This window comes from Sphingomonas chlorellae (assembly GCF_056485145.1).
In genome coordinates this window covers 905,153-1,014,245 of sequence record NZ_JBQXXM010000001.1, presented here as the reverse complement: position 1 = coordinate 1,014,245, position 109,093 = coordinate 905,153, and the positions used below count along the sequence as shown (strand labels likewise).

General features: G+C 68.9%; 116 protein-coding genes (2 of these 116 cut by a window edge). 70 read left to right on the top strand and 46 right to left on the bottom strand.

Translation table 11 applies throughout. The features are described 5' to 3' along the window. From ACT3CF_RS04700 to ACT3CF_RS04670, 7 genes are all read right to left on the bottom strand, one after another. Positions 1–213 carry the start of a peroxiredoxin gene (locus ACT3CF_RS04700; RefSeq protein ID WP_478421347.1) on the bottom strand. Its footprint begins 438 nt before the window's first position, so only the first 213 of its 651 coding nucleotides appear in the window; it begins with the start codon at positions 211–213; its stop codon lies beyond the left edge, outside the window. 446 nt (positions 214–659) lie between these two features. After that, entirely contained in the window at positions 660–758 is a 99-nt protein-coding gene (cydX, locus tag ACT3CF_RS04695) for a cytochrome bd-I oxidase subunit CydX (RefSeq protein WP_478420743.1), read from the bottom strand. A 32-nt stretch (positions 759–790) separates the two neighbouring features. Further along, positions 791–1,939, bottom strand: coding sequence for a cytochrome d ubiquinol oxidase subunit II (gene cydB / locus ACT3CF_RS04690; RefSeq protein ID WP_478420741.1), 1,149 nt, complete (start codon positions 1,937–1,939; stop codon positions 791–793). 13 nt (positions 1,940–1,952) lie between these two features. Next, positions 1,953–3,524 carry a cytochrome ubiquinol oxidase subunit I gene (locus tag ACT3CF_RS04685; RefSeq protein WP_478420739.1) on the bottom strand — a complete coding sequence of 524 codons (1,572 nt, stop codon included), beginning with the start codon at positions 3,522–3,524 and terminating at the stop codon, positions 1,953–1,955. Between the two features lie 104 nt (positions 3,525–3,628). Further along, positions 3,629–4,495, bottom strand: a complete 867-nt coding sequence (locus ACT3CF_RS04680) for a type II secretion system minor pseudopilin (RefSeq protein ID WP_478420738.1) — start codon at positions 4,493–4,495, stop codon at positions 3,629–3,631. Positions 4,496–4,518: 23 nt separating this feature from the next. Then, positions 4,519–5,067, bottom strand: a complete 549-nt coding sequence (locus ACT3CF_RS04675; protein ID WP_478420736.1) for a type II secretion system protein GspJ — start codon at positions 5,065–5,067, stop codon at positions 4,519–4,521. Next, positions 5,064–6,098, bottom strand: a complete 1,035-nt coding sequence (locus ACT3CF_RS04670) for an ABC transporter substrate-binding protein (RefSeq protein ID WP_478420735.1) — start codon at positions 6,096–6,098, stop codon at positions 5,064–5,066. Before ACT3CF_RS04670 ends, ACT3CF_RS04675 begins: the two co-directional genes overlap by 4 nt. A 26-nt stretch (positions 6,099–6,124) precedes the next feature. Here ACT3CF_RS04670 and ACT3CF_RS04665 point away from each other — a divergent pair, with 26 nt between their 5' ends. Then, positions 6,125–6,817 carry a hypothetical protein gene (locus ACT3CF_RS04665; protein ID WP_478420733.1) on the top strand — a complete coding sequence of 231 codons (693 nt, stop codon included), beginning with the start codon at positions 6,125–6,127 and terminating at the stop codon, positions 6,815–6,817. A gap of 15 nt (positions 6,818–6,832) precedes the next feature. Here the strand turns inward: ACT3CF_RS04665 and ACT3CF_RS04660 are convergent, their stop codons facing one another. The 6 genes from ACT3CF_RS04660 to gspL are packed head-to-tail and all read right to left on the bottom strand — an operon-like array spanning position 6,833 to position 11,863. Then, positions 6,833–8,059 (bottom strand): type II secretion system F family protein, encoded by a 1,227-nt coding sequence (locus ACT3CF_RS04660; RefSeq protein ID WP_478420732.1) that lies wholly within the window; start codon positions 8,057–8,059, stop codon positions 6,833–6,835. After that, positions 8,059–8,415 carry a hypothetical protein gene (locus ACT3CF_RS04655; RefSeq protein WP_478420731.1) on the bottom strand — a complete coding sequence of 119 codons (357 nt, stop codon included), beginning with the start codon at positions 8,413–8,415 and terminating at the stop codon, positions 8,059–8,061. The genes ACT3CF_RS04660 and ACT3CF_RS04655 overlap by 1 nt, the downstream gene beginning before the upstream one ends. 10 nt (positions 8,416–8,425) lie before the next feature. After that, positions 8,426–8,740: a phage tail protein gene (locus ACT3CF_RS04650; protein WP_478420730.1), complete on the bottom strand. Its 315-nt coding sequence runs from the start codon at positions 8,738–8,740 to the stop codon at positions 8,426–8,428. Between the two features lie 2 nt (positions 8,741–8,742). Beyond that, complete coding sequence (gene gspE / locus ACT3CF_RS04645) at positions 8,743–10,317, bottom strand: type II secretion system ATPase GspE (RefSeq protein WP_478420728.1); 1,575 nt, start codon at positions 10,315–10,317, stop codon at positions 8,743–8,745. Next, a complete protein-coding gene (gene gspM, locus ACT3CF_RS04640; protein WP_478420726.1) occupies positions 10,314–10,802 on the bottom strand; it encodes a type II secretion system protein GspM in 489 nt (162 codons plus the stop codon). The genes gspE and gspM overlap by 4 nt, the downstream gene beginning before the upstream one ends. Before the next feature lie 8 nt (positions 10,803–10,810). Further along, complete coding sequence (gene gspL / locus ACT3CF_RS04635) at positions 10,811–11,863, bottom strand: type II secretion system protein GspL (protein ID WP_478420724.1); 1,053 nt, start codon at positions 11,861–11,863, stop codon at positions 10,811–10,813. A 99-nt stretch (positions 11,864–11,962) separates the two neighbouring features. Here gspL and gspG point away from each other — a divergent pair, with 99 nt between their 5' ends. From gspG to gspD, 5 genes are read left to right on the top strand one after another with little or no spacing between them, the layout of a single operon-like run. After that, positions 11,963–12,433, top strand: a complete 471-nt coding sequence (gspG, locus tag ACT3CF_RS04630; RefSeq protein ID WP_478420723.1) for a type II secretion system major pseudopilin GspG — start codon at positions 11,963–11,965, stop codon at positions 12,431–12,433. Positions 12,434–12,443: 10 nt separating this feature from the next. Beyond that, on the top strand, positions 12,444–12,935 hold the full coding sequence (locus ACT3CF_RS04625; RefSeq protein WP_478420721.1) for a GspH/FimT family pseudopilin: 492 nt from the start codon (positions 12,444–12,446) through the stop codon (positions 12,933–12,935). Continuing rightward, positions 12,932–13,309: a type II secretion system minor pseudopilin GspI gene (gene gspI / locus ACT3CF_RS04620; RefSeq protein WP_478420720.1), complete on the top strand. Its 378-nt coding sequence runs from the start codon at positions 12,932–12,934 to the stop codon at positions 13,307–13,309. The genes ACT3CF_RS04625 and gspI overlap by 4 nt, the downstream gene beginning before the upstream one ends. After that, complete coding sequence (locus tag ACT3CF_RS04615) at positions 13,306–14,160, top strand: type II secretion system protein N (protein ID WP_478420719.1); 855 nt, start codon at positions 13,306–13,308, stop codon at positions 14,158–14,160. The genes gspI and ACT3CF_RS04615 overlap by 4 nt, the downstream gene beginning before the upstream one ends. Positions 14,161–14,188: 28 nt before the next feature. Beyond that, positions 14,189–16,276 (top strand): type II secretion system secretin GspD, encoded by a 2,088-nt coding sequence (gene gspD / locus ACT3CF_RS04610; RefSeq protein ID WP_478420717.1) that lies wholly within the window; start codon positions 14,189–14,191, stop codon positions 16,274–16,276. Positions 16,277–16,329: 53 nt separating this feature from the next. Here gspD and ACT3CF_RS04605 read toward each other — a convergent pair whose 3' ends face one another. Genes ACT3CF_RS04605 through ACT3CF_RS04595 form a run of 3 tightly spaced genes read right to left on the bottom strand, consistent with a single transcriptional unit; the run spans position 16,330 to position 17,842 of the window. Continuing rightward, complete coding sequence (locus ACT3CF_RS04605) at positions 16,330–16,809, bottom strand: hypothetical protein (protein ID WP_478420716.1); 480 nt, start codon at positions 16,807–16,809, stop codon at positions 16,330–16,332. Next, positions 16,800–17,264 (bottom strand): hypothetical protein, encoded by a 465-nt coding sequence (locus ACT3CF_RS04600; RefSeq protein ID WP_478420715.1) that lies wholly within the window; start codon positions 17,262–17,264, stop codon positions 16,800–16,802. Before ACT3CF_RS04600 ends, ACT3CF_RS04605 begins: the two co-directional genes overlap by 10 nt. Then, on the bottom strand, positions 17,261–17,842 hold the full coding sequence (locus tag ACT3CF_RS04595) for a hypothetical protein (RefSeq protein ID WP_478420713.1): 582 nt from the start codon (positions 17,840–17,842) through the stop codon (positions 17,261–17,263). Before ACT3CF_RS04595 ends, ACT3CF_RS04600 begins: the two co-directional genes overlap by 4 nt. A 157-nt stretch (positions 17,843–17,999) precedes the next feature. On the opposite strand from ACT3CF_RS04595, the gene ACT3CF_RS04590 reads away from it, so the two are divergent. The 3 genes from ACT3CF_RS04590 (at position 18,000) to ACT3CF_RS04580 (ending at position 21,692) form a co-directional block, all read left to right on the top strand. Continuing rightward, entirely contained in the window at positions 18,000–20,468 is a 2,469-nt protein-coding gene (locus ACT3CF_RS04590) for a PhoX family protein (protein WP_478420712.1), read from the top strand. Positions 20,469–20,628: 160 nt separating this feature from the next. Continuing rightward, a complete protein-coding gene (locus ACT3CF_RS04585; protein WP_478420710.1) occupies positions 20,629–21,270 on the top strand; it encodes a SatD family protein in 642 nt (213 codons plus the stop codon). After that, a complete protein-coding gene (locus ACT3CF_RS04580; protein WP_478420709.1) occupies positions 21,267–21,692 on the top strand; it encodes a hypothetical protein in 426 nt (141 codons plus the stop codon). Before ACT3CF_RS04585 ends, ACT3CF_RS04580 begins: the two co-directional genes overlap by 4 nt. A 145-nt stretch (positions 21,693–21,837) precedes the next feature. Here ACT3CF_RS04580 and ACT3CF_RS04575 read toward each other — a convergent pair whose 3' ends face one another. From ACT3CF_RS04575 to ACT3CF_RS04565, 3 genes are all read right to left on the bottom strand, one after another. Beyond that, entirely contained in the window at positions 21,838–22,272 is a 435-nt protein-coding gene (locus tag ACT3CF_RS04575) for a hypothetical protein (protein WP_478420707.1), read from the bottom strand. Between the two features lie 121 nt (positions 22,273–22,393). After that, on the bottom strand, positions 22,394–23,704 hold the full coding sequence (locus ACT3CF_RS04570) for an amidohydrolase family protein (protein ID WP_478420706.1): 1,311 nt from the start codon (positions 23,702–23,704) through the stop codon (positions 22,394–22,396). Then, the gene (locus tag ACT3CF_RS04565) at positions 23,704–25,089 is read right to left on the bottom strand and encodes an amidohydrolase (protein WP_478421346.1); all 1,386 of its coding nucleotides are present in this window, start codon (positions 25,087–25,089) and stop codon (positions 23,704–23,706) included. Before ACT3CF_RS04565 ends, ACT3CF_RS04570 begins: the two co-directional genes overlap by 1 nt. Positions 25,090–25,436: 347 nt before the next feature. Here ACT3CF_RS04565 and ACT3CF_RS04560 point away from each other — a divergent pair, with 347 nt between their 5' ends. Together ACT3CF_RS04560 and ACT3CF_RS04555 are read left to right on the top strand one after the other, a co-directional pair. Beyond that, positions 25,437–28,127 carry a PAS domain-containing sensor histidine kinase gene (locus tag ACT3CF_RS04560; protein ID WP_478420704.1) on the top strand — a complete coding sequence of 897 codons (2,691 nt, stop codon included), beginning with the start codon at positions 25,437–25,439 and terminating at the stop codon, positions 28,125–28,127. After that, a complete protein-coding gene (locus ACT3CF_RS04555) occupies positions 28,128–28,742 on the top strand; it encodes a response regulator transcription factor (RefSeq protein ID WP_478420703.1) in 615 nt (204 codons plus the stop codon). 24 nt (positions 28,743–28,766) lie between these two features. On the opposite strand, the gene ACT3CF_RS04550 is transcribed toward ACT3CF_RS04555, so the two are convergent. Continuing rightward, positions 28,767–29,150, bottom strand: coding sequence for a hypothetical protein (locus ACT3CF_RS04550; protein ID WP_478420702.1), 384 nt, complete (start codon positions 29,148–29,150; stop codon positions 28,767–28,769). A 504-nt stretch (positions 29,151–29,654) separates the two neighbouring features. On the opposite strand from ACT3CF_RS04550, the gene ACT3CF_RS04545 reads away from it, so the two are divergent. From ACT3CF_RS04545 to ACT3CF_RS04525, 5 genes are all read left to right on the top strand, one after another. After that, positions 29,655–31,520 (top strand): methyl-accepting chemotaxis protein, encoded by a 1,866-nt coding sequence (locus ACT3CF_RS04545; RefSeq protein ID WP_478420700.1) that lies wholly within the window; start codon positions 29,655–29,657, stop codon positions 31,518–31,520. A 249-nt stretch (positions 31,521–31,769) separates the two neighbouring features. Next, positions 31,770–33,680 carry a methyl-accepting chemotaxis protein gene (locus tag ACT3CF_RS04540; RefSeq protein ID WP_478420698.1) on the top strand — a complete coding sequence of 637 codons (1,911 nt, stop codon included), beginning with the start codon at positions 31,770–31,772 and terminating at the stop codon, positions 33,678–33,680. Between the two features lie 237 nt (positions 33,681–33,917). Then, complete coding sequence (locus ACT3CF_RS04535; RefSeq protein WP_478420696.1) at positions 33,918–34,190, top strand: type II toxin-antitoxin system Phd/YefM family antitoxin; 273 nt, start codon at positions 33,918–33,920, stop codon at positions 34,188–34,190. Next, complete coding sequence (locus tag ACT3CF_RS04530; RefSeq protein ID WP_478420694.1) at positions 34,190–34,615, top strand: type II toxin-antitoxin system VapC family toxin; 426 nt, start codon at positions 34,190–34,192, stop codon at positions 34,613–34,615. The genes ACT3CF_RS04535 and ACT3CF_RS04530 overlap by 1 nt, the downstream gene beginning before the upstream one ends. After that, the gene (locus tag ACT3CF_RS04525; RefSeq protein ID WP_478420693.1) at positions 34,612–35,466 is read left to right on the top strand and encodes a protein NO VEIN domain-containing protein; all 855 of its coding nucleotides are present in this window, start codon (positions 34,612–34,614) and stop codon (positions 35,464–35,466) included. The genes ACT3CF_RS04530 and ACT3CF_RS04525 overlap by 4 nt, the downstream gene beginning before the upstream one ends. Before the next feature lie 114 nt (positions 35,467–35,580). On the opposite strand, the gene ACT3CF_RS04520 is transcribed toward ACT3CF_RS04525, so the two are convergent. Next, positions 35,581–35,943 carry a flagellar biosynthesis regulator FlaF gene (locus tag ACT3CF_RS04520; RefSeq protein ID WP_478420691.1) on the bottom strand — a complete coding sequence of 121 codons (363 nt, stop codon included), beginning with the start codon at positions 35,941–35,943 and terminating at the stop codon, positions 35,581–35,583. 114 nt (positions 35,944–36,057) lie between these two features. Here ACT3CF_RS04520 and ACT3CF_RS04515 point away from each other — a divergent pair, with 114 nt between their 5' ends. The 15 genes from ACT3CF_RS04515 (at position 36,058) to ACT3CF_RS04445 (ending at position 48,885) form a co-directional block, all read left to right on the top strand. Beyond that, positions 36,058–38,484 (top strand): HAD family hydrolase, encoded by a 2,427-nt coding sequence (locus ACT3CF_RS04515; RefSeq protein WP_478420689.1) that lies wholly within the window; start codon positions 36,058–36,060, stop codon positions 38,482–38,484. Continuing rightward, the gene (locus ACT3CF_RS04510; RefSeq protein ID WP_478420688.1) at positions 38,481–39,296 is read left to right on the top strand and encodes a class I SAM-dependent methyltransferase; all 816 of its coding nucleotides are present in this window, start codon (positions 38,481–38,483) and stop codon (positions 39,294–39,296) included. Before ACT3CF_RS04515 ends, ACT3CF_RS04510 begins: the two co-directional genes overlap by 4 nt. Positions 39,297–39,379: 83 nt before the next feature. Then, positions 39,380–40,264 carry a flagellar motor stator protein MotA gene (gene motA, locus ACT3CF_RS04505; RefSeq protein ID WP_478420687.1) on the top strand — a complete coding sequence of 295 codons (885 nt, stop codon included), beginning with the start codon at positions 39,380–39,382 and terminating at the stop codon, positions 40,262–40,264. A 19-nt stretch (positions 40,265–40,283) separates the two neighbouring features. Further along, positions 40,284–40,610, top strand: a complete 327-nt coding sequence (locus tag ACT3CF_RS04500) for an STAS domain-containing protein (protein WP_478420686.1) — start codon at positions 40,284–40,286, stop codon at positions 40,608–40,610. Next, on the top strand, positions 40,607–40,972 hold the full coding sequence (locus tag ACT3CF_RS04495; RefSeq protein ID WP_478420684.1) for a response regulator: 366 nt from the start codon (positions 40,607–40,609) through the stop codon (positions 40,970–40,972). The genes ACT3CF_RS04500 and ACT3CF_RS04495 overlap by 4 nt, the downstream gene beginning before the upstream one ends. Then, entirely contained in the window at positions 40,969–43,191 is a 2,223-nt protein-coding gene (locus ACT3CF_RS04490; protein ID WP_478420682.1) for a chemotaxis protein CheA, read from the top strand. The genes ACT3CF_RS04495 and ACT3CF_RS04490 overlap by 4 nt, the downstream gene beginning before the upstream one ends. Beyond that, positions 43,188–43,694: a chemotaxis protein CheW gene (locus ACT3CF_RS04485; RefSeq protein WP_478420681.1), complete on the top strand. Its 507-nt coding sequence runs from the start codon at positions 43,188–43,190 to the stop codon at positions 43,692–43,694. The genes ACT3CF_RS04490 and ACT3CF_RS04485 overlap by 4 nt, the downstream gene beginning before the upstream one ends. Next, positions 43,691–44,572 (top strand): CheR family methyltransferase, encoded by an 882-nt coding sequence (locus ACT3CF_RS04480; RefSeq protein WP_478420680.1) that lies wholly within the window; start codon positions 43,691–43,693, stop codon positions 44,570–44,572. Before ACT3CF_RS04485 ends, ACT3CF_RS04480 begins: the two co-directional genes overlap by 4 nt. Further along, positions 44,569–45,603 carry a protein-glutamate methylesterase/protein-glutamine glutaminase gene (locus ACT3CF_RS04475; RefSeq protein ID WP_478420678.1) on the top strand — a complete coding sequence of 345 codons (1,035 nt, stop codon included), beginning with the start codon at positions 44,569–44,571 and terminating at the stop codon, positions 45,601–45,603. The genes ACT3CF_RS04480 and ACT3CF_RS04475 overlap by 4 nt, the downstream gene beginning before the upstream one ends. Then, entirely contained in the window at positions 45,603–45,992 is a 390-nt protein-coding gene (locus ACT3CF_RS04470) for a response regulator (protein ID WP_478420676.1), read from the top strand. Before ACT3CF_RS04475 ends, ACT3CF_RS04470 begins: the two co-directional genes overlap by 1 nt. Continuing rightward, complete coding sequence (locus tag ACT3CF_RS04465; protein ID WP_478420674.1) at positions 45,992–46,519, top strand: chemotaxis protein CheD; 528 nt, start codon at positions 45,992–45,994, stop codon at positions 46,517–46,519. The genes ACT3CF_RS04470 and ACT3CF_RS04465 overlap by 1 nt, the downstream gene beginning before the upstream one ends. Further along, entirely contained in the window at positions 46,519–46,851 is a 333-nt protein-coding gene (locus tag ACT3CF_RS04460; RefSeq protein ID WP_478420673.1) for a hypothetical protein, read from the top strand. The genes ACT3CF_RS04465 and ACT3CF_RS04460 overlap by 1 nt, the downstream gene beginning before the upstream one ends. A gap of 1 nt (position 46,852) precedes the next feature. Beyond that, the gene (locus tag ACT3CF_RS04455; protein WP_478420671.1) at positions 46,853–47,707 is read left to right on the top strand and encodes a flagellar motor protein MotB; all 855 of its coding nucleotides are present in this window, start codon (positions 46,853–46,855) and stop codon (positions 47,705–47,707) included. Positions 47,708–47,720: 13 nt separating this feature from the next. Beyond that, positions 47,721–48,158 carry a hypothetical protein gene (locus ACT3CF_RS04450; protein WP_478420670.1) on the top strand — a complete coding sequence of 146 codons (438 nt, stop codon included), beginning with the start codon at positions 47,721–47,723 and terminating at the stop codon, positions 48,156–48,158. A gap of 49 nt (positions 48,159–48,207) precedes the next feature. Continuing rightward, on the top strand, positions 48,208–48,885 hold the full coding sequence (locus ACT3CF_RS04445) for a PilZ domain-containing protein (RefSeq protein WP_478420669.1): 678 nt from the start codon (positions 48,208–48,210) through the stop codon (positions 48,883–48,885). 199 nt (positions 48,886–49,084) lie between these two features. On the opposite strand, the gene fliP is transcribed toward ACT3CF_RS04445, so the two are convergent. Genes fliP through ACT3CF_RS04430 form a run of 3 tightly spaced genes read right to left on the bottom strand, consistent with a single transcriptional unit; the run spans position 49,085 to position 50,812 of the window. After that, the gene (fliP, locus tag ACT3CF_RS04440; protein WP_478420668.1) at positions 49,085–49,846 is read right to left on the bottom strand and encodes a flagellar type III secretion system pore protein FliP; all 762 of its coding nucleotides are present in this window, start codon (positions 49,844–49,846) and stop codon (positions 49,085–49,087) included. Beyond that, positions 49,839–50,576 carry a flagellar biosynthetic protein FliO gene (locus ACT3CF_RS04435; RefSeq protein ID WP_478420667.1) on the bottom strand — a complete coding sequence of 246 codons (738 nt, stop codon included), beginning with the start codon at positions 50,574–50,576 and terminating at the stop codon, positions 49,839–49,841. Before ACT3CF_RS04435 ends, fliP begins: the two co-directional genes overlap by 8 nt. After that, complete coding sequence (locus tag ACT3CF_RS04430) at positions 50,576–50,812, bottom strand: FliM/FliN family flagellar motor switch protein (protein ID WP_478420665.1); 237 nt, start codon at positions 50,810–50,812, stop codon at positions 50,576–50,578. The genes ACT3CF_RS04435 and ACT3CF_RS04430 overlap by 1 nt, the downstream gene beginning before the upstream one ends. A gap of 115 nt (positions 50,813–50,927) precedes the next feature. Between ACT3CF_RS04430 and flgC the strand changes: the two genes are divergently transcribed. From flgC to flhB, 5 genes are read left to right on the top strand one after another with little or no spacing between them, the layout of a single operon-like run. Then, positions 50,928–51,335, top strand: a complete 408-nt coding sequence (gene flgC / locus ACT3CF_RS04425) for a flagellar basal body rod protein FlgC (protein ID WP_478420664.1) — start codon at positions 50,928–50,930, stop codon at positions 51,333–51,335. Between the two features lie 33 nt (positions 51,336–51,368). Beyond that, positions 51,369–51,695: a flagellar hook-basal body complex protein FliE gene (fliE, locus tag ACT3CF_RS04420; protein WP_478420663.1), complete on the top strand. Its 327-nt coding sequence runs from the start codon at positions 51,369–51,371 to the stop codon at positions 51,693–51,695. A 3-nt stretch (positions 51,696–51,698) separates the two neighbouring features. After that, a complete protein-coding gene (locus ACT3CF_RS04415) occupies positions 51,699–51,962 on the top strand; it encodes a flagellar biosynthetic protein FliQ (protein ID WP_478420662.1) in 264 nt (87 codons plus the stop codon). Between the two features lie 7 nt (positions 51,963–51,969). Then, positions 51,970–52,728, top strand: coding sequence for a flagellar biosynthetic protein FliR (gene fliR / locus ACT3CF_RS04410; RefSeq protein ID WP_478420660.1), 759 nt, complete (start codon positions 51,970–51,972; stop codon positions 52,726–52,728). Then, a complete protein-coding gene (gene flhB / locus ACT3CF_RS04405) occupies positions 52,728–53,798 on the top strand; it encodes a flagellar biosynthesis protein FlhB (RefSeq protein WP_478420658.1) in 1,071 nt (356 codons plus the stop codon). Before fliR ends, flhB begins: the two co-directional genes overlap by 1 nt. 131 nt (positions 53,799–53,929) lie before the next feature. On the opposite strand, the gene ACT3CF_RS04400 is transcribed toward flhB, so the two are convergent. Then, positions 53,930–54,349 (bottom strand): flagellar assembly protein FliX, encoded by a 420-nt coding sequence (locus ACT3CF_RS04400; protein WP_478420657.1) that lies wholly within the window; start codon positions 54,347–54,349, stop codon positions 53,930–53,932. Positions 54,350–54,432: 83 nt separating this feature from the next. Between ACT3CF_RS04400 and ACT3CF_RS04395 the strand changes: the two genes are divergently transcribed. Genes ACT3CF_RS04395 through ACT3CF_RS04385 form a run of 3 tightly spaced genes read left to right on the top strand, consistent with a single transcriptional unit; the run spans position 54,433 to position 56,272 of the window. Next, entirely contained in the window at positions 54,433–55,536 is a 1,104-nt protein-coding gene (locus tag ACT3CF_RS04395; protein WP_478420656.1) for a flagellar basal body P-ring protein FlgI, read from the top strand. Continuing rightward, a complete protein-coding gene (locus tag ACT3CF_RS04390) occupies positions 55,536–55,853 on the top strand; it encodes a rod-binding protein (protein ID WP_478420655.1) in 318 nt (105 codons plus the stop codon). Before ACT3CF_RS04395 ends, ACT3CF_RS04390 begins: the two co-directional genes overlap by 1 nt. Next, on the top strand, positions 55,850–56,272 hold the full coding sequence (locus ACT3CF_RS04385) for a flagellar protein FlgN (RefSeq protein ID WP_478420654.1): 423 nt from the start codon (positions 55,850–55,852) through the stop codon (positions 56,270–56,272). The genes ACT3CF_RS04390 and ACT3CF_RS04385 overlap by 4 nt, the downstream gene beginning before the upstream one ends. Positions 56,273–56,475: 203 nt before the next feature. Here the strand turns inward: ACT3CF_RS04385 and ACT3CF_RS04380 are convergent, their stop codons facing one another. Beyond that, a complete protein-coding gene (locus ACT3CF_RS04380) occupies positions 56,476–56,883 on the bottom strand; it encodes a flagellar basal body protein (RefSeq protein WP_478421345.1) in 408 nt (135 codons plus the stop codon). Positions 56,884–56,885: 2 nt separating this feature from the next. Beyond that, on the bottom strand, positions 56,886–59,675 hold the full coding sequence (locus tag ACT3CF_RS04375; protein WP_478420653.1) for an NHL repeat-containing protein: 2,790 nt from the start codon (positions 59,673–59,675) through the stop codon (positions 56,886–56,888). Between the two features lie 90 nt (positions 59,676–59,765). On the opposite strand from ACT3CF_RS04375, the gene ACT3CF_RS04370 reads away from it, so the two are divergent. The 8 genes from ACT3CF_RS04370 (at position 59,766) to ACT3CF_RS04335 (ending at position 69,544) form a co-directional block, all read left to right on the top strand. Beyond that, positions 59,766–60,800, top strand: a complete 1,035-nt coding sequence (locus ACT3CF_RS04370; RefSeq protein ID WP_478420652.1) for a flagellar motor switch protein FliG — start codon at positions 59,766–59,768, stop codon at positions 60,798–60,800. Positions 60,801–60,813: 13 nt separating this feature from the next. Beyond that, positions 60,814–61,482, top strand: coding sequence for a FliH/SctL family protein (locus ACT3CF_RS04365; RefSeq protein ID WP_478420651.1), 669 nt, complete (start codon positions 60,814–60,816; stop codon positions 61,480–61,482). 284 nt (positions 61,483–61,766) lie between these two features. Next, the gene (gene fliF, locus ACT3CF_RS04360) at positions 61,767–63,335 is read left to right on the top strand and encodes a flagellar basal-body MS-ring/collar protein FliF (RefSeq protein WP_478421344.1); all 1,569 of its coding nucleotides are present in this window, start codon (positions 61,767–61,769) and stop codon (positions 63,333–63,335) included. Positions 63,336–63,345: 10 nt separating this feature from the next. Beyond that, the gene (fliN, locus tag ACT3CF_RS04355; RefSeq protein ID WP_478420650.1) at positions 63,346–63,696 is read left to right on the top strand and encodes a flagellar motor switch protein FliN; all 351 of its coding nucleotides are present in this window, start codon (positions 63,346–63,348) and stop codon (positions 63,694–63,696) included. Continuing rightward, positions 63,696–65,030, top strand: a complete 1,335-nt coding sequence (locus tag ACT3CF_RS04350) for a sigma-54-dependent transcriptional regulator (protein WP_478420648.1) — start codon at positions 63,696–63,698, stop codon at positions 65,028–65,030. The genes fliN and ACT3CF_RS04350 overlap by 1 nt, the downstream gene beginning before the upstream one ends. 64 nt (positions 65,031–65,094) lie before the next feature. After that, on the top strand, positions 65,095–67,176 hold the full coding sequence (gene flhA / locus ACT3CF_RS04345) for a flagellar biosynthesis protein FlhA (protein WP_478420646.1): 2,082 nt from the start codon (positions 65,095–65,097) through the stop codon (positions 67,174–67,176). Between the two features lie 74 nt (positions 67,177–67,250). Continuing rightward, a complete protein-coding gene (locus tag ACT3CF_RS04340; RefSeq protein WP_478420644.1) occupies positions 67,251–68,870 on the top strand; it encodes a flagellar hook-length control protein FliK in 1,620 nt (539 codons plus the stop codon). An 8-nt stretch (positions 68,871–68,878) separates the two neighbouring features. Then, positions 68,879–69,544, top strand: a complete 666-nt coding sequence (locus ACT3CF_RS04335; protein WP_478420642.1) for a flagellar hook assembly protein FlgD — start codon at positions 68,879–68,881, stop codon at positions 69,542–69,544. 264 nt (positions 69,545–69,808) lie between these two features. Here ACT3CF_RS04335 and ACT3CF_RS04330 read toward each other — a convergent pair whose 3' ends face one another. The 7 genes from ACT3CF_RS04330 to ACT3CF_RS04300 form a co-directional block, all read right to left on the bottom strand. Next, positions 69,809–70,162, bottom strand: coding sequence for a hypothetical protein (locus ACT3CF_RS04330; RefSeq protein ID WP_478420640.1), 354 nt, complete (start codon positions 70,160–70,162; stop codon positions 69,809–69,811). 97 nt (positions 70,163–70,259) lie between these two features. Next, entirely contained in the window at positions 70,260–70,667 is a 408-nt protein-coding gene (locus tag ACT3CF_RS04325) for a hypothetical protein (RefSeq protein ID WP_478420638.1), read from the bottom strand. A 127-nt stretch (positions 70,668–70,794) separates the two neighbouring features. Beyond that, positions 70,795–71,622, bottom strand: a complete 828-nt coding sequence (locus tag ACT3CF_RS04320; RefSeq protein ID WP_478420636.1) for a flagellin — start codon at positions 71,620–71,622, stop codon at positions 70,795–70,797. Positions 71,623–71,946: 324 nt separating this feature from the next. Further along, positions 71,947–72,702, bottom strand: a complete 756-nt coding sequence (flgH, locus tag ACT3CF_RS04315; protein ID WP_478420634.1) for a flagellar basal body L-ring protein FlgH — start codon at positions 72,700–72,702, stop codon at positions 71,947–71,949. Between the two features lie 13 nt (positions 72,703–72,715). Then, positions 72,716–73,165, bottom strand: coding sequence for a flagellar basal body P-ring formation chaperone FlgA (gene flgA, locus ACT3CF_RS04310; RefSeq protein ID WP_478420632.1), 450 nt, complete (start codon positions 73,163–73,165; stop codon positions 72,716–72,718). After that, positions 73,165–73,947 carry a flagellar basal-body rod protein FlgG gene (flgG, locus tag ACT3CF_RS04305; RefSeq protein WP_478420630.1) on the bottom strand — a complete coding sequence of 261 codons (783 nt, stop codon included), beginning with the start codon at positions 73,945–73,947 and terminating at the stop codon, positions 73,165–73,167. Before flgG ends, flgA begins: the two co-directional genes overlap by 1 nt. Before the next feature lie 18 nt (positions 73,948–73,965). After that, a complete protein-coding gene (locus ACT3CF_RS04300) occupies positions 73,966–74,703 on the bottom strand; it encodes a flagellar hook basal-body protein (protein ID WP_478420628.1) in 738 nt (245 codons plus the stop codon). A gap of 114 nt (positions 74,704–74,817) precedes the next feature. On the opposite strand from ACT3CF_RS04300, the gene ACT3CF_RS04295 reads away from it, so the two are divergent. The 4 genes from ACT3CF_RS04295 to ACT3CF_RS04280 are packed head-to-tail and all read left to right on the top strand — an operon-like array spanning position 74,818 to position 77,493. Further along, entirely contained in the window at positions 74,818–75,348 is a 531-nt protein-coding gene (locus tag ACT3CF_RS04295) for a flagellar basal body-associated FliL family protein (RefSeq protein ID WP_478420626.1), read from the top strand. After that, positions 75,345–76,367 (top strand): flagellar motor switch protein FliM, encoded by a 1,023-nt coding sequence (fliM, locus tag ACT3CF_RS04290; RefSeq protein WP_478420624.1) that lies wholly within the window; start codon positions 75,345–75,347, stop codon positions 76,365–76,367. Before ACT3CF_RS04295 ends, fliM begins: the two co-directional genes overlap by 4 nt. After that, positions 76,364–76,894, top strand: a complete 531-nt coding sequence (locus tag ACT3CF_RS04285) for a DUF6468 domain-containing protein (protein WP_478420622.1) — start codon at positions 76,364–76,366, stop codon at positions 76,892–76,894. Before fliM ends, ACT3CF_RS04285 begins: the two co-directional genes overlap by 4 nt. Next, positions 76,894–77,493, top strand: a complete 600-nt coding sequence (locus ACT3CF_RS04280; RefSeq protein WP_478420620.1) for a magnesium transporter MgtE N-terminal domain-containing protein — start codon at positions 76,894–76,896, stop codon at positions 77,491–77,493. Before ACT3CF_RS04285 ends, ACT3CF_RS04280 begins: the two co-directional genes overlap by 1 nt. Before the next feature lie 184 nt (positions 77,494–77,677). Here ACT3CF_RS04280 and ACT3CF_RS04275 read toward each other — a convergent pair whose 3' ends face one another. Next, entirely contained in the window at positions 77,678–78,091 is a 414-nt protein-coding gene (locus ACT3CF_RS04275; RefSeq protein WP_478420618.1) for a hypothetical protein, read from the bottom strand. 76 nt (positions 78,092–78,167) lie between these two features. Between ACT3CF_RS04275 and ACT3CF_RS04270 the strand changes: the two genes are divergently transcribed. Both ACT3CF_RS04270 and ACT3CF_RS04265 read left to right on the top strand, forming a co-directional pair. Continuing rightward, positions 78,168–78,413 carry a hypothetical protein gene (locus tag ACT3CF_RS04270; protein WP_478420616.1) on the top strand — a complete coding sequence of 82 codons (246 nt, stop codon included), beginning with the start codon at positions 78,168–78,170 and terminating at the stop codon, positions 78,411–78,413. After that, positions 78,413–80,236: a hypothetical protein gene (locus tag ACT3CF_RS04265; RefSeq protein ID WP_478420614.1), complete on the top strand. Its 1,824-nt coding sequence runs from the start codon at positions 78,413–78,415 to the stop codon at positions 80,234–80,236. The genes ACT3CF_RS04270 and ACT3CF_RS04265 overlap by 1 nt, the downstream gene beginning before the upstream one ends. A gap of 234 nt (positions 80,237–80,470) precedes the next feature. Here ACT3CF_RS04265 and ACT3CF_RS04260 read toward each other — a convergent pair whose 3' ends face one another. The 3 genes from ACT3CF_RS04260 to ACT3CF_RS04250 are packed head-to-tail and all read right to left on the bottom strand — an operon-like array spanning position 80,471 to position 84,824. Beyond that, a complete protein-coding gene (locus ACT3CF_RS04260; RefSeq protein WP_478420612.1) occupies positions 80,471–81,376 on the bottom strand; it encodes a flagellin in 906 nt (301 codons plus the stop codon). A 20-nt stretch (positions 81,377–81,396) separates the two neighbouring features. Then, positions 81,397–83,493 carry a flagellar hook-associated protein FlgK gene (gene flgK, locus ACT3CF_RS04255; RefSeq protein ID WP_478420610.1) on the bottom strand — a complete coding sequence of 699 codons (2,097 nt, stop codon included), beginning with the start codon at positions 83,491–83,493 and terminating at the stop codon, positions 81,397–81,399. A gap of 29 nt (positions 83,494–83,522) precedes the next feature. After that, positions 83,523–84,824 (bottom strand): flagellar hook protein FlgE, encoded by a 1,302-nt coding sequence (locus ACT3CF_RS04250; RefSeq protein ID WP_478420608.1) that lies wholly within the window; start codon positions 84,822–84,824, stop codon positions 83,523–83,525. A gap of 165 nt (positions 84,825–84,989) precedes the next feature. On the opposite strand from ACT3CF_RS04250, the gene ACT3CF_RS04245 reads away from it, so the two are divergent. The 6 genes from ACT3CF_RS04245 (at position 84,990) to ACT3CF_RS04220 (ending at position 90,179) form a co-directional block, all read left to right on the top strand. Then, the gene (locus tag ACT3CF_RS04245) at positions 84,990–85,400 is read left to right on the top strand and encodes a flagellar biosynthesis repressor FlbT (protein WP_478420606.1); all 411 of its coding nucleotides are present in this window, start codon (positions 84,990–84,992) and stop codon (positions 85,398–85,400) included. Positions 85,401–85,413: 13 nt separating this feature from the next. Further along, on the top strand, positions 85,414–86,763 hold the full coding sequence (fliI, locus tag ACT3CF_RS04240) for a flagellar protein export ATPase FliI (protein ID WP_478420604.1): 1,350 nt from the start codon (positions 85,414–85,416) through the stop codon (positions 86,761–86,763). Beyond that, positions 86,760–87,185, top strand: coding sequence for a hypothetical protein (locus tag ACT3CF_RS04235; protein ID WP_478420602.1), 426 nt, complete (start codon positions 86,760–86,762; stop codon positions 87,183–87,185). Before fliI ends, ACT3CF_RS04235 begins: the two co-directional genes overlap by 4 nt. Further along, positions 87,182–88,240 carry a peptidoglycan-binding protein gene (locus ACT3CF_RS04230; RefSeq protein WP_478420600.1) on the top strand — a complete coding sequence of 353 codons (1,059 nt, stop codon included), beginning with the start codon at positions 87,182–87,184 and terminating at the stop codon, positions 88,238–88,240. Before ACT3CF_RS04235 ends, ACT3CF_RS04230 begins: the two co-directional genes overlap by 4 nt. A gap of 234 nt (positions 88,241–88,474) precedes the next feature. Further along, positions 88,475–89,521 carry a sigma factor-like helix-turn-helix DNA-binding protein gene (locus ACT3CF_RS04225; protein WP_478420598.1) on the top strand — a complete coding sequence of 349 codons (1,047 nt, stop codon included), beginning with the start codon at positions 88,475–88,477 and terminating at the stop codon, positions 89,519–89,521. A gap of 139 nt (positions 89,522–89,660) precedes the next feature. Continuing rightward, complete coding sequence (locus ACT3CF_RS04220) at positions 89,661–90,179, top strand: hypothetical protein (protein WP_478420596.1); 519 nt, start codon at positions 89,661–89,663, stop codon at positions 90,177–90,179. 200 nt (positions 90,180–90,379) lie between these two features. Here ACT3CF_RS04220 and ACT3CF_RS04215 read toward each other — a convergent pair whose 3' ends face one another. Further along, positions 90,380–90,571, bottom strand: a complete 192-nt coding sequence (locus tag ACT3CF_RS04215) for a hypothetical protein (RefSeq protein WP_478420594.1) — start codon at positions 90,569–90,571, stop codon at positions 90,380–90,382. Here ACT3CF_RS04215 and ACT3CF_RS04210 point away from each other — a divergent pair. From ACT3CF_RS04210 to ACT3CF_RS04200, 3 genes are all read left to right on the top strand, one after another. Beyond that, positions 90,545–91,486, top strand: a complete 942-nt coding sequence (locus ACT3CF_RS04210; protein WP_478420592.1) for a hypothetical protein — start codon at positions 90,545–90,547, stop codon at positions 91,484–91,486. The genes ACT3CF_RS04215 and ACT3CF_RS04210 overlap by 27 nt on opposite strands. Before the next feature lie 74 nt (positions 91,487–91,560). After that, positions 91,561–92,217 (top strand): dTMP kinase, encoded by a 657-nt coding sequence (locus ACT3CF_RS04205; RefSeq protein WP_478420590.1) that lies wholly within the window; start codon positions 91,561–91,563, stop codon positions 92,215–92,217. A 112-nt stretch (positions 92,218–92,329) separates the two neighbouring features. Then, entirely contained in the window at positions 92,330–93,223 is an 894-nt protein-coding gene (locus ACT3CF_RS04200) for an SMP-30/gluconolactonase/LRE family protein (RefSeq protein ID WP_478420588.1), read from the top strand. A gap of 51 nt (positions 93,224–93,274) precedes the next feature. On the opposite strand, the gene ACT3CF_RS04195 is transcribed toward ACT3CF_RS04200, so the two are convergent. Further along, positions 93,275–94,099 carry a glutaminyl-peptide cyclotransferase gene (locus tag ACT3CF_RS04195; RefSeq protein ID WP_478420586.1) on the bottom strand — a complete coding sequence of 275 codons (825 nt, stop codon included), beginning with the start codon at positions 94,097–94,099 and terminating at the stop codon, positions 93,275–93,277. Between the two features lie 210 nt (positions 94,100–94,309). Here ACT3CF_RS04195 and ACT3CF_RS04190 point away from each other — a divergent pair, with 210 nt between their 5' ends. From ACT3CF_RS04190 to ACT3CF_RS04180, 3 genes are all read left to right on the top strand, one after another. Next, the gene (locus ACT3CF_RS04190) at positions 94,310–95,785 is read left to right on the top strand and encodes a methyl-accepting chemotaxis protein (RefSeq protein WP_478420584.1); all 1,476 of its coding nucleotides are present in this window, start codon (positions 94,310–94,312) and stop codon (positions 95,783–95,785) included. A gap of 168 nt (positions 95,786–95,953) precedes the next feature. Further along, on the top strand, positions 95,954–96,961 hold the full coding sequence (locus tag ACT3CF_RS04185; protein WP_478420582.1) for a P-loop nucleotide/nucleoside kinase family protein: 1,008 nt from the start codon (positions 95,954–95,956) through the stop codon (positions 96,959–96,961). A gap of 2 nt (positions 96,962–96,963) precedes the next feature. Then, positions 96,964–97,899, top strand: a complete 936-nt coding sequence (locus ACT3CF_RS04180; RefSeq protein ID WP_478420580.1) for a 1-phosphofructokinase family hexose kinase — start codon at positions 96,964–96,966, stop codon at positions 97,897–97,899. Here the strand turns inward: ACT3CF_RS04180 and ACT3CF_RS04175 are convergent. Next, positions 97,872–98,204, bottom strand: coding sequence for an ArsR/SmtB family transcription factor (locus ACT3CF_RS04175; RefSeq protein ID WP_478420578.1), 333 nt, complete (start codon positions 98,202–98,204; stop codon positions 97,872–97,874). The genes ACT3CF_RS04180 and ACT3CF_RS04175 overlap by 28 nt on opposite strands. 360 nt (positions 98,205–98,564) lie before the next feature. Between ACT3CF_RS04175 and ACT3CF_RS04170 the strand changes: the two genes are divergently transcribed. After that, positions 98,565–99,296: a response regulator transcription factor gene (locus tag ACT3CF_RS04170; RefSeq protein ID WP_478420576.1), complete on the top strand. Its 732-nt coding sequence runs from the start codon at positions 98,565–98,567 to the stop codon at positions 99,294–99,296. Beyond that, entirely contained in the window at positions 99,293–100,648 is a 1,356-nt protein-coding gene (locus ACT3CF_RS04165; protein ID WP_478420574.1) for an ATP-binding protein, read from the top strand. The genes ACT3CF_RS04170 and ACT3CF_RS04165 overlap by 4 nt, the downstream gene beginning before the upstream one ends. Before the next feature lie 16 nt (positions 100,649–100,664). On the opposite strand, the gene ACT3CF_RS04160 is transcribed toward ACT3CF_RS04165, so the two are convergent. Beyond that, positions 100,665–101,438, bottom strand: coding sequence for a TetR/AcrR family transcriptional regulator C-terminal domain-containing protein (locus tag ACT3CF_RS04160; protein WP_478420572.1), 774 nt, complete (start codon positions 101,436–101,438; stop codon positions 100,665–100,667). Here ACT3CF_RS04160 and ACT3CF_RS04155 point away from each other — a divergent pair. Genes ACT3CF_RS04155 through ACT3CF_RS04145 form a run of 3 tightly spaced genes read left to right on the top strand, consistent with a single transcriptional unit; the run spans position 101,437 to position 105,598 of the window. Beyond that, entirely contained in the window at positions 101,437–102,915 is a 1,479-nt protein-coding gene (locus tag ACT3CF_RS04155; protein WP_478420570.1) for an efflux transporter outer membrane subunit, read from the top strand. The two genes, ACT3CF_RS04160 and ACT3CF_RS04155, sit on opposite strands and share 2 nt — an antisense overlap. After that, complete coding sequence (locus tag ACT3CF_RS04150; RefSeq protein WP_478420568.1) at positions 102,908–104,056, top strand: EmrA/EmrK family multidrug efflux transporter periplasmic adaptor subunit; 1,149 nt, start codon at positions 102,908–102,910, stop codon at positions 104,054–104,056. Before ACT3CF_RS04155 ends, ACT3CF_RS04150 begins: the two co-directional genes overlap by 8 nt. Before the next feature lie 12 nt (positions 104,057–104,068). Next, complete coding sequence (locus ACT3CF_RS04145; RefSeq protein WP_478420566.1) at positions 104,069–105,598, top strand: DHA2 family efflux MFS transporter permease subunit; 1,530 nt, start codon at positions 104,069–104,071, stop codon at positions 105,596–105,598. 52 nt (positions 105,599–105,650) lie between these two features. Here ACT3CF_RS04145 and ACT3CF_RS04140 read toward each other — a convergent pair whose 3' ends face one another. From ACT3CF_RS04140 to ACT3CF_RS04125, 4 genes are all read right to left on the bottom strand, one after another. Next, the gene (locus tag ACT3CF_RS04140; RefSeq protein ID WP_478420564.1) at positions 105,651–106,913 is read right to left on the bottom strand and encodes an adenosylmethionine--8-amino-7-oxononanoate transaminase; all 1,263 of its coding nucleotides are present in this window, start codon (positions 106,911–106,913) and stop codon (positions 105,651–105,653) included. Next, entirely contained in the window at positions 106,910–107,590 is a 681-nt protein-coding gene (gene bioD, locus ACT3CF_RS04135; RefSeq protein WP_478420562.1) for a dethiobiotin synthase, read from the bottom strand. Before bioD ends, ACT3CF_RS04140 begins: the two co-directional genes overlap by 4 nt. Then, the gene (locus ACT3CF_RS04130; protein ID WP_478420561.1) at positions 107,587–108,711 is read right to left on the bottom strand and encodes an 8-amino-7-oxononanoate synthase; all 1,125 of its coding nucleotides are present in this window, start codon (positions 108,709–108,711) and stop codon (positions 107,587–107,589) included. The genes bioD and ACT3CF_RS04130 overlap by 4 nt, the downstream gene beginning before the upstream one ends. Before the next feature lie 61 nt (positions 108,712–108,772). Then, on the bottom strand, positions 108,773–109,093 hold the final stretch of the coding sequence (locus ACT3CF_RS04125) for a sensor histidine kinase (protein WP_478420559.1). Its footprint extends 714 nt past the window's final position; the window shows 321 of its 1,035 coding nt (coding positions 715–1,035); the start codon falls outside the window, past its right edge; the stop codon is at positions 108,773–108,775.

Below are 109,093 nucleotides of genomic sequence, written 5' to 3'. Positions count from 1 at the left end.
GCCCAGCGCCTCGAATCGCGGCGCCGCGTGCGCGATCGCCATGAACTCGCTCGTGCACACCGGCGTGAAATCGGCCGGGTGCGAGAACAGCACCAGCCAGCGCCCCCGATAATCGGAGAGCGAGATCATGCCCTGCGTGCTGCGCGCGGTAAAATTGGGCGCCTCTTCGCCGATCGCGATCGGCGCGGGCGAAGGGCTATCGTGCGACTGCATCGGCATCACCAACCCTCCTCGCCCCAAAAACGGTCCGTTATCAAAATTTTACCCGGCCCATCCGGTAATATACATAGATGCAGAAAGCGAATAATCAATCGCATCGGGCGCATTCACCTGCCGCCCGTCGGCGCCCGCGTCCATGATCCAGCGCAAGGCGGCGCCTTCGGGTCCGGGGGAAACAGGCCGCTGCTTCGGCGGCCTGGGTGGAGGCCGTCCGGGCAATCAGGCGGGCTGGCGCGCGGTGGCGCGACGGCCTGCGGCGCCGGCCTGCTGGAACACCGCTCCGGCGGCCGGCGTCCATATCCAGGGTCCGCGACCGCATTCGGGGGAATGCGCGCCGCGGGAAACCAGGGGGTGGCGCGGATCACGGGGCTGAATCGCGCCGCGCCACCCGCACCGCCGGGCGCCTGCCGCCCGGCGACGCGTCGTTCAGGCGCAACCCCTCACTTCTCGTCGGTTGCGCCGATCTCGTGCCACAGCCCGTTGAGCACCGCGAAGGCGACGGCCAGGCCAAGTCCCAGAACCCAGGCGAAATACCACATCGAAAATCTCCCGTCGGAAACCGCGTGCGCGGTCAATAGAAGTCGGGGTTGGTCCGCACGTCGTTCAGCGTCACGCGGCCGAACATCACCTTGAACGCCCAGGCCGTGTAGAGCAGCACGAGCGGCAGGAAGATGAAGGTGACGATCAGCATCACGAACAGCGTCAGGTGGCTCGACGAGGCGTTCCACACCGTCAGGCTCGAATGCGCGTCGATCGTGCTCGGCAGGATGAAGGGGAACATCGACGCGCCGACGCTCGCGATGATCCCGATCGTCGCCAGGCTCGAACCCGTGAACACCAGCGCGCCGCGCCGCCGGCTGATCCCGGCAAAGGCGATCACCGGGCCGACAAAGCCGGCGATCGGCGCCGCCCACAGCCACGGATAGGCGGCGTAATTGGCCAGCCAGCCGCCCGCGGCCGCGACGCTCGTGGTATCAAGCGGGTTCGACGGCGCCGATGCGCCCGCCGACGCGTCGATGTGGAAGCCCAGCCCGCCCCAGGCGAGCATCGCATAGCCCGCGGCATAGAGCAGCACCGCCAGCACCGCCGCCACGCGGCCATAGGCCTGCGCGCGCGCCTGCACCGGGCCGTCCTCGATCTTGAGCGACAGCCAGCCCGCGCCGTGCAGCACCAGCATCGCGACCGAAAGCAGCCCCGCGATCAGCGTGAACGGCGTGAACAGCCCCAGCAGCGTGCCCGCATAATGCAGCCGCAGGTCGCTGTCGAAACGGAAGGGCGCGCCGCTCAGCACGTTGCCCACCGCGACGCCGAACACCAGCGCCGGCACGAAGCCGCCGACGAACAGCGCCCAGTCCCAGCCCGTGCGCCACGCCTTGCCCGGGCGCTTCGAACGGTATTTGAACCCGACCGGGCGCAGGATCAGCGCCGAAAGCACCAGGAACATCGCCAGGTAAAAGCCCGAAAAGGCAACGGCATAGACAAAGGGCCACGCGGCAAAGATCGCGCCCGCGCCCAGGATCAGCCACACCTGGTTGCCTTCCCAGGTCGGGCCGATCGCGTTGATGACCATGCGCCGTTCTTCGTCGTTGCGCGCGACGAAGGGCAGCAGCGCGGCGCTGCCCAGGTCGAAGCCGTCGGTGAGCGCAAAGCCGATCAGCAGCACGCCCATCAGCGCCCACCAGATCAGGCGCAGAATGTCATAATCGAGGGGAATTGCCATTGTCCTTGCCTCCTCATTCGGCCGCGATCGGCGCATAGCCGCTCGACGCGGGCGCCGGGGCGGTCGCCGCTTCCAGCGGCTCGGGGCCCTTGCGGATCGATTCGATCATCAGCCGCACTTCGATCACCGCCAGCGTGCCATAGAGCAGCGTGAAGCCCGCGATCGTTGTCCACAGTTGCGGGACGGTCAGGTCCGACGTGCCCAGGAACGTCGGCAGCACGCCGTCGATCGCCCAGGGCTGGCGGCCGATTTCCGCCAGGATCCAGCCGAACTCGGCCGCCATCCACGGCAGCGGGATGATCCACACCGCCGCGCGCAGGAACCAGCGACGGTCGAACCGGCGCCGCGTCGCCAGCACAAAGGCGGTCGCGAAAAAGGCGATGAAGAAGAAGCCCAGCCCCGCCATCGCGCGGAACACCCAGAACATCGCCGGCACGTTCGGCACGGTCGACCAGGCCGCCTGGTCGATCAGTTGCGCATTCGCCCGGCGGGGATCGTCGACGAAGCGCTTGAGCAGCAGGCCATAGCCCAGATTGCCGCGATTTTCCTCGAACTGCGCCCGGGCCGCTCCGTCGTTGCGGTTGACCTTCAGCCGCTCGACCGCGTCATAGGCCAGGATGCCGCTGCGCACGCGCGCCCGCGCCTGGTCGACCAGTTCATAGATGCCGGTCACCTCGCCGGTCAGGCTGCGCGTCGCGATCAGGCCCAGCAGGTGCGGGATCTTGATCTCATAGGCGGTCTCGCGCGTCGCGTTGCTCGGCAGGCCGAATGCGGCAAAGCCGGCCGGTGCGGGCTCGGTGTGCCACATCGCCTCGATCGCGGCGAGCTTCATCTTCTGGTTGTCGCTCAGCGCATAGCCGCTCTCGTCGCCCAGCACGACGGCCGAAAGCGACGCGGCCAGCCCGAACGCCGCCGCCACGGTGAACGAACGGCGCGCGACCGGCTGCCAGCGCCCGCGCAGCAGGAACAGCGACGAAACGCCCAGCACGAACACCGCGGCGGTCACATAGCCCGCGCTCACCGTGTGGACGAACTTGGCCTGCGCCACCGGGTTGAACAGCACCGCCATGAAGTCGGAGACTTCCATGCGCATCGTCGACGGGTTGAACACCGCGCCGGCGGGATGCTGCATCCAGCCGTTCGCGACCAGGATCCACAGCGCCGACAGGTTCGAACCCAGCGCGACCATGAAGGTCACGCCCAGATGCGCCCGCTTCGACATACGGTCCCAGCCAAAGAACATCAGGCCGACGAACGTCGCCTCGAGGAAGAAGGCCATCAGGCCCTCGATCGCCAGCGGCGCCCCGAAAATGTCGCCGACATAGTGCGAATAATAGGCCCAGTTCGTGCCGAACTGGAATTCCATCGTCAGGCCCGTCGCCACGCCGAGCACGAAGTTGATGCCGAACAGCTTGGCCCAGAACCGGGTCACCTGCCGCCACACCGGGCGGTCGGTCATCACATAGATGCTCTCGAAAATGACGAGCATGAACGAAAGCCCCAGCGTCAGGGGCACGAACAGAAAATGGTAGAGAGCTGTTAGCGCGAACTGCAGCCGCGACAGCTCGATCACCGCCATGTCCATGGCTTCACGTCCTTCAGAAACGGCGGGACTCCCGCCGGGCTGAGGGTATGATTACGCCTTATGTGAAATTCAGTAAATGTGACATTTTGTCCCAGGGTTTCCCCTTAGTGCGCGGCGTCACCCCCGGCGGGCGCCGGAAAGCCCGGGGCGGCGGGCGGCACCGCGGCGTTGCGCCACCGCTCGACCGGCTCCGCCACCGCGCTGCCGTCGGCCAGGCGCCGCCGCCGGATCAGCGTCGCGATCTGCTGGCGCGTGCTGCCGATCGTCACGCGCGTGCGCACCCAATAGCGGTCGGACCGGAAATCGGCGCCGCTCGGCATCGTCACGCTCATCCGCGACAGGTCGTCGGGGGTCAGATAGCCGCGCTGGTCGCGAATCGCGATCAGCCGCGCCACCGTCGCCGGGTCGCGGAACAACAGCGCCATCACCTCGGCGCTCGCGCTGTTGAGGTTGATCGTCGTCGTCCCCGGCAGCGCGGTGACGAGCCGTTCGAGCCGCGCGGCGACCCTGGCATCGACCCCCATGGTGCGCAGCGGCGTCAGGTCGGTCAGCGGGCCGTTCAGCCGCACATACTGGATCGCCGCGACCATCTGTTCCTGCGTCAGCCCCACCTCGCGCGCGATCGCCAGGAACTGGATGCTCGCGCCCACGTCGCCGCTGCGCACGCCGTTGATGTTGAACCGGTCCTGCGCGTCGGCGATCGCCAGTTCGAACCGCCCGCCCTCGATCGGCGCGCCGCGCTCGGCCAGCCTGCCCCACGCCTCGCCCGCATAGTCGCTCTCGGGCGCGGTCTCGGCGTCGCGGCGCAGCGCGACCAGCGCCGAAAGTTCGCCGCCGCGCGCCACCGCCAGCGCGCGCGCCGCCTCGCGCGATCGCGTCGCCCGGTCGAGCGCCAGCTCCTCGCGATTGATTAGCAACAGCACCAGTCCCGCCGCGATCGCGACGTACATCAGCACGTTGATCAGAATCATTCCCTGCTCGTCGCGCGGCGGCCTCATGGCCGGGGCTCCTCCGCGCGGACGGGCAGCGTCACGACGCGGCGCAGCGTCCCCGTCCCGCCGCTGCCCAGCGCGACGCGCATCTCCACCGCCACGGCACGCGGCCAGCGATGCTTGCCCGCCTCGTCGCGCGGCCAATGGTCGCTCCAGCCATTGTCCCAATATCGCCATTGCGCGCCGCTCACCCCGGTCAGCACCGGCTGCGGCGCCGCCCCGACGCTGCGCACCAGCGCGCCGCCCGCCGTGGCATAGCGCACCGGCACTGCCACGCCGCCCATGCCGGGCGCGGCGCGCTGGAACGCGATCCCGGCCGCATTGCCCGTCAGGTCGCCGCCCGCGATCTGCTCCAGGTCGCTCGCGACGACGAACAGCCCGCGCTGCAGGTCGGCGACGCGGTCGAGCCGCGCCTCGGTGCGCTGCTGGACGTTCAGGATGCCGTCGACCAGCGCGAGGCCCGCCACCGCGATCAGCGCGAACAGCCCCAGCGAGACCATCAGCTCGATCAGCGTGAAGCCCGCCGCGTCGCCGGGCGGCCGGGTGCTCACGCGCCCGAACTCATCGCCACGGTCTCGTATCGGTCGGGCCGCGCGACCAGGATCGCCAGATCGCGCGCGACCGATCCGTCGGTACGGAACCGCACCGGGCCGGTGACGCACTGGAATCCCTTGGCGTCGAGCAGCCCCTCGGCGCTCAGCGTGCGCGCGTCGCGCAGCGTGTTGGCGATGCCCGCGGCGTCATAGGCAAGCGCCGCGATCATCCCCGGCTCGCCGCCGTTGCGCTCGGTGAACGCGCCGGCAAAGCGCGCGAATGCGCCCGGGTCGGGGCTGGCCAGCCACGCGCCCTCCAGCGCCTCGAGCGCCTGCGGCCGGTAATCGAGCCCCTGGAGCGTCCCCAGCACCTGCACCCCCGCCGCGCGCATCGTCCGCGCGATCGCCAACTCGGCCTCGCCGCTTCCGGGCAACAGCACCGCATCGGCCGGCTCGCCCGCCCCGGGCGCGGCCGCCGCCGGCGGCACGACCTTCACGGTCAGCCCCAGCTCGCCCTCCAGCTTGCCCGCCGCCAGCGCCGCCGCCGCGCTCCACGCGCTGCCGTCGTCGACCACCGTCACCGACCGCACGCCGCGGCTGCGCGCATAGCGCAGGATCGCGCTCGTCACCTGCCCCGCCGTGATGCCGAAGACATAGGTGCCCGGGCCGCGCAGCACCGCGTCGTTGGTAAAGGCGATCACCGGCACGCGCCCCGCCACGGTCGATGCGACCGCGGGCACCTCCTCGGCGCCCAGCGGCCCCAGGATCAGCGCAGGCCGCCGCTTCAGCGCCGCCGCGGCGGCCGCCGCCGCGCCCGCGGCGGTGCCGCCGGTGTCGAACGGCGCCAGATAGGCGGCGTTTTCCGCAAGCAACGCGGCCTGGCGCATGCTAAGCCCCAGCCCTGCCCGCGGGCCGGTCAGCGGCACCAGCAGGGCGACGGGCCGCGTGTCCTTGCGCTCGCCCGCGATCGATCGAGAGGGAAAGACGCCCGATGCCGCCGATGCGACCAGGCCCGTTTGCAGCAACCTCAGCAGGGACCGGCGGTCCATTGCCTTCTCCGGGATCTGGGGGTGATATGGCTCGCCGGCCTATTATCGTCTTTGCCGCCATCGGCATAGTGGCCTATGCCGTCGCGATGCTGGCAACGGCGCCCGCCGGCCTGCTGTTCCGCAACACGCCGCAACGCACCGGGGTGGCGGGCACGATCTGGGCGGGCGAGGCGGGGCTTGCCGGCGGGCTGCGGCTGGCGTGGCAGATGGCGCCGCTGCGCTCGCTCACCAGCCTCGGCTTCGCGGCCGACTGGAGCGCCAACGGCACCGGCACCGATCTGCGCGGCCGGATGCTCGTCCATCCCGGCGGGCGCGTCGTGCTCGACAAGGTGGCCGGCGCCGCCGACGGCACGCTGCTTCAGGCGCTTCAGCCCGATCTTCCCTTCACCTGCACGATGCCGATGCAGCTCGCGTTCGATCGGATCGCCGTCCATGGCGGCGAACGCGCGATCGTCGGCCGCGCCCAGACCGAACCGGGAAGCTGCCGCGCGCGCCGCGGCGGGGTCGACACCCCCGTCCCCGCGCTCGCGATCGAGGCCCAGCGGCTCGGCACGCACAGCCAGATCCGCGTCGTCCCCGCGACGCAACGGCGGCGCACGCTCGTCCGCTTCGATCTGGCCGGGGACGGACGGCTCGCGATCGAGGCGACACCCGACGGCGTGACGACGCTGCCGTTCCTCGGCCTGCCGCCCGGCGCGCGGATCGAGGCGGGCCTCTGACCCGTCCGCGCCGGGTTACAGCGCGACGAGGTTGTTGAGGTTGATGATCGGCAACAGGATCGCCAGCACCATCAGCAGCACCAGCCCGCCCATCACCAGCAGCACCAGCGGCTCGACCAGCGCCACCAGCGTCGCGACCAGCGCGTCGAGCTCGCGCTCCAGCTCGCCCGACGCGCGGCCCAGCGCGGGCGCCAGCCGTCCGCTCGATTCGCCGCTCGCGACGATCGCGACGAGCATGCTCGGGAACACGTCGGCCTCGGCCATCGCGGCGCGCAGGCTGATGCCTTCGCGCACGCGCGCAGCGACGCCCAGCGCCTTTTCGCGCACCCAGCGGTTCGGCGTCACCGCCGCCGCGGCGTTCAGCGCCTCGACCAGAGGCACCGCGCTCCCCACCAGCGTCGCCAGGCTGCCGGCAAAGCGCGCCGCGCTCAGTTGGCGGCTGAACCGGCGGAACGGACGATGCTCGGCAAAGAAGCGGTCGAGCCGCAGCCGGTTGGCGGGAACGCGCGCCCAGCGCCCGAACCCGATCAGCCCCAGCGCGACCAGCAGCACCAGCCAGCCGCCGAAATGCTGGATGAACGCGCTGAACGCGATCAGCGCGCGCGTCAGCAGCGGCAGGTCGGCGCCGCGCGAAACGAACACGCGCACGATGTCGGGGACGACATAGACCATCAGCAACGTCATCATCCCGAACGACACGAGCGCGAGCAGCGCCGGATAGAGCAGCGCAAGCTGGAGCTTCTGGCCGTTGGCCTGGCGGTTCTCGACGAATTCGGCAAGGTGCCCCAGCACGTCGGGCAGCCGCCCCGACGCCTCGCCCGCCGCCACCGACGCGCGATAGAATTCGGGGAACGCCTTGGGGTGGCGCGCCAGTGCCGCGGCAAAGCTGCGCCCGTCGAGGATCGCCGCGCGCACGTCCATCAGCACGGTGCGCACCGCGGGCTGGTCGTCCTGCCCCGCGACCAGCCGCAACGCCTCCTCGACCGGAATGTCCGATCCGACCAGCGTCGCGATCTGCCGCGTCGCCGTCGCCAGCGCGCGCGACGGCAGCGTCCCGCGCCGCAGGCTGGGCAGCCGGATGCCGCCCAGCGCCGGCCCGCGCGCGCCTGCGGGCTCGACCGAAAGCGGCAACAGCGCCTGTTCGCGCAGCATCGCGCGCGCCGCGGCGGGGCTCGACGCCTCGATCACGCCCTTGCGGGCAGCGCCCGTGCGGTCGGCCGCGCGATAGGCATAGGCCGGCATCAGTCTCTCCCGTTGCGTTCGGGGGCAAGGTGGATCACCCGCCGCTTGCGCCCGTCGGGATCGGCGGCAAAGCACAGGTCGGCGCCCGCGATGCCCAACAGCCGCATGTAACGCCGTCCGCGCCCGATCACGCGCACGCTGCGCGCCGCGGGGTCGAGATAGGCGAGCGCATAGCGCTGCCCCATCCAGCTCCCGCGCTTGATCGGGATCAGATAGCCCGCACCGTGCGCCAGCGGCGACGGATCGAACCGCCCGCGGATCGCGCGCCCGTCGATCGCGACGCTGCACACCAGCGTCCGGCCCGGCCCCGTCGCGGTACAGTCGAAAAAGCCGAGCCGTCCCTCGTCTGCGGGCATGTCCGCCATCTCAGCGGTAACGGATGATCGGCGTCAGCCCCGCACCGAACGGCGCCGCGCGGCACAGGTCGGGCAGGCGAAAGCGGCCGCCGGTCTCGCCTTGCGTCGCGCCGATTACCGCGAACAGCATCGGATATTCGGCGCAGGCGAGTTCGTGCCCATCGCACACCAGCCAGCAGCACGCCGCCAGATTCGCCTGATCCTGCGGCGTCGCTGCCGGCCCGGCATAGGGCAGCACCGCGCCAATCGGCGGCTTGCCCGTCTCGGCGTCCATCATCGAGCGCATCGGCGGCATCGGCGGCACGGGCGGCATCGGCGGCGACATGGCTACAGCTCCTCGCGAACGACGCGCGCGACTTCGTCCACCGTGGTGACGCCCGCGCGCAGCTTGGCCACCCCGTCGTCGAGAAGGCTCGGATTGTCGCGCCGCGCCGCCGCTTCCAGATCGGCCTCGGACGCGCCGTCATGGATCATCTTCTGGAACGCGTCGTCGACCGCCACGACCTCGTACAGCCCCGCGCGCCCGCGATAGCCCTCGTCATGGCACCGCGCACAGCCCGTCGCGCGCCACACCGGCGCCCCCACCGGCAGCGCGCCGCCGAGCAACAGCGAATCGGCCTCGCTCGCCACGTCCTCGCGGCGGCAGTCGGGGCACAGCCGCCGGACCAGCCGCTGCGCGCACAGCCCGACCACCATCGGCGCCAGCAGATAGCGCTCGACGCCCATGTCGATCAGCCGCGTCACCGATCCCACCGCGCTGTTGGTGTGCAGCGTCGACAGCACGAAATGCCCTGTCATCGCCGATCGCACCGCCACCTGCGCGGTCTCGTGGTCGCGGATCTCGCCGACCATGATGACGTCGGGGTCCTGGCGCAGGATCGCGCGCAGCCCGCGGGCAAAGGTCATGTCGGTGCGCGGGTTGACCTGCGTCTGCGCCACCCCGGCCAGCTCGTACTCGATCGGGTCCTCGACCGTCATCACGTTGCGCTTGCGGTCGTTCAGCCGGGTGAGCGCGGTGTAGAGCGTCGTCGTCTTGCCCGATCCGGTCGGCCCGGTGACGAGCAGGATGCCGTGCGGCCGCTCGAGCAGCCGGCCGAACACCGCCTGGTCGCGCTCGCTCATGCCGAGCCCGGCCAGATCGAGCTTCAGCGAGCCCTTCTCCAGCAGGCGCAGCACGACGCGCTCGCCATGCTGCGTCGGGATGGTGGAAACGCGCGCATCGACGTCGTGCCCGCCGATGCGCAGCGTCACGCGCCCGTCCTGCGGCACGCGCCGCTCGGCGATGTCCAGCTTGGCCATCACCTTGATCCGGCTGACGAGCAGCGGCGCCAGCGCGCGCGGCGGCTCGATCCGGTCGCGCAGCACGCCGTCGATGCGGAAACGGACGACCAGCCGCTTCTCCTGCGTCTCGACATGCACGTCCGACGCGCCTTCCTTCACCGCTTCCATCAGCAGCGCGTTGATCAGCCGGATCACCGGCGCATCGTCGCGCGTGTCGAGCAGGTCGTCGACGCTCGCGGCGCTGTCGGCCAGCGCGGCCAGGTCCATGTCGCCCAGGTCGAAATCGGCGGCGGCGCCCGCGCTTTCGGCATAGGCCTGGTTGAGCGCGGCATCGAACGCCGCGTCGCTCACGCGCGCCAGCCGCGCGCCCGGCGCCAGCCGCTGGATCTCCAGCAGCGCGTCGAGCCCGGCATCCGCGCGCGCGAAACAGGTCAGCCCCTGCCCGTCGGCATCAGGGCGCAGCACCACGCCCTGCCGCCGCGCAAAGCCATAGGGGAGCGTCGGCACCACCACCGGCCGCGCATCGGCGCGGCGGCCGTCGGCCCCCGGCACCGCGGCGCCTGCGTCGGACGGGCTGCCGTCGGCCGCGCCGATCGCCAGCCCCGCCGTCTCCGCGCTCATCGCGCCAGCTCCACCACGGCGTGGACCATCCCCGGCGCCGATCCGCGGTCGATCGCGATCGTGCGGACGCGCAGGTCGGTCGTCCGGTCGAGTTCGGCGATCCAGCCGAGCATCGCATCGTATCGCCCGTCGCGGATCGTCACGCGCGCACCCGCGCCGCTCGGCTCGGCGGTGACGACCAGCCCCGCCGCGCTCGCCGCGTCGCTCGCCAGCCGCGCCGCCGGCCCCTGGCGCAGCGGCGCCGTCGCCTGCCCCGCCAGCGTCCCCGCGGCGCGGATGCGCGCGGTCAGCGTCTCATAGCTGTGGATTCGCGCCAGCGCGTCGGCGCGCGCCGCCTGGATCGGCTTGACGATGCCGTAAACGAGCAACACCGCGCCCAGGAACAGCGCCAGCCCGGCGAGCATCCGGCGCTCGCGCGGCGTGCGCTCGCCCCACCAGCCGTCGAATCGCGCCAGCGCAGCCTCGATCGCGGGCATCCGTGCCATCGCCTGTCTCACCCGTTGCTCGTCGCGACGCGGATCGTTCCGTTCGCATCCTGTGCAACGCGCGCGGCGATGCCTGCGCTGCGTAGCGCCGTGTCGATGCGTGCGGCAAGCCCCGGCCCGGCGCCCGCCAGTTCGATCGCGATCGCGGCGCCGTCGAACCGGATCGAACGCACCGCCGCGTCGGGGCCGAGCGGCGCGAGCGCGGCCGAGATCCGCACGAGCTGCGGCAGGAACCGGTCGGGCGCGGGGGCGCTTCCATGCGGCAGCAGCGGCGTGACGCTCGCGACCAGGTCGTCGCCCAGGCTGACGCCCGGCGCGGCCAGCGCCGCCGCGGCGCGCGCCTCGCTCGCCCGCCGCCCGGCGATCACGTCGAGCATCGCGGTGTCGGCCAGCGCGATCACCAGATGCGCCGCCAGCCCCAGCCCGACCACCCAGCCCAGCCGCCGCCCGAACCCGGCGGCGATCGGCGTCCGCCGCGCATAGCGCCCGGTGCGCAGGTCGATCGCCGCATCGGCGACGCGCGCGCCCAGCGGCGCGGCGGGCACCACCGGCGCGCCGTCGAGCGGCGCGGGCAGCGTCGCGTCGAGCGCCGTCACCGCGGGTCGCCCCGCCGCCTCCCACGCCGCGCCCAGCACGCCCGCGCTGCACGCAAAGCCGGTGCCGTCGCTGCTGCGCACCAGCACGCGCGGCCCCGCCGCCGCCGCGAGCCATTCGCCCGGCGGCGGCACGGGCAGGCTCAGCGGGTCGGGCACGATCGCGGCATGGCCCAGCCCCGCGGCATCGGCGATCGCCCCCCATTGCGCCATCACGGCATGGCTCACCACCGCGACCAGGTGGCGGCGCGGCGCGATTTCGGGGCCGAGCACCAGATGGAGCGACTCGACCGGCTCGGCGACCTGGTCCTCGATCGCAAAGGGCAGCGCCTCGCGCCGCCGGGCGATTCCCGCCACCGGCAGGTCGACGCACATCAGCCTTACCGCCTCGCCGGGCACAAGGATGGTTGCCGGGCCATCCCCGGCGGCTATGATCGGGCGGTCGCCCTCCAGCGTCCAGACGCCCATGGAGGGGGACGCCGCCGCATCGGGCGCACGAAGGGCTCGCGCGGTGGATGTCACATTAGCTTCATGGGCAGGACGCATGGGTTTGGGATGCGCATAGTTTTGAAACAGTTTAGTGACATCGCACCGCTTGCCGCACCGCGCAAGCCGAACCCGGTCGCGCCGGGCGAGGCGGGGCTGACGCTGATCGAGATGCTGGTCGTCCTCGTCATCATCGCGGTGATCGCGGGCATGGTCGTGATGAACGTGATGAGCCGGCCCGATCAGGCCAAGGCGACCACCGCGCAATCGGACCTGTCGACGATCGGCACCGCGCTCGCCACCTACCGGCTCGACAACGGCGCCTATCCCACCACCGAACAGGGGCTGAAGGCGCTCGCCGAAAAGACCAACATCCCGCCGCTCCCCACCAGCTTCCCCGACGGCGGCTATGTCTCCACCCCGCCGCAGGATCCGTGGGGCCGCCCCTATCTCTATCAGTCGAACGGCTCGACCTACGAGATTCGCACGCTCGGCCGCGACGGCAAGCCCGGCGGCGAGGGCGTCGACGCCGATATCGTCAAGAAGCGCTGACCGGCGCGACGTGCCCCGCCCGGCCGCCCCTTTCGCCGTCGCGCGGCACGCCGGTCAGGCCGGGTTCACGCTCGTCGAGCTGCTCGTCGTGCTCGCGATCATCGGCGTGATGGCGGGGGCGGTCTCGCTCGGCATCGGCAGCGCGACGCGCGCGCCCAGCGTCGAGACCGAGGCGCGCCGCCTCGCGACGCGGCTTCAGGCGGCGGCCGACGACGCGATGCTCGGCGACCGGCGGATCGTCTTCACCGTCGCGCCCGACGGCTATGGCTTCGCCGCGATCGGCGAGGACGGCACCGCGACGCCCTTCGCCGCCGACACCCCGCTCGGCTTCCACCGGCTTCCCGGCGGCATCACGCTGCGGCTCGACGTGCGCCCGCCGGTCGTGCTCGGCGTCGACGGCGCGGGCCGGCCGCTCTCGGCGACGGTCGAGGCCGGGCCGCGCCGCTGGCGGGTGCGCTATGACGGCCTCAACGTCCAGGCCGGGCCGGCGCCCGCCGCATGACCGCGCCCGCGCCCCCCGCATCGCAAACCGGCTTTTCGCTGATCGAGGCGCTCGTCGCGCTCGCGGTGCTGGCGATCGCCACCGTCGGGCTGATGCGCACGGTCGAGGCGCATATCGATTCGACGCGCGGCGTCGAACGGCGCAGCGCGGCGATGTGGGTCGCCGAAAACCGGCTGGCCGAGCTCGAGGCGCGCATCCCCGCCGCGGCGGGCGATGCGCCGGTCGAAATGCTCGGCGAACGCTGGCGCATCGCGGTCGCGCGGCTGCGCACCGACGACCCCGAAATCAACCGCGTCCGCATCCAGGTTTTCGCGCTCGGCGAAACGGCACCCCTTGCATCGCTCGACGGCTTCGTCGACGGACGGACCGGATGAAACCTCGTTTCAATTCCGCACTTTCGCTCACCCCGCGCCAGCAGCGCACGCTGCTCGACGTGACGACCGCGCTCGTCGTCGTGTCGGTCGCGGTCGCGCTCGCCGGGCTCACCTGGCGGATCGCGGGCCATGCCGGCACCGGCGCGATCCTCGTGCCGCCGGGCGCGCGCGGCGCCGGCCCGGCGCCCGTCACCGACGTCGCGCCCGCGCTCGCCTTCGCGCCGTTCGGCAAGGCCGATGCCGATGCGATGGGCCAGCCGACCGGCCTCCCGCTCGAACTGCGCGGCGTCGTCGCCGCGGTGCCCGACGCGCTGTCGACCGCCTTCATCGCGGTCAGCGGCCAGGCCGCGCGCGGCTTCCATGTCGGCGATGCGGTCAACGGCGCGACGATCAAGGCGATCCTGCGCGATCGCGTTCTTCTCACCAATGGCGGCCGCGCCGAATATCTCGCCTTCCCCGACCCCACGCTCACGCCCGAACAGCGCCAGGCGGCGGCGCAGGGCCAGCGTCCGGGCCAGCCGCCGGCCCAGGGCGCCGCGCCCGCCCAGTCGCCGCTCGTCCAGGGCGTCGCCAACGCGCCCGGCACGCTTTCCGCGGTGCCCCCTGCCGCCGCCTCGACGCTGCTCCAGCGCTTCGACGCCAGCCCCGCCCCCGGCGGCGGCTATCGCATCGGCGACAATGCCCCGCCGGGCATGGTGCCGGGCGACGTCATCCAGTCGGTCAACGGCAACGCGCTCACCGATCCGGTCGCCGCCAACGCCGCCTTTTCCGCCGCCCAGTCGAGCGGTTCCGCCCAGGTCCAGATCCTTCGCAACGGACGGCGAATCACGCTGACCGTCCCGATCCGCTGATGAGCCCGATTCGCTGATGAGAAAGCCCGTGCCCCTGATCCGAACCACGCTCGCCGCGCTCGCCCTTGCCGGAACCGCGCTCGATTCGGTCGCCTTCGCGCAAGCCGCCGCCGCCGCTCCCCAGGGGCAGGCGGGCGACATCGTCATCAACATGCGCGGGATCGAGATCGCCGATGTCGCCGACCAGATCTCGCGCATCACCGGGCGCACGCTGATCCTCGATCCGGCGGTCAAGGGCGTCGTCACCGTCACCTCGGCCAGCCCGCTCTCGCCCGCCGGGGTGTGGGAGCTGTTCCAGTCGGTGCTGCGCGCCAACGGCTTCGCCGCGGTGCGTTCGGGCCGCGCGTGGCGGATCGTTCCCGCCGCCAATGCGGTGCGCGACGGCGGCGTGCCCAGCCGCGGCGCCTCGGGGCAGGAACTGGTGACGCGGATGGTGCGGCTCGCCAACGTCCCCGCCGCCGATGTCGCGCGCGTCGTCCGCCCGCTCGTCGCGACCTTCGGCAGCGTCGAACCGATGACGAGCCCCAACGCGATCGTCATCACCGACTATGCCGACAATGTCCGCCGGATCGAGGCGATCGCGCGCCAGCTCGACGGCGGCAGCGGCGCCAGCTTCACGACGATCCCGCTGCGCAACGGCAACGCCGCCGACGTCGCCCAGTCGCTTCAGACCGTGCTCGGCGACGCCGCCTCGGGCACCGGCGCGCGCGTCGCGGCCGATCTGCGCAGCAACACCGTGATCGTGCGCGGCACCCCCGCTGCGGTGGCGGAGGCGCGGCGGATCGCGGTGTCGCTCGACCAGCCCGGCGGCGCGACGCCGATCACGCGCATGTTCCGGCTCAACTATGCCGATGCCGAAACCGTCACCGACGTGCTGCGCGGCGTGCTCGGCCAGGGCGAATCGGTCGACAATCCGGTCGCGCGCAGCCTGGGCGACCGCAACGCCAATCCGTTCGCCCGGCTCAGCGGCACCGCCGCGGGCGGCACCGGACTCGGCGGGCCGGCCGGCGCCAATGGCGGCGCCGCGCCCGGCGGCGCCAACGCGCCCCAGTCGGGCACGGCGCCCAGCCAGCCGGTGATGCAGTCCGGCCCGCGCCCGACGCCCCAGGGTTTCTCGACCCCCGATCTCACCGTCCAGCCCGCGCCCGAACTCAATGCGGTGGTGGTGCGCGGCGCGCCCGCGGCGATCGCCTCGATCGAACCGCTCATCACCGATCTCGACGTCCGCCGCCCCCAGGTCATCATCGAGGCCGCGATCGCCGAAATCACCGGCGACGCCGCCGAATCGCTCGCGATCCAGCTCGGCACCAACGGCGCGGTGCTCAACCGCGTTAAGGGCGCGGCGACCTCGTTCGGCCAGGTCGGTCCGTCGCTCGGCACGATCCTCAAGACGCTCGGCGTCCCCGCGGGCACGCTGCTCGGCGAGGGGCTCACCGGCAACATCACCATCGGCGACGATTTCTCGCTGCTCGTCCAGGCGCTCGGCACCTCGTCCAAGTCGAACCTGCTGTCGACGCCGCAGATCTCGGTGGTCGACAATTCGGTGGGCGAGCTCGTCGTCGGCCAGAACGTGCCGTTCGTCACCGGCTCGATCCTCACCAGCTCCAGCTCGGCGACGCCCTATACGACGATCGAGCGTCGCGACGTCGGCATCACGCTGCGCATCCTGCCGCGCATCAACGCGGGCGACACGATCCGGCTTCAGGTCAATCAGGAAGCGTCGGCGATCGCGCCCACCACCGTTTCGGGCGCGTCGGACCTCATCACCAACAAGCGCGCGATCAACACCACCGTGCTGGCCGACAACGGCGCGACGATCGTGCTCGGCGGGCTCATCAGCGACGACTACATGGACGTGCGCCGCCAGGTGCCGATCCTCGGCGACCTGCCGATCGTCGGCGAGCTGTTCAAGAGCCGTGCGGAAAGCCACCAGAAGCGCACGCTGTTCATCTTCCTCAAGCCGACGATCCTGCGCGATCCCGCCGATGCGGCGACGGCGGCCAAGGACAAATATGCCCGGCTGCGCGCCGAAGAGGTCGACAATACGCGCCGCTCCAGCCTGCTGCTCGCGCCGCCGCCGGTGCGGCTCAAGGTCGAGATCGACGGGATCTACTGACGGCGGCGGCCGCGCGCCGCGCCCCGCGCCCCGCGCCCCGCCGCCCTTACGGTTCAGCCCGCGGGCAGCGCCACGCGCACCCGCTCGCCGCCGCGGGTAAAAAACGCCGCGTCGATCGCCAGCGCGGCGAGCTGCCAGCCGTCGATGCTCTCGCCGATCTGCAGCGTGCGCGTCTGTCCGCCCGCGTCACGCACCAGCGCGACCGCGTCCTGCCCCAGCCGCCCGACGATGCCGACCAGTTGCGGCGCGCCGCCGGTCGCCGCGCCCGCCTCGCCGCCCGCCGCCGCCGCGTCGCTCGCGCCGCCGATCGTGCCCGGCGCGGTCAGCGGCACCTCGGCGAACAGCCGGCGGCGATAGGCGGCGTCGGGCGCCGCGCCGGGGTCGAGCGTCAGCGGCGGCATCGCCGCCGGGCGGCTCGTCCCGCTCCGCGCGGGCCGCGTCGTGCCGATGGGCGCCAGCACCGTCAGCGGCATCAGCACCGCGATCGCGCCCGCCGCGATCAGGTGACGGCGTTCGCGCGGGGTCATTGCCATGCCGCCACAGCCTCGCCGGTCAGCCGGACGCCGCCCGGCACCGGCACGAGCTGCCAGTTGCGCAGCCGCACCAGCGGCGGCTGGCGCTCGACCGCGTCGGCAAAGGCCAGCACCGCCTTCTCGTTCCCCGAAACCGACAGCCGCACCGCCGCCAGCGCCGGGGCCGCCGCCGCCGGCGCGGTCTGTTCGACCAGCAGCCCGTCGGCCCGCGCCAGCGCGACCAGCCGCGCGGTCAGCCGGTCGCGCGCCGCCACCGCGTCGGGCGCCGCGATCGCCAGCCCCGGTCCGACCAGCGGCGGCGTCGTGCGCGGCACCGCCGCGGCCTCGGCTCGCGCGGTCGCCAGCGCGGCGCGCGCCGTCGCCAGCCGCCCCAGCGCGGTTCCCGCCAGCGGCGCGAGCAACAGCGCCCCCGCCCCGCCGATCGCCCAGGCGCTGCGCAGCCCCGGCGCCCTCACGCGCCGCCCTCGCGGAACGTCGCGACCATGCCCGTCGCGTCGCGGTGCTGGCCGACATTGCGAAAGCGCGCGAGCGCGGGCGTGCGCCGCAGCGCCTCGCGCAGCCGGTCGGGATCGGGCGTCGCGATGTCGAGTTCGACCACGCCGTCGCCGCCGCGCGCCGCGCGCACCAGCCGCGCATCGTCGGGCAGCGCCGCCGCCAGGGCGTCGAGCGTCGCCGCGACGCCGGGAACGCGCGCCGCCCGCGCCAGCTCGGCATGCGCCGCCGCATGGGCCGCCGCGCGGGCACGGGCGGGCGCGCTCGCCTGCGCCGTCGCCGCCGCGCGCGCCGCCGCGTCGTGCCGCAGCCAGTCCGCCGCCGCGCTCGCCGCCAGCGGTCCCGTGCACAGCAACGCGACGATCGCCCAGCCGGCGCGTCCCGCCCCGGCCCCGGCCTGCCCCGCCCCGCCTGCCGCGCGCGCCGCACCGCCCGGCCGCGCCCGCACGGGGAGTGCCCGCACCGCCGCCGCCATCCGCTCGGCCAGGCTCGGCGTCGCGGCGGCTTGGGGCACGATCGGATCGGGGGGGCCTGCGTCCATCCCCCGCGCTTAGCCCCGCCGGCCGCGCGAGGCAAAATGTAACAAAAACCGCAGGATCGTCATCGAACCGTCGCCGTGCTTGCATCGCCGCGTAGCCGCCGCCGCGCACACCCCTCGCGCGACCCGGCCCGATCCGCCGGGACATGAGGGGGTTTCCATGACTGAACAGACGCTTGCGCCGTTCGCCTATTCCGACGGCGACATCGACACCAACCGCTCGACCGCGCCCACGCTCAACATGCTCGCCGACCAGCGGCTGTCGCGTCGCCAGACGCTGCGCGGCGGCTCGGCGATCGTCGCCGCGACGCTCGGCACCTCGCTCCTCGCCGCGTGCGATTCGAACGACTCGATCGATCCCGCGCCCGTCGTCAGCGCGGGCCAGTCGATCACCACCAGCGCCGGGCGCATGGTGACGCTGCAAGGCAGCGCGACCGACAACAACCGCCTCGACAAGGTCGCCTGGACGCAGACCGCCGGTCCCGCCGTCACGCTGTCGGGCGCGACCACGCCGGTCGCCAGCTTCATGGCCCCCGCGGTCGCCGCGCCGACCGATCTCGTGTTCCAGATCGCGGCGACCGACGGCAAGTCGATGTCGACCGCGACCGCGACCGTCACCGTCAACCCCGCCCAGCTCGGCTTCACCGCCGTGGCCAAGAACCGCAACGACGTCGTCACCGTCCCGGCGGGCTATACCGTCCAGGTCATCAACCGCCTCGGCGATCCGATCGCGGCGAACGTGCCCGCGTACAGGAATGACGGCACCGACACCAATTTCGCCCAGCGCATCGGCGATCACGGCGACGCGCTCTACTGGTACGGCCTCAACGCCGCGGGCACGCGCGACGCGACCAGCTCGACGCGCGGGCTGCTCGTCCAGAACCACGAAAACATCACCAGCGCCTATCTCCACCCCGACGGCCCCACGCTCGTCAACGGCGCGCGCCCCGAGGCCGAGGCGATCAAGGAGATCGAATGCCACGGCGTCAGCGTCACCGAGGTGGCCGAGGGTGCCAACCGCACCTGGGCGACGGTGCAGGCGAGCAGCTTCAACCGCCGCATCACGCCCAACACGCCGATGGCGTTCAACGGCCCGGCCAAGGGTTCCGACCTGCTCCGGACCGCCTATTCGCCGACCGGCACCACCGGGCGCGGCACGATCAACAACTGCGCCAACGGCACGACGCCCTGGGGCACCAGCCTCACCTGCGAGGAAAACTGGGCCGGCTATTTCCTGCGCAGCGGCGACGATGCCGCGCGCTCGGCCCGCGAACGCGCCGCGCTCGCCCGCTATGGCGTGACGAGCACCACCGGCAACAACCGCTGGTCGACGGTGGTGCCCGCCGATCCCGCCAACACGCTGTTCCGCCGCTGGGATGCGCGCGCGACCGGCGCGACCGCGACCGACGATTTCCGCAACGAGCCCAACCAGTTCGGCTGGGTCGTCGAAATCGACCCCTATGCCCCCGCCGCCACGCCGCGCAAGCGCACCGCGCTCGGCCGGCTGGGGCATGAAGGCTGCTGGCCCGGCGCCTTCGTCGCGGGGCGCAAGCCCGCCTGGTACATGGGCGACGATGCGCGCCGCGAATATCTCTACAAGTTCGTGTCGGCGACGCCCTGGGCCGAAGCCGATGCCAACGCCGCCGACCGGCTGGCGATCGGCGACAAATATCTCGACGCGGGCACGCTCTATGTCGCGCGCTTCAACGCCGACGGCACCGGCACCTGGCTGCCGCTGGTGTTCGGCACCGGCAACGTCACCGCCGCCTATGCCGCCTATCCCTTTGCCGATCAGGCCGACGTGCTCGTCAACGCGCGCCTCGCCGCCGATGCACAGGGGGCGACGCCGATGGACCGCCCCGAATGGACCGCGGTCAACCCGGTGACGGGCGAGGTCTATCTGACGCTCACCAACAACAGCGAAAGCGGCCGCCCGCTCAACGGCACCGACGCCGCCAATCCGCGCCACTATAACGATCCCAAGGGCGCGGGCGCGACGGCGCAGTACGGCAACCCCAACGGCCACATCATCCGGCTCCGGGAAACGGGCAACTCGACCGAGGCGACCGGCTTCACCTGGGACATCTATCTGTTCGGCGCGGGCGCCGATCTCGACGCGACCAACATCAACCTGTCGGGCCTCACCGGCGATCAGGATTTCTCCAGCCCCGACGGCCTCGCCTTTGCCCGGCCGAGCCATGCCGGCGGCCAGGTCAAGCCGCTGCTGTGGATCGAAACCGACGACGGCGCCTATACCGACGTCACCAACTGCATGTTGCTCGCCGCGCTTCCCGGCACCGTCGGCGACGGCGGCGCGCGCTCGATCACCAACCGTGACAGCAAGGGCAACACCGCCGTCCAGGCGACGCGGATCGGCGCCGCCCCCGGCGCGGCGGCGCTCCGGCGCTTCCTCGTCGGCCCGGTCGAATGCGAGATCACCGGCATCGATTCGACCCCCGACGGCCGCACGCTGTTCGTCGGCATCCAGCACCCGGGCGAGGAAGGCAAGGCCGCCGCACCCACCAGCCACTGGCCCGACAGCCAGTCCGGCACCCCCGCCGCCTCGGTCCGCCCGCGCTCGGCGGTGGTCGTCGTCACGCGCAACGACGGCGGCATCGTCGGCCTCTGACCGCACCGCCGCTTGCAAAAGGGGGGAGGTTCACCGGACCTCCCCCCTGTTTGCTTGCCGCGAACCCCAATCGGTTCACAATGTCATCTTGAACCATTTTCGGTACAATTCTACAGTGTGAACCATGATCGGTTCCAACACGCCGCGCTACGCCATCCTGATGGGCGATCTGGTCCATAGCGAGGACGTGGCGGATCGCGCCGCACTCCATGCGCGCTTCAACCGGGCGGTCGATCGGGCCAACGATGTTCATGGCGCGGATCTCGCCTCCCCGCTCACCATCACCCTGGGCGACGAGTTTCAGGGGCTGGCCGGGTCGCTGACGGCAGCCTTCGAAATCGCGCGCGGCATCCGGATGGACCTGTTGGACGACGCGGTGGAGTGCCGCTTCGCGTTGGGGATCGAAACGCTCCAGACGCCGCTCAACCGGGAACGCGCCTGGAACATGATGGGTGCCGGGCTGACGGCAACGCGCGAAAGGCTGAACGAGAAGCTGGAAAACCGGCTCTACCGCTTCGTGTTCGCCGAGGAACCGCTCCTGGAAACGCTGCTCGAAGCCTGTGGCGCCAGCCTTACCGCCATCGAACGCGGATGGACCGCGGTTCAGCGGCACGACGTCCGCGCCCTGCTCGACGGACGGACCCCGGCCGCAATCGCGCGCAGCCGCGACGTGTCCGCCCGAGCGGTTTACAAAACCCGCAGTTCAGCCAATTTCGACCTGTATCGGTTGCAGTTGCAGGCGATCGGACAGACGCTCGCCGCACTCGACCAACGCTGCGCACTGGGCGGAGGAGCGGCATGATCCATGCCATGGTCTATTCGCTGATCGCACTGTGGCTCCTCACCGATTCGGGCAACCGGCTCAGCCGTCTGATCTTCGCGCTCACCGGGCTGAAGGATGCGACGGCGGCAGAGCCCGAGCCGGGCCATAACGCCGGGCGCTGGATCGGCGCGATCGAACGGCTGCTGGTCGCCGCCGCGATGCTCACGGCGCGGTGGGAAATCCTCGCGGCCGTGATCGCGCTCAAGACCGTCGCCCGGTTCAGGAAACTCGATGAGCAGCTCTTCGCCGAATATTTCCTGATCGGCTCGCTGTTCAGCATCCTTTGGGCCATCCTCGTCACCGGCGCATGGCTGGCTTACGATCACCGCGTCGGGGTCGATCTGCACCAGGCGATCGTCGGCTGGGCCGGACAGGACGGCGAAAGACACGCCGCAAGGTAACGGCTCCCCCCGGTGGGCCGTCCCACGCGCGGCCGTCCCACGCGCGGCCGTCCCACGCGCGGCCGTCGCCGCGCTTCGGCGCGCTCCCCGCAAAGGATCGCCGCGACGTTTCCCGCGACGCGACGATCCGCTGCGGCGCGGCCGGTCAGGGTGCGGTGCGGCTCACGATGTTGGCGGTGCCGTCGGGGGTGATCGTGATGACGTGCGCGCTGTCGCTGCCGCACGCCGCGCGCCACACCGGCAGGCCGTCCTTGTCGGGCAGGCGTTCGGACTTGGTGACGCCTTCGCACTTCATGCCCGCGTCGAGGATCGCGCGGATGAACACCGCGTTGCGCTCGCGTTCGGACATGGCGAGCACGCGCTGCACCGGGTTGGCGGCGTCGGTCGCATTGGCGGCGGCGTTGCCCGCGGTGGCGTCGGTCGCATTGGCCTCGACGGCGTTCGCGTCGATCGCGTTGGCGTCGGCGGCGACGGCGGTGTTCGCCGCGTCCCCGGTCGCGTTGGCGGGCGGCTGCGCGCCCCCGCCGCATCCCGCCAGCGCGGTCAGCGCCAGCATCGGCACCAGAACGGCTTTTCTCATCTCGTCTCTCCCTCTTGCGCGGCCCGGTGCCGCGACCTGCCGGGCGGGATCAAACCCGTCCGGCGCGGCCGCGGCCATCGGGTAGGTTCCGGACGGCGCCGCTGCCGCCCGGCAATCGGCGTCAGCGCTGATAGGCCTTGGGCAGCGCGCCTTCCTGCGGTTCGCGATAGCGGTCGCGAAGCCGCGTCTGGCGGTTGCTCAGCGGCTGTTCGACGCCGTCGATGAACACCTGGGTCGCCTCGCTGCCGATTTCCAGCGGGTCGCCGTCCCAGATCACCACGTCGCCGTGCCGGCCGGGCTTCAGCGATCCGAACGCGTCGCCCATGCCCAGCGCCTCGGCGGTGCGCGCGCTGATCGTGGCAAAGGCCTCGCCCCAGCTCAGCCCGCTCGCGCCCGGCACCTTCTGCAACGCAACCAGGTTGCCGGCATATTGCTTTTCCCAGCGCGCCTGGCGGGCGTCGTCGGCGTTGATCGTGCCCATGCCCACCAGCACGCCCGCGGCCTTCATCCGGCCGATGTTCGACTGGGTGGCGGCCAGCACCTCGAACGCCTCGGGCAGGTCGGCCAGCCCGTTCGCCAGCACGGGCACGCCGGCCGCCGCGATCTCGGGCGCCACCATCCAGCCCTCGCTCGCGCCGACGAGCACCAGCCGCAGCGCCGGCACCTCGCGCTTCAGCGCCAGCAGCGAGCGGATGTCGCTCGCGCGCTCGACATGGACGAGCAACGGCACGCGCCCCTGCACCACCGGCACCAGCGCCTCGGCATCGGCGCGCGTCAACAGCGCGTCGCGGCCGCGGTCGGTATAGCGGCCGGGGTTGCGCGCATAGTCGCGCACCTCGAACAGCGTGTTGCGCAACAGCGCATAGGCCGCGGGACGGCTGCCGCCGCCGGCGCGCGCGCCGGTCTCGCCATATTCCATGAACTGGAACGCGCGCGGGCGCGTCACCGCGTCGCTGTCGTTGCCCAGGTCGATCACCGCGCCCTGCCCGGCAAAGATCGAATTGCGCGCGGTGCCCGGCGCGACGACCGCGCGCGTCAGTCCTTCGGCGCGGTTGATCGCGATCGGGGTGCTGTGCGGGTTGACCGCCGGGGTCACGTCAAGCGCGGCCGAAAAGGGCGAATTGCCCGCGCTCGCATCGTTCGCGGCATCGACGCCGTCGACCTCGACGATGCCCATGCGGGTAAAGCCGGCAAAGATGCCGGGGGTGACGTAACGGCCCTTGGCGTCGACGACGCGGACGCCCGCGGGCACCGCGACATTGGCGCCGGCGGCGACGACCTTGCCGTCCCGCACCACGACGGTGCCGCCCTCGATCGGGCCGGCGCCGTCGCCAATGACCAGCCGCGCGTTGGTGATCGCCACGGTCTGCGCGGCGGCGGGGGCAGCGATCGCGGTCAGCGACGCGGCGGCGGCGAGAAGAATCCGGTTCATCACTTCACGTCCCCCTCGCCGGGCTGGCCCAGTTCGAAATCGGACACCGGGCGACGCGCCGGGTCCTTGGCGTCATACAGCAGCGCGCCGTCGATCCACACCATCTGCGGGCGGGTATAGACGCTGAACGGATTGCCGTTCCACAGCACGACGTCGGCCATCTTGCCGGGCTTCAGGCTGCCCGTCTTGTCGGCGATGCCCAGCGCGCGCGCCGGGTTGAGCGACAGCCATTTCCACGCATCGGCCTCGGAAACGTCAAAGCCCGCGCGCTGGCCGGCGGCGCGTGCCTTGGCGACTTCCTGGTTCAGCCGCTGGATGCCGTTGGCGTCGTCCGAATGGATCATCGCGCAGGCGCCCGCCTTTTCCAGAAAGGCCAGGTTTTCCTTCACCGCGTCATAGGATTCCATCTTGAACCCGTACCAGTCGGCCCACACCGCGGCGCAGGTGTTGTTGGCCTTCAGCAGGTCGGCGATCTTGTACGCCTCGACCGCGTGGTGGAACGCGGTGACGTGGTATCCGAACTCCTTGGCCATATCCATGACGATGGCCATCTCGTCGGCGCGATAGCAGTGGTTCTGGACCAGGATCTCGCCTTCGAGCACGGCGCGCAGCGTGTCCATCTGCAGGTCGCGCGCGGGGGGCTCGCCGCCCTTTTCCTCGTAACGGTCCCAGCGGCGCTTGTATTCGGCCGCGCGCGCCCAGGTCTGGCGATCGACCGCGATGTTGCCCATCCGCGTCGACGGCATCCGGCCCTTGCTGCCATAGACGCGCTTGGGGTTCTCGCCGCACGCCATCTTCAGGCCATAGGGGGCGCCGGGGAACTTCATCGCCTGCATCGTGCGGGCATAGACGTTCTTGACCACCACCGAACGGCCGCCGAACAGGTTGGCCGATCCGGGCAGGATCTGGAGCGTGGTGACGCCGCCGTTGACGAGCGCGCGGCCAAAGCCCGGGTCCTGCGGCCAGACGCTGTGTTCGGCCCACACCTCGGCGGTGACGGGCGAGGTCGCCTCGTTGCCGTCCGAATGCGCCTCGACGCCCGGCGAGGGATAGTCGCCCAGATGGCTGTGGATGTCGATCACGCCCGGGGTGACGTAATGGCCGCTGCCGTCGATCACCGTCGTGCCCGCCTCGGGCTTCAGGTCGGCGCCGACGGCGGCGATCTTGCCGTCGCGGAACAGCACCGCGCCATGCTCGATCCGCCCGCCCTCGCCGTCGAGCACGGTGACGTTGGTGATCAGCGTCGGTACGCCCGGATAGGGGCGATAGGTCGACGGATAGGGATCGTGGCTATAGCCCTTGCCCTTGCCCGGCCCGTTCGCGGCCGGTGCGGCCGCCGCGGTCTGCGGCTTGGATGTGTTGTCCCCCGCGCAGCCGGCGATCATGCCGGCGAGCCCGAGGACCAGGAGCGATCGAATCAAAGCGCTGGTCTCCCCTTTATCGCGCCCTGGCCCGGTTCGGCATCGGCGCGCCCGGCGCCATTGATCGCGGGCGCGGCGGGATTTGGCAAGTCGTGCGCGTCGAGCCGGGGCGCCGCGTCATTTGAGTCCGCGCAACGGCACGAATCGCACGCGGATTGCGTCCTTTCGACGCAAAAATAACCGCCATTGCGACAAATACGGGGGCGCCGTGTAGCTTTTCACGCCTCATTGAGCGATGCTAGGGATTGACCGCAGACCCTGTATCGGGGGCAGGCCATTTGCGTTTGAGTGAAGATTCTTTTGTACGCCGGTTGATCCGGGACTGGGGCACCAGGCACTGGGGGGCGCTGTTCTTCAGTCTCGCGGCGCTGGGAAGCACGCTCGCGCTGCTCGGCTGGGTGCTCGACATTCCCCGGATGCGCGCCACCGGCTTCGACGGCCGCCCGATCTGGCCGCTCACCGCGCTCGGCTATCTCTGCCTCACGACCGGCCTGCTCGCCGCCTTTCTCGGACGCCGCCGGCTGGCCTTGCCGCTGCTCGCCGTCCCGCTCGTCATCAGCCTGACGTCCTGGGCGCAACTGGCGCTGGGGGTCGATTTCGGGACAGATCGCCTTTTCTTTCAACGGCTTGTTACGCTCTACGCCGTCCCCTACCCCGGCCGCCCCGGGCCGACGCCCAGCACGGTATTGATGCTGCTCAGCACCGCGGGGATCGCCTCGATCCTCATGAACACCGTGCGCCCGAACCTGCGCAGCCTCGTCGCCTCGGCGCTGTTCGCGGCGACCGGCGGTGCGTCGCTGCTGCTGTTGCTCACCCATATGGCGCACCCGCCGGCGGATGCGCCGCATGTGTCGCGCGCGGCGATCGCGCAGATTTTCTTCATCATTCTCGGTTTCGGCATGTATCTCGCCGAGGCGCCCTGGGTTCGCTCGCTCGCGGGCGGATCGTCGCAATGGACGCGGCTGCGCCTCCTCCTCCCGCTCGCGATCTTCCTTCCGGTCCTCCCCTCGCTCGGCGAAAAGCTGTTCGGCCGCGTGACCGGCCTCGGCTGGCCTTGGGAGGAAATGTTCGTCGTCGGCGGCAATGTCGTGATCGTCGCGGGGCTTACCTTCTGGGCCGCATGGCGGATCGGCGAGGAACAGGCCGAGATCGGCTGGCTCAGCCAGGCGCTCGAAGGCAACACGATCGCGGTGGTCGACGGCGCCGGGACGATCACCCACTGGTCGCGCGGCTGCGAGAATCTCTATGGCTGGGCCGCCGACGAAGCGATCGGCCGCAGCATATATCTGCTGCTCAACGCCGCGTGCGGGCTGGGCTCGGCGCCCGGACAGGCCCGCGCCGCCGAGGCCGAGGGCCGCGCGATCGGCATGATCGAACATGCCCGTGACGGGCGCGAACTCGTCGTTCTCGAACGCACCCGGCTGGTCGACATACCGGGGCGCGATCCGGTGCATGTGCTTGAAATCACCGACGTTACCCAGGAAGTCCGCGCGGTCGAGGCGCTGCGTATCAGCGAGGAGCGGCTCGCGCTCGCCACCTCGGCGCACGAACTCGGCGTGTTCGAATGGAACGTCGCCGACGACCGGATCGAGTTCAGTCCCGGCACCGAACAGCGCGTCGGCATCCATCCGGGCTCGATCTCCAGCTTCGACACCTGGCGCGCCCAGGTCGAGCCTGCCGACATGCAGGACGTGCTGACGACGATCGCACGCGCGGTCCGCGAAAAGGCACAGCGGTTCAGCTTCCGCTTCCGCCTGCGCAGCGACACCGCGTCGGGCCGCACGATCGAAGGATCGAGCCGCGCCTTTTACGACGCGCACGGCAATCTTGTCCGCACCGTGGGCGTGATGCTCGACACCACGGCCCGCGACGAGCGCGAGGCCGAATTGCGCCGCCGCGAGGCACAGTTGCGCTCGATCCTCGAGACCGTTCCCGACGCGATGCTCGTCGTCGACGAACAGGGGCGCATCCTCCAGTTCAGCGCAGCCGCCGAGGCGCTGTGGGGCTATCGCGCGCCCGACGTGCTCGGCCAGCTGGCGACGATGCTGATCCCCGAGGAGGATCGGAACCATTATCTCAACCTGCTCAGCGAGTTCCTCGCGACCGGCGACGGCGTCATCGGCGAGGTGATCCGCGGCACCGCCGAGGCGGCCAACGGCCATCGTTTCCCGATCGAGGCGCGATCGGGCATCGCCCAGATCGACGGCAAGGTGATGCTGACGATCTTCGTGCGCGACATGTCCGATCAGCTCGCCACCGACCAGCGGCTGAGCGAATTGAGCGCCGAGATCGCGCATGTGTCGCGTCAGAGCGCGATGAGCGAGCTTGCCGCCGATCTGGCGCACGAGCTCAACCAGCCGCTCAGCGCCACCTCCAATTTCCTGGCCGCGGCGCGGATGCTGATCGAACGCGGCGAGACGTCCGAACGCGTCACCGACCTGCTCCGAATGGGCTCCGAACAGACGCAGCGCGCGGGCGAGATCATCCGCCGCCTGCGGGCCTTCATGGCGCGCGGCGAGGTCGAGATGCGCGCCGAATCGGTGGCGCGCACGATCGGCGACGCGGTCGACCTGGTGCTGGTCGGCACGCGCCAGTTCGGCATTCGCGTCACCTACGACCTCGATCCCGAGGCGCCGTTCATCTTCGCCGATCGCATTCAGGTGCAGCAGGTGCTCGTCAACCTGCTCCGCAACGCCAGCGAGGCGCTGCGCAACAGCGCGTCGGGCGAGCGGCTGATCGCGATCGCATCGCGACGGCTGCCCAATCAGATGGTCGAAATCAGCGTATCCGATACCGGGCCGGGCATTCCCCAGCAGGTACTCGAACAGATCTTTGCCCGTTTTACCACGACCAAAAGCGCCGGTGGCGGAATGGGTATTGGCCTTTCGATCAGCAAGCGTATCATCGAAGCGCATGGTGGCAAACTGAGCGCAGAGAACAGACCGGAAGGTGGAGCGCGTTTCTGCTTCACACTTCCCACCGTGGAGGAGGGCACAGACTAAATGGCCAGAACGATCTACATCGTCGACGATGACGACGCCGTCCGCGCTTCGTTGCACAGCCTGTTGTCGGTGCGTGCGGACCTGATCGTGCGGGGCTATCGTTCGGGGGATGCGTTTCTTCAGGACGTCGATGAACTCGACCCCGGCGTCCTGCTGCTCGACATGCACATGCCGGGATCGACCGGGCTCGACGTGCTTCACTCGCTCGAAAGCTCGGTAAAGTTCGTGCCGATCGTGCTGACCGGTCAGGGCAATGTCGGCATGGCGGTGGACGCGATGAAGGCCGGCGCGCTCGACTTTGTCGAAAAGCCCTATGAGGCAGAGGTGCTGCTCCAGTTGATCGACACCGCCTTCGCCCGACTGGAGGAGGATAATGAGGCCGCCGCGCGCACGGCCGCGGCCGAAGCCAAGATCGCCAAGCTCTCGCCGCGCGAAACCGACGTGCTGCGCGGGCTGATCGATGGGCGCTCGAACAAGATCATCGCCTATGAACTCGACATCAGTCCGCGCACGGTCGAGATCTATCGCGCCAACCTGATGGAAAAGCTGGAAGTCCGCAGCCTTTCGGAGGCGCTGCGCATCGCCTTTGCCGCGGGTCTGTTCCCCAAGGCCTGATCCGTCGTCGCCCCTGGTACGGGATCAGGGCTGACCATAAGCGAGCAGCATCGAAATCGATGCTGCCGCACTTGCCATCGGCAGGAAATGCAGGCGGGCGATCGTGTCGTCTGCGGTCTCGGCCGCGGACGAACGCTCGGCCCCGTCGGCCGACGCCCCCTCTTCCAGCACGATCACGCGCTCCCATCGGGGATCGTCGGCGACGGCCCGGGGACCGCCGGGATGATCTTCGATGCTCTCGGCATCGGCGACGAGTACCGCAGGACCGCGCGCCGCGATCGAATGGTTGGCGTCGAAATCGCGTGCCGTGCAGACCGTGGCACCGTCGAGCGCGAGCCGCGCGACCAGCGCGCTGCGCAGCGCGGACTGGCGCACGATCAGGACGACGAGTGGAATCTTACACAGCACGCATTACTCCAGCGATCTTGCCGCATCGCGTTTGATCGGCATCGACGTGGCAGTCGCCCCGCCGCATCCGTAGTCAGGTCATCCCCCTAAGGCCTTCACCGATGCGAAGATTTTTGCCTGTTTTCCTTGTTTTGCAAACCAGTCGCATCTCGTTACCGTAGAAACACGGGGGGCTTTTACCAAATATTTACCATTAGTTTTCGGTTCCGGCGGCCGACCGAAATGCCGTGACGCGTGGCCGTTCCAGGCGCCGTCAGGGCAGGCCATGGCGGCCGATTGCAATTCTTGCAACCACCTGTTTTTGTAAGACAAAATGCGCCTTCTAAGGCGACAATTGGACACCAGAAAAGGCGCCGAAAGAGTCACGTTAAGACAGGTAAAAATGCCTGTTTTCAGCGCGAAAGATGGCAATGCTTACGCCCTCCTGAGCAATGCCGCCCTATAATGCGAATGGTAGTTTCGTGGCCGAAAGCATCGGCATCTCCCCATTCGAAAGGCCTTGCCATGTCCTCATTGCTCGCCAGGCTGAAGATCTCAGCCAAGATCATCATCTTGCTCAGCATGCTCGCCGTCGTGACGCTCGCGGTGGCGGCAATGGGCGCACGCACGCTCGCGGTTTCGGACGCCGCCTATTCCGAACTGACGCTCGCCAAGCTGCCCGTCACCACCAAGTTCGCGCGGGTGAACCGCGCAGGAACCACGATGGCGTACGACACCTACCGCGCTGTCAACGCTCCCGCGGGCTCGGCCGCAATGACCAAGGCCATCAACGACGCGACCAAGGCGTATGAGAATGCGAGCACGATGCTCGCGGAAGTGAACAAGACCGATCCGAACGCCCAGTCGGATGCCGACAACGTGCGGCGCATGCTCGACGGCCTCCACGACGAGGCGGCCAAGGCCATCGAACTCGCTCGCGGCGGACAGCCCGACGCCGCCCGCGTCCAGATGGGCGTGGTCGACCGTGCGCTCGAGAACATGAGCACCTCCATGGTCAGCATGAACCTGCGCCGGATCGACGCCGCGCAGGCGCTGAGCCAGCAGCTTTCGGTCGACGGCTCGCGCACGATCTGGACGATGCTGATCGGCAGCATCGTCGCGATCATCGGCGCGATCGGCGTGTCGATCGTCGTGTCGCGCCAGGGGATCACCGGCCCGCTGGAAGCGCTTCAGCAGACGATGGCGCAGCTCGCTGCGGGCAACCATCACGTCGATGTCCCGGGCACCGAACGCACCGACGAACTGGGCACGATGGCCAAGGCCGTGCTGGTGTTCCGCGATGCCGCGGTCGAGCAGGAGCGCGTCCAGGCGGAAAAGGCGGCCGCCGACGCCGAGCAGCGCAAGGTCGTCCAGGCGCTCGAAGCCAATCTGAGCAAGCTCGCCGCCGGCGACCTGACCGCAGCGATTAGCGAGCGTTTCTCGGCTGCCTATGAAACGGTGAAGGTCAACTTCAACGACGCGGTCACGGCGCTCAGCAGCCTGATCGGCACCGTACGCGAGCGCGCCGAGACGATCCGCACCGGCTCGCAGGAAATCGCCGTCGCCTCGGAGGATCTGGCGCGCCGGACCGAAAGCAACGCCGCCAGCCTGGAACAGACCTCGGCCGCGGTGGCGCAGATCGACCAGCGGATCAAGGCGACCGCGACCGCCGCGGGCGATACCGTCCAGCGGGCGGACGACGCGATCAAGACGGTGTCGTCGGGGCGCGCGGTTGCCGACGAGGCGGTGCAGGCGATGACCCGCGTGGCGGACAGCGCCAAGGGCATCGACAGCGTGATCGAGGGCCTCGACAAGATCGCGTTCCAGACGCGCGTCCTCGCCATGAACGCTGCGGTCGAGGCCGGCCGCGCGGGCGAGGCAGGCCGCGGATTTGCGGTGGTTGCGGACCTGGTGTCGCAGCTGGCGATGCGTTCGGAGGAAGAAGCGGGGCGCGCGCGGGAGCAGTTGACGGCGACGCAGAGCGACATCGTTGCGGCGGTGGAAATGGTGCAGAAGGTCGACAATGCGCTGGCGGACATCACGTCCGACGTCGGCGCGGTGCACGGGCTGCTGGGGCAGATGGCCGCCGACAACCATGCCCAGTCGAGCGCGATCACGCAGATCAGCGTCGCGGTGAGCAGCATGGACCAGTCGACCCAGCAGAACGCCGCGATGGTCGAGGAAACATCGGCCGCAGCGCGCAACTTGACCAACGAAGTCAACGAGTTGGCCGGTCAGGCCAGCCAGTTCAAGATCGACGGGAACACCGCCGCGCGCGCCTCTGCACGCGCCGCAAAGCCGGCCGCGAACGCCGGTTATGTCTCCCCGGTCAAGCCGCTGCCGGTGCCGGTCAGCACCCCCGCGGGCGCCGACGACTGGGCGCAATTCTGACCCCCCGACGGCCCGCCCCGCCCCCCCGGGGCGGGCCGTCCCCCGCCCCAATGGCGCGATAAAATTGTCGTTGCGAAACAAAATCGCGCAAAATCAGAGCAAAAACCTCCGTTCGAATACCTAGAAGCGGCCGAAAACCGCCGTTTCGAGGAACCCGATGGCATAACGATCCGGCCAGCGACCTATAATGACGGGCATACCGTGCGGCGGAATGGAAGCTGCACGCCCAACATGCAGGGTCCACGCCATATGGAAACCATTCTCGCCCGGATTAAAATCCCCGCCAAGATCATCGCCGTCCTGCTGATGCTCGGCATCGCGACGATCAGCGTCGCCTTCATCTCGTCGAACACGCTGAAGAAGGCCGACACCGACTATTCCCAGCTCACCGACCACAAGCTGCCGGTGACCACCAAGCTGGCACGCGTCAACCGCCATGTGACCGCGATGGTCTATGCCGGATACCGCACGCTCGCCTATCCGGGCGGATCGGCGGCCGGCCGCGAGGCGGTCGAGGCCGAAAAGAAGTCGTTCGACGCCGCGAACAAGCTGCTCGACGAAGTCCAGGCGCTCGATCCCAGCGCGACCGACATCGTCCAGACCGTCCGCGGCAAGGTGGCCGACATCCACGCGCTGACCGAAAAGGCGGCCGCGCTCGGCTATCGCGACGAGAACGACGCGGCGCGCGCGCTGCTGTCTGAAACCGACCCCAAGGTCATCGCCTTTTCGGACGCGACCGCTGCGATCAACGACGGTCGCATCAAGGATGCCAACGCGATTTCGGCCAATCTGAGCAGCGAGCTCGGCAGCACCTCGACGATGCTGCTGGTGGTGAGCTTCCTCGCCACGCTGGGCATGATCGCGCTCGGCTATCTGGTGGCGCGGATGGGCATCACCGGCCCGATCGCCAAGCTGCAGGCGACGATGCACAGCCTGGCCGGCGGCAACCACCATGTCGAGGTCGAAGGCACCGAGCGCGCCGACGAACTGGGCGCGATGGCACAGGCGGTGCTGGTGTTCCGCGACAATGCGATCGCACAGGAAGAGTCGCAGAAGGCCAAGGCCATCGCCGACGCCGAGCAGAAGCACGTCGTCGAGGTGCTGGGCGACAGCCTGGGCAAGCTCGCCGCGGGCGACCTGACCTGCGACATCCGCGAGAATTTCGCCGCCGACTATGCGGTGGTGCGCGAGAACTTCAACCAGGCCGTCAGCGGGCTGCGCGACCTGATCGGATCGGTGTTGGAAAGCACCGCGTCGATCCGCACCGGATCGGCCGAGATCGCCCAGGCGTCGGAAGACCTGGCGCGCCGCACCGAAGCCAATGCGGCCAGCCTGGAAGAAACCTCGGCCGCCGTCACCGAGATGGACCAGCGGCTGCGCGCGACCGCCGATTCGGCCAAGAGCACCGTGACGCGGGCCGACGGCGCGATGACGACCGTGTCGGGCGGCCGCGAGACCGCCGACGAGGCGCTGCAGGCGATGACCCGCGTGGCCGAAAGCGCCAAGGGCATCGACAGCGTGATCGAAGGCCTCGACAAGATCGCGTTCCAGACGCGCGTCCTTGCGATGAACGCCGCGGTCGAAGCCGGCCGCGCGGGTGAAGCGGGCCGCGGCTTCGCCGTCGTCGCCGACCTGGTTTCGGCGCTGGCGATGCGTTCGGAAGAGGAAGCGAGCCGGGCGCGCGAACAGCTCACCGCCACCCAGTCGGACGTGGTCGCCGCGGTCGAGATGGTCAAGAAGGTCGACGAGGCGCTCGCCAACATCACCGGCGACGTGACCGAGGTGCACAGCCTGCTCAACCAGATGGCCACCGACAACCAGGCGCAGTCGTCGGCAATCTCGCAGATCAGCACCGCGATCGGCACGATGGACCAGGCCACGCAGCAGAACGCCGCGATGGTCGAGGAAACGTCGGCCGCCGCACGCAACCTCAACTCCGAGGTCGGCACGCTGACCGAAAAGGCGAGCAAGTTCCGCATCGACGGCATGTCGCACGCCGCCCCGATCGCCCGCACGCCGACGCGCAGCCCCGCCCCCGCCCCGCGTGCCCCGGCGCGCGCGGCCAAGGCGAAGCCGTCGGACAGCGGCTATGTCTCGCCGGTCAAGCCGCTGCCCGGCCCCGTCGCGGCCAACGGGCACGACGACTGGACGTCGTTCTGACGAACGGCACGACCCGGGCGGGGTGACACCCCCCGCCCCGGCCCGAACAAGGGGGCGCCGCGGCCTGGGCTGCGGCGCCCCTTTGCGTTCGGGAAACGAGAACGCCGCCCGACCGCCCGCGCCGGCCGAACCCGCCGGTTCGGCGCGCGGCCGAGCCCCGGTGCGCGGGACGCAGCGGCAACGGCAACGGTAGGGGCAACGGCAGGGGCGATGGCGCCGACGCGATCAACACGCTATATGACCATCCAGATGGTCAGGAGTGTCACGATGGATGCGATCCGCCTGGCGGATGCCAAAGCCCGTCTGAGCGAATTGGTGGACCGGGTCGAAGCCGGCGATTCGATCGACATCACGCGGCGCGGCAAGCCGGTCGCGCGGCTGACCGCAGTGACGAAGCCGCGCCAGCCGATCGACGCCGCTGCACTTCGCGCATTGACCGCAACCATGTCGCCCCAGGCCGAAAGCGCCGCCGAGCTGGTGCGGGCAATGCGCGATGCCGATCGATACTGATGCAGTATCTCGACACGTCGCTGATCGTCGCGGCGCTTTGCAACGAAGCGGCAACGGCGCGCGTCCAGGCCTGGCTGGCGGCACAGCCCCCGGCGCAGCTTGCCATCAGTGACTGGACGCTCACCGAAATGTCATCGGCGCTGGCGATCAAGCTGCGGAGCGGGCAGATCGACCTGACGCAGCGGGCCGCCGCACTCGCCATGTTCAACACGCTGGTCGCCGACAGCCTGACCGTGCTGGGCGTCAGCAGCGCGCAGTTCCGAACGGCCGCGATATTCGCCGACCAGCATGCGCTCGGGCTTCGTGCCGGCGACGCGTTGCACCTTGCCGTCGCGTCGGACCATGGCGCGACGCTCCACACGCTCGATCGGCGGCTTGCCGATGCCGGTCCGGCACTGGGCGTACCGACGCAATTGCTGGCGTGACGGGCGCCGCCATGGCCGGTGCGTGGTCCGATGCCGAGAATGACGCCATCGTCGCGGACTATTTCGCGATGCTTGCAAAGGACGTCGCCGGACAGCCGTACAACAAGGCCGAACATAACCGACGCCTGCAAGCAAGGATCGGGCGTCCGAAAGGCGCGATCGAATACAAGCATCAGAACGTCAGCGCGGTACTCAAGGGGCTCGGGGAGGACTGGATCCCCGGCTATAAGCCGGCCTTCAATTTCCAGGCATCGCTGGTGGATGCCGTCGTGCGCTGGCTTGCGCGTCACCCCGAATGGCTGGCCCCCGCTGCACGGATGGCAGCCCCCCCGCCATCATCGACGTTCCGGGATGAGCCGATGCTGTGGATAGGGCCGCCGCCGACACACAGCAACGCGCCGCCGCCGGACGAGCTGGCACAGATGACCGCCCTTGCGCGGAAATATGACGTGGCGGAACGCGACGCCCGGAATCGGGCGCTGGGATGTGCCGGGGAGGAACATGTGCTGGCCCATGAACGCGCCAGCCTGCGCGCCGCCGGGCGCCCGGACCTTGCGGCCCGCGTCCGCTGGGTGTCGCACATCGACGGGGACGGCGCCGGCTATGACATTCTGAGCTTCGCGACCGACGGCAGCGATCGGCTGATCGAGGTAAAGACGACGAACGGGTGGGAGCGGACCCCGTTTCACATCACCCGCAACGAACTGGCAGTTGCGGAGCAACGCCGCGACCATTGGCGACTGATCCGATTGTGGAATTTCGCGCGCGAACCGCGCGCGTTCGAATTGCACCCGCCGTTGGACGCGCATGTGTCGCTGATCGCCACCAGCTTCCAGGCGGATTTCAGATAACCCGTCCCCGCGCCGCCCCGGCGGGCGGTCGCGGCGGCGGGCGGGCACGGGAAAGGGGCGCCCGGTGGTGCCGGACGCCCCCATTTGGCTTTCATCCGAACGCGGTCGGCCGGGTCAGGCCGCCATGCGCTGGGTACGCAGACCGTCGAGAACGAGGCGGTTGACCGCGATCAGCTCGCCGATCGGCTCGCGGCCCGACACGACGTCGCTGGTAAAGCGTTCCACCCACAGGCCGAGCGAGATGATGCTGGCACGCAATTCCATCGGCAGGCCGTTGCCGTTCATGCTGCAGTCGCTGGTGAACGCCGCCCACATCTCGCGATTGCGGTGCAGGATCGGCATCACCATGGCGCCTTTCAGCCCCTTGGCCTCGGCTTCCATCATCTCACCCGTAATCTCGCTGATCAGGCGATGTTCGGTCGCCCGCGGGGTTTCGGCCCGGCTCAGGGCCGCCTGATAGGCATTGAGAGACATCATCGCTCCTTTGCTGACCCCCCTATTCTAGGAAGAAATTGCCGGTCGGAGCGGCGGCCTTCCTATAAGAATCGTGCGTCACTCGATGCGGGGCGCGCTTTTCCAGGGAAAACTGCATTGACCGACACCATCCTTCCGCACGCCCTGCCGGGCGCGCTTCAGGGGCGCGACGGCATCAAATATCTGTCGCTCGACTGTTTCGACACGCTGTTGTGGCGTGACAGCCAGGCGCCGCACGACCTGTTCGGCGCGCTGCCCGAGGTGACGGTCCCCCAGCGCCGCCGCGCCGAGATGCGCGCGCGCCTGGCCGCCGAGCTACGCCGCCGCCGCAACGAGGTGACGATCGACGAGATCTATCGCGAGCTGTTCCCCAACGCCGACGCCGCGACGCGCGCCGCCGCGATCCATCGCGAGCTGGAGGTCGAGGTGACGCATTGCTATGCGTTCCGGCCGACGGTCGAGCTGATGCGCGAGGCCAAGCGCACCGGCCGCAAGGTCATCATCGTCAGCGACACCTATCTGGACGCCGTGCAGTTGCGCGCGCTGATCGCACGCGCGGCGGGCGAAGAGGTCGTCGAGCTGATCGACACGATCTTCTGTTCGTCGGCATTCGGCCGGGCGAAGGCGCAGGGCCTGTACGGCGAGGTGCTGAAGAAGCTGCCCGTCAAGCCGCACGAGATCCTGCACATCGGCGACAACATCGCCGCCGACGTCGCCGGCGTGGCGCCGTTCGGCGTCGCGACGCTGCACCTGGTGCAGTTCACCGACGCCACCGAGCAGCGGCTGCGGCTGGAATCGGCGGTGAACGCCATCCTGCACCCCGCCAGCCCCGGCATGATCGCGACGCACCAGCCGCACCGCCCGGTGCTGGCGGTGGGCGAGCCGCAGATCGCCGACGCGGCCGAAGCCTTTGGCTTCAGCGTGCTCGGCCCCGTGTTCCACGCCTTCGAACGCTGGCTGGTCGAGGAGGCCGCCGCGCTGGAGGCCAAGCGCAGCGGGCGCGTGCACTGGGTGTTCCTGATGCGCGACGGCCATCTGCCGATGCAGGTCCACGCCGCGAGCGGCCATGCCGCGCCGGCGCATGCCGCCGAGATCAGCCGCTTTACCGCCACCGCCGCGTCGTTCGTCGACGAGAACGCGCTGCTCAACTATCTGCAGTACGAAACGAGCACCGATCCGCGCGTGCTGGCCAACCAGTTGCTGATCCCGCCCGCCGAGACGACGCGGATCCTGAAGGCGATGCCCGCCGGGCTGGCGGGCGAGGCGCTGGTGCGCGCGGTGGTGAAGGAATTGCGCGACCCCGCGCGCGTGCGCCGCGTGCTGAAGGCGTCGGCGGGTTTCGCCGAGCGGCTGGTCGCGCATGTGCGCGCGGTGTGCAACCCGCTGCCGGGCGACACGCTGATGCTGATCGACCTGGGCTATAACGGGTCGGTGCAGAACGAGGTCGAGGCGCTGTTGCGCCGCGCGCTGAAGGTCGAGGTGGCCGGACGCTATCTGTTGCTGCGCGAGCATGTGAACACCGGGCTCGACAAGCGCGGGCTGATCGACACGCGGCATTACGACGCCCATGCGCTGGAGGCGCTGTGCGCCAATGTCGCGGTGATCGAGCAGATGAGCACCGCCGACCAGGGATCGGTCGTCGATTACCAGCCCGACGGCACGCCGATCCGCCGCACCAACACGATCGATGCCGAGCAGAGCGCGATCCGCGCCAGGGTGCAGACGGGCGTGGTGCGCTTTACCGCCGAGACGAACATAAGCTTCCTGCGCACCAGCAACCCCGATGCCGACATGCTGTGGCGGCGCGGCGCGGTGTCGGCGATGGCGCGGCTGATGTTCCTGCCCACCGGCGGCGAGCTCGCGATGTTCGAGGCGTTCGAGCACGACGTCAATCTGGGCGTCGACCAGAAGGTGCGGCTGTTCGACCGCAGCGTGGCGCAGCACGGCCTGCGCCAGCGCGGGCTGTTCTACATGAAGGGTTCGGACCGCATGTACCTGCCCGCCGAACTCGACGGCGAGGGCATGTCGGCCAAGCTGTCGCTGCTGACGCAGCGGCGCTTCGGCCTGCCGTTCAAATATGCCGATTTCATCGACCGTTCGGTCGCGCTGCCGGTGATCGTCGCCGACGGCAAGAACGCGACGACGGGCACCGTCGACGCGGCGGCGACGCATGACGGCTATTTCCTGGCCCCGATCCCGATCGGCGACTGCCGCTATTCGGTGGGGCTGCAGTTCGGCCAGCTTTACGACTGGCTGCAGATCGACAGCGTGGCATTCATGTCGGTCGAGACGTTCCTGAGCGAGAAATACCAGTATGGCGAGGGCGAACGCCCCGCCGCCCCCTCGCTGGAGGGGATGGTCCAGGTCGCCCCGCACCTGTTCCAGTGCCAGGACGAGTACGCGTTCATGATGGTGCCCCCGCCCCCGCGGATCGACGACCGGCCGATGATGCTGGCGGTCGTGTTCCGCCCGATCGCGGCGCGCCAGCCGGCCGAGCCCGCATGCGCGGCGCCGGCCCAGACCCATTCCGGAGTTTCCGCATGACCGATCTGCTGATCCATTCGATGTCCGAATTCGCCGACCTGATCCTGGAATCGATGCACGCCGCGGGCGTGCGCGACGTGGTCGAGGTGGGCGCCGAATTCGGCGGCATGTCGCAGCAGCTCGCCGCCTATGCCACGCTGATGGGCGGCACGCTGACGAGCATCGACCCCGCGCCCAAGCCCGAATTCGTGCAATGGGCGGCCGGCGAGGCGCAGGTGCGCCACATCGCGCAGCCGAGCCTGGCGGCGATGCCCGCGCTCGACGCGCCCGACGTGTGGGTGATCGACGGCGACCACAACTATTACACCGTGTTCAACGAGCTGCGCATCGCGCGCGCGCGGTCCGAAGCGGCGGGCAAGCCGCTGTTCGTGTTCCTGCACGATGTGAGCTGGCCGTGCGCGCGGCGCGATTTCTATTATGCGCCCGACCGCATCCCCGCCGAGCACCGCCATCCGCACAGCTTCGACGTCGGCGTGACGCTGGGCGAGGCAGGAACGCTGCCCGGGCGCGGCTTTCGCGGGCACGGCCAGTTCGCCTGGGCGCTGGAGGAAGGCGGCCCGCGCAACGGCGTGCTGACCGCGATCGAGGACTTCCTGGCCGAAGCCGACGCCGCGGGCGCGACGCTTGCCTATGCCAACATTCCCGCGGTGTTCGGGCTGGGCGTCGTCTTCGACACGCGCGCCGAATGGGCCGAGCGCGTGACGGCGATCCTGTCGCCGTACCACAACAACCAGCTGCTCGCGACGCTCGAGCTCAACCGTTTGCGCAACTATCTTGCCGTCATCGACGCGCAGGATCGGGTCGCCGCCTGAGCAATTTCCCGGGGGTAAGCCCCCCCGGGCGTCAACCCTTCCTATAATTCTGGGACAAACCAGGGAAAGAAAACGGCACCGCGATGCTTATCGGCGTTGGTTTCATCATCATTCTCGGCTGCGTCTTCGGGAGCTTCATCATCTCCGGGGGCAAGTTCGAGATCATCATGCACGCGCTTCCGCACGAGCTGATGGCGATCGGGGGCGCCGCCGTGGGCGCGTTCATCGTCGGCAACTCGATGTCGACGGTGAAGCTTGCGGGCGCCGGGATCGCGCGTGCGTTCAAAGGCTCGCGCTGGAACGCCGCGGACTACAAGGACCTGCTGACGCTGCTGTTCGGCCTGCTCACCACCTTCAAGAAGGGTGGTGCGACCGGGCTGGAACCGCACCTCGACAATCCCGAGGAAAGCAGCCTGTTCTCGCCCTATCCGCGGATCCTGAAGGACCACCACCTGATCGAATTCATCTGCGACTATCTGCGCATGATGACGGTGAACTTCGAGGACCCGCACCAGATCGAGGCGGCGATGGACGCCGACATCGAAAAGCACCACCACGAGGAAGCCACGCCGCAGCACGCGCTGCAGATCATGGCCGACGGCCTGCCGGCCATCGGTATCGTCGCGGCGGTGCTGGGCGTCATCAAGACGATGGGCTCGATCGACCAGCCCACCGAAATCCTGGGCGCGATGATCGGCGGCGCGCTTGTGGGTACCTTCCTGGGCGTTCTGCTGTCCTATTGCGTCGTCGGCCCGCTCGCAACGAAGCTGCTCGAGACGATCGACGCGGACTCGCAATGCTACGGGATCGCGAAGACCGCGATCGTCGCATACGCCCAGAACCAGCCGGTCCAGGTCGCGATCGAAATCGCGCGCCGCATGACCCCGTCGGCCTATGCGCCGACCTTCCAGCAACTCGAAACTGCACTCGACGAGGCGAAGAATGGACTCAACCCTGCCGCTGCCTGAGGGCGCGCCCGAATTCCCCATGGACCTGGGCGACGCTGCTGCAACCGAAGCCAGTGCCGAGGACCGCTCGCTGCGCCTTCCGGTGCATGGATCGACCGTCACCGCCGCCGAACTGCGCGAGCGCATCATCCAGGCCGCCGATATCGACGGCGTGATGGAGATCGATGCCTCGCAGGTCGAAAGCGTCGGTCAGGCGGTGCTGCAGATCCTGGTCGCCGCGCACGCCGAGGGCGAGCGTGCCGGCCTTCCCTTTCGCCTCGTGAACCCCAGCCAAGCCTTTCTTGATCGCGTTGAAAGCTGCCGCCTCGCGGACGCGATCGGCATCGAAACCGGAGACGCACTGTGACCAAGCTGATTCTGACCGTGGACGATTCGGCGAGCATGCGCATGCTGCTCAAGACGTCGCTGACCGCCCAGGGCTATCGTATCGAGAGCGCCAATGACGGCCAGCACGGTCTGGAGCGGATGCACGAAGTGCAGCCGGACCTGCTGATCACCGACATCAACATGCCGAAGATGGACGGTTTCGAGCTGATCGAGGCGGTCCGTTCCGAGGACAAGTTCCGCGGCACGCCGATCCTGGTGCTTTCGACCGAATTTTCGGACGAGAAGAAGGCCCGCGCCCGCGAAGCCGGCGCGACGGGCTGGATCACCAAGCCGTTTGAAGCAACCAAATTGGGGGCGGCGATCCGCCGGGTGTGCCCGTGAGCGACGAACTCGACGAAATCCAGGCGATCTTCTTTGAAGAATGCGCCGAGGGCCTGACCACCGCCGAAGAAGGACTTTCGGCGATGCAGGCGGGCGACATCTCTGCCGAGACGATCGCGGGCGTCTTCCGCGCGGTCCATTCGATCAAGGGCGGCGCCGGCGCGTTCGGTCACAGCGACCTGACCGCGTTCGCGCACAAGTTCGAAAACGTGCTCGACGAGGTGCGCGGCGGCAAGATCGTCCCCACCCCGGGCGTCATCAAGGTGATGCTGAGCTCGTTCGACGTGCTGTCGGACCATGTCGAGGCGGCGAAGGGCCTGGCCCCGCGCCCGAACGACGAGGCCGCGCTCGCGGCGCTGGAAAAGGTGCTCGCCGACAAGGGCGTGGCCGACGGCGACGTTGCCGCTGCCCCGGCCGCCGCAGCCCCCGCACCGGCACCGGCCCCCGCGCCGGCACCGGCCGCAGCCGAGGTCGACGAATTCGGGTTCAGCCCGGTCGCGGTCTCGCTCGACGATTTCGACGCCCCGGCCCCCGAGCCCGCCGGCCCCGCGCCGTGGCGGATCGTGTTCCGCCCGTCGCGCGCCGCGATGGAAAATGCGGGCGAGCCGCTGCTGGTCATCCGCGAGCTGGAAGACCTGGGCGCGCACATCGTTTCGATCGACACCGCGACGCTGCCCGCGCTGCGCGACATGGACCCCGAGGACGCGTATTTCACCTATACGCTGGCCGCCCCGGGCACGATCGAAGAGAATGCGATCAACGACTGCTTCGATTTCGTCGCGCCGGACTCGTACATCGAGGTCACGCGTGACGAAGTGGCGGTCGCCGCCCCCGAAGCGCCGGCCGCCCCGGCCGCCGCGGCCGAGGACGACGGCATCCCGTTCGTGCCGGTGACGGCGTCGGTCGACGACCTGACCGCGCAGATGGAGCAGATGGTCGCGACGATCGCCGCCGCCTCCCCCAGCGTCGAGGTTGCCGCCGCCGCGAGCGCGCCTGCCCCCGCCGCCCCCAGCGGCGGCGCGGCCAAGCCGCACGCCGAGGCCGCGCAGACGATCCGCGTCGACCTGGTCAAGCTCGACCTGCTGCTCAACCTGGTCGGCGAGCTGGTGATCCGCAACTCGATCCTGGCCGACCGGCTGTCGCCGGCCGATCGCCAGCGCGTCGAACTGCCCGAACTCGCCCGGCTGACGCGCCAGATCCAGGACAACGTCATGTCGCTGCGCGCCCAGCCGATCCGGCAGGCGTTCAGCCGCGTGCCCCGGATGCTGCGCGACCTTTCGGCCGAGACCGGCAAGACGATCAACCTCGAGACCTATGGCGAGACGACCGAAGTCGACAAGGGCGTCATCGAGAAGATCGGCGATCCGCTGACCCACATGATCCGCAATGCCGCGGACCATGGCCTGGAAAGCGCCGAGGAGCGTCTGGCCGCGGGCAAGCCCGCCGCCGGCACGATCAAGCTGTCGGCCGAGCAGAAGGGCGCGCGCATCTTTGTCCGCGTCCAGGACGACGGCCGCGGCATCAACCGCGAGAAGGTGCGCGGCAAGGCGATCGAGAAGGGCATCATTTCGGCCGACGCCCATCTGACCAACGAGGAAATCGACCAGCTGATCTGTGCCCCGGGCTTTTCGACCGCGGACAAGATCTCGAACATCTCGGGTCGCGGCGTGGGCATGGACGTGGTCCGTTCGAACGTCGAGGCGCTCGGCGGCCGCGTCGAGATCCATTCGGTCCCGGGCGAAGGCACGACCTTCACCATGATCCTGCCGCTGACGCTGGCGATCCTGGACGGCATGATCGTGCGGCTGGCAGGCCAGCGTTTCGTCCTGCCGCTGACGCACGTGCTGGAGACCGTCCAGCCCGAGGCGGGCCAGGTCAAGCGCACCTCGCCCAGCAGCGAAGTGATCGACATGCGCGGCGAATATGTGCCGGTGAAGCGTGCCACCGAGATCTTCGGCCTGAACGACGACCGCCCCATCGAGGACTCGCTGGTGGTGATCGTCGAGAGCGAAACCTCGGGCAAGGTCGGCCTGGTCGTCGACACCATCGATGACCGCCGCGAGGTCGTCATCAAGAGCCTCGACCAGAACCTGCACCCGATCCGCGGCCTGGGTGGCGCGACCATCCTGGGCGACGGTTCGATCGCACTGATCCTCGACATCGAGGCCCTCGTCGCCTCGCCCTCCCCCCGTTACACCCCGAAAGGACTGGCAGCATGACCAACGCCACTGAGAACGCCGCCGCCAACGACACCGGCTGCAAGATCGTCACCTTTTCGCTGGGCAAGCAGACCTTCGGGATCGACATGCGCGCCCTGATCGAAATCCGCGAATGGGACGAGCCGACCCCGCTCCCCAACGTGCCGAGCTTCATCAAGGGCGTGAGCAACCTGCGCGGCAACGTGATCCCCGTCGTCGGCCTGGCCGAGCGGCTGGGCTGGGAGCCGAGCGTGATCCATGCGCGGTCGTGCATCCTGGTCGTCAACATCGCGGGCAAGCAGGCCGGTTTCCTGGTCGACGAGGTCAACGACATCGTCGCGATCAACGAGGCCGAGATCCAGCCGGCGCCCGAGGTCGAATCGATCGAGCAGAGCGTCATCAAGGGCCTGGTGCGCATCACCACCCGCGCCAAGGACGGCACGCGTGACGAGAACGGCACGATGGTGCTGCTGCTCGACCTCGACGCGCTGAGCCTGACCAAGCACATGGACATCGCCGCATGAGCGCCGCCGGCGGCGCCCCCGCGGCGCTTGCCGGCGGGGGCTCGGCAACGGCACAGACCGCGGAGATCACACACCGCGATTTCGTCGCCATTGCCGCGATCATGCACGATGAAGCGCGCATCGCCCTGAGCGAAGCGAAGACGACACTCGTCCAGTCACGCCTCGCCCGCCGGCTTCGCGCCCATGGGCTGACCCGGTTCAGCGATTATGTGAACCTGGTTCACAGCGACGCAGAGGAACGGCACCGGATGGTGGTCGCACTGACCACCAACCACACGCACTTCTTCCGCGAGCCGCACCATTTCGACCACTTCCGCGAAACGGTGATGCCGGTGCTGAAGCGCAAGCAGGGGCCGGTGCGGATCTGGTCGGCGGGCTGCTCGTCGGGCGAGGAGGTCTATACCATCGCGATGTGCCTGCTGGGGCCGGACCGCACGTCCGCGACCTGGCTGCGCAACGCCGATGTGCGGTTGCTGGCCACCGACATCTCGCCCCCCGTGGTCGAGGCGGTGCAGCGCGGCGTCTATGCCGAGAACGCGGCATCGGGCGTGATCGAGCCGTACAAGAGCGTTTGGATGCGCCGCCAGGGCGACAGCTTCGTCATGGCCGACGAGGCACGCAATATGGTGACCGCCCGCGTGCTGAACCTGTTCGAGCCATGGCCGCTGCGTGCCGCCTATGACGTGATCTTCTGTCGCAACGTGATGATCTATTTCGACGATGCGGCGAAGGCCGAGCTGGAGCACAATTTCGTCAACCAACTGGCGCCGGGTGGCTTTCTGTACATCGGCCATTCCGAACGCCTGATCGGCCCCGCATCGCGCCACATGCGCTCGTGCGGGCACACCATCTACCAGAAACCGGAGGGACGGGAATGAAACCCGTACGCACGCTGATCGTGGACGACAGCGCATCGATGCGGGCGACGCTGAAGCGGATGCTTTCGGCCGACCCCGAGATCGAAGTCGTGGGCATGGCGCCCGAGCCCTATGCCGCCCGCGAGATGATCAAGCAGCTCAACCCCGACGTGCTGACGCTCGACGTCGAGATGCCGGGGATGGACGGGCTGTCGTTCCTGGAACGCATCATGCGGCTTCGCCCGATGCCCGTCGTCATGTGCTCGACGCTGACGGCGCGCGGGGCGCAGGTGACGATCGAGGCGCTGCGCCTCGGCGCGGTCGACTATGTCACCAAGCCGAGCGGCACGCCCGAGGACATCGAGAAGGACGCGGCGCTGCTGCGGGAGAAGGTGAAGGCCGCCGCCCGTTCGGTCGCCCGCGCCGGACCGCAGCGCCTGCCCGCCCAGCCGTCGATCGCCGGCGGCGGCGCCGGCAAGCTGATCGCGATCGGATCGTCGACCGGCGGCGTCGAGGCGCTGTTCTCGGTCCTGCCCTCGCTGCCCGAGGATTGCCCGCCCGTGCTGATCGTCCAGCACATGCCGGCGACCTTTACGCAGAGCTTTGCACAGCGGCTCGACCACGACTGTCGCGTTAAAGTTGTGGAAGCTACCGACGGTGCGCAAATCGAGCGTGGAACCGTCTATATTGCTCCTGGGGGCGAGAAACACATGGAGCTCTCTGGCGGGGTCGACGGGCGCATCAAGCTGCGCGCCGGCGATCCGGTGGGAGGGCATCGCCCGGCGGTCGACGTGCTGTTTCGTTCGGTCGCATCGCTTGGGCCCGCGGCCGTCGGGGTGATCCTGACGGGCATGGGCCAGGACGGCGCCCAGGGTCTGCTCGAGATGCGCCGTGCCGGCGCACACACGCTCGGCCAGACCCGCGAGACCTGTGTGGTGTGGGGCATGCCCCGCGCCGCACGCGAGATCGGCGCGGTCGAGAAGGAAGTTGGGTTGTCGGCAATGCCCGAGGCGATCCTCAGGGCTTGCCGCGAAAAAGTTGGGAGCGTTTGATGCCGGCGGCAGCACAGATCAAGGTGATGGTGGTCGATGACCAGACCAGCATGCGCGCGATGATCCGTCGTGCGCTGCAGGATCTCGGTTTCAAAGACGTGCGCGACAAGGCCAGCGCCCCCGAGGCACTGGCGTCGATCCGCACCGACCGCGTCCACCTGGTGATTTCGGATTACAACATGCCCGACATGGACGGGCTGCAGTTTCTGGAGGAGGTCCGCAAGGACCCCGTGATCGGCAAGACGGTGTTCATCATGCTCACCGGATCGGCCGACAAGGAAATCGTCCAGAAGGCGGCTGCGCTTGGGGTCAACAACTATGTCGTGAAGCCCTTCGCACCCGCGGCGCTGAAGGAGAAGATCGAGCGCGTCTTTGGCGAGCTGAGCTAATGCGGCGCGTCTCGATCGTCCAGGGTGAGAATGCGATCGTGAACGAGCCGCACGTCGTCGTATCGACGTTGCTGGGTAGTTGTGTGGCAGCATGTCTCTATGACCCCGTCGCCAAGGTGGGTGGGATGAACCACTTCCTCCTTGGCGAGCCGGGTGCCGACCATCGCGTGTCGGCGTCCGACATGCAGCGATACGGCGTCCACGCCATGGAACTGCTGATCAACGGGATGATGCAGCGGGGTGCCGTGCGCAACCGGTTGCAGGCGCACCTTTACGGGGGCGCCAACATCATCTCTGGCCTGGGCGCCATCGGTTCCTCGAACGCCGCGTTCGCGCGGCGGTTCATGGAGACCGAAGGCATTACCGTCGCCCATAGTGATCTGGGCGGGTCGTCGGCCCGCAAGATCGAATTCCTGCCCTATGAGGGGCGCAGCCGTTGCACGAAGGTCGCCGAGCGCGTTCAGGAGCGCCCGCCCGCACCGATCGTTCCGCCGGCCGCGCACTGCGGAGATCTGGAGCTTTTCTGATGTCGTTCATGTCCGTGCCCGCCCAGCCCCGCCCCGATGGTTCCTTTCCGATGATCGACGCGTCGAGTGTTCTCCACAGCGTGATCGCCGGCGAGCTGCGCGAGATGCGCGAAAAGCTGGAAGGCCTGGCCGAAGTGCTGGTCGCCGACGAGCATTTCGCCACCTCGTACCTCGAGCAGCTCCAGGCGTTCGACTATCTGATCCAGCACGCCGACGAGTGCGTGAACCTGCTCGACCGGATCGCCGGCGGCGAGGATTCGATGTCGGCCATCAGCCATGTGCGGCTGGGCGCCGTCCAGGACCGATTGCGTGCGGCGCTGAAGGGACATTGAGATGGCGCATCCGGCGAATGACCGCCCGATCATCATCAAGAAGGTCAAGAAGGTCGCCGGCGGTCATCATGGTGGCGCGTGGAAGGTCGCTTACGCCGACTTCGTGACCGCGATGATGGCGTTCTTCATGCTGCTGTGGCTGATCGCCAACCCCGACAAGCAGCGGCTGAAGGGCCTGGCGCAATATTTCTCGCCGAGCGTTTCGAACGGCGCCCCGGCGTCCCCGATCCAGGGGGCGTCGGAGGGCACCGGCGGCCAGTCGCGCAAGTCGTCGACCGACATGAGCGCGGCGCGCGGCGTCCCCGCCGAGACCGCGGCGACCGTGGGCGAGGCCCGCGGCGGCACCGCCAACGTGCCCGATGCCTCGCTGCGCGTGATTGCGTCCGAACTGCAGGTCGCGCTCGATTCGATTCCCAACAGCCAGTCGCAGGGCAAGAAGAACACCGACATCCAGGCGGCGCGCGACGGGCTGCGCATCACGCTGATGGACACCGACCGCCAGTCGATGTTCCGCGCCAACACCGCCGAGCTGAACCCCTATGCCCGCGCGCTGCTGGCGCAGGCGGCGGCCAAGCTGGCCAAATCGGGCGCGCAGATCGCGATCGAGGGCCATACCGACGGCACCGGCGGCCAGGGCGAGGCCAACTGGCGGCTTTCGGGCGAACGCGCCCTGGCGGCGCGCGCCGCGCTGATCGCCGGCGGGATCACGCCCGACCGCTTTGCCGAAGTCGTCGCCATGGGGGCGACCAAGCCGGTCTATCCCGACCAGCCCGACCGCCCCGAAAACCGCCGTATCACGATCGTGCTGAAGGCGGAGGCGTCGTCGCTGCCGTCCGACTCGAGCTTCAAGTTCTGAGGGGCGCCGCACGATGAAGAAGATTCTCTTTCTGCTCGTGGTGGCATTGCTGGGCCTCGGCCTGGGCGGCGGCGCGGCCTATGGCACGCTGAAGCTGCTCGGCCCGCGCCCGGCGGGCGCACCCGCGGCGGATACCAAGCCCCCCACCTTCGTCGACGGCGGCACCGTGCTGGCCCCGCTGGTTTTCCCCGACGGCAGGCTGTCGGGCTATGCCCAGTTCCACATCCAGCTCGAAGTCCCGACCGACAAGGCCGAGTACGTGACCGCGCGGCTGCCGCTGCTGCTGCACGCGATCAACATGCGCACGTTCCGCACGCCGATGGCGTCCGGTCCGGACGGGCTGCTGCCCGACCTGGAGACGTTTCGCCGCGTGGTGATGGCGTCGGCCCCCGAGGCGTTCGGCCCCGGCGTGCTGCGCAAGGTGGCGGTGACCAAGGTGAACCCGGCATGACCCTATCGGTGTCGGCCCGGAGGCGCGCCGCCCCGCGGAACGGAGCAAGATGATGCGACTCGACCCCCAGGCCGACACGCCTTCGGGTGAGGAGAGAAGCATGATCGACGCCGAGACCCGCACCGACGCGCCCCATCTCTATCACGTCGAGCGCGCACCGCGCATCGTCACCACGCTGCTGGTGGGCAAGCTGATGTGCGAGCGCACGGTCCAGCAGATCTGCCGCATCCGCAACATCTCGGCGACGGGCATGCTCGTCGAATCGCCGCTGTCGCTCGCCAGGGACAACCAGGTCTCGGTCGAGCTGCGCAGCGGCGAGAAGCTGGAAGGCCGCGTCGCCTGGGCCGAGCCCGGCCGCGCTGGCGTGCAGTTCGACGCGCCGATCGAGGTCGACCGCGTGCTGAGCGAGGCGCGTTCGGGCGTCCGTGCGGGCGAGGCGGCGATGCCGCGCGCGCCGCGTTTCGACGTCTATTTCCCCGCACGCCTGATCCATCTGGGCCGCGGCATGGAAGTGCTGATCGAGAATATCTCGCAGACCGGCGCGCGGCTGCGCCTGTCGAGCCCGGCGGCACTCGACCACCAGATCACGCTGCACGTCGCCGGCCTGACGCCGCGCCACGCGCATGTCCGCTGGAGCATCGAGGACGAGGTCGGGATCGCGTTCGTCGAGACGATCTCGTACAACGAGCTGTCGGCCTGGCTGGGCCACGGCGGCAAGACCAACTGATCCCGGCGCGGGCGCCGCCGCAAGGCGCCCGATGCGGACCAGCGGACGCCCCCCCTACCCCCGCCCCCAACCCCGCACCTTTCCCCCGGCCGCGTACCCGCCCGCAGGCGGGCCGGCGCGCGCCGGCGAACCCCCAACGAAAAAGGGGCCTGCCGACGGCAGACCCCTTTCTCCCTGGAAGCGATGCGGACGGACGCCGTCAGACGGTGCCGAAACTCTTGACCAGCGACCCCGCCACGAGCGCCCAGCCGTCGACGAGCACGAAGAAGATCACCTTCATCGGCAACGAGATCGTCGTCGGCGGCAGCATCATCATGCCCATCGCCATCAGCACCGCCGACACGGCAAGGTCGATGACGAGGAACGGCAGCAGCAGCAGGAAGCCGATTTCGAACGCGCGACGCAGTTCGGAGATCATGAACGCCGGGGTCAGCGTCGACAGCGGCGTCTGCGCGCGCGACGCGATCGGCTTGCGCGCCAGATCGGCGAAGAGCTTGAGGTCGCTGTCGCGGACCTGGCTGAGCATGAACTGGCGGAACGGTTCCGACGTGCGTTCGAACGCCACCGTCTCGGTGATCTTGCCCTTGGTGTAGGGATCGACACCGTCGTTCCACGCCTTTTCGAACGTGGGCGCCATCACGAAGAACGACAGAAACATCGCCAGCGCGATCACCACCGGGTTGGGCGGCACGCCCTGGGCACCGATGCCGGTGCGCAGCAGCGACAGCGCCACGACCATGCGCGTGAAGCTGGTGACGGTCATCAGCAGCCCCGGCGCGAGGCTGAGCACCGTCAGCATCAGCACGAGCTGGATCGCGCGGCCCGAAAGCGCGCCGTCCCCGCCGAGCGTGATCGTCGTCGCCTTGGCCGCCGCCGAAGCGGCGGGCTGCGCGACCTGCGCCAGCGCCGCGACCGGCACCAGCATCAGGGCGACCGCAGCGGCGATCAGGAGTTTACGCATTGAGCGCCTCGCGCACCGCAGCGCGGTTCCACCGGGCGGTGTCACGCGGGCGGCGGGTGCGGGTGCGCGCTTCGGCAGCCACCTTGACGCGCGGCGAACGCGCGCGGACGAGCGCCGGAGCCTCGGCCGGATCGGCCGGGACGAGCGATGCCGCAGCGACGACGGGTTCGGGCGCACATTCGGCGGCGGCCTCGGCGGGGGTCAGTTCGACCACCACCATGCCGTCGGGCGACGCCGAAGGCGCCGGGTCGATCTCCGCGGGCAGCGCGTCGACAGGAGCGTCGGCATCCGACACGGTCGACGCCCCCGACGCCGCATTGAACTGCGCCTGGGCACGCGCGACGCCGGCAGCGACCGCACGCGGCAGCTCGACCAGCCGGGCGAAGCCGGACTTCAGCACCTCGAGATCGCGCTCGATCGTCGCGGGCGGCTCGGCCGCCGCGCCCTGCGGCTCGGCGCGCGCGGGCGCCGCGATGCCGGTTTCGATCGTCGCATGGCCTTCCGGCCCCATCAGGATCAGATGTTCGCAACCGTCGCGACGGATGAGCGCGATCGAACGCTTGCCGTCGACCGGCAGCCGTTCGACCAGCTCGACGCGCTTGCGGCCCGTCGCCGAAACGCGGCCGGGCAGCTTGAGGTCGTAGCGGCGCACGATCCACAGCGCGCACACGAGCATGCCGAGCACCATCCCCAGCGCACCCATGGTGCGCAGCATCGACAGAATATCCATTATTGGCGCTGCTTCTTCACAATCTCGGAGATTTCGAGCGACATCTGGTCGCCGTCGACGAGGATGCGGCCCTTGGCCACGAGCTCGCCGTTCACATAGACGAGGCTGGGATCGTCCTGCCCGCAATCGAGCGGGATCATCGCCCCACGGCTCATCTGAAGGATGTTGCGGATCGGCACCTCGGCCGACCCAAGGACGATCGACAGTTCGATCGTGATGCCATCGATAACGGACATGCGGCTCCCTTTCACCAAGACTTATAGGAACCTTTTTTCCGCCCCCGACGCCGCATGCGGCAAAAATTGCCTACAATGGTCGTGAGGCCGCCTACGGCCCCATCCGGAGTAGCGCATGGACTTGAAGACTTCGCTCGCCGTCTCGGCATCGGGCCTCCGCGCCCAGTCGCTGCGGATGCGCGTCATCGCCGAAAACCTTGCCAACCAGGACTCGGTCGCGTCGACGCCGGGCGGCAATCCCTATCGCCGCCGCGTCGCCAGCTTCCAGGCCCAGGTCGATCACGCCACGGGCGCGACGGGGGTCAAGGTGTCGGGCATCCAGGCTGACAATTCGGCCTTTACCCGCGTGTACGAGCCCGGCCACCCGGCCGCCGACGCCAAGGGTTATGTGCTGAAGCCCAATGTCAACGGCCTGATCGAGAGCGCCGACATGAAGGCCGCGCAGCGCAGCTATGAAGCCAATCTGAATGCCATCGAGGCGGCCAAGACGCTGACGATGCGCACGATCGACCTGCTGAAATAACGGCCCCGCCGTTTCACCAAACGAGGAATCCCTATGTCTATCGGAGCACTGGACGCCACCAATGCCTATGGCCGCGTTGCCGGCCTGGGCGGCACGCTGGGCGGCAAGGCGAGCACGGGCAAGACCGACGCGATCGGCGGCACGGGCGGCTTTGGCGCGATGGTCGAGAGCATGGTCACCGACACCGCCGACCAGCTGCGCACCGCCGAAAAGGCGTCGGCGATGCAGGTTGCCGGCAAGGGCGACCTGATCGACGTCGTCACCGCGATCGGCGCGGCCGAAACGGCGCTCGACACGATGGTCGCGGTGCGTGACCGCGTCGTCAGCGCCTATTCCGAAATCATGCGGATGCAGATCTGACCGATGAGCCCGGGCCAGGTCATCGATCTTGCGCAGGCGGCGCTGCTGCTCGTCCTTACCGTGGCGGGCCCGTTGCTGCTGACCTCGCTGATCGTGGGTTCGCTGATCGGCCTGTTGCAGGCGCTGACGCAGATCCAGGAAACGACGCTGACCTTCGTGCCGAAGATCCTGGCCATGGGCCTGGTTTTCCTGCTGATGCTCCCGACCATGGGCCAGGCGCTTGCCGGGTTCATGGCGCGGGTGAGCGACCTGATCATCCACGGATGATCCACGGATGATCGTCCCCCCCGACCTTGAGCTGACCGTCGCCGCATTCTTCGTGGTGTTCGCCCGCGTGGGCGCGGTGCTGATGCTGCTGCCCGTTTTCGGCGACGATTCGATCCCGGGGCGCGTGCGGCTGATGATCGCATTCGGCATGTCGGCCGCGCTGTTCGGCATCCTGGGCGATCCCGCGCGCAACGCGCTGTCGCACGGCGCGGTGCTGCCCGCAGTGCTGGTGAGCGAACTGGTCACCGGCCTGGCGATCGGCACGATCGTGCGCATCCTGTTCTTTGCGATGGCGATGGCGGGTTCGATCGTCAGCATGCAGGCCGGCTTTTCGTCGGCGGTGGTGTTCGACCCGTCGCAATCGGGTTCGGCGCCGCTGCTGTCGAAGTTCGTCGGCATCGCCGCCGCGCTCGTCTGCCTGGGGATGCAGGTGCATCACCTGTGGCTGGGCGCGATGATCCAGAGCTATCACAGCTTTCCCGTCGGCGGATTGCCGCCGATGCATGACTTTGCCCAGCTGGCGGTGCAGGCGTTGTCGCGTTCGATGACGCTGGGCTTCAGCCTGGCGGCGCCGCTGCTCGTCTATGGCATCGTCTTCAACGTCGCGCTGGCGCTCGCCGCGCGCGTTGCCCCGGCGATCCAGGTGTTCTTCATCGCGCAGCCGCTCAACCTGTTGCTGGGCGTCAGCCTGGCCGCCGCAACGATCGGCACGATGCTGACCATGTTCGCCAAGGCCATGGCCGACGCGATGCAGGGAGGCTGGTAATGGCCGGGGGCGGCGACAGCGACGACAAGACCCACGACCCAACAGACAAGAAGCTGCAGGACGCGCGCGAGCGCGGCGAGACGCCGATGGCGCCCGAGATGCGCCATGCCGCGATGTTCGTGGCGATGCTGGTCGTGATGGGCGGGCTGGGCACCTATACGCTGCGGTCGATGGGTACGCTGTTCGTGCGCCTGTGGGGCGGCGCGGACGATTTCCGCCTGGAACCCGAAGGCGCGCAGGCCTTTGCCACCGGCCTGTTCGAGATGATCGCCACCGCGATGCTGCCGCTGATGGGCGCGCTGTTCGGCATGGCGCTGCTCGGCGGGCTGTTGCAGGGGCGGCCGATGCTGGCGTGGAGCCGCATCAAGCCCAAATGGTCGAAGCTGAACCCCGCCAGCGGGCTGATGCGGATGTTCGGCAAGCAGTCGCTGGTCGAGTTCTTCAAGACCTTTGCCAAGCTGTGCATGGTGGCGGGCATCGCCGGCGTGATCGCCTGGCCCTATGCCGCCGGCGTCGACCAGCTCGTCGGCGCCGACCTGTACACCACGGGTGCGGCGGCGTCGTCGATCGTGCTGGCGATGCTGCGCCCGATCGCGATGCTGGTCGGCGCGCTCGCGCTGTTCGATTTCGTGTGGCAGCGGCGCGCGTTCATGAAGCGGATGCGCATGAGCCTGCAGGAGATCAAGGACGAGCACAAGGACGCCGAGGGCGACCCCAAGATCAAGGCCAAGATCCGCGGCATGCAGATGCAGCGCGCCAGGAACCGGATGATGGCCAATGTGCCCAAGGCCAGCGTCATCATCACCAACCCGACGCACTATGCGATCGCGCTGCAATATGACCATGGCGTGATGGCGGCACCGGTGGTGGTGGCGAAGGGCGTCGACGCGATCGCGCTGAAGATCCGCGAGATCGCGGCCGAGCACAATATCCCGATGGTCGAGAACCGGCCGCTGGCGCGCGCGCTCTATGCCAGCGCCGAACTCGACCGGCCGATCCCGGTCGAGCATTATGCCGCGGTGGCCGAAGTCATCAGCTACGTGCTGCGGATCGCACGCCAGCGCGCCTGACGCGCGGCCGGGCTACGGGCGACGATGCCCGCGCCCCCTTCCCTTTCCAGCTCCCTTTCGTGATTGCCGGGATGGCCGAAGGCCGTCGTCCGGGTGCGCCGATGTTCCCGGACAGGCCCGGACGGGCCCGATCAGATCTCGATATCGAACTTGGCGAGTTCGACGCGGACGCGCAGGTCGATTTCCGACAACAGGTTGGACAGCACGGGATTGTCGCTCGTCTCGAACGTCTGCGACCATTCGGCGATCTCGCGCAGCCGGTCGACGCTGGCCACGCCGGTCGACAGTTCGCGATGCAGCCGGTCCAGCGCGTCGAGGCCGCGTTCGGCGTCACGCGCCATGCGGCGGCGCCGTTCGACCTCGGGATCGGTGGTGCCGAGCGCGACGAGCATCTGCACCGACGGCGTCGTCACCGCAGCAGTGCCGCCGTGCGCGGGATTGGCATGCGGGAGCGGCGGCGCATCGAGCGGCGTTTCGAACCGGGGCGCGACCTTTGGCAACGCGGCCACAAGGCTGCGCACCAGCATCGGCGATATGGTTTCGATCCGCACGTTTTCTTACCTCGAAGCCCAAATGGCTCCCCCTTTTCTTCTATAAGAAGATTACCGCGGACTTTCCACGCTTTTGAGGGTTTATGCAGCGTTTAGCGGCTTCGTTCATCGGCCTCGCACTGGCGTTCGCCGCCGTGCCCGGCGCGCACGCACAGACGCGCATCAAGGACATCGTGGATGTCGAGAATGTGCGCGAGAACCAGCTCGTCGGCTATGGCCTCGTCGTGGGTCTGGCGGGCACGGGCGACCGCGTGCGCAACACGCCGTTCACCGAAGAATCGATGCAGGCGATGCTCGAACGGATGGGCGTGAACATCCGCGGCACCAGCATGCGCATCCAGAATGTCGCGGCGGTTTCGATCACCGCGCTGATGCCGCCGTTCGCCCGGTCGGGATCGCGCATCGACGTGCAGGTCTCCGCACTCGGCGACGCCACCAGCCTGCAGGGCGGGACGCTGATCGCGTCGTCGCTGCGCGCGCTGGACGGCGAGATCTATGCCGTCGCGCAGGGGCCGGTCGCGGTTTCGGGATTCAAGGGCCAGGGCGCCGCCGCGAGCGTGAGCCGCGGCGTCACCACCTCGGCACGGATCGCGGGCGGTGCGATCATCGAACGCGAGGTGCCCTATTCGCTGCGTTCGGCGACGAGCCTGAAGCTCGCGCTCAAGAACCCCGATTTCGCGACCGCCGACCGGATCGCACGCGCGATCAACGGCCGCTTTGCGGGCACCGCCGAGGTGCTGGACCCCGCCACCGTCGAGGTGAAGCCGGGACCGGGCTTTTCCGGATCGGTGGTCGATCTGGTCACGCAGGTCGGCGATCTCGAGATCAAGGTCGACCAGCCGGCGCGCGTCGTCATCAACGAGGCGTCGGGCACGGTGGTGATGAACGCCGATGTGCGGATCACCCCGGTGGCGATCGCGCAGGGTGGGCTGACGATCACCGTTTCGGAAACGCCGCAGGTTTCGCAGCCCGCGCCGCTTTCCAACGGCCAGACGACGGTGGTGCCGCGCACCCAGGTGCAGGTGAACGACGGCAACGGCGCATCGCTGGCGCTGGTGCACGGCGCATCGCTCCAGTCGCTCGTCAGCGGACTGAACAAGCTGGGCGTGAGCCCGCGCGACCTGATCACCATCCTTCAGGCGGTGAAGTCGGCGGGTGCGCTCCAGGCCGAAATCGAGGTGCAGTAATGACCGAAATCACTCCCCTTCCCACCCCGCAGACGAGCGCGGCGACCGGTGCGGCCGGCACGCGCACGACGCCCCGGGTCAACCCCAAGGACGCCGCGACCGCGCGCGATTTCGAGGCGGTGTTCCTGGGCCAGATGACGCAGCTGATGTTCGAGAACACCCAGACCGACGGTGAATTCAGCGGCGGCCATGGCGAGGAGATGTTTCGCGGTGTGATGGCCGAAAAGCTGGGCACCGAAATCGCCAAGCGCGGCGGCATCGGCCTTGCGCCGGCCGTGCTCGACCAGATCATCAAGCTTCAGCAGGGACAAAAATGACCGAACAGCTGATCGACGCCATGCAGTCGCTGACCGCACTGATGGAAGAAGAGAGCGACAGGCTCAGCCGCGGCGGGTTCGTGCCCGAAATCGGCGAGATCGCCAACGCCAAGATCCGCCTGACCGGGTGCATCGAAGCCGAGCTCGCCCGACTGAAGCGCCAGTCGCCCGAATGGCCCGAAACGCTCGACGCCGAGGCGCGCCAGGTGCTTTCCGACGCGAGCCGCGAACTGCGCGACGCATCGACCGTCAACGCCGACATCCTGGCGCGCAAGATCGAGCTGTCGTCGGAGATGATGGCCGCCATCGCCGCCGAGGCACAGCGGATCTCGGGCTCGCGCAGCACCGTCTATGGTGCGAGCGGTGGCCTGGGCGGCATGGACATCGCCGCGCCGATCTCGATCAACGCACGCCTCTGACCACGGCGTCGCGTACCCGCGCGACGGCAGGCGCAGAACCCGAAAGGCGGGGCCTCGGACCAACCGAGCCCCGCCTTTTTCATGGGCAGCTTGTTCCACCACGTCGGCGCGATGCTCGAATTGCCGGCATCGTCCGCGATGCCATGAAAAAAGGGGCTCCGCCGCGTGGCGAAGCCCCTTTTCGTTGTGCCGTGGTCGCGGCGTCAGCCGTTGTTGCGGCCGATCGCGGTCTTCAGCAGGCTGATCTGCTTGCGATAGAGGCTGGTCATCGCGGTGAAGTCGGCCTGGACCTCGCCCATCTTGAGCAGCTGGTCTTCGAGCGTGACGTTGTTGCCGTCGGGCTTGGTCTCGGTGATGTCCTTGTCGAACACGAGGTTGCTGCCCGCGCGCTGGATCGCGCCGAGCCCGCGCATGCGCTGCGTCAGCTCCACCTTGGGCTTTTCGACGACGCCGCTGCCGCCGACGAGATAGGCGAAGCTGGGCGACGACACCTCGCGCGCGCGGTAGCCGGGCGTTTCGCTGTTCGCGATGTTCTGCGACACGACGCGCTGGCGTTCGGACAGGTTCTGCATCCGCTCGCGGATGCCGGTGAGAATGGCGGGGGTGGTCATGCTCATGCTTGCGTTCCGCTTCCGGCAGTCAGGCGCTGCAACGCGGCCTGATAGTTTTTGAGCTGGGCCTGCTGATAGGCCGAGACGCTGCCGCCGCTCTTGCCCGACTTGGAGGCGTTATAGGCATCGACCATCGCGGCCTTGCCGTCGTCCCAATAGAGCGAGCGATAGGCGGTCTGCGTCATCGAGAGCGCGGCCTCGATCTTCTTGAAGGCCATCTTGGCGGCATCGGCGGTCTTGACGCTGAGCGCCTCGGTAAGGCCGAGACCATAGGTGCCGCCGGGCTGGACCTTGGGCGCCGAAGCCGACACCGTGTCGGGCGTCGCCACGCGCTGGGGGTCGAGCCCGAGCTTGGAGAGCGCATCCGAGTCGGCGGGGCCGGCCATGAAGTCGATCGAATGCCCGGCCTTGACGTTGACGCCGAGCGCGCGGCCTTCCGAAGTCTTGGGCGTCGAGATCAGCGCCTTAGAGCCGACGATCCAGCGCAGCTTGTCGGCCAGCGTGGTCATCGTCTCGTTCTTTTCGATCGTGATCTTGCGGATCGCGCCGCCATCGACACGGATCGAAAAGGAGTCGCCGGCACGCAGCGCGGTCTGCGTCGTCAGATTGGCCGAGATGACCGGATTGATCGCGCCGCGCGCGAAACCGATCGCCGAGAGCGCGTTCGCCCCGCCGACATCCGCGGCAACCCGGACAGGCTCGGTCCGCTGAAGCGGCGTGCCGAACTGGTCGGTGCTGACGATCGCGCCCGACGCCATGTCGATCCGCGACACGAAGCCGTCGACCGAACCGCTCTTGGCACCGCCGAGCGCCCCGCTGGTGCGTCCGCCGACATAGAGGTCGGAGCCCATGAAGGCGACGCTGTCGACCTGATCGGTCCCCGAAGTGGCGAGATAGGTGACCGAGGCGCCGCTGAGCCCCGCGTCGATCCGCGCGACGAAGCCGTCGCGGCCGTCGGCGGTCGAATTGACCTGCGTGCCGGCAAGCGGCCCGCTGGTGGCGCCGCCGACGACGATCGTGCCGTCCGGACCGACCGCGATCGCGCGCGCATCGGCCGCGCCGAGCGTCAGGCTGCCCATGTCGGTCGCAAGGCTCGAGCCGCTCATCTTGTGCAGCTCGGCGACGCCGTTGTTCGAGACCAGCGCGAGCAGGTTGCCGTCGCCGTCGACCGCGAGGCCGGTGACGCTTTCCGAATTGTCGGTGGCGCCGCTGATGATCCGCCGCTCGGCGATCTTGCCGTCGGCGGTGAGCCGGGTGATCGCCCCGTCGCCGCCGTCCTTCCCGAGGCGCCCGCCGACATAGATCGAGCCGTCGGCGCCGACCGCCACGGCCTTGGCGGTGTCTGCCCCGGCCGAGCGGACGACGGTCGAGAACTGCTCGTCCCCGATCGGCGAATATTTGGTGACGAACATGTCGCCGTCGGTGCTCATGTTGTTGAACGCACCGTTGACCGTGCCGGCGACGACGATGTTGCCGTCGGGCGCCATGCTGATCGCCGCACCGGTCGACGAGCCCGCCGCCCCCAGGCTGCGCTGCCACACGACCTGACCTTCACCGTTGAGCTTGGTGAGGAACAGATTGTCGTCGCCGTCCGAACGCATCGCGCCCAGATCGCCCTTGGTGGTGCCGACGACATAGGTGTTGCCTTCGGCATCGGTGACGGTGCCGGCGGCGTTGGTATCCGCATAGACGTTGCTGGTCGTCGTCTTTTCGATCGTGACCTTGCCGTCGTCCCCCGTCTTGGCGGTGGAGATCGTCGTCGTCTTGCCGAGCAGCTTGGCGCGTTCGGTTTCGGGCGCGTCGAGCGCCGCAACCGTCGCCATCGACTTGCGCGTCGCCGCGCCGGTGGGATCGTCGATCCGGAACACGGTCGTGGCGGTGGGCGAATCAAGGGCGGTCTGGCCGGTGGTGACGACAAGCGCGTTCTTCGCACCGACCTGGTCGAGCGTCAGATGCTCGACGCCGCCGGGGGTGACGAGCTTGATGCCCCATTTGTCGCCCTGCTTCTCCGCCTCGAAATGCGAGCGCCAGCGCGACTGCTGATTGCCGTTGTCGTCGAGCGCGATCGTGCCGTCCGGATTGCGCGCGGGCACGGCCTGGATCGCGGCGTTGAACGCGTTGACCACCGAATCGATCGTCGGCGGCTGCGGCCCCTGCGACAGGTCGACGGTGACCTTGTCGTTGTAGCGCGTGCTCGACAGCCCGATCGTGAACACCTCGTTGCCGGCCAGCCCCGGCAAGGCATCGTCGCGGTTCTTGACGAGTCCGTTGCTCGAAAAACTGTACTGGAACGGATCCTGGACCGCGACCGTCTTCACCAGGCGGTTGGCCTGGGCGAAGGCAAGGTTGACCTTGTCCGACGGCGCCTGGCCGAGGAAGGTCTGCAGATCGGCGAGCCCCTTGGCGAACGCCTTTTGCAGCGTCGCACGCTGGGCATCGGAAGTGGTGGTCGCCGACGCGCTTTCGCTGAGCACGCGCAGCCGGTCGAGCGCCTTATAGGCGATGAACGACGTCTGGACGTCGGGATCGAGCTGATCGCCGACGGTGACGCCGCGATCGATGATCGTGCGCATCGCCAGCACCGACGAGACCTGCGACGAGAGCGAGCCGGTCGAGGTGTTGCCCTTCGCGTCCCAAGGCGGCGTCGTCGGCGTCGCCGTGAACAGCGCCTTGGCCGCGCGCACGTCCTTGCTTTCGATCTTGACCGCGCTCGCCGCCGCGGCGGCGGCGCTGAACGCGTCGCTTCCGGAAAGCAGGCTTAGAGCAGTCAGACCGTTCGATAAATTAACCATGCGTCGTCCATCCATCCCCCGAGGATAGTCCTATAATAGACGGGTACGCCTGCATGCGGTGGGCGTGTCGGCATTTTTCAGGGGTTACGAATGAGCCTAATGGCACCGGTGGCCGAGCCGCCCGAGCTGAAGCGCTATAATGGGCCGCAGCGTGCGGCCGCCCTCATGCTCGCGCTGGGCCGCGAGCACGGCGCGCCGATCTGGGAACAGCTGACCACCGAGGAGATCAAGGAGCTTTCCTCCACGATCGCCAGCCTGGGCCGCGTGCCGTCCGAAGTCGTCGAACATCTGCTGGTGCAGTTCACCAGCGAAGTCGCCTCGATGGCGACGCTCCACGGCAGCTTCGAGACCACCGAGCGCCTGCTCGCGGGCATCATGCCCGGCGACAAGGTCAAGGAGATCATGGAAGACATCCGCGGTCCGTCGGGCCGCACGATGTGGGACAAGCTGTCCAACGTCAGCGAGACGGTGCTTGCCGGGGCGCTGAAGCACGAATATCCGCAGACCGTGGCGGTGATCCTTTCCAAGCTGCGTTCTGACCATGCCGCGCGCGTGCTCGCCGAGCTGCCGCGCGACTTTTCGGTCGACGTCATCATGCGCATGCTGCGCATGGAAACGGTGCAGAAGGATGTCATCAACCAGGTCGAGCAGACGCTGAAGAGCGAGTTCATGACCAACCTGTCGCGTTCGCAGAAGCGCGACCCGCACGAGGCGATGGCCGAGCTGTTCAACTCGCTCGACCGTTCGACCGAGGAAGCGATGCTCACCGCGCTCGACGCCCGCGCGCCGGAAAGCGCCGAACGCATCCGCGCGCTGATGTTCACGTTCGAGGATCTGTCGAACCTGCTGCCGACCGCGATCGCCGTTATCGTCCGCAACGCCGACAAGCGCGAGATGGCGCTGGCGCTGAAGGGCGCGCCGGACAAGCTGAAGCAGATGTTCTTCGGCGCGATGACCGAACGTGCCGCCAAGCTGATGCGCGAGGACATGGCCGCGATGGGCCCGGTTCGCGCACGCGATTGCGAGGAGGCGCAGTCCGCGCTCGTCCGCCTGGCCAAGGGCCTTGCCGATCGTGGCGAAATCCTGCTCGTCGACCCCAAGTCCGACGACGCGATGATTATCTGAGGATCGAGTTTCGATGAGCCTTCAGACCTTTCAGCGCTTTGGTTTCGACCGGGTCTTCTCGGCAGAGATGGACGACGCACCCGGGGCGGCTGCCGCAGCCCCGGTGCCGTCGGACCTTCAGCTCGAGATCGAGGTGCTGCGCACCGAAATCGCGACGATGAAGGCCGAACAGGGCGCGCAGATCGCCCTCGCCCGCGCGCAGGGCTTCGACGCCGGGCTGGCCCAGGCGCGCAGCGAGCGCGACGTGGCGCTGCTGAGCGCGGTCGACGCGTTGCAGGCGGGGATCGAGGCGCTTGACGAGCGGTTCGACGAGGTGGCCCGGCAGTTGACGAACGATGCCGCCGACGTCGCGCTGACGGCGGCGGACATGATCGCCGGCCGTGCGCTGCGGCTCGACCCCGACCTTGCGATCGACGAGGCGATCGGCCGCGCGCTGTCGCAGGTCGCGCGCGGCACCGAGATCGAGGTGCGCGTGAACCCCGAACTGATCGAACCGATCGAGGCACGCATCGCCGATCGCCAGACGCGCGACCGGCGCCGGCTGAACCTGGTGGTCGTCGGCGACGTAACCGTCGCGCCGGGCGACGCCGTGATCGGATGGGAAGCCGGCGGCCTGGCCGTCAACGCCGACGCGCGCCGCGCGGCGGTGCGCGCGGAACTGGAAACGCTGCTCCCGCATTGATCCCCTGCCCATTCGACCGGCGATCGACGACACAGCTCCCGTCGAACGCATCGCCGGTCAACTGACGCGCCGAGCCGCACCGCGGACGGCGCGTTTTTGTTGGCCGCACCATGACTTGTGCCGGTGCGGCGCCGGCACCCGGCAAAAAATTCCCACTCGGCACAATCTGCCGCGTCCGCCCCTCCTATAATTTGATCGAGGGGGCGAAGGCCCCAGGTCCATCTGACGGGGCGACTTTGGAAGCGATCAAGAAATTTGCCGAGCAGATCGGCCCCAAAAGGCTGATGCTGATGGGGGGCGTAGCCCTCATTCTGCTCGCGGCGCTGGCGTTCGTCGCCACGCGCACCTCGAAGCCCACGATGGGCTATCTGTACACCGATCTCGATCCCTCGGCCGCTTCGGCGATCACCGAGAAGCTGAAGGCGCAGAACGTGGATTACACGCTGTCCGCCGACGGCACGTCGATCATGGCGCCCGAGAGCAAGCTGGCCGAGCTGCGCATGTCGCTGGCCGGCGAGAAGCTGGGCGGCAAGATCGGCTATGAGGTGCTCGACGAGGAACAGCCCTTCGGCGTTTCCGCCAGCCGCGCCAAGATGAACGAGACGCGCGCGATCGAGGGCGAACTGTCGAAGTCGATCCAGACGATCCAGAATGTCAGCGCCGCCCGCGTCCACATCGTGATGCCGGAACGCCAGATGTTCGCCAACGAGTCGCGCAAGGCGAGCGCGGCGGTGACGGTCAAGACCAAGGGCCGCCTGCCGTCCGAAACGATCGCCGCGATCCGTTACCTGGTGTCGTCGTCGGTCCCCGAACTGTCGCCCGACGCGGTTTCGGTCGTCGACCAGACCGGCGCGCTGCTGGCGCGGGCGGGCGATCCGAACTCGGCCGCCGCGGGCGATGCCGACGAACGCCAGCAGGCCGTCGAAGCCAAGCTGCGCCAGGAGATCGAATCGCTGCTCGAGCCGATCGTCGGCCAGGGCAAGGTGCGTGCCGAGGTCTCGGCACAGATCGACCGCGACCAGACGCGCGAGGAAGCGAACGTCTTCGACCCCGACAAGCAGGTCATCTCGCGCCAGGTCACCGTCGAGAGCGGCGACCAGAACCGCGAGACCGATGCCGGCCCGCAGACCGCGAGCGTCGCCAACCAGCTGCCCGAGACGCAGGGCCAGGCAAACAACGCCCCCGGATCGAGCAAGCAGTCGGCGAGCAACCAGACGTCCGAAGACACCACCTATGACAACAGCTCGACCAAGACGGTCACGGTGCGCGCGCCGGGCAAGGTCACGCGGCTGAGCGTCGCGGTGATGGTCGACGGCGGTGAAAAGGGCCTGCCCCAGCCGCAGATCCAGCGCCTGCAGCGCCTGGTCGAGAACGCCGTCGGCGCCGACACGCAGCGCGGCGACAGCGTGGTGGTGGAAAGCATGCCGTTTTCGGCGGGCGACCCGCTGGCGGACAAGCAGTCGAGCTGGTGGTCGGCCTTTACCTCCGACCGCGCGATCGGACTGATCGAGCTGCTGGTGCTGGTGGGTGCAGGCCTGTTCGCCCTGCGCATGTTCCGCCCGAAGGCCGCGCTCCCCGCCCCGATCGAGGCAGAGCCCGCACCCGAGCTGATCGGCGCCCAGTCGCCCGAGATGCTGGCGCTGGCCGAACGCGCCGCCGACGGCGACGAGGAGGCGCGCAAGGAGCTGGAGGCGATGGCGCATGCCTCCGAACAGCCGCTGCTCGAACAGGAAATCGCCCTGGCCCAGGTGGACGGCCGCATCAAGCTTTCGGCGCTGAAGCGCATCGGCGAGGCGATCTCGCAGAACCCGCCCGAAGCCGCTTCGGTGATCCGCCAGTGGATGAACGCATAGGATTATGACGATGGAACCCGAACCCAACGAGATCATCCCTGCCGACAACAGCGACCAGCCGTCGCCCCTGTTCGAGGATTTCGCGGCATCGCCCGCGCAGGAGCATCACCCCGCGGGCAGCGAGGGCCTGGAGGCCGTCTATGACGTGCCCGTCAAGGTCCAGGCGGTGCTGGGGCGCGCACGGATGCCGATCGGCGAACTGCTGCACCTCAACAGCGGCGCGGTCGTCGAACTCGACCGTCGCGTCGGCGAGCCGGTGGACATCTTTGTCAACGATCGCCTGATCGCCCGCGGTGAAGTCGTGCTGATCGACAATTCGCTGGGCGTGACCCTGACCGAAATCGTCCGCCAGGATCAGTGATGCCGACCAATATCCGCATGTTGTTGATCGGAGCGCCCGGCGGCGAGTTCCGGCGCGCGGCCGAAATGGCCCGCGACGCCGGCGCCGACGTGGCCATGGCCGATACGCCCGACGAGGCGCTGGCCATGCTGCGCGATGCCGGCGGCGACCTGGTGATGATCGACGTCGAGGCCGACGTGCCGCGCTTCATGGCAAGCGTGCGGGCCGAACGGTTTTCGATCCCGGTCCTGGCCTGCGGCATCAACGCCCCCGCCCAGCGGGCAGTGGCCGCGATCCGGGCCGGCGCCCGCGACTATGTGCCGCTGCCCCCGCAGCGCGAGCTGATCGCCGCGGCGATCGCCTCAGCCGCCGAGAGCCGCGCGCCGGTGCAGCTGAGCGAGCATCCCGGGCTGGCCCGCGCACTGGCGCTCGCCACCGCGATCGCGCCGAGCGGCGCGCCGGTGCTGGTCGTCGGCGAAAAGGGCAGCGGCAAGGAGGCGATGGCGCGCGCGATCCACGAGGCATCGGGGCGTCCCGATCCGTTGCTGGTCGTCGAGTGCGCAGGCGTAGCGTCCGACGTGCTCGAATCCGAACTGTTCGGCCATGAGGCCGGCGCCTTTCCCGGCGCGCCCGCGCGTCGCCTGGGCCGGCTGGAAAAGGCGGGATCGGGCACCGTGCTGCTGCGCGAGGTGGGCGCGCTTGCCCCCGCCACGCAGGCGCGGCTGGTCGCGGCGCTCGAACAGCAGCATTTCGCCCGCCTCGGCGGCAATGCCCGCGTCGCCTTTCACGCGCGGCTGATCGCATCGACCAGCATGGATCTGGAAGCGATGGTCGAGGCCGGCAGCTTCCGCGCCGACCTGCTCGTGCGATTGGGGCTGGTGCGCGTCGAGGTGCCGGCGCTGCGCGCGCGCGGCAACGACGTGATCCAGCTCGCCCGCCATTTCGCGACGCGCTTCGCCGAAAGCGACGGCGTGCCGACGCGCGCGTTCAGCGATGCCGCACAGGCGCTGCTGACGCGTTACCCCTGGCCGGGCAATATCCGCGAGCTGGAGGATTGCGTCCATCGCGCGATGCTGCTGGCGCGCGGCGAGATGATCGGTCCCGACGACCTGGTTCGTTCGGACGGCACGCGGCTGGGCGAAATCAGCCCCGCCGAGGCGCCGCGCCTGCCGATCCAGGGGCTGGTGGGCCGTACCGTCGAGGAAGTCGAGCGCGAGCTGATCCTGCAGACGCTCGAACGCTGCCAGGGCAACCGCACCTCGGCGTCGCACATCCTGGGCATTTCGGTGCGCACGATGCGCAACAAGCTGCGCACGTTCATCGAAGCCGGCATTCCCGTTTCGCCGGCGGCGTGACGCGCATGCGTGCCGCCGGCGCCCCTATCGTCCTGACTGATCCGCTGCTGCAAGGCTGCTGCTGATGCCTCCGATGCTCGTCAATCTTCTCCAGCGTATCGGCGCCAATCGCGACCTCGCGCTCGCGGGCGGCGTCATCGCGATCATCGCGATGCTGATCCTGCCCATGCCGGGCTGGATGCTCGACCTGGGCCTCGCGCTTTCGATCACCGTGTCGGTCATGATCCTGATGACCGCGCTGTTCATCGAGAAGCCGCTCGAGTTGAGCGCGTTTCCGACGATCCTGCTGATCGCGACGATGCTGCGGCTGGGCCTCAACCTGGCATCGACGCGCCTGATCCTGAGCCACGGCCATGAAGGCCCCGACGCCGCGGGCGGCGTGATCGGCGCCTTTGGCGAGTTCCTGATGGGCGGCGAGACGCTGATCGGGCTGACGATCTTCATGATCCTGATCGTCATCAACTTCGTCGTCATCACCAAGGGCGCCGGCCGCATCGCCGAAGTGGCTGCGCGCTTCAGCCTCGATTCGATGCCCGGCAAGCAGATGGCGATCGACGCCGACCTGTCGGCGGGCATGATCACCGAGGAACAGGCCCGCGAGCGTCGTTCCGAGATCGAAGCCGAAAGCGGCTTTTACGGCGCGATGGACGGTGCGTCGAAGTTCGTGAAGGGCGATGCGATCGCCGGCCTGCTGATCACCGCGATCAACATCGTCGTCGGGCTGACGATCGGCGTGGTGTCGCACGGCGTGCCGATCGCCGAGGCGTTCCGCACCTATACCGTGCTGACCGCGGGCGACGGCCTGGTCAGCCAGATCCCGGCGCTGATCGTGTCGACCGCGGCGGGCCTGCTCGTTTCCAAGGGCGGCGTGAAGGGCAAGACCGGAACGGCGCTGGGCGACCAGCTGGGCCGTTACCCCAAGGCGTTCGGCATGGTGTCGGTGCTGATGGGCGCACTCGCGCTGCTGCCCGGCCTGCCCTTTGTCCCCTTCGCGCTGTTTTCGGGCCTGGCGGGGTTCGCCGCCTGGCGGATGACCAAGCGGGCCGAGGCCAAGGCGCTGCTCGAACGTGCCGTCGAGGCGCAGGAACAGCTCCAGGCGCAGATCGTCGAACAGCCGATCGCGCAGACGCTGGCGATCGATCCGGTCCGCGTCGAGATCGGCTATGCGCTGCTGCCGATGATCAACGACAGCGAGCGCGAGCCGCGGCTGGACGACCAGGTGCGTGCGCTCCGCCGCCAGATGGCGACCGACTATGGCTTCGTGCTGCCGTCGGTGCGGATCATCGACAACATGGCGCTGAAGCCCAACGAATATGTCATCACGATCAAGGAAACCGAGGCCGCGCGCGGCGAGATCCGGCTGGACAAGCTGTTGCTGATCAACCCGGGCGGCGGCCCCGTCGGCCTGCCGGGCGAGCCGACCACGGAGCCGGTTTTCGGCCTGCCCGCGCTGTGGATCGACCGCGAACTGCGCGACGAGGCCGGGTTCCGCGGGCTGACCGTGGTCGAATGCGGCACGATCATCACCACGCACCTGACCGAGCTGGTGAAGGACAATATCGCCGACCTGCTTTCCTATTCGGAGACGCAGAAGCTGCTGACCGAGGTGCACAAGGACGCCGAGAAGCTGGTTTCGGACATCATCCCGTCCAAGGTCTCGATCTCGAGCGTGCAGCGCATCCTGCAGAACCTGCTCGCCGAAGGCGTTTCGATCCGCGACGTCCCGACGATCCTGGAAGGCATCGCCGAGGCGGCCCCGCTGACGGGCAACCTGACGCAGATCACCGAGCATGTCCGCAGCCGCCTGGCCCGTCAGATCAGCGCGCAGCAGCAGCGCGGCGACGCGATCCCGGTGGTGACGCTGTCGGCCGAATGGGACCAGGAGTTCGCGGACAGCATCCTGGGCCAGGGCGACGACCGCCAGCTGGCGATGGCGCCGAGTTCGCTCCAGCGGTTCATCGGATCGGTCCGCGACACCTATGACCGGATGGCGCAGGACGGCGAGATTCCGTGCCTGCTGACCAGCCCGAGCATCCGCCCGTTCGTCCGCTCGATCATCGAGCGCGTGCGGCCGGCGACGGTGGTGCTGTCGCAGAACGAAATCCACGCCCGCGCCCGTATTCGCGCGCTCGGCATCATCGGCTGAACCCGCCTGGCCGAAACCCGTCCTATAATGATGGGTGGGCTCCCGGCGTTTTCGGGCAGCATAAAGGGTAGTGCATGCAAGTCAGTCTGATCGGCTTCCCCACCGGCAATGGCGCAGGACAGGGGGCAGCGGCGGGCAATGCCGATGCCGGCTTTGCCCAGGCGCTGGAAGGCATGCTCGCCGGAATGCCGATCGGCACGGGCAATCCCGCCGCCATGCGCGGCAACGGCGCCGCGACGGTCGACGCCGCGACGCTGGGCACGCAGCCCAATGGTGTGGCGGGCGATCCGGCACTCGAGGCGGCTGCGCTGCTGAACGAGGCCGGGGCTGCGCCCACCGTGGCCGTCCCCGCCAACGGCGCGGTGCCGGCGACCGATGCCGCCAACCTTGCCGTTTCCGCCGAGCAAAACCCCGCCCTTCCCGCCCCGAACGCGGAACACCATCTCGGCGAAGCGCCGCGCGAACCGTCGCGATCGCCGCTGTCGGGCCTGCAGTCGCGCCCGACGCTGGCGCAACTGCTGACCACCGCTACGGCGACGCCAACCGCTGCTTCGAACGATCCGAGCCAGGGCGCGGCAACGACGTCGGCAAACCAGACGTCGGCAAACCAGACGCCGACGCCGCACGCCGCAACCGGCACCGCCGCCCGGATGAGCGGCGTCGCAGGCCAGGCGCTTGCCGCGGCATTGGCCGCCAACGGGCTGGCCACCGGCGACACGCCCCAGGTTCCCGGCGACGGCACCGAGCCCCGCCTGGCCGCCACCGCGACGGATGCCGACGGCAAGCCGGTGTCAACCAAGCTTCCGGGCGAGGCGCCGCTTCCCGATACGGGCAAGGACATGGCCGCCACGCCGCAGCCCGACGGTGCAGCGATTGCCGTCGCCGCCGCGGTTTCCGCCGAACGGTCCCCTGCCCCGGCCCCCGCCCAGCCCGAAACGCCTGCGCGCGGCCCCCGCAATGCGGGCGGCAGCAGCGCGCGGCGCATGGGCGATGCGACCACCCCGGCAAACCCGACGGCGATGGCCGGCGGCGGCGCCGCGCCCACGACCGGCGACGCAGCGGCGAAGCCCGACGCGACCGCGGCGCGCACGCTGCGCGGCGGCGTCGACGCGAGCGGCGCGGGCGATCCCGCCCCGGCGCATGGCAGCCATGGCGATGCCGGCACGCCGAGCTTTGCACACCAGCTTGCCGCCGCGGGAACCGGCGCAGCGACGCCGACGTCCGAAGCCGGCGCCAAGGCCGCAGCAGAACCGGTGGTGAACGCACGCCCCGGCCAGATCGGACACGCCATGGGCGTCGAGATCGCCCGCAGCGTCGGCACTGGCCAGGATACGCTTCGCGTCCGCCTGAACCCCGGCGAGCTCGGCCGCGTCGAGGTGACGCTGCAGTTCGACGACAAGGGCACGCTGCAGGCGACGGTTCGCGCCGAGAGCGCGCATGCGCTGGAACTGCTGCGCCAGGACGCGCCGCAGCTTGCCCGCACGCTCGATCAGGCAGGCATCCGCGCCGACGCGCAGAGCTTCCGCTTCGAAAGCCGCAGCGGCGATTCGAACGGCTTTGCCCAGCAGCAGTCGGGCGGCGGACAGGGCCAGCAACAGGGCCGCGGCCGCTATGCCGCGACCGACGACAACAACATCAGTGAAGCCGCGTATCGCCCCGTCCGCAGCGACGGCCAAGTCGACCTTCTAGCCTGAGAGAAACCATGGTTACCGCAACCTCTGCCGCCGGCGCCGCCGCGACGAACACGACCGACACCGGTTCGAACGCGATGAACAAGCTGGGTTCGGACTATCAGATGTTCCTGAAGCTGCTGACGACGCAGCTTCAGAACCAGGATCCGATGAACCCGATGGATACCTCGCAATACACGCAGCAGCTGGTGCAGTATTCGCAGGTCGAGCAGTCGATCCAGCAGAACACCACGCTGAAGTCGATCCTGGCCAGCCTGGGCACGCAGAACCTGACGCAGGCGTCGTCGCTGATCGGGCGCGAGGTCGAGACCAATTCGGCCGAGTCGGGCCTGACCGCAGCGTCGCCCGCGCAGTGGAACTGGAGCGCGCCGCGCAACGTCAGCTCGCTCGTCGCGACGATCACCGATTCGAAGGGCGTGATCGTCGACACGCGCACGGTCGACGCCACGGGCGCCAGCGGGACGTTCAGCTGGGACGGCCTGAACAGCAAGGGCAAGCAGGCCGCGCCGGGCACCTATACCGTGTCGTTCAAGGCCGCCGATTCGAACGGCACCGACCTGACCGTCACGGCGCACGCGACCGGCAAGGTGAGCGACGTTCAGCTGGCCAACGGCGCCGTTCTGGTAACGGTAAACGGCAAGCAAGTGTCGTCGGGCGACCTGGTGCGCATCGGCTGACGCGATTTCCCCGCCCCCACCGGGGATGCGACGGCCCGGCAGCCCCGCTGCCGGGCCGTTTCGTTTTGAGACAAAAGGAACGACCCCTGCGTCAGGTTGCACGGACGATCGACGCCGATACGGCGCGCGATCGCGCCGTTCGGCGGCCGGAAACTGTCGTTCAGACGCGAAAAAGGCGCGATGGGAGGAACCCCGTGGCGCTGTAGGAAATGCACCCCCGCCCCCTGCCCCGCCGCACGGCGGCGCGGCCCGGGCGCGACCCGATCAGCAGGCCGCAGCGGGCAGCAGCGGCACGTTGCGCGTGCCGACGGGAAGCTGGATCAGCTCGGCCGTCGTCGAGCCGCCGCGTGCCGCCGGCACCTCGCGCACGGCAAAGCCGTCGACGGTGCAGCCCGGCAGCCCGACGGGCGCGGTGAGCATCGCGATGCAATCGGCGATCGAAGGATCCTCACGCGGGCCGATCGTGTCGAGCACGTCGGCAAGCGTCATTCCGGGCGCCTGGAGCGCGCGTTCGGCCGCGGCATTCCACAGCGCGCCGAGATCGGCGACGCCGAGCGTGAAGCTGACATTGTAAGCCATGGCGGAACCGTTCTGGTTCTCGATTTCGCGACCCTGCATTATCGACTGCCCTTCCTTCCCCGTTCGGCGGCGGCCAATTAACCTCACGAGCCCCATAGCGCGAAGCCCGTGCTTCTCCCCTAGGTAATTTCCAGCATCAATGCACGCGTGCTTCTGCACGCCGCGCGAGTTCGCGCGCATGGGCGGAAACGAGACAGAGTTCGGCGTAGAGACGGTCCCAGAAGGGCGCAGGAATGCGCAGATCGACCCCACCCGGCTGGACGATGCCGATCGTCGCGGCAGGCTCCAGCCCCAGGTCGAAGCGCGTGGTGAACATCCCCTCGACATGTTCGTCGGGAAGCGGGTGCGGGACCGAGAGACGCGCCGACATGATGAAACCGGCGAGCACGTCCACGCCATAGCCGTCGAGCAGGACACGCGGGCGTCCCGTCACGTCCGGGCGCTCGATCACGATCAGCGCGCCCGACGGATGCTCCTCGACACTGACCCGCAGCCGGCTGCCGAAAGCGTCAGTGATTTCGCGGATCCGTGGGAACAAGAACATCCTCCTGTATTCCCACTATTATAGACTAATAACAGATTTACGACGCCGTTTTACAAAAAAAAGGGGCCGGAGCGGTTTCCCGCTCCGGCCCCCGTCAGGGCATTCGCTTCCAGGGTTAAGCGAAGCCTTAACGGAACAGCGAGGTGATGACCTGCGGCGCCTGGTTGGCGATCGACAGGGCCTGCACACCGAGCTGCTGCTTCACCTGCAGAGCCTGCAGGCGAGCCGATTCCTTGGCGAGGTCGGCGTCGACGAGGTTGCCGATGCCCGAGGTCACCACGTCCGACAGCTTGCCGACGAAAGTGGTCTGGTTGTCGATCTTACGCGAACCGGCACCCAGATCGGACAGGCTGGTCTTCACATCCTTCTGGATGTTGTCGAGCGTGGTCACCATCGTCTTCGCGTTGGCAGCCGAGGTAAGGTCACCGGTCATCGCGGTGATCACCTTGGTGTCGAGCGACTGGTTGGCGACGTCGAGGGTCGCGGCGTTGGGATCAGTCGACTGAAGCGCCTTCACTTCCTTCGAAGTGCCGCTCGACGACAGCAGGTTCGTGCCGTTGAACGACGACGAGTTGATGATCGTCGTGATCTGATCCTTGAGCGCCGTGAAGTCCTTGGCGATCGCAGCGCGGCTGTCGGCGTCCATGCCGGCGTCCGACGCTTCGGTGGCCTTCGACTTCATCTGGTTGACGATGTCGGAGATCTGCTCCGCACCGGCAACCGCGACGTCAACCGTGCTCTTCGCGCGGCTGAGCGACGACGTGACCGCCTTCATGCCGCCCAGGTCGCTGCGCAGCGTCTGAGCGATCGTGAACGAAGCCGAGTCGTCCTTGGTCGACGAAACCGCCAGGCCGGTGTTGATGCGGCTCTGGGTGGTCGAGAGGTCCTTGCTGGTCTGATTCAGGCTCTGAAGAGCCGCCATCGCGCCGACGTTGGTGTTAACCGAAAAAGCCATGATGATTTCCTTCTTGGAATAGGGCCGCTTCTGCGACCCGGGCCGGAATTCGCCGACCCTCGACCGGACGCGTGCGCGTCCTGCACCTCCATTTTGGGAAGAAATCGGCGCCGACCAAAATCATCCAACAAAATTAAATGGTTAGCGGAACATTAACCTAAATCCCGTCCCGCCGGCCGTGCCCGGAAGCCGCAGAATTCCGGGCGAAAACGAGCCGAAGGTGCCGATTTGATGCGGTAGAAAAAAACCGCTCCGGCACAGGGCCGGAGCGGTCGATCGGAGCCGATGCGCGCGCCGGAAGCGCCGCGAACCGGACAGGATGGATCAGAAGGGGAAGAGCGCGTCGTAGATCTGCTGCCCCCACCGCGCCTGCTGCGCATCGGTGAGCTGGCCCTTGCCGCCATAGATCACGCGCGCCTCGGCGATCTGGGTATGCTGGATCGAATTGTCGCGCGAAATGTCCTGCGGACGGATGAGGCCGGTGATGATGAGTTCGCGCATCTCGAAATTGACGCGAACCTCCTGCCGGCCGCGGATCATCAGATTGCCGTTGGGCAGCACCTGGGTGACGATGGCGGCCATCGTCATGTTGACCGTTTCCGAACGGTTGGTGGTGCCGCCGCCGGTATATTTCGAATCCGAACTGGTATCGACGAGCTTTGCCGGGTCCGGATTGCCGGGCAGGAACTTCGACAGCGGCGTCTGGAGGCCGAGCAGCCCCGCGACCCCGCCGGTTTCCTTGCCGCCGCGCGTCCGCGACGTGGTGTTGCCGATATCGGCCTTGTCCTGGATGTTGATCTTGATCGTCAGGATGTCGCCGAGCCGGCTCGCGCGCTGATCGCGGAACAGCGTGCCCGCGCCGACGCGGAACAGCGAGGCGCTGGGCGCCTGTGCCGGGGCCGCGGCGAGCGGACGCCCCTCACGATCGGCGGGCACCGAGAGCGACGCTTCGAGGTCGGGCGTCGCCACCGGCTCCATCGTCGAGAGCTTGGGCGCCTTGCCCACCGTCTTGAGCCGGCCGACGGCACCGCAGCCCGAAAGCGAGGCGGTGATCGCCACCGCCAGAAGGATCTTGCGCATCATCAATTCCTGTTCAGGGAGTCGTGATCCGGACGGTGCCCGAACCTTCGACGGTTGCGTCGAGCGTGCGACTGGTCGAATCCGCCACGACGCGGACGGTCTCGCCCGCCGCGCCGCCGGTAAGCGCCCGCCCGGCAGTGGTGATGACGAGCGGCCCGCTGACCACGCGGATCGTCACCTGTTCGCCGCGCCGCACGAGCTGCGGCCGGAGTACGTCGCCGGCGCGGACCACCGAGCCGGCCGTCAGGCGGCGCGCCGCCTCCATCCCCGCCGCCTCTTCGGCCGCGAGGGCGCCGCGCGCCGCGCCCGCCGGGCGCGGTTCGATCACGAGGTCGCCCCGTTCGATGCGCGCGCCGCGTTCGATCGCATGCGCGAGCACCGCGACGGGCACCTCCTGCGGGCCGGCCGCCTGGCCGGCCGGGCCGGACACGCCGGCCAGCATCAGGGCGACGAGCGCGATCATCAGCGCAACTGGCTGGTCGTCGCCAGCATTTCGTCGGTCGTCTTCACGACGCGGCTGTTCATCTCATAGGCGCGCTGCGCGCTGATGAGCGCCGTGATTTCGCCGACCGGGTTGACGTTCGACGCCTCGACGAACTTCTGCGTGATCGTGCCGAAACCCGGCTGGCCCGGCGCCGCGGTGGTCGGCGTGCCCGAAGCCGCGGTTTCGAGGAAGAGGTTGCCGCCCTGCGCCTCGAGCCCGGATTCGTTCATGAAGGTCGCCAGTTCGAGCTGACCGACCGTCTGGGGCTGCGGATTGCCCGACACGAGCACCTGGACCTCGCCGGTCTTGGACACGGTGACGTCGAGCGCGCCCTGCGGGATCGTGATCCCCGGCTGAACCGGATAGCCGTCCTGCGTGACCAGTTCGCCCTGGTCCGACACGCCGAACGAGCCGTCGCGGGTATAGGCGGTGTCGCCCGAGGGCAGCAGCACCTGGAAATAGCCGCGGCCGGTGATCGCCATGTCGTACTGGTTGTCGGTCTGCTGCAGCGAGCCCTGCGTCTGGATGCGGTAGATGCCGCCGGTCTTCACACCCGCGCCGATCTGGATGCCGGTGGGGGCGCGCGTCTGGCTGCCGGTGGCGGCACCCGGGCGCTGGACCTGTTCATAGAGCAGGTCCTGGAACTCGGCGCGCTGCTTCTTGAACGCGGTCGTGTTCATGTTGGCGATGTTGTTCGAGATCACATCGACGTTGGTCTGCTGGGCAAGCATGCCCGTACTGGCGATGGAAAGAGAGCGCATCGACTATCCTTTCTGGGATCAGCTGATCCGGCCGAGCCGGTCGATTGCCTTCTTGCGAAGGTCGGTGAGACTGTCGGAAAGCCGCGCGCTGTTCTGATAGGCACGCAGGATTTCCACCATGTCGGTGGTTTCGGTGATGGCGTTGACGTTCGAGCCCTCGACCCCGCCGCTGCGCAGGCGCGTTTCGCCCGCGCTGAGCTCGCGGCCGTTGGCGCCCGTCATCAGTCCGTCGCCGCGCGGATCGACCGTCGCCTCGTCGAACACGGTGACGGTGAGGCGCCCGAGCGGACCGTTCGGTCCGTTGACGGTGCCGTCCTGGCCGATCGTGATGCGGCCCGCATCCTCGGTGGGCACGGTGATCGGCTTGCCGCCCTCGCCCAGCAGCCGCTGGCCGCCGGCGGTGGCGAGCTCGCCCGTCTGAAGCACCTTGATGAAGCCCGCGCGCGTATAGGCGGTGCCGCCATCGGGGGCCTCGACGCTGAGATAGCCCTGCCCCTCGATCATCACGTCGAGCGGGTTGTCGGTGGGCTGGAACGTGCCCTGCGAAGCATCGTGCACCGCGCCGTAATCGAGGACGTAGGACGTCTTCTTGGCGGGCGGGATCGCACTGTCGGTATCCTCCACATATTCGCGGAAGACCGGCTGCTCGCGCTTGAACCCGACCGTATTCATATTGGCGAGGTTGTTCGCCGTGACGTCGAGCCGGCGCCGAAGCGCCTGTTCCTGGCTGATAAGTACGTAAGACGAGACGTCCAAGGCACCATCCTTCAAAAATTGCCGCTAGGCAGAAATTGCCGGGTGACGATCCTATAATAGGAGAAAATGCAGCGGCCGGGTGCCGACGCATCGATTTCGAAAGGCCAGGGGTTCATGTCAGCTGAAATCGTCGAAGAGACCGCCGAGGGCGGTGCGGCCGAGGCGCCGCCCAAATCCAAGAAGAAGCTGATCCTGATCGGCGCGGGCGCGGCCGTGCTCGCGCTGGGCGGCGGCGGCGGCGCCTATATGTTCCTGGGCAAGGGCGGCGAGAAGACCGAAGCCGCGGCCGAGGCCAAGGCCCCCGCACCGGCCGAAGGCCATGGCGGCGGCGAAGGGGCCAAGGAAGCGTATATCGACGTGCCGGCGATGGTGGTGAACCTGCGTTCGCCCGACGGCGCCGCGCGCTATCTGAAGATCCACTTCATGATCGTGCCCGGCCCCAAGGCCAATGCCGAGGAACTGAAGAGCCAGCTCCCGCTGCTGATGGACGCGTACCAGCCCTTTCTGCGCGAGCTGCGTCCGGAGGATCTTTCGGGATCGGCCGCCGTGTTCCGCGTGAAGGAAGAAATGATGTCGCGCGCGACGCAGGCGCTGGGCGCCGGCGTGGTGAAGGACATCCTGATCCAGGATCTGGTGCAGCAATGATCGATCTCGACGATTTCGACCTTCCCGAACCCCCGATCCCGGCCGCGGCCGGTGGCGGCGACATCAAGTTCGACCAGGCCGACATCGACGCGCTGTTCGGCGACCTGGGCGGCCCCGCGGTCCAGAAAAAGGGCCTGCGCGCGGTCATCGAATCCAAGGTCATCAGCCAGGAACGGCTGCCGATGCTGGAAGTGGTGTGCGACCGCGTGGTGCGGTCGTTCGCCAGTTCGATGCGCAGCCTGACCTCGGACGCGATCGACGTCAGCCTGGAAGAAGTCACCTCGACGCGCTTCGGCGAGTTCATGAACCGCGTCGCGCTGCCCGCGATGGTCGGCGTGTTCAAGGTGAAGCAGTGGGAAAGCTATGGCATCGTCACGGTTGAATCGGGGCTGATCTATGCCGTGGTCGACGCGCTGCTGGGCGGGCGCGGCGGCGGATCGCAGGTGGTGATCGACGGTCGTGCCTTCACGATGATCGAGACCAACCTGGTCGGCCGGATGCTGACGCTGGCGCTGCGCGATTTCGCCAACGCGTTCGAGCCGATCGAGCCGATCGAGATCGAGCTCGAGCGCATCGAGACCAACCCGCGCTTTGCCGCGATCGCCGGGCCGTCGAACATCTGTGCCGTGACCACGTTCCGCGTCGACATGGAAGGGCGCGGCGGTTGCTTCACGCTGGTGTTCCCGCACGCGACGCTGGAGCCGGTGCGGCACAAGCTGCTCCAGCGCTTCATGGGCGAAAAGAGCGGCCGCGACAGCATCTGGGAGGCGCACATGGCCTCCGAGATCCGTCACACCAACGTCACCGTCAACGTGCTGCTGGGCGAACGCGCAATGCCGCTCGCCGAGCTGAAGTCGCTGGAGGTCGGCCAGACCATCCCGCTTCAGAAGGGTCCGGACGACCCGCTTGATATTGCCTGCGGCGGCATTCCGCTCGCCCAGGCCCAGATCGGCCAGCGCCGCGGCAAGATCGCGGTGCGCCTTGTCACCGATGTTTCCAAGGAAAGGAAAAGGGCATGAACCTCGCGCTCTTCGCCAATGTGCTCACCATCCTCTTTTGCACCGCGGTGCTCGTGCAGAGCGTGCGCATGATGCGCAGCCTGCGCACCGTGAAGGACGGGGCGCTGACCCAGGTCGTACAGGCGCTTGAAAAGGCCACCGGCCAGGCGCGTGCCGTGCTTTCCGACATGAAGACGACGCTGGGCACCGATTGCGCCCAGCATGCCCGCCTGGTCGAACAGGCGCGCGCGCTGCGCGACGAGCTGTCGGTGATGACCGGCATCGCCGACGCCGCGTGCGAGCGCATCGTCAACGCGGTCGGCATCGCCAATTCGCTGCGTTCGCCCGATGCGGCGGAGAAGGCCGAGGCCGAAACGGAGACGGCGGCGACCGACGACGTGATCGCCGAGGCGATCGGAGAGGCCAAGGCCGAGGCCGAGGCCGCGCAGGCGCCGGTGCGCGTCGAGAGCAGCAAGGCCGAACGCGCCCGCGCCAAGGCGCGGCTGGCCGAGGCGCTGCGCGCGCAGTTCCGGTCCGAGGCGGCGTGATGCGTCGCCCCTCATTGTTGCTGATGACCGCCGGCGCCGCGGCGCTGGCGGTGGTCGCGAACGCCGCGACGATCGCCAGCCCGGGCGCGAACCAGAATGCCAACCGCTCGCGGCTGGGCAACCTGATCGAACAGGATCTGAGCAGCGCCGATGCCGCCGCGGCGCAGCGCAAGCGCGCGCTCGACATGCGCGAGCAGGCGACCAAGGCGGCACAGGCGCGGCTCCAGGCCGAGCTGGAGGCGCGGCAGAAGGAAGCCGCCGCGGCCGCACAGACCGGAACGGCGGCAGCGGAACCCGCCGACGCGCAATATGACGAGCTGGCCAAGATCTATCAGGCGATGAAGCCGGCCAAGGCCGCCGTCGTGTTCGAGCAGCTCGACATGGAAGTGCAGATGAAGGTCGCGCAGCGGATGCGCGAACGTTCGACCGCGATGATCCTCGCCGCGATGAACCCGCGCGCCGCCGCCGCGCTGAGCATGGCGCTCGCCCGGCGCAACGCGCGGATGGCGAATGCCGGACTCCGCCCGCCGATGGGCGCCGCCGCACCGGCCCCCGGCGCAGCCCCGGCAGCAGCGCCCAAGCCGGGCGCACGCCGTTGAAGCCGGCCGGGGGCACATCCCCCGGCCGTCCCCCTTTCCAAAGCGCATCGGAACGCCCCGCCAGCCACCCGCCGGCGGGGCGTTTTATTCTGTCCGGTGCAGCGCCGAGATCGACGAGCCGCACAAACGACAAAGGGCGCCGCGGCGGAAACGCCGGACGCCGTTCAGATCCGTGACAACTCGATCAGCCGCGGTCGGCGGCAACCTCGACGATCAGCACGCGGGCGACACCGCCGTCGGCGGCCTTGGCGGCGCTGGTCAGATCATGGTCGAGCTGGACCGCATCGACCGCACGCAGGCCCGAGGCATAGAGGCGCGCAAATTCGAGCGCGGCGGCGACGGTCGCCTCGCGCAGCTTCGGCATTTCCTCGGTCAGACGCGCCGATGCGGCGGCGTCCTGCGCCTCCAGCACGACCTTGAGGCGCAGTTCGCCGTTCATCCGATCGGACTCGACGATCGGGACGGTGATCTCTTCCATCGGTACGAGGTTGAGGTTGCCCCCACCCCCGCCGCCACCGCCCGACGCCTGGGCATTGCCCCCCAAAAAGGGAGCCAGTCCAGTCGTTGCCAAAGCCAGCGCGGCCAAGCCCTTACGCACAACCAAACTCCTGGATCGAAGCCGCTTCGCGGCCACTTCCCTCTATAATAGAGGCAAAACAGTCAAAGGTGCGGATTTGAGCTACGATCAACGCCCCGGACGCATTCGCGTCGTCAGCGAGGGCGCGGCCGGCAATCGCCGCCGCAACGATCCCCAGCCGGCGGACGAGACGGCCGACACCGCGCTGGCGGTGCCGGAACTCGACGCGCTGCCCGCCCCGGCCAAGCCCGGCCTGCCGCTGTTGCAGGCCGCGATCTTCCTCATCACCTGTATCATCGGGGGCGTCGTCGTCGCGGTGGTCCGGCCGTTCGGGCTGGGTTGATGCGCAAGGCCCTGATTGCCCTGCTCGCCGGTGCGGCGACGATCGCCGCCGGCGAACCCGCGGGCCACGAACATGCCGCCGCGCCCACCAATTCGCCGGCGACCACCAGCCCCGCCGCCGCCGCGGCCGGCCCCGCCGCATCGCCCAAGCCGACGACGCTGCCGCCCTTTGCCGCGGTCCTGGCCGAAATGCCGATGATCAGCGGCGCCAAGGGCTGGGAGGCACCCGAGGATGCGGCCGCCTGGGCCAAGCTGGCCAGTGCCAGCCCGGCCGATCGCCAGCTTGCGCGGTGGGACTATGCCCGCGGGCTGGTGGGGCGCGGACGCGGCGCCGAGGCGCTGGGCGTGCTCGACGTGATGCTCGCGTCCGACCAGGACCTGGAAATGGTCGCCGCCTATCGACTGGCGCGCGGCGCCGCGCTTACCGAACTGGAACGCCACGAGGATGCGATGGCGGTGCTGTCGGTCCCCGACCTGGAAAGCAACCCCGAGGCCTGTGCCTGGCGGATGCGCAGCCTGTCGGACGCCGGCGCGTGGAAGGACTCGCTGCGCGAGGTCAACTGCGCGCTGCCCGCGATCAACGGTCGCACCGCCTGGGACCGGATGCCGTTCGTGCTCGCCGCCGCGCGCGCCGCGATCGAGGCCGGACAGCCGCGCCCGGTGCTCAACTGGCTGAAACTCTTTCCCGATCAGCATGCCGAGGCCAATCTGCTGCGCGGACGCGCCTATCTGGCGCTGGGCGAGTATGACGAGGGCCGGTTGCGGCTGGAACGCGCGCGGCTTTCGGGCAGCCCCGAAGTCGTCGCGGCGGCGCGGCTGGGGCTGATCGAGGCGGCGATGGCCACGCACGCGATCAAGCCCGGCGAGGCCGACAAGCAGCTTGAGGCGCTCCGCTTCGGCTGGCGCGGCGGTCCGGTCGAACAGCGCGCGCTGACGCTGCAGCTCCAGATCGCCACCGACGCCAAGGACCTGCGCGGCCAGTTGCGCGCGGGCGCGGCGCTGTTCCGCTATTTCAAGCTGGGTGCCGATGCGACGCCGCTGCTCGTGCGGATGCAGGCGGCGCTCGCCAGCGCGCTCGACCCCAATGGCGGCGTGCCGCTGCCCGAGGCGGCGGGGCTCTATTGGGACTATCGCGAGCTGGCGCCGAGCGGCGCCGACGGCGATCGGCTGGTGCTGCAGCTTGCGGGCCGGCTGGAGAGCAAGGGGCTGTACGCCCGCGCGGCCGAGCTGTTGCAATATCAGCTGACGCAGCGCGCCGAGGACGTGGCGCAAGGCCCGCTTTCGGTGAAGGTCGCCGCGCTCCACATCCTGTCGGGCCGCCCCGACCGCGCGCTCGACGCGATCCGATCGACCGAGCAGCCGAGCTATACGCCCGAGATGCGCGCCGACCGCAAGCGCATGGAAGCAGTCGCGCTGCACCAGCTGGGCAAGGACGCCGCCGCGCTCGCCGCGGTCGACGGGCTGCCCGATGCCGCGGCGATCCGCGCCGAAATCCATTGGCGCAGCAAGGACTGGGGCGCCTTTGCCAGCGAGAATGCCGGCAGCCTGCCGGGTGCCGGCGGCCTGACCACGCCCGGCCAGGCGGCCGTGCTGCGCCAGGCGGTCGCGCTGGCGATGCTGGGGCGTGAGGCCGACCTGCAGGCGTTGCGCCGCCGTTATGGCGCGGCCTTTGCCAAGCTGCCGAGCGGCCCCGCGTTCAACGTGCTGACGCATTCGGTCGGCAGCATCGACCCGGGCAGCATCGGCGCGGCGATGGCCGCGATCCCGAGCGCCAGTTCGGCGGGAACGCTGGGCGACCTGCTCGACGCGTCGCCGAGTTCCTGACCCGGCCCCGACCATCCTGTCCGACAGCATGACGCCGCGGTTCCCCCAGGGAGCCGCGGCGTTTTGCCATGCGCGTACCATGCGCGTGCCGGGCGCGTGCCGGGCGCGTGCCGGGCGCGGGGCGCTCCCGCGAGGCGATCGCGCGAGCGACCCACGAAAACGGGGCGGAGGTTGCCCCCCGCCCCGCAGATCGTCGCGTCGATGCCGGCCCGGTGCCGGATCAGCGGCGCCGGATCACTGAAGATAACTGGCGAGGCTGAGCCCGCTGAGCTTCGAGAACACCGAATAGCTCGCCTGGAGCATCGCCATCTGCTGCGACAGGTCGACGACGACCTGGCCCATATCGGCGTCCTCGTTGTTGGCGATGACGTCGTTGAGCAGCACGCCGCGCTCCTCGCCGCGCTGCGTCAGCGTTTCGACCTGGTTCTGGCGGCGACCGTTGTCGGCGTTGACCGAGCGCAGCGAATCGAGCCCGCCGTCGAGCTGGCCGACGGCGGTCTTGAGCGCGTTCATCTGGGTCGCGTCGGGCGTGCCGCTGATCGGCCCGGCCTGGGCGAGCGTCTGGAACACCGTGTAGAGGCCCTTGCCGAAGTCGCTGGCGGTAATGCCATAGGTGACGTCGACACCGTCGGCGACGCGCGCGCTGGCGCGGACATCGTCATCCTTGAACGCGTCGGCCGCAGGCGTCGTCGCCGCGTCGGACAGCTTTTCGACGGCAAAGGGCAGGTCCGAGGTCTGCGATCCCGCGAACAGCGGCGTGCCGCCTTCCATCGCGTTGACCGAGGTGCGGAACTGCGAAAACGCGGCGTCGATCTGTTCCTGAAGCCCGGCCGCCTTGCCCGTGCCGATCGCGGTCAGGATGCTGGTGCGCAGGTCCGAAAAGGTCGAATCGAGACCATCCAGATGCCCCTGATAGAGCGACAGCGTCGTTTCGACGCGCTTGGACACGGTCGACTGCGCCGTCTGGCGCGCAAGCAGCGTGTGCGCCGACAGGTTGCGGACGGTTTCGGTGCCCAGATCGGCGAAGTCGACCGACTTCTTGCCGGTCGAAAGCCGCTTCTGGGTAACTGCCAGCTTTTCCTGCGTCCGCGAAATCGCGTCCGACATGGTCCGCTGAAGTGGAATGGTGGCGACGCGCATTGTTCAGACCCCTCTAGCCGTCATTTAACCATGGCAAGCAGCGTATCGTACATCTGCGTCGCGGTCGTGATGACCCGCGCCGCCGCCGAATAGCTGTTTTGAAGTACGACCATCTGCGACAGTTCCTCGTCGACATTGACGCCCGAGAAGCTGTCGCGGCGGCTGACCGCGTCGTCGCGGCGGGCGGTGGCGTTGGCGAGGCTGCCCTTCGACTGGCTCGCCTCGAGCCCGGTGCGACCGAGGAACAGGCTGGAGAACTGGTCGACCGTCGCGACGCCGTCCTTGCCCAGATCGACCGTCTTGGTGAGCCGGTCGATGAAGTCGGTCGCGCCGCGAAGATCGCCCGCACCCAGCACCTTGGTGCCGACCGCCCCCGGCTGAAGCCGGGCGAGCGGCACCTTGCTCGCGTCGTTGAACATCGGCGCCGTGACCGCGGCCGTGGTCAACCCGCTCGAATTGCCGGTGAGGCCCATCAGCGCCGACAGCGTGCGGCCGGTATCGCCGCGCTGCGTCGAATCCGACGGGATCGACAGCGTCGCGCCGGCGAGCGCGGTCAGCGGCTGGAAGCGCAGCCGCCCACGGTCGTCGAGATTGAACTTGCCGAAATCGGCGAGCGGGCTGGCGTTGAGATCATTGACGATGTCGTCAAAGGTGCCGCCCGTCGTCGGTTGCAGCGTATAGCTGGTGAGCGCGCGGCCGCTGGGATCGCGCAGCACGATCTGCGTCGTTTCGCCCGTGGTGAAGCCGTGCGGATCGGTCTTTGCGAAGCCCGAGGGCACCAGCGGGCTCATGTCGCTCTGGACCAGGTCGTTGAGCCCGAAGAATTGCGAGACGCCGACGCCGGCGCGCGCGCTGGGCTTGGCCGTATCCTGCGCCACCACGACGCCGTTGCCGGCGCCGGTCGCCGCGATCGTCAGCTTGCCGTTGGCATAGGTGGCGGTGGCGTTGCCGCCGAGCCCGGTGTTGATCGCGCTGACCATGTCGTCGACCGTCGCGCCGGGACCGAGCGCATCGAAGTCGATCGTCGTCCGGGCGACGAGCGTGCCGTCGCTCTTGGTCACGGCGAAATCGGCCTTGCCGGTGAAGCCGAGCCGGTCGGTGCCGGTCAGGCCGGTCGAGCGGCCTTCGAGCTTCGCGGGCGCGGGCACGGTGGTGCCGGCGTTCGAGACGCTGTTGAGCGCCTCGGACATGCCGCTGAACAGCACGCCGAGCTGTTCGGTGAAATTGGGCAGCGCGCGGTCGCGCAGGTCGAGCAGGCCGCCGAGCTTGCCGCCGATCGCCGCCGAATCGATCTTGTCGCCGGTGGCGGCGCCCATATTGCCCTTATCGTCGACAAAGCGGATGTCGATATTGGGGTAGATGGGCTGCGAAATGCCCTGCCCGCTCGTCGGATAGGAAAGCTGTCGCAGCTTCTTGTCGAGCAGTGCGGCGCCGCTGGCGGTTTCGAGCGTGACGCGGCCATCGGGCTGTTCGCGAACGTTCACCGCCATCAGCGAGCTGAGCTCCTGAATCGCGTTCATCCGCTGATCGGCCGAGCCCGCGGCGGTGCGGCCGAGCGCGGTCGCCTGCGAGATCGTGCCGTTGAGATCGTAGATCTGCCGGAGCAGGCCGTTGATGCGGTCGACCGAATAGCCGACCTCGGATTCGACGTCGCCGCGCAGCCCCTCAACGTCGCTGTTGAGCTGCTGCATCGACGAGATCGCGTCCTGGACGTCGGAGGTGAACTGCGCGACCGTCTGGGCCGATGCCTGCGAACCCGTCATCGCGATCGCCGAGGCGTTGACCGCATCGAGCCGCGCGGGCAGCCCCGACGTGGACCCCGGCGTGCCGAGCAGCGCCTGGAGCCGGTCGAGATAGCTCGACGACACGTCGGCCCGGCCATAGTCGCTGGCGCGGCGATAGACGGTCGCTTCGAGAAACTTGTCGGCGATGCGGGTGGGCTCGCCCACCACCACGCCGTTGACATTGCCCGAAACGACGCCGGTGGTGAGGTCCACACGCTCGCGCGCATAGCCCGTCACCCCGACATTGGCGATGTTGTTGGAGACCGCACGGAGTCCCGCCTGCGCCGCAGCGAGGCCGGAAACCGCCGATCCAAGGATTTCATTCAACGCCATCGTCTATCGCCCCTCAACCCGTCCTAATGTCAGCGCTTGAGATCGCTGACTTCGCGCAGCATGTCGTCGACCGTCGTGATGATCTTCGACGCCGCGCTGTAGGCGCGCTGGAAGCGGATCATGTTGGTGAACTCGCTCGCCAGATCGACGGTCGAGGCCTCCAGCGTGTTCGACAACAGCTTGCCCGCGCCGAGCTGGCCCGGGGCGTTCATCGTCATCGTGCCCGACGAACGGTTGCCGCTATAGGCGTTGCCCGATACGCGGGTCAGGCCGTTCGGGTTCGGGAACGTCGCGATCGGGAGCTGGAACACCTTGCGCGTCGAACCGTCGTCGAAGATCGCGCTGACCACGCCGTCGGGCGAGATGTCGGTGGCCGCGATGTTGCCGAGGATGCCGCCGTCGGCGCCGCCGCGGATCATCGACGAGGGCTGACCGAACGAGGTGAGGCCGTTGATGCCGCCGTCGTCGCCGAGGTCGAGCTTGATCGGCACCGAGGTCGCGTTGTTGGTGTAGGTGATGTTGAGCGGCGCAAAGAGCGCCGGCGTCGAACCCGCCTTGTCGAGGCTGCCGTCGCCGTTGAACTTGAGCGTGCCGCTGGCCAGCAGGCCGCCCGCCGCCGTCACGTCGCTCGCCGGGGTGGCGTAGGTTTCCATCTGCCAGGTGTTCGGCCCGGTCTTGAGGAACGACATGTTGAGCTGGTGGCTGCCGCCCTGCGAGTCATAGATCGTGAAGGGACGCGTGAAGGTCGGCGTGACCGCACCCGACGCCATGTCGCCGGCGGCGTAGGCCCCGGCATAGGCGGTGGTATCCGACTGGAGGTTGATGCGCGCTTCCAGCTTGGTGGTGGGCGCCGCCGTGCCGACGAGGTCGCTCAGCCGGACCGGCTGCAGCGCGTCGACGCTGCCGGTGTTGGTGTAGTTGCCGGTGGCATCGAGGCGCCAGCCATAGAGGTACATGCCCGACGAGTTGCGCATGAAGCCCTGCTCGTCCGGCTTGAACGAGCCGGCGCGGGTATAGGCCACCGGATCGTTGCCCGACACGCCCGTGCGCGTGATGAAGAAGCCGTCGCCGTTGATGGCGAGGTCGGTGCTGCTGCCGGTCGCCTGGGGCAGGCCCTGCTTGGTGACCTGCGTGATCGGTGTCGCCGCGACGCCGCCCGCCGAATAGCTCGACGCCGAACGGCCGTCGGTCACCAGCGTGCGGAACTGCGCCTCGACGCCCTTATAGGCGACGGTGTTGATGTTGGTGATGTTGTCCGCGACGGTGGCCATCGCGCTCGACTGCGCATTCAGACCCGACACACCGGCGTAAAGGGCAGAATAGAGGCTCAATTTATGCACTCCCCAATTGCCTGCGGATCGATCGCGCAGGCCACGGGAGCATTTTAGGAAGAACTTCGGCGCGCCCAAAGGCTAGGCAAAATTTGCCGGGTAAAAAGCATCGGCGGCGACACGCATCCTATAATGGAGGCAAACTCCGACGAAAGGTTGCTTTCCATGCTCCGCATCACGCTTCGCGACGGCGAAAAGGCGATCGTCAACGGCGCCGTGCTGTGCGCCGTGGGGCGCACGCAGATCGCGATCGAGAACAAGGTGTCGATCCTGCGCGGTCGCGAGGTGATGAAGCCCGAGGACGCGGCGACGCCAGCCCGCCAGCTCTATTTCGCGACGATGCTCGCCTATATCGACCCGGCCAACCGCGACACGCACCATGATGCGGTGCTGACGCTGCTCGCCGCGCTGGTCGCGAGCTTCGACACGCTCGAGGCACGCGGCGCCTGCATCCGTTATGCCCAGCACGTCGCACAGGGCGATTATTATCGCGCGCTCACCGACGCGCGCGAAATCATCGCTTTCGAGAACCTGCCGCTCCCGAGCGAGACCGACGGCACGGTGCAGGCGGCCTGAGGGGCAGACGAAGGTGCAGACCCTAGCCAGCGCCGCCCGCGCGATCCGCGCGATGGTCCCCGACCGCCGCTTCGGCCGCGTCGTCGCGGTGCGCGGCGCGATGATCGAGGTCGAGGGACTGGCCGGCGCCGCCCAGATCGGCAGCCGGATCGACATCGACGCCCCCGGCGGCACGGTGGAAGCCGAAGTGACCGCGCTCGATCGCGACGTCGCGCTGTGCCTGCCCTTCACCGACCCGCAGGGCGTCGGCCTGGGGACGCGCGCCATGCTTGCCGCGGGACAGCTGCTCGTGCGTCCTTCGACCGGCTGGCTCGGCCGCATGGTCGACGGACTGGGACGCCCGGTCGACGGGCTCGGCCCCCTGCCCCCCGGCGGCGAACCGCAGCCGATCAAGGCGCCGCCGCCCGCCGCCGCCAACCGTGCGCGCGTGGGCAACCGCATCGAAACCGGCGTCCGCACGCTGGACCTGTTCGTGCCGCTTTGCCTGGGCCAGCGGCTGGGCCTGTTCGCCGGTTCGGGCGTGGGCAAATCGGTGCTGCTGTCGATGCTCGCGCGCTGGACGCAGTGCGACGTCGCGGTGATCGGGCTGATCGGCGAACGCGGCCGCGAAGTGCAGGAATTCGTCGAGGACGACCTGGGCCCCGAGGGCCTCGCCCGATCGGTGGTTGTCGTCGCGACGTCGGACGAGCCCGCGCTGATGCGTCGCCAGGCCGCCTGGACGACGATGGCGATCGCCGAACATTTCCGCGACCAGGGCCTGAACGTGCTGTGCCTGATGGATTCGGTCACGCGCTTTGCCATGGCGCAGCGCGAGATCGGCCTCGCCTCGGGCGAGCCGCCGGCGACCAAGGGCTATACCCCCACCGTCTTCGCCGAATTGCCGCGCCTGCTGGAACGCGCCGGGCCGGGCGCATCGGGCAAGGGCATGATCACCGGGCTGTTCACCGTGCTCGTCGACGGCGACGACCATAATGAACCGGTCGCCGACGCGGTGCGCGGCATCCTCGACGGCCACGTCGTGATGCGCCGCGCGATCGCCGAACGCGGCCGCTATCCGGCGATCGACGTGCTCAAATCGGTGTCGCGCACACTGCCGCATTGCCAGACGGACGAACAGAATGCGATCCGGCTGGGCGCACGCAAGCTGCTGTCGACCTATGCCGACATGGAAGAGATGGTGCGGCTGGGCGCGTACAAGGCCGGTTCGTCGGTCGATGTCGACCGCGCCGTCGCGATCGCCCCGCAGATCGAAGCGCTGATCAACCAGAACAAGAATGATCGCGGCTTTGCCGACGAGGCATTCGCCGCGCTGGCCGAGATCATCGGTTATCAGCCTGAAGAGCAGCTGGCAGCCGCGGCATGAAGACGCCCTATGACACCGCGCTGCGCCTGCAGCGTCGCGAGGTCGATGCCGTCAAGGTTTCGATCAGCGTCGAGGTCGAACGGATCACCACGCTGGAGCAGCAGGCGCGCACGATCGATTCGCGCGTCGTCGAGGAACGCCGCCTGGCGCACGCGCTGCCGCTGTCGTCCGACCATTGGGTCGCCCGGATGCGCGCCGAACGCGCCCGCGTCGAGCACGCCGCCCGCGAATCGCAGGCACGGCTCAACCAGCTTCGCGACCAGGCGATCGAAGCCTATGGCACGATGCGCGCGATCGAAAGCGCCGCGACGCGCTATCGCGACGAGGCCGAGCGCGCCGCCGACGTGGCCGAACAGAGCGCGATCGACGACATCGCCGCGGTCCGCTTCCTCAATGCGCGGCGGCGGAGGCGGGCGGCATGATCCAGCGCACCGATTTGCAGCATATGACGCCGCAGCAGCGCGCGCGCGTCATCTATACCGAGGCGCAGTCCGCGCTGTCGAACCGGCTGTGGCGCGCGGCGCTCGGCGACGGTGATCGCGACAATGGCCGCGATGCCGGGCTGGGCGGCAGCAAGTTGCAGATGGATTCGCTGTTGCAACTGCTCGGCAGCGGCGACGGCGTTCCCGGACTGGCGGGCATGGCCGGGCTCGCGCCCAAGCACTGCGCGTGCACCTGTGCCTGCTCGTGCCACCATCCGGATGCCGCACAGCCGGGATGGCAGGACGCGGCCGATCGCGAATCGCGCGGCCGGGGGCAGGACGATGCGGGCAGCCGCTATGGCCGCGTCGCCGCAACCGACACGCTGGCGCCCGCGGTCGAGGGTGCGGGCGGGCTCAACCTGGGCGCCAATGCGCGCCACGCGGGAACGATCGCCGCCGCCGAAGCGCGCACCGGGATCCCGGCAACCGCGATCGCCGCGATCGTTGATGCCGAGGCCGCCAAGGGAGCCGACGGATCGTGGAACGCGCATTCGCGCAATCCGCGGTCGAGCGCCGCGGGGCTGGGACAGTTTCTGAGCGGGACCTGGCAACGGCTGGCCGAGACGCCGGGCACCTGGCTCAACAGCTTTGCCGCGCAGCAAGGCTGGCTCGACGGCCGGGGCAAGGTGAACGGCGGGGCGCGCAGCGACCTGCTTGCGCTGCGCTATGATCCGCAGGCGTCGATCCTGACGGTCGCCGATCTTGCCAAGCGCAACGTCGAACAGCTCGAACGCGCCGGACTGCGCGTGCGCGCCGATTCGGAAACGCTCGCCAAGGCCGCCTATCTGGGCCACCATCTGGGACTGGCCGATGCGCGCAAGTTCCTCGCCGGCGGGATCGAGGCGGGACGCGCCCGGATGCTGCTGGCCGCCCAGATCGGCAGCGGTGCGGCCGAACAGCGAATCGCCGAAGCCGGCGATGCCACGCGGGCGCACCGCGAATGGCTGCTAAGTTTCATTAATCGAAGAATTCGCCCGGACCGATTCGCGGGCTAACAAAACCTTCCTATAATGGATGGAACCGAGGTGCCCTGGCGATCGCCAGCATCGGCGCCCGGTAGGCGATGGCACTGAAATCAGAGAGTTTTTTTGGATCAGCCCGCCTACTCCATTACGCTACCGTAAATGTACGTATGGGAGCCGCTAACATCCGTTAAAGGATTAACGGCCATTGTCCCCCTGTACCCGGCACGGCCTCACCGGCGCCGGGCGCAACCAGGGGAATATGAAATGTCGAAGACCACGATCGCCCTCGAGGCAGCTGTTGCCACCGTCATCGAGAACACGCCGAAGGACGGTTCCCAGACCAGTCGCCAGCGCGCCGCCATCGATCGTGCCTTTGCCCAGATCCTGAAGCTGATCGCGCCGCGCATCCGCCACTTCATCCGCCAGTATGGCCTGACCGCGCATTGGGACGACGCCGAGCAGTGCTGCGCGATCGCCGTTCACCGCGCGATCCAGGCCTATGAGCCCGAAAAGGCGCAGTTCACCACTTTCGTGAACTGGCAGATCCGCGGCGAGCTGCAGAGCCTGCGCTTTCGCCTGATGACCGATCAGCGCCCGTCGGCGAAGAAGGTCGAGGCGACCACGGTTTCGCTGAACGCGCTGACCATGTCGAACGACGGCGAGGAATCGGCGCCCGAAGTCCTGATCGAGGACGAGGACGCGCTGTCCCGCACCGAGGCTGCGGCGTCGGATTACCTGGCGGATTCGGCGATCGCTTCGCTGATCGACGCCTATGTCGACCATCTGCGCAAGATCGGCATCGAGCAGCTCCGCCGCCGCCCGCGGCCGAAGCGCGAGGAAGCCGCGCTGCGCCGCGAGGGACCGCGCCTCCGCCTGGCGACGCACGGCATCGATCCCGCCGAACTCGAAAAGCTGGAAGCCAAGCTGGCCCGCGACCGCGAGATCGTCGCCCGCCGCGTTTTCCAGACGGCAACGCTCGACGACCTGTCGCTCGACACCGGCGTGACCAAGGAACGCGTCCGTCAGATCACCAAGCGCGCCGCCAAGGTGATCGCCGAGATCGCCGCCGCCGACCCGCGCTTTGCGGTGATGGCCGAATATGGCCAGCCCGCGCCGAAGCGCCGCCAGCCGGCAGCCCCCGCGACCGCGACGCTCCTTCCGGACGCCAACCAGCCGCACAACCGCCTTGCTTCGGTTCGCGCGATCCAGCCGTCGGAACTGGCCGCGAGCACGGTTGCCGCGGTCACTGCCGAAAAGGCCGACGTCGCCGCCACCGTGCAGATCGACCTCAAGACCGCCGCGCTGCACTGATCCCCAACGCGGCGGCCGGTGCCCACCGGGCCGGCCGCCCACCCGCCCGCCGATGCAACGAGAATATGACATCCGCATCATCGGCTGCGCGGTAACGATCCTATAATATCTGCATCCGAATTGTGAGAGGGGACGTTCGATGCGCAAGGCACTCGACGTAGTGGACCAGCCCCAGACCGGCTGGACCGCGATGCCGCGACCCAATTACCGTCTGACCGCGCTTGCGGAGGACGTGGCCCGCCGTGCCCGCCCGCTGCTGCCCACGGGCAGCGGCATGTTCCTTGGCCTGGAACTGTGCGATTCGGGCATTTTGCGGATGCTGTGGTGGCGCAGCGACGATTTCGGCCTGGTCGCCGAGATCGCGGCGCCGATCGAGGCATTCTGCCCCAGCGACACCGACGAAGGCGCGTTGCAGGAAGCGGCGATCGAGCTGCTCGACTATCTTGCCGGGCGCTGGCCCGCGCCGCCGCGCGGCTATGGCGTGATTACCGACGGCACCGGCGTCGCCTTTGCACCCGAACAGCCCGCCCCGTCGGCCCCCGGCTGGCTGGTCCGCCAGGCGAGCAGCGACCGCCCCTTGCTGGCGATCGTGCCGCTCGATCCTTATGGCCCCTGTGCCTTTCTGGGCAGCAAGGGCGCCTGTTCCTCGCTGCACTGACCGACGCTTTCGGCATCGTCCCGGCCAAGGCCTTCGCGATCGCGAAGGGCTTGTTTACTCACTATTAATCCTTTAACTATGATTTACGCCCGCAACTAGAACGGCGCAAGAACCGCGCAGGGGTGGACATGGAAGAGGCAAGCCGCAGAGCGGATGGGTCGAAAAGCCGCGGTGCCGCCGCCTGCACAAGCAGTGCCCCATCAACTCTGCCCGGCGAGGTTCCCATCGACACGCATCGCGCCTTCGTCTTTCCCAATCGGGTGCGGGAACTGCGCCAACGCCTGGGCTTTCCAAAACTTCTTCGGCTTTCCAGCCTGATACCAGAGATACCGTATATCCGGCTGTCGAAGATCGAGCGCGGCGAGGTGCTGGCCCGCGCCGATGAGCTCCATCGCATCGCCGCCGTGCTGGGCGTCCCCGCGCACGACCTGCTGATCGACATCGATTCGCCCGATTTCTCGATCGCGCGCTGGGCCGCGCCGTTCCTCGACACGAGCCAGATCGACCTCGCCGAGGAGCGGTTCGCCGTCGAGCTTGCCGCCGCGATGCGCGTGCGCCGCACCGGCGATCCGGAACTGACGATCGCCGCGATCGAACAGCGCCATGGCCTTGCCCCGGTCAATCTCTCGCGCATCGAAAATGCCGCCAAGCCGTTCGGGCGCTGGAACCCGGCGACGCAACAGGCGGTCTTCGCGATTTTCGGCGTCGGCGACGAGGCGGAACTGCGCGCGCTGATCGACGCGCAGGTGCGGTCGGGCGCGCTGGGCGACATGATCGCGGCGGTCGACGACCCGCAACGACGCCACGAGCGCTCGCGCGCGCGCATCGCGACGCTCGCCGAGGAGTTGAAGCGGCTGGTCGCGCCGACGCCGCCGTTGACGCCGGGATCGCGCCGGAACCTCGCCCTGACGCCGCCCGCGGTCGCCCCGCTCCCGCGTACTGCGGCGCGCGCCGTGCCGGTGCTGGGCACGCCGCTCGCCAACGGACTGATCGCGCACCAGCCGACCGGCGACACGATCGAACTGCCGAACGCCGCCGGTGCCCGCGCCTTTGCCCTGCGCGTCTGTCGCGCGACGCTGGGCGGCGGATTGCCGGCACAGGCGATCGTCATCATCGATCCCGACCGCCACCCCGCCCCCGGCGGCCTCGCGGCGTTGCAGGAGAGCGACGGCTGGCGGCTGCTGTCGGTCGGCGCCGATCGCGACGGACGGATGATCGGCTATAGCAGCAACCCGGCGCTGGAGATCGTGCTGGACGAGCATGATCCGGGCGCGCTCGCCTCGGTCGTCGCGGCGCTGATGCCCTGAACGCCCCGCCAATGCCGGCCGGCCGATGACGCCGCGGCGTGACAATCGGCACCGGCGTGCGTAAGGCGCAAGCAATGGCAAAGATCGTCGCAATCGAGGGCGCCGACGGCGTCGGCAAGAATACCGCGGCCAAGGGCCTGTGCGCCGCACTGGCCACGGCGGGACGGCGCGCCACGATCATCGGTTTCCCGCGTTACGGCGAAACCGCCGCGGGAGTCACGATCGGGCGGATCCTGGCCGGCGAGATGCCCGTGGCGGTGAGCGCCCATGCCGCGGCGACGCTCTATGCGCTCGACCGGTTCGAATGGCGCGAGCACATCGCCGAGGCCGCGGCGACGCACGACGTGCTGATCTTCGATCGCTATATCGCATCGAACATGGCCTATCAGGGCGCGCGGGTGGCGCCCGAAGCGGCGCGCGACCTGATGGACTGGATTCTCGCGCTTGAAAGCGGCCAGTTCGCGCTGCCCGCGCCCGACCTTTCCTTTTATCTCGACACGCCCTGGACGCTGGCACGGCAACTGATTCTGCAAAAGGCGCAGCGCAGCTATACCAATCGCAGCTTCGACGAATACGAAGCCGACGTCGCCCTTCAGCAGCGGGTGCGGCAGAATTACGAGACGATCGTCGCGGCCGGCCTGCTCGCGCCATGGCGGGTCGTGCTGGCGAGCGCCGACGGCGCGATGCGCGCGCCCGAGGCCATCGTGGCGGAGATGATGGCCGCGCTTTGAGCGCCGTTCGCAACGCGCAACGCCCCAAATGCGATTCGCTTGCAGCAAAACCGCATCCGTTCTTGCCCGGCCGGTCGCCGCTGCGGCAGCATGCGCGGAAAAGGAGAGGATAATGAATATCAATAGCGTGCTTTCCGAGCCTCGCAGCGTCTGGGATCTCGGCGCGCCGCTGCTGGAAGGGCCGGTGTGGGTCGAGCGTGATCGTGCCCTGTGGTTCGTCGACATCAAGCGCCGCCAGATCCACCGCCACGATCCGGCAACCGGGGCGCAGCGGATCTGGGATGCCCCGGCGCAGATCGGATTCCTGCTGCCGATCGCCGAGGGCGGTTTCGTCGCCGGGCTTCAGACCGGCCTTGCCCGGTTCGACCCGGAAGACGGCAGCTTCGTGCCGATCGTGGCGCCCGAACCCGATCGGCCGGGCAACCGGCTGAACGATGCGACGGTCGATCCCCAGGGAAGGCTGTGGTTCGGCAGCATGGACGACGGCGAGACCGAGCCGAGCGGCGCGATCTATCGGCTGGACGCCGACGGCCGGTGCGTCGTCACCACGCCGCGCTGCGCGATCACCAACGGTCCGGCGGTGAGCCCCGACGGCCGCACGCTCTATCATGTCGACACGGGCGGGCGGCAGGTCCATGCCTGTGACGTGACCGACGACGGCCAACTGGCGAACCGCCGCCTGTTCGTCGAGATCGCCGAGGGCGAAGGCTATCCCGACGGGCCGGTGGTCGACAGCGAAGGGTGCGTGTGGATTGCGCTGTACGGCGGCGGCGCGGTGCGTCGTTATGCACCCGACGGGACGCTGCTGGAAGCGGTGCGCTTTCCGGTGAGCGCGATCACCAAGATCGCCTTTGGCGGCCCCGAGCTGAAGACGGTGTTCGCAACCACCGCGAACAAGCACCTCTCCCCCGCCGAACGCGCGGCCGAGCCGCTGGCGGGCAATCTTTTCCAGTTCGAGGTCAGCGTCCCCGGCGTGGCGGGCACGATGATCCGCGAGGGCGTCTAAGGCCCTGCGCCGCCGCGTTCCCCGAGGATCATCGGGGAACGCGGCGCCGGATCATTTGCCGCAACCGACGATCTGATCGGCCTCGTCGGAGTGAACGCGCGCCTTGCCCGGGGTGATCTGATAGAGTTGCGGCCACATCTTGCCGGTGACGAACAGCCGCTTGCCCGCCGCATCCCAGGCAATGCCGTTCGCGACCTGGTCGACGCCCGCCCCCTGCGGCTTGAGGGCGCCGATGTCGAGGAAGCTGGTGACGTGCCCCGTCGCCGGATCGATCCGCGCGATCAGGCTGGTCTGCCAGATATTGGCGTAGATCTGGCCGTCGATCCATTCGAGCTCGTTGAGCTTTTCGACGGGGCAGCCATTGGCGGTGACGCGGATCGTGGACACGACCGCCTGGCTGTCGGGATCGAGCACGCGCAGCGTCGCGCTGCCGTCGCTCATGATCAGGTTCTTGCCGTTATGCGTCAGCCCCCAGCCCTCGCCCTGATAGGCGAAGTTGCCGGTGGGGGTGAAATCCTTGAGATTGTAGACGAAGCCGGTCTGATCCTTCCAGGTGAGCTGGTAGAGCCGGTCCTTCCACGCGACGACACCTTCGCCGAAATAGGGTGAGGGCAGTTCCTGTTGCTGCACCACCTGCCCGTCCTGGAGCCGGACGCGGCGGACATAGGAGGTGCCGACCTCCCCCGTGCCCTCATAGAGCTGGCCGTCCTGGAAGAAGAGCCCCTCGGTAAAGGCGGTTCGGTCGTGCGGATAACGCGCCGCGACGTCGACGCCATAGACCGGTATGCCGTCGGGCACCCGCAGGACAAAGAACCAGACAGCGCCGAGGGCGAGCGCGAGGACCATGACGAGGCCAATCCAGCGGGTGCGAGTCATGCCCAATCCCTAGCCGCAACCACCCTGCCCCGCCAACAGCTTACGCTTTTACCCTGCGGCAACGGTCGTTCCACCCCCGTTCATGCTATGATGGAGACAAAGCCCGCGTGCGGACGGGACGTGGCCTTGCGCCTGCAAGCCCCCGATTCTCCGCCTTCCGCGGCGCGCCGACGCATCAAGCGCCCGAGAGAGAAAAAAGGGATCGCACGAATGGAATGGTTCCAGGCCAACGCGCCGATACGCCAAAAGACCTACATCGCATTTGGCACCCTGATCGCCATCGGCGGCGTCACCGGCCTGTTGACCATGTTCCTGCCGGTGATGTTCGGCCTTCCGGTGCTCGCGGGCGCACTCGCACTGGCGATCTGGCAGGCGCATCGGTTTCGCGAGGCGATCTGCACGCCCTATATCGCGACGGTGGTCCGCATGGAGGCGCTCGCCGCGGGCGACCTCCATTCGCCGATCAACTACACCGACTATCAGGACTGCGTCGGCCGGATGACGCGCGCGATGTTCACCTTTCGCGACACGGCGATCGAGCGGCAGCGGATCGCCGCCGAGCAGGGCGAGGTCGTCGCGCTGGTGTCGGCGCACCTGCGGTCGCTGGCCGAGGGCGACCTGACCCAGCCGATCACGCGCGACCTCCCCGCCGAATATGCCGAATTGCGCACCAACTATAACGGCGCGGTCGAAGGGCTGCACACGCTGATCGGCGAGGTTGCGGAGAGCACGATCAAGATCGGCAGCGGCGCGAACGAAATCGCCGCGGCGTCGAGCGATCTCGCGCACCGCACCGAAAACAATGCCGCGAGCCTTGAGCGCACCTCGGCCGCGGTGACGCAGATGGATTCGCGCCTGCGCCAGACCGCCGAGGCGGCCGCACACACCGTCGAGCGGGCGGACCAGGCGATCGCGACCGTTGTCGACGGCCGCGTGATCGCCGACGAGGCCGTGGTCGCGATGGGTCGCGTTGCCGACAGCGCCAAGGGCATCGACAGCGTGATCGAGGGCCTCGACAAGATTTCGTTCCAGACGCGCGTGCTGGCAATGAACGCCGCAGTCGAGGCGGGCCGTGCAGGCGAGGCCGGGCGCGGCTTTGCCGTCGTCGCCGACCTGGTGTCGGCGCTGGCGATGCGCGCCGAGGAAGAGGCCAAGCGCGCCCGCGACCAGTTGACCGTGACCCAGAACGACATCGCATCGGCGGTGGGGTCGGTCCGCCGCGTCGACAACGCGCTGGCGACGATTTCCGACAATGTGAACACGGTGCACGAACTGCTCGGCCGGATCGCCAGCGACAATCAGGCGCAATCGGCAGCGATCGGCGAGATCAATCAGGCGGTCAGCGCCATGGACACCGCCACGCAGCAGAATGCCGCGATGGTCGAACAGACATCGGCGGCGGCGCGCGAACTGGGCGGCGAGGTGAGCGCCCTGACCGCCAATACCGAACGGTTCCGCATCGGTCCGCCGCGCATCGGCGCAGCCACCCCGGCACGCAGCACGGCGCCCCGCCCTGCACCGGCGCGCCCGGCCGCCGCGGCCCGCAAGCCCGCCGGCGCCCCGCCCGCGGCACAGACGCTCGACCAGAAGCTGAGCGGCACGCAGGTCAAGCCGCTGCCCGGCGCCGCGGTCCCGGCACTGATCCGTCCGGACCTGGGCAACGAGGAAGACTGGCAGAGTTTCTGAGCGCCGCGAGGCGCCCGTCGATACGGGAGTCCGGGTCGCGCGACGTCGTCGGCCGCCCGGACGCCCACCCCCACCCGGCCAGTCGAGCCCGCCGGTGTGGGTTGCGTTCAGAAAAGAGATGCTAGGCACCGATTCGCGCGGTAAGCGCCAACGCGAAGGAGGTGCGGCATGGAGGCAGCGGCCGCCGGGCAGACCGAACCGGATCCCCGGCTGGAACAGGGGGGGCTCGACGCAAGCGCCGTGTACCGCATTGCCGATGATCTGGCAGAGCGCCACGCGGTGGCGCCCGTTGCCGATGCCAGTGCCTTCCTGGCCCAGCTCGAATCGCTCGCGCGGACGGCGACGCAGCGGCGCGCGCTGGCCGAATCGCATTCCGCCATCCTGCGGCGCGCCCATGCCGGCCGCATCCGCCGCACGACCGGCGCGGTCGAGGACGTGCTGTTCACGCTGGCCGGGATGCTCGCATTGCTGCTGCGCGACGGCCGCCCGACCGAGGCAAACATCCTTGCCAACCGTTATGTCGACGTTTTTCCCCAAGGCGCGACAGGCTGGTCGCTGATGCCGCTTTATCTGTCGCTGCGGCTGGGCGCCGTGGGCGGCGATATCGAGCAGGTCGACAGCATGCTGGCGCCCGCCCCGCCGAGGATGGTGGTGATCGGCGGCCTTTCCGGTACGGGCAAGTCGGCGCTGGCGCGGCTGATCGGCGGCTGGCTGGGCGGCCCGCAAGGCGCCCGCGTGCTGCGCGCCGACGTATTCCGTAAAAGGCTGGCCGGCGTTGCCCCCGAAACCCGGCTGCCGCCCAGGCATTATACGCGTCGCAACGACGAGGAAAGCTATGCCGCATTGTTCGAATCGGCCGAGGACCATCTGGGCTGCGGCACGTCGGTGATCCTCGACGGCGCCTTCATCAGCCGCGGCGAGCGCGAGGTCGCGGCGCTCCTCGCCAGCCGCGCACGCGTCCCCTTTACCGGCATCTGGCTGGAGGCGCCCGAGGCTGAACGCGCCGCACGCGTGGCACGGCGCATCCATGACGCGTCCGATGCCGACGTGCACGTGGTCCACGACCAGGGCCGCCGTACCGTCGGCGACCTGGGCGGGTGGCACCGCATGCGTTCGAACCGGCCGATCGACACGATCCTGCCCGCCGTGCGCGCGATCCTGGAGCGCGGCCGCTGACGATGAAGCCGATTGCAACGCTGACGCTCAACCCGGCGCTCGACCTGTCGACCGCAACGCCGCGGGTGCGCCCGACGCACAAGCTGCGTTGCGCGCCGCCCCAGGTCGAACCCGGCGGCGGTGGGATCAACGTCGCCCGCGTGGTCCATGCGCTCGGCGCGCCGGTGACCGCGATCTTTCCCGCCGGCGGCGGCACGGGCACCACGCTCGAAGCGCTGTTGCGTGCCGACGGCGTGCCCACCGCCGCGGTGCCGATCCGGGGCACCACGCGCGAGAGCTTCGCCGTCGACGAGACCGAAACCGGCGAGCAGTTCCGGTTCGTCCTGCCGGGGCCGGCGCTTTCGGAAAACGAAGTCGCGGCGTTGCTTGAGCGGTTGCGGACGCTCGCCCCACGCCCCGCCTTTGTCGTCGCATCCGGCAGCCTGCCGGCAGGGTGCCCGGACACGGTGCTCGCCGACGTCGCGCGGATCGCGCATGCCGACGGCGCACGGCTGATCGTCGACACCTCCGGCCCCGCGCTGGCCGCCTGCGAAGGCAGCCGCGCCTATCTGATCAAGCCCAGCCTGCGTGAGCTGGAGGAACTGGTCGGCAAGACGCTGCCCGATATTCCCGCCGCCATGGCGGCGGCGCGCGACCTGCGGGCGCGGGGTTTTGCCGAAGTCGTGGTGGTTTCGCTGGGCGAGGCCGGGGCGCTGCTGGTCGCCGACGCGACGGCGTTGCACCTGCCGGCGATTCCGGTGCGCGTGGAAAGCACCGTCGGGGCCGGCGACTCGATGGTGGCAGCAATGACCGTTGCGCTCGCACGCGGCGAACCGCTGCCCGCGGTACTTCGATACGGACTGGCCGGCGGCGCCGCCGCGGTGACGACCCAGGGGAGCGCGCTGGCGCGCCGCGAGGACGTCGAACGGCTTTACGCCGAGGCATCCTCCAGCGCCTGAACCGCCTGGGGTTCGTCGACATTTGCCGGTGCCACGAACAGCGCGTCGAGCGCCTCCAGCATCCGCACGACCTCTTCGCTGGCCAGCGAGTAATAGATCATCTGCCCCGCGCGCCGGGCACGGACCATGCCCTCGCGACGAAGCAGCGCGAGCTGCTGCGAAACGGCGGTATCGCGCGCATCCGTCAACCGCGCGAGTTCCCCCACCGACTTCTCGCCTTCCCAAAGATGGCAGAGCAGCAGCAGCCGGCTGCGACCCGCCAAAGCCTTCAGAAATTGCGATGCACGATCAACGGATGCAATCATATCGTCTTTCACGGGGTGCACCGCTATGCCCTGATTCTGTGCGTTGCAACCGCTATCATTCGGATTTCGAATGGATTTTATATTGACCCCCTTGTTATTCGCGGCGGACCGCGGATTTTCGGGGGCCGGCGCCGCATCGCCCGAGCGGCGGAAATGCGCGGGTTCGGCAGGCCGGGCGGTGCGTCGGCACGCTCCAATTCGCGCGATTCGGATGCGACGCTGCGGCAACGGGCCCCCGATAGCGCTTCGGCACATGGCCTGCCGCCGCACCTGCGGACGGCCGGGTAGCCCCGGGTACGCGGTTGTAACCGAATGTAGCACCGTCGCGACAGCGCCCCTCACCTGCGCTAAGGATGGTCCATGAACCCGATGCCCGCTGCGCCCGCGGGTCGTATCCTTGTCGCAGACGACGACCCGGACATTCGCGAACTGATCCTCGCGCAACTCGAGCGCGAGGGGTATCCCGTCGTCGCGGCAGGCAATGTCGCGGAGATCCGGGCCGCACTGGCGAGCACCCCCGTCCAGCTGATCGTGCTCGACCTCAACCTGCCCGACGGCGACGGCCTGGCACTGTGCCGCGCGCTGCGGCACGAAGGCTATGCCGACGCGATCATCATGGTCACGGCGCGCGACAGCGCGCTCGACCGCGTGCTCGGCCTTGAACTGGGCGCGGACGATTATCTCACCAAGCCGTTCGAGCCGCGCGAGTTGCTGGCGCGCGTGCGCAACCTGCTGCGTCGGCTGGGCAATGGCGGCGACGAACGACGGCCGCGCAACGCGCGCTTTGCCCGGCTGGGGCCATGGCGGCTCGACCTGCTTCAGCGGCGGCTGGTGGCGGGCGACGGGCGGCTGGTCATGCTGTCCTCGGCCGAATTCCGGTTGCTCGGCCGGTTCGTCGAGGCGCCGAACGTCGTGCTGTCGCGCGAGACGCTGTTGCCCGAACGCAAGGCAACGGTTTCGTTCGACCGGTCGATCGACCTCCAGATCAGCCGCCTTCGACAGAAGCTGGCAGGCGAACCGGGCGGCAACGAACTGATCCTGACGGTTCGTAACGAGGGCTATCTGCTCGCCTGTCCGGTCGAATACGAATGATCGCGCGCGCACGCGACTGGATCGCCTCGCTCGCGGGGAGGATCACGCTGCTGCTCACGCTGGGCATGGCGGGCGCGTCGATCGCGTCGCTGTTCGTCGCGGAGCGGGTGCGCACGCACGAACTCAGGCGGCTGCAACTCGAACGCGTCGTCGCGAGTACCGAGGACATGGCGAGCCGCCTGGCGCGCGATCCACGCCATACCGCCGCGCTGATCGCACGGCGCCAGATCTTCGGCGTGCGCCCCTATCTGCCAGAGCTTGGTCCTGCGCCGGTCGATCCGCGGTTGAGCGGGATGCTCACTTCGCGCCTGGGGCCTGCCGCGCAGGCGCGCGCGGGGCAGATCGCCGGGCTTTGCTTCCCGGGCTTCCTCGACAAGCCGCGCGCGGCCGGCGTCGACCGCTCGCCGCACGTGGATTGCTGGCAGGTGCGCTTCGTTGATCGTGCCGGACGGCCGCATATCCTGACGATCGACCTGCCCGCGCTGCACATTCCGCCCAGCGCGATGGTCGACCCGGTCTATCTGCTGCTGATCCTGGTCGCGAGCGCGACGCTGGCCGTCGTCGCCGCACGGCTGACGACCGTCCCCCTGCGCCGGCTGAGCGCCGCGGCGCGCCGGTTCTCGCTGTCGATCGATCCCGAACCGATCCCGCTCACCGGCCCGACCGAAGTGCGCAGTGCGCTGGCGACGTTCAACCTGATGCAACAGCGCGTGCGTGCCGGGTTTCGCGAGCGGACGCAGATTCTCGCGGCGATCGCGCACGATCTCCAGACGCCGCTGACCCGATTGCGCCTGCGACTCGAGCACGTCACCGACCCGGTGCTGCGCGAACGGCTGGTCGCCGACCTGGCGGCGACGCAGGCGCTGGTGCGCGACGGGCTCGATCTCGCGCGCAGCAGCGAGAGCCGCGAGCCCTGGTCTGAAGTCGACATCGAATCGCTGGTCGCCAGCCTTGTCGAGGATGCGAACGAGCTCGGCGGGGCCGTCACGATCGTCGAGAATTGCCGGGCGAGCATCCGCACCAAGCCCGATGCGCTGACGCGATGCCTTACCAACGTGATCGACAATGCGATCAAATATGCGGGGGCGGCCCGCGTGCATTGCCATGCGCAGGGCGGTCAGGTCGAAATCGTCGTGCGCGACGACGGTCCGGGCTTTCCGCCCGACCGGATCGACGAGATGTTCGAGCCCTTTGTCCGCGGCGAAACCAGCCGGTCGCGCGCGACCGGCGGCACCGGCATCGGCCTCACGATCGCGCGTGCGCAGGCCATGACTTTCGGCGGACAGCTGATGCTGGCGAACGACCCGCGGGGAGGCGCCGTCGTGACGCTGCGCTTCGGCGAACCCGGCTGACACCGCGCGCGCCGGGTCAGCCGACGACGGGCGGTTCGTCCCCCGAGGGCGGTGCGAAGGCGCGAAGGAACAGGTCGACCGCGATCGCAGCCTCCTCGTTCAATTCCTCGTCCGACGGGCGCGGCAACCCCCAGACGACCCGCTGCTGCCATCCGACGCACAGTCCGGTGATCGCACGCGCCGCGATCAACGGCGATTCCGCACGAAGCCGGCCCTTGGCCATCTGATCGGCGAAGAAGGCAGCGAGGATTTCCTGGGTCTGGCGCGGGCCGCGGCGATAGAAGATCTGGCCGACCTCCGGAAAACGCTCGGCCTCCCCGGCGATCAGCCGGTGCAACTGCACCGAATTGGGTGCGCAGATCTTCTGCATGAAACGCCGGCAAAACCCCAGCAATGTCGTTCGCAGATCATCCGACGGCGCGAGCGTGGTTTCCAGCTCGCGTCGATAATTGCCGATCGCGCTTTCCAGCACGGCCTCGAACAGCGATTCCTTGGAGGGAAAATAGCTCCAGAGCGTCGCCTTCGATCCGCCCACGGCGGCGGCGATCGCCGACATGGAGGTGGCCGCATAGCCGTTCTCCATGAACGACTGTTCCGCGACCGCGATGATCGCATCGCGCCGGTCCTGCTTGCGCGCCTCGCGTCGGCACAGCGGCTGCATGCAATCCTCGCCGATCTTTGCCTCACCCGTTTTCGTCATAGCCGTACTATAGGGTACACTTTTCGATTGACAAGGGGAAGATGCTTCCCCATCTGGACGCGTACCAAACAGTACGGTTTCTGACCTCATGTCCTCAATTTCCTTCCGCGCGCTGCTGTTGGCGGCGCTGAGCGGGCCGATCGCCCTTGCGGCGTGTGCGCCCGTCCCCCAGCTCGGCGCCCGGCCGGAGGTGCGCGCGGGCGACACTTTTGTCGCCGATCGCTCGATCGCGGCCGCACAGACGGCGAGCGCCGCCTGGCCTGCCGGCGACTGGTGGTCGCTCTATGCCGACCCGCAGTTGAGCGCGCTGATCGAGGAAGGGTTGCGCGATGCACCCGACCTCGCCGCCGCGGGCGCGCGGCTGCGATCGGCCCAGGCCTATGTGCAACAGGCACGCGGCGCGCTGTTGCCGAGCGCGGGCGCGAGCGCCGGCGTGGCGCTGAACAAGCAGAGCTATAACAACGGCATCCCGCCTGCCTTCGTCCCGCATGGGTGGAACGATACCGGCAATCTCGGCGCGAACCTTGATTTCGATCTGGATCTGTGGGGCAAGAATCGCGCCGCGGCGCGGGCGGCGGTCTCGCAGGCGGAAGCGGCGCGGCTGGAGCTGGAACAGGCGCGGCTGGCGCTTTCGACCAACATCGCCAGCGCCTATGCCGATCTGGCACGCCTCGCCGCTGAACGCCGCGTTCAGGCCCGCGCGCTGGAGGTTCGCGAGCAGACGCGCAAGCTGGTCGCCGATCGCGTCAAGACCGGTCTCGACACGCGCGCCGAGCTGAAACAGGCCGATGCGGCGGTTCCCGCCGCGCGCGCCGACCTCGCCGGCACCGACGAAGCGATCGGGCTGACACGCAACCGTATCGCGGCACTGCTGGGCAAAGGGCCTGATCGCGGGCTCGACATCGCGCTTCCGGGCGCACCGACCGCGACCCGCGCCGTCCCGGCGAGCGCCACCACCGACCTGATCGGCCGGCGGCCCGACATTGCAGCGGCGCGCGCGCGCGTCGAAGCGGCCGCGCAACAGATCAAGGTCGCGCGGGCCGACTTCTATCCGTCGATCAACCTGTCGGCGATGGTGGGGTTGCAGGCGCTATACCTCCAGAACCTGTTCAAGGGCACCTCGACCACGGGCCAGGTCGGCCCCGCGATAAGCCTGCCGCTTTTCCGCGGCGGCGAGCTGGCGGGCCGGTACAAGGGTGCCCGCGCCGGCTATGACGAGGCGGTCGCCAACTATGACGGGATCGTCGCCAACGCCTTTCGCGAAGTCGCCGATGCGGTGACCAGCCGCAACGCGCTGGCCACCCGTCTCGCCGAAAGCCGCGCGGCGCTCGCGGATTCCGAACAGGCCTATGCGATCGCGCGCCAGCGTTATCAGGGCGGCCTTTCCACCTTCCTCAACGTGCTGACTGCCGAGGAGCGCGTGCTGACGGCGCGCCAGATCGTCGCCGACCTGGAGGCGCGCGCCTTTACCCTCGACGTCGCGCTGGTGCGCGCGCTCGGCGGCGGCTTTTCCACCAACACGGCGTCCACGGACACGGACGCGACCAAGGATCCGAACCATGGCTGATGCCGATCCCGCTCGCACCCAGGACTTTCAGGCGGCGCCCGCCCGGACGGCGCGCAGCAAGCGCAAGACGATGCTCACCGCGATCGCGGCGGCCGTGCTGGTCGCCGGCGCCGGCTATGGCGGCTGGTACGCGCTGGTCGGCAGCCATTATGTCAGCACGGACAACGCCTATGTCGGCGCCGACAATGCGACGGTAACGCCGATGCTGGCGGCGCAGGTCGCAGCGGTCGAGGTTTCCGATACCCAGGCGGTGCGCAAGGGCGACGTGCTGGTGCGCCTTGACGATCGCGATGCACGGATCGCGCTGGCACAGGCCGAGGCCGAACTGGCCCGCGCACGCCGGCAATATGGGCAGACCGCCGCCACCAGCGGTGCGCTGGCGGCGCAGGTCGCCGCACGCGATGCCGAAATTGCCCGCGCCAACGCGCAGCTCGCCGCCGCCAAGGCCGATTTCGACAAGGCACGGATCGATCTGGAGCGCCGTCGGGCACTGGCGCCCAACGGCGCGGTTTCGGGCGACGAGCTGACCGTGGCGACCAACGCCTTTGCCGCCGCGAAGGCCAATCTGGAGCTCGCCCGGGCCGGCGTTGCGCAGGCCGCATCGACCAAGGGCGCCGCGAGCGGCAACCTGGCCGCGAACGACGCGCTGATCCGCGGCACCAACGAGACCAACGCCCCAGAGGTGCTGGCCGCGCAGGCAAAGGTGCAGCAGGCGAAGCTCGATCTCGAACGCACGATCATCCGCGCGCCGATCGACGGCGTGGTGACGCGGCGCAACGTCCAGGTCGGCCAGCGGGTCGCGCCGGGCGCCGCGCTGATGCTGATCGTTCCGGTCGACCGGCTCTATGTCGACGCGAACTTCAAGGAAGGGCAGCTCACCCGCGTCAAGGTGGGCCAGCCGGTAACGCTGAAGTCCGACCTTTACGGAAGCGACGTCGTCTATCACGGCCGCGTCACCGGGCTTTCGGGCGGCACGGGCTCGTCCTTTGCGCTGATCCCCGCGCAGAACGCCACCGGCAACTGGATCAAGGTGGTGCAGCGCCTTCCCGTGCGCGTCACGCTCGATCCGGCGGAACTGCGCGCCCACCCGCTGCGCGTCGGCCTGTCGATGGACGCCGAGATCGACACGGCGGCGAAGTAAGGACCGCGTCCAATGACGGCCAAAGCCGAAACCGTGATGCCGATCACCGGCGTGCGACTGTTGTTCGCGGGGCTGGTGCTGGCGATGACCAACTTCATGGTCGTGCTCGACACGACGATCGCGAACGTGTCGGTGCCGCACATTTCGGGCAGCCTCGGCATTTCCGCGAGCCAGGGAACGTGGATCATCACCTCCTACGCCGTGGCCGAGGCGGTCTGCGTGCCGCTCACCGGCTGGCTCGCCGCGCGTTTCGGCACGGTGCGGACCTTCGTCGTCGGCATGATGGGCTTCGGCCTGTTCTCGATGCTGTGCGGCATGTCGACCTCGCTCGCCATGCTGGTCGCGTGCCGGATCGGACAGGGGCTGTGCGGCGGCCCGCTGATGCCGCTGTCGCAGACGCTGCTGATGCGCATCTTCCGCCCCGACCAGCGGGCGCAGGCGATGGGCGTGTGGGCGATGACCACCGTCGTCGCACCGATCCTGGGGCCGATCCTGGGCGGCACGATCAGCGACAACTGGTCGTGGCACTGGATCTTCTTCATCAACATTCCCGTCGCGGCGCTCTGCGCCTTTGGCGGGGCGCGACTGCTCGCCCCGGCGGAAACGGCGTCGGCGAAGATCCCGGTCGATCGGATCGGGCTGATGCTGATGCTGCTGTGGATCGGCGCGTTGCAGATCATGCTCGACCTTGGCCGCGAGCACGACTGGTTCAACGATCGCACGATCGTCGTGCTGGCGATCATCGCGGTGATCGGGCTCGCCGTTTTCCTGGCGTGGGAAGTGACCGAGGACCAGCCGATCGTCGATTTGCGCGTGTTCCGCCACCGCGGTTTCACCGTTGCGGTGATCTCGCTCTCCTTCGCCTTCGCGACCTTCTTCTCGTCGGCGGTGATCATCCCGCAATGGCTGCAAAGCAGCATGGGCTATACGGCCACCTATGCAGGCTATGTGACCGCGTTCACCGGCGTGGCGGCGGTGATCATGTCGCCGATCGTCGCCAAGCTGACGACCAAGGTCGATCCGCGCGCGCTCGTCTGCTTCGGCATCCTCTGGCTGGGGTTCACCTCGCTCCTGCGTGTCCACTGGAGCAGCCAGGCCGATTACTGGACGCTGGCGATCCCGCAGATGCTTCAGGGCTTCGGCATGCCCTTCTTCTTCATCCCGACGACGACGCTCGCGCTGGCGGCGGTGCGGCCGGAAGAGACCGCGTCGGCTGCCGGCGTGATGAGCTTCCTGCGGACCATGGCCGGCGCGATCGGCACCTCGATCTCGACCAGCATGTGGGACGACAGCGCGCGCGTTGCGCGCAGCGAAATCGCCGGGCGGCTGCATGACGGCGGCACGATCGATGCGCTCAGCGCGCAGGGCTTTTCGACCGACCAGATCCGGGCGATCGTCGTCCAGCTGGTCGACAAGGAAAGCCTCGCGGTGTCGACCACGCACATCTTCCTGCTTTCGGCGATCATCTTTGTCGCATCGGCGATGATCATCTGGCTTTCGCCGCGTCCCAAGCGGGCCGTGGCGGCGGGTGCCGCGCACTAGGAGCACGGCACCCTATCCCCGCTCCCCCCGGGCCCGGCCGGCTCCCCCACCCCTATCCGGCCGAGCCCAACCCTGCGTCGAGGAAGGCCGCGATCACGTCCCAGACATGGGCAAGGTCGGCCGCCTCGACGCAGTAGGGCGGCATCACATAGATGGTGTTGCCGAGCGGACGGATGAGCACGCCCTGTTCGCGGCCAAACGCCGTGAGACGCGGCGCGATCGACGACAGATAGCCGCCCGCCGGCGTGCGCACTTCGAACGCCGCGATCGTCCCCAGCCGACGCGGATCGGCCACGCAGGATCGCGCAGCGACCCGGTCGAGCCCAGCCTGTTGCCGGGCGGCCAGCGTCGCGATGCGCGCCAGCACCGGCTCCTCGCGCCAGATCGCCAGATTGGCGTTGGCCGCCGCGCAGGCGATCGGGTTGGCGGTGTAGCTCGACGAGTGAAAGAACATCCGGGCGCGATCGTCGCTCCGGTGCGCCTCGAAGATCGGCGCCGTGGCGAGCGTCACTGCAAGGGGAATCGCACCGCCCGTCAGCCCTTTCGACAGGCAGAGAATGTCGGGCACGATCCCCGCCTGTTCGCATGCGAGCAGCGTGCCCGTGCGCCCCCAGCCGGTCATCACCTCATCGGCGAGGAACAGGACGCCATGCGCCGCGCAGATCGCGTGCATCCGCGCCAGCGTGGCGGGCGGATAGAACAACATGCCCCCCGCCCCCAGCACCAGCGGCTCGACCAGAAAGGCGGCGGCCCCCGCCCGACAATGCGCCTCAAGGGCGTCGAGCGTCGCCTGCTCGCGGTCCTGGGCGGGAAACGGTACGCGCGCCACATCGAACAGCAGCGGCGCATAGGGACGGTTGAACACGCCGCGCTCCCCCACCGACATGCCGCCGATCGTGTCGCCGTGATAGCCATGTTCGAGCACGATGATGCGGTGGCGCGGCTCGCCCCGGTTGGCCCAATAGCCGAGCGCCATTTTGATCGCGACCTCGACACTGGTCGATCCGCTGTCGCTGAAGAACACATGTTCGAGCGCCGGCGGCAGGATGTCGCGCAGCGACGCGGCGAGCGCCTCGGCGGGGCGATGCGTCCAGCCCGCAAAGATGATCTGATCGAGCCGCTGCGCCTGATCGGCGATCGCCGCGGCGATGCGCGGGTGACAATGGCCGTGCGTCGTCACCCACCAGGACGAAATCGCGTCGATATAGCGTCGCCCGTCGATGCCGTGCAGCACCGCGCCTTCGGCACGCGCGATCTCGGGAATGGGTTCGCCCAGCCCATGCTGGGTGAAGGGATGCCAGACGGGCGAGATCATCGATCATTCTCCGTCGGCGGGACCGGCCTTGCCGTCCGGAAATCGTCGAGGTCGAACGCCCCGGCAAAGGCGTCGGCAAGCGTCGCCGGGGTCATCGCCGCGATCCGCGGCAGCCGGCCGAGCCGGTGCACGCCCCCCATCGCGGCGATGATCGTCTCGCTGTCGGGGTTGGCATCGCCGACAAAGGCAATCCCCAGGATCGGCACGCCGCGCGCCCGCAGCGCCTCGATCGACAGCAGGCTGTGGTTGATCGTGCCGAGGCCGGTTCGGGCCACCAGCACCACCGGACACCGCCACCGCGCGAACAGGTCGGCATAGAGCGTCCGGCGATCGAGCGGCACCAGCACACCGCCCGCGCCTTCGACCACCAGCGGCCGCCCCTGCCGATCGGGCAGGACAAGCGCATCCGGGTCGATCCGCACCCCGTCGATCTCGGCCGCGAGATGCGGCGAACAGGGCGTGGCGAGCCGATAGCGTTCGGGCAATATGTCGGCGGGGGACAGTCCACCCAGCGCCGCCACACGCATCGCATCGGTGCCCTCCGGCTCGATGCCGCTTTGCACCGGCTTCCAATAGCGCGCACCGAGCGCACCGCTCAGCGCAGCGGCGAACACGGTCTTGCCGATCCCGGTATCGGTGCCGGTGACGATCAGCGTGGGGGCGGTTTCGCCGCTCATGCCAGAACCTCCTTCAGCGTGGCGGCCAGCGCCTCGACGTCGGCGCGGCCGATATTGAGCGTGATCGAGATACGCAGCCGCGCGCTGCCGGGCGCGACGGTGGGCGGACGGATGCCGCGAACGTCGAACCCGGCCTGCTGGAGCGCGGCGGCAACGGTCATCGCGCGGGCATCCTCGCCCAGCACCAGCGGCACGATCTGCGAGCGCCCCGGCGTCGCCCCCAGCGGCTCGAGCGCCGCCCTTGCCATGTCGACCAGCGACGCCAGCGCGGCCCGCCGTGCATCCTCTGCCGCGACGATCTCCAGCGCGGCGCGCACCGCCGCGGCCATCAACGGCGACGGCGCCGTCGAAAAGATGAAGCCGCGACCGCGATTGATCAGGAACTCGCGGACGATCGCCGGACCGGCGATCAGCGCGCCCTCGCATCCCAGCGCCTTGCCGCAGGTGTGCAGCGTCACCACGTCCTCGCGTCCCGCCAGCGCGGCGGCAAGCCCGCGCCCCTGCGGCCCGAACACGCCCGTTGCGTGCGCCTCGTCGATCACCAGCACTGCCTCATGGCGGCGCGCGAGCGCGGCAAGGTCGTCGAGCGGCGCCAGATCGCCGTCCATGCTGTAGAGGCTCTCTACCGCGATCCACACGCGCCCGCGCCCGCCCGCGGCGCGCCACGCGCCGATCGCCTCGTCGAACGCCTGGACGTCGTTGTGATGCGCGGCCCGGCATTCGGCGCGGCCGAGCCGCATCCCCTCATGCGCGCTGGCATGGACAAGCGCGTCATGCACGACCAGATCGCCGCGCTGCGGGAGCGTCGCGAACAGCGCCGCGTTGGCGGCATAGCCGCTCGAGAAATAGAGCGCGGTCTCCCGTCCGAAAAAGGCGGCCGCTTCCTGCTCGAGCGCCGCATGTTCCGGGTGATTGCCGCGAAGCAGCCGCGACCCGCCCGAGCCGACAGGAACGCCGCGCGCCAGCGCCGCAGACACCGCCGCACGCAGTTCGGGCGCATCCGCGAGCCCGAGATAGTCGTTCGAGGAGAAATCGCGCCCTTCGATCGGCAGCAGCCGACGGCGCCGTTCGCGTACCGCCAGATCGGCCAGATCGCGCGACTGAACTTCGTAAAGCGACATGGCGGCCGCCTATACGCCGAATCGGCGGCAGGCCAACCCGGCCAGGCGGCCGTCGCGTCCGTCAGAGCGGCGCGACGACGACCGCGCGCGTGCCGGTACGCACCGCGTCATAGCGGACCTGGGCATCCAGACTGCGCGCCATCGCACGGATCAGCTTGGTGCCGAGGCCGGTGCCCCGGATCCGGCCATCGGCGGGCATGCCGGCCCCGTCGTCCTCGACCGCCAGTTCGAACCCGTCGTTCGCCATACCCAGCCGGATCCGCACCTCGCCGGCCTGTTCGGGCGGATAGGCATATTTGCACGCGTTGGTGACAAGCTCGTTGACGATCACCCCCAGCGACACCGCCCGGTCGGTGCTCAGGCGCACGGCCGCCGATTCGAC

Coding starts and splice junctions, on each gene's coding strand:
- cydX (WP_478420743.1), bottom strand. CDS start 758: ATGTGGTATTTCGCCTGGGTTCTGGGACTTGGCCTGGCCGTCGCCTTC.
- cydB (WP_478420741.1), bottom strand. CDS start 1,939: ATGGCAATTCCCCTCGATTATGACATTCTGCGCCTGATCTGGTGGGCG.
- ACT3CF_RS04685 (WP_478420739.1), bottom strand. CDS start 3,524: ATGGACATGGCGGTGATCGAGCTGTCGCGGCTGCAGTTCGCGCTAACA.
- ACT3CF_RS04680 (WP_478420738.1), bottom strand. CDS start 4,495: ATGATTCTGATCAACGTGCTGATGTACGTCGCGATCGCGGCGGGACTG.
- ACT3CF_RS04670 (WP_478420735.1), bottom strand. CDS start 6,098: ATGGACCGCCGGTCCCTGCTGAGGTTGCTGCAAACGGGCCTGGTCGCA.
- ACT3CF_RS04665 (WP_478420733.1), top strand. CDS start 6,125: ATGGCTCGCCGGCCTATTATCGTCTTTGCCGCCATCGGCATAGTGGCC.
- ACT3CF_RS04660 (WP_478420732.1), bottom strand. CDS start 8,059: ATGCCGGCCTATGCCTATCGCGCGGCCGACCGCACGGGCGCTGCCCGC.
- ACT3CF_RS04655 (WP_478420731.1), bottom strand. CDS start 8,415: ATGCCCGCAGACGAGGGACGGCTCGGCTTTTTCGACTGTACCGCGACG.
- ACT3CF_RS04650 (WP_478420730.1), bottom strand. CDS start 8,740: ATGTCGCCGCCGATGCCGCCCGTGCCGCCGATGCCGCCGATGCGCTCG.
- gspE (WP_478420728.1), bottom strand. CDS start 10,317: ATGAGCGCGGAGACGGCGGGGCTGGCGATCGGCGCGGCCGACGGCAGC.
- gspM (WP_478420726.1), bottom strand. CDS start 10,802: ATGGCACGGATGCCCGCGATCGAGGCTGCGCTGGCGCGATTCGACGGC.
- gspL (WP_478420724.1), bottom strand. CDS start 11,863: ATGGGCGTCTGGACGCTGGAGGGCGACCGCCCGATCATAGCCGCCGGG.
- gspI (WP_478420720.1), top strand. CDS start 12,932: ATGACCGCGCCCGCGCCCCCCGCATCGCAAACCGGCTTTTCGCTGATC.
- ACT3CF_RS04615 (WP_478420719.1), top strand. CDS start 13,306: ATGAAACCTCGTTTCAATTCCGCACTTTCGCTCACCCCGCGCCAGCAG.
- ACT3CF_RS04605 (WP_478420716.1), bottom strand. CDS start 16,809: ATGGCAATGACCCCGCGCGAACGCCGTCACCTGATCGCGGCGGGCGCG.
- ACT3CF_RS04595 (WP_478420713.1), bottom strand. CDS start 17,842: ATGGACGCAGGCCCCCCCGATCCGATCGTGCCCCAAGCCGCCGCGACG.
- ACT3CF_RS04590 (WP_478420712.1), top strand. CDS start 18,000: ATGACTGAACAGACGCTTGCGCCGTTCGCCTATTCCGACGGCGACATC.
- ACT3CF_RS04585 (WP_478420710.1), top strand. CDS start 20,629: ATGGGCGATCTGGTCCATAGCGAGGACGTGGCGGATCGCGCCGCACTC.
- ACT3CF_RS04580 (WP_478420709.1), top strand. CDS start 21,267: ATGATCCATGCCATGGTCTATTCGCTGATCGCACTGTGGCTCCTCACC.
- ACT3CF_RS04575 (WP_478420707.1), bottom strand. CDS start 22,272: ATGAGAAAAGCCGTTCTGGTGCCGATGCTGGCGCTGACCGCGCTGGCG.
- ACT3CF_RS04570 (WP_478420706.1), bottom strand. CDS start 23,704: ATGAACCGGATTCTTCTCGCCGCCGCCGCGTCGCTGACCGCGATCGCT.
- ACT3CF_RS04565 (WP_478421346.1), bottom strand. CDS start 25,089: ATGATCGCCGGCTGCGCGGGGGACAACACATCCAAGCCGCAGACCGCG.
- ACT3CF_RS04555 (WP_478420703.1), top strand. CDS start 28,128: ATGGCCAGAACGATCTACATCGTCGACGATGACGACGCCGTCCGCGCT.
- ACT3CF_RS04545 (WP_478420700.1), top strand. CDS start 29,655: ATGTCCTCATTGCTCGCCAGGCTGAAGATCTCAGCCAAGATCATCATC.
- ACT3CF_RS04540 (WP_478420698.1), top strand. CDS start 31,770: ATGGAAACCATTCTCGCCCGGATTAAAATCCCCGCCAAGATCATCGCC.
- ACT3CF_RS04535 (WP_478420696.1), top strand. CDS start 33,918: ATGACCATCCAGATGGTCAGGAGTGTCACGATGGATGCGATCCGCCTG.
- ACT3CF_RS04530 (WP_478420694.1), top strand. CDS start 34,190: ATGCAGTATCTCGACACGTCGCTGATCGTCGCGGCGCTTTGCAACGAA.
- ACT3CF_RS04520 (WP_478420691.1), bottom strand. CDS start 35,943: ATGATGTCTCTCAATGCCTATCAGGCGGCCCTGAGCCGGGCCGAAACC.
- ACT3CF_RS04510 (WP_478420688.1), top strand. CDS start 38,481: ATGACCGATCTGCTGATCCATTCGATGTCCGAATTCGCCGACCTGATC.
- motA (WP_478420687.1), top strand. CDS start 39,380: ATGCTTATCGGCGTTGGTTTCATCATCATTCTCGGCTGCGTCTTCGGG.
- ACT3CF_RS04500 (WP_478420686.1), top strand. CDS start 40,284: ATGGACCTGGGCGACGCTGCTGCAACCGAAGCCAGTGCCGAGGACCGC.
- ACT3CF_RS04485 (WP_478420681.1), top strand. CDS start 43,188: ATGACCAACGCCACTGAGAACGCCGCCGCCAACGACACCGGCTGCAAG.
- ACT3CF_RS04480 (WP_478420680.1), top strand. CDS start 43,691: ATGAGCGCCGCCGGCGGCGCCCCCGCGGCGCTTGCCGGCGGGGGCTCG.
- ACT3CF_RS04475 (WP_478420678.1), top strand. CDS start 44,569: ATGAAACCCGTACGCACGCTGATCGTGGACGACAGCGCATCGATGCGG.
- ACT3CF_RS04470 (WP_478420676.1), top strand. CDS start 45,603: ATGCCGGCGGCAGCACAGATCAAGGTGATGGTGGTCGATGACCAGACC.
- ACT3CF_RS04465 (WP_478420674.1), top strand. CDS start 45,992: ATGCGGCGCGTCTCGATCGTCCAGGGTGAGAATGCGATCGTGAACGAG.
- ACT3CF_RS04460 (WP_478420673.1), top strand. CDS start 46,519: ATGTCGTTCATGTCCGTGCCCGCCCAGCCCCGCCCCGATGGTTCCTTT.
- ACT3CF_RS04455 (WP_478420671.1), top strand. CDS start 46,853: ATGGCGCATCCGGCGAATGACCGCCCGATCATCATCAAGAAGGTCAAG.
- ACT3CF_RS04450 (WP_478420670.1), top strand. CDS start 47,721: ATGAAGAAGATTCTCTTTCTGCTCGTGGTGGCATTGCTGGGCCTCGGC.
- ACT3CF_RS04445 (WP_478420669.1), top strand. CDS start 48,208: ATGATGCGACTCGACCCCCAGGCCGACACGCCTTCGGGTGAGGAGAGA.
- fliP (WP_478420668.1), bottom strand. CDS start 49,846: ATGCGTAAACTCCTGATCGCCGCTGCGGTCGCCCTGATGCTGGTGCCG.
- ACT3CF_RS04435 (WP_478420667.1), bottom strand. CDS start 50,576: ATGGATATTCTGTCGATGCTGCGCACCATGGGTGCGCTGGGGATGGTG.
- ACT3CF_RS04430 (WP_478420665.1), bottom strand. CDS start 50,812: ATGTCCGTTATCGATGGCATCACGATCGAACTGTCGATCGTCCTTGGG.
- flgC (WP_478420664.1), top strand. CDS start 50,928: ATGGACTTGAAGACTTCGCTCGCCGTCTCGGCATCGGGCCTCCGCGCC.
- fliE (WP_478420663.1), top strand. CDS start 51,369: ATGTCTATCGGAGCACTGGACGCCACCAATGCCTATGGCCGCGTTGCC.
- ACT3CF_RS04415 (WP_478420662.1), top strand. CDS start 51,699: ATGAGCCCGGGCCAGGTCATCGATCTTGCGCAGGCGGCGCTGCTGCTC.
- fliR (WP_478420660.1), top strand. CDS start 51,970: ATGATCGTCCCCCCCGACCTTGAGCTGACCGTCGCCGCATTCTTCGTG.
- flhB (WP_478420658.1), top strand. CDS start 52,728: ATGGCCGGGGGCGGCGACAGCGACGACAAGACCCACGACCCAACAGAC.
- ACT3CF_RS04395 (WP_478420656.1), top strand. CDS start 54,433: ATGCAGCGTTTAGCGGCTTCGTTCATCGGCCTCGCACTGGCGTTCGCC.
- ACT3CF_RS04390 (WP_478420655.1), top strand. CDS start 55,536: ATGACCGAAATCACTCCCCTTCCCACCCCGCAGACGAGCGCGGCGACC.
- ACT3CF_RS04385 (WP_478420654.1), top strand. CDS start 55,850: ATGACCGAACAGCTGATCGACGCCATGCAGTCGCTGACCGCACTGATG.
- ACT3CF_RS04380 (WP_478421345.1), bottom strand. CDS start 56,883: ATGACCACCCCCGCCATTCTCACCGGCATCCGCGAGCGGATGCAGAAC.
- ACT3CF_RS04375 (WP_478420653.1), bottom strand. CDS start 59,675: ATGGTTAATTTATCGAACGGTCTGACTGCTCTAAGCCTGCTTTCCGGA.
- ACT3CF_RS04370 (WP_478420652.1), top strand. CDS start 59,766: ATGAGCCTAATGGCACCGGTGGCCGAGCCGCCCGAGCTGAAGCGCTAT.
- ACT3CF_RS04365 (WP_478420651.1), top strand. CDS start 60,814: ATGAGCCTTCAGACCTTTCAGCGCTTTGGTTTCGACCGGGTCTTCTCG.
- fliF (WP_478421344.1), top strand. CDS start 61,767: ATGCTGATGGGGGGCGTAGCCCTCATTCTGCTCGCGGCGCTGGCGTTC.
- fliN (WP_478420650.1), top strand. CDS start 63,346: ATGGAACCCGAACCCAACGAGATCATCCCTGCCGACAACAGCGACCAG.
- ACT3CF_RS04350 (WP_478420648.1), top strand. CDS start 63,696: ATGCCGACCAATATCCGCATGTTGTTGATCGGAGCGCCCGGCGGCGAG.
- flhA (WP_478420646.1), top strand. CDS start 65,095: ATGCCTCCGATGCTCGTCAATCTTCTCCAGCGTATCGGCGCCAATCGC.
- ACT3CF_RS04340 (WP_478420644.1), top strand. CDS start 67,251: ATGCAAGTCAGTCTGATCGGCTTCCCCACCGGCAATGGCGCAGGACAG.
- ACT3CF_RS04335 (WP_478420642.1), top strand. CDS start 68,879: ATGGTTACCGCAACCTCTGCCGCCGGCGCCGCCGCGACGAACACGACC.
- ACT3CF_RS04330 (WP_478420640.1), bottom strand. CDS start 70,162: ATGCAGGGTCGCGAAATCGAGAACCAGAACGGTTCCGCCATGGCTTAC.
- ACT3CF_RS04325 (WP_478420638.1), bottom strand. CDS start 70,667: ATGTTCTTGTTCCCACGGATCCGCGAAATCACTGACGCTTTCGGCAGC.
- ACT3CF_RS04320 (WP_478420636.1), bottom strand. CDS start 71,622: ATGGCTTTTTCGGTTAACACCAACGTCGGCGCGATGGCGGCTCTTCAG.
- flgH (WP_478420634.1), bottom strand. CDS start 72,702: ATGCGCAAGATCCTTCTGGCGGTGGCGATCACCGCCTCGCTTTCGGGC.
- flgA (WP_478420632.1), bottom strand. CDS start 73,165: ATGATCGCGCTCGTCGCCCTGATGCTGGCCGGCGTGTCCGGCCCGGCC.
- flgG (WP_478420630.1), bottom strand. CDS start 73,947: ATGCGCTCTCTTTCCATCGCCAGTACGGGCATGCTTGCCCAGCAGACC.
- ACT3CF_RS04295 (WP_478420626.1), top strand. CDS start 74,818: ATGTCAGCTGAAATCGTCGAAGAGACCGCCGAGGGCGGTGCGGCCGAG.
- fliM (WP_478420624.1), top strand. CDS start 75,345: ATGATCGATCTCGACGATTTCGACCTTCCCGAACCCCCGATCCCGGCC.
- ACT3CF_RS04285 (WP_478420622.1), top strand. CDS start 76,364: ATGAACCTCGCGCTCTTCGCCAATGTGCTCACCATCCTCTTTTGCACC.
- ACT3CF_RS04280 (WP_478420620.1), top strand. CDS start 76,894: ATGCGTCGCCCCTCATTGTTGCTGATGACCGCCGGCGCCGCGGCGCTG.
- ACT3CF_RS04265 (WP_478420614.1), top strand. CDS start 78,413: ATGCGCAAGGCCCTGATTGCCCTGCTCGCCGGTGCGGCGACGATCGCC.
- ACT3CF_RS04260 (WP_478420612.1), bottom strand. CDS start 81,376: ATGCGCGTCGCCACCATTCCACTTCAGCGGACCATGTCGGACGCGATT.
- flgK (WP_478420610.1), bottom strand. CDS start 83,493: ATGGCGTTGAATGAAATCCTTGGATCGGCGGTTTCCGGCCTCGCTGCG.
- ACT3CF_RS04245 (WP_478420606.1), top strand. CDS start 84,990: ATGCTCCGCATCACGCTTCGCGACGGCGAAAAGGCGATCGTCAACGGC.
- ACT3CF_RS04235 (WP_478420602.1), top strand. CDS start 86,760: ATGAAGACGCCCTATGACACCGCGCTGCGCCTGCAGCGTCGCGAGGTC.
- ACT3CF_RS04230 (WP_478420600.1), top strand. CDS start 87,182: ATGATCCAGCGCACCGATTTGCAGCATATGACGCCGCAGCAGCGCGCG.
- ACT3CF_RS04225 (WP_478420598.1), top strand. CDS start 88,475: ATGTCGAAGACCACGATCGCCCTCGAGGCAGCTGTTGCCACCGTCATC.
- ACT3CF_RS04220 (WP_478420596.1), top strand. CDS start 89,661: ATGCGCAAGGCACTCGACGTAGTGGACCAGCCCCAGACCGGCTGGACC.
- ACT3CF_RS04215 (WP_478420594.1), bottom strand. CDS start 90,571: ATGGAGCTCATCGGCGCGGGCCAGCACCTCGCCGCGCTCGATCTTCGA.
- ACT3CF_RS04205 (WP_478420590.1), top strand. CDS start 91,561: ATGGCAAAGATCGTCGCAATCGAGGGCGCCGACGGCGTCGGCAAGAAT.
- ACT3CF_RS04200 (WP_478420588.1), top strand. CDS start 92,330: ATGAATATCAATAGCGTGCTTTCCGAGCCTCGCAGCGTCTGGGATCTC.
- ACT3CF_RS04195 (WP_478420586.1), bottom strand. CDS start 94,099: ATGACTCGCACCCGCTGGATTGGCCTCGTCATGGTCCTCGCGCTCGCC.
- ACT3CF_RS04190 (WP_478420584.1), top strand. CDS start 94,310: ATGGAATGGTTCCAGGCCAACGCGCCGATACGCCAAAAGACCTACATC.
- ACT3CF_RS04185 (WP_478420582.1), top strand. CDS start 95,954: ATGGAGGCAGCGGCCGCCGGGCAGACCGAACCGGATCCCCGGCTGGAA.
- ACT3CF_RS04180 (WP_478420580.1), top strand. CDS start 96,964: ATGAAGCCGATTGCAACGCTGACGCTCAACCCGGCGCTCGACCTGTCG.
- ACT3CF_RS04175 (WP_478420578.1), bottom strand. CDS start 98,204: ATGATTGCATCCGTTGATCGTGCATCGCAATTTCTGAAGGCTTTGGCG.
- ACT3CF_RS04170 (WP_478420576.1), top strand. CDS start 98,565: ATGAACCCGATGCCCGCTGCGCCCGCGGGTCGTATCCTTGTCGCAGAC.
- ACT3CF_RS04165 (WP_478420574.1), top strand. CDS start 99,293: ATGATCGCGCGCGCACGCGACTGGATCGCCTCGCTCGCGGGGAGGATC.
- ACT3CF_RS04155 (WP_478420570.1), top strand. CDS start 101,437: ATGTCCTCAATTTCCTTCCGCGCGCTGCTGTTGGCGGCGCTGAGCGGG.
- ACT3CF_RS04160 (WP_478420572.1), bottom strand. CDS start 101,438: ATGAGGTCAGAAACCGTACTGTTTGGTACGCGTCCAGATGGGGAAGCA.
- ACT3CF_RS04150 (WP_478420568.1), top strand. CDS start 102,908: ATGGCTGATGCCGATCCCGCTCGCACCCAGGACTTTCAGGCGGCGCCC.
- ACT3CF_RS04145 (WP_478420566.1), top strand. CDS start 104,069: ATGACGGCCAAAGCCGAAACCGTGATGCCGATCACCGGCGTGCGACTG.
- ACT3CF_RS04140 (WP_478420564.1), bottom strand. CDS start 106,913: ATGATCTCGCCCGTCTGGCATCCCTTCACCCAGCATGGGCTGGGCGAA.
- bioD (WP_478420562.1), bottom strand. CDS start 107,590: ATGAGCGGCGAAACCGCCCCCACGCTGATCGTCACCGGCACCGATACC.
- ACT3CF_RS04130 (WP_478420561.1), bottom strand. CDS start 108,711: ATGTCGCTTTACGAAGTTCAGTCGCGCGATCTGGCCGATCTGGCGGTA.